Annotated in this window: 110 protein-coding genes and 1 pseudogene; 53 read left to right on the forward strand and 58 right to left on the reverse strand. The window is 63.0% G+C overall.

All coding sequences use genetic code 11. The features are described from left to right. Both J6497_RS08230 and J6497_RS08235 read right to left on the reverse strand, forming a co-directional pair. On the reverse strand, window positions 1-856 hold an 856-nt coding region (locus tag J6497_RS08230), incomplete at its 3' end, for a SufD family Fe-S cluster assembly protein (protein ID WP_446479923.1). Window positions 857-949: 93 nt separating this feature from the next. Further along, window positions 950-2104, reverse strand: coding sequence for a cysteine desulfurase family protein (locus J6497_RS08235; RefSeq protein ID WP_225703971.1), 1155 nt, complete (start codon window positions 2102-2104; stop codon window positions 950-952). Window positions 2105-2454: 350 nt separating this feature from the next. Between J6497_RS08235 and J6497_RS08240 the strand changes: the two genes are divergently transcribed. Next, window positions 2455-3102 carry an alpha/beta hydrolase gene (locus J6497_RS08240; RefSeq protein ID WP_225703763.1) on the forward strand — a complete coding sequence of 216 codons (648 nt, stop codon included), beginning with the start codon at window positions 2455-2457 and terminating at the stop codon, window positions 3100-3102. A gap of 119 nt (window positions 3103-3221) precedes the next feature. On the opposite strand, the gene J6497_RS08245 is transcribed toward J6497_RS08240, so the two are convergent. Beyond that, complete coding sequence (locus tag J6497_RS08245) at window positions 3222-3899, reverse strand: glutathione S-transferase family protein (protein ID WP_225703764.1); 678 nt, start codon at window positions 3897-3899, stop codon at window positions 3222-3224. A gap of 88 nt (window positions 3900-3987) precedes the next feature. Then, window positions 3988-5091, reverse strand: coding sequence for an anhydro-N-acetylmuramic acid kinase (locus tag J6497_RS08250; protein WP_225703765.1), 1104 nt, complete (start codon window positions 5089-5091; stop codon window positions 3988-3990). Window positions 5092-5255: 164 nt separating this feature from the next. Between J6497_RS08250 and tyrS the strand changes: the two genes are divergently transcribed. From tyrS to J6497_RS08270, 4 genes are all read left to right on the forward strand, one after another. Continuing rightward, on the forward strand, window positions 5256-6512 hold the full coding sequence (tyrS, locus tag J6497_RS08255; protein WP_225703766.1) for a tyrosine--tRNA ligase: 1257 nt from the start codon (window positions 5256-5258) through the stop codon (window positions 6510-6512). Window positions 6513-6567: 55 nt separating this feature from the next. Then, the gene (locus J6497_RS08260; protein WP_225703767.1) at window positions 6568-7809 is read left to right on the forward strand and encodes an MFS transporter; all 1242 of its coding nucleotides are present in this window, start codon (window positions 6568-6570) and stop codon (window positions 7807-7809) included. A 102-nt stretch (window positions 7810-7911) separates the two neighbouring features. Continuing rightward, window positions 7912-9609 (forward strand): methyl-accepting chemotaxis protein, encoded by a 1698-nt coding sequence (locus J6497_RS08265; protein WP_225703768.1) that lies wholly within the window; start codon window positions 7912-7914, stop codon window positions 9607-9609. 487 nt (window positions 9610-10096) lie between these two features. Next, entirely contained in the window at window positions 10097-11884 is a 1788-nt protein-coding gene (locus tag J6497_RS08270; protein ID WP_225703972.1) for a CYTH and CHAD domain-containing protein, read from the forward strand. 12 nt (window positions 11885-11896) lie between these two features. Here the strand turns inward: J6497_RS08270 and J6497_RS08275 are convergent, their stop codons facing one another. Further along, the gene (locus J6497_RS08275) at window positions 11897-15613 is read right to left on the reverse strand and encodes an AsmA-like C-terminal region-containing protein (protein ID WP_225703769.1); all 3717 of its coding nucleotides are present in this window, start codon (window positions 15611-15613) and stop codon (window positions 11897-11899) included. A gap of 228 nt (window positions 15614-15841) precedes the next feature. On the opposite strand from J6497_RS08275, the gene J6497_RS08280 reads away from it, so the two are divergent. After that, window positions 15842-16546: a peroxiredoxin gene (locus J6497_RS08280; protein ID WP_225703770.1), complete on the forward strand. Its 705-nt coding sequence runs from the start codon at window positions 15842-15844 to the stop codon at window positions 16544-16546. A 99-nt stretch (window positions 16547-16645) separates the two neighbouring features. Further along, window positions 16646-18001 (forward strand): M23 family metallopeptidase, encoded by a 1356-nt coding sequence (locus J6497_RS08285; RefSeq protein ID WP_225703771.1) that lies wholly within the window; start codon window positions 16646-16648, stop codon window positions 17999-18001. Window positions 18002-18015: 14 nt separating this feature from the next. On the opposite strand, the gene J6497_RS08290 is transcribed toward J6497_RS08285, so the two are convergent. Further along, entirely contained in the window at window positions 18016-19239 is a 1224-nt protein-coding gene (locus J6497_RS08290; RefSeq protein ID WP_376708186.1) for an ABC transporter substrate-binding protein, read from the reverse strand. A gap of 183 nt (window positions 19240-19422) precedes the next feature. Here J6497_RS08290 and J6497_RS08295 point away from each other — a divergent pair, with 183 nt between their 5' ends. Continuing rightward, a complete protein-coding gene (locus J6497_RS08295) occupies window positions 19423-21567 on the forward strand; it encodes a carbamoyltransferase C-terminal domain-containing protein (RefSeq protein WP_225703772.1) in 2145 nt (714 codons plus the stop codon). A gap of 23 nt (window positions 21568-21590) precedes the next feature. Here J6497_RS08295 and prfB read toward each other — a convergent pair. The 3 genes from prfB to J6497_RS08310 all read right to left on the reverse strand — a co-directional run bounded on the left by prfB (window position 21591) and on the right by J6497_RS08310 (window position 26826). Beyond that, a protein-coding gene (gene prfB, locus J6497_RS08300; protein WP_225703773.1) for a peptide chain release factor 2 occupies window positions 21591-22722 on the reverse strand; the annotation gives its coding sequence in 2 pieces (ribosomal slippage) (window positions 21591-22652 and window positions 22654-22722; 1131 coding nt in all). 111 nt (window positions 22723-22833) lie between these two features. Further along, entirely contained in the window at window positions 22834-25320 is a 2487-nt protein-coding gene (locus J6497_RS08305; RefSeq protein WP_225703774.1) for a penicillin-binding protein 1A, read from the reverse strand. A gap of 225 nt (window positions 25321-25545) precedes the next feature. Continuing rightward, entirely contained in the window at window positions 25546-26826 is a 1281-nt protein-coding gene (locus tag J6497_RS08310) for an N-acetylmuramoyl-L-alanine amidase (protein ID WP_225703775.1), read from the reverse strand. 758 nt (window positions 26827-27584) lie between these two features. Between J6497_RS08310 and J6497_RS08315 the strand changes: the two genes are divergently transcribed. Further along, window positions 27585-30752 (forward strand): Rne/Rng family ribonuclease, encoded by a 3168-nt coding sequence (locus J6497_RS08315; RefSeq protein WP_225703776.1) that lies wholly within the window; start codon window positions 27585-27587, stop codon window positions 30750-30752. Between the two features lie 195 nt (window positions 30753-30947). Here the strand turns inward: J6497_RS08315 and J6497_RS08320 are convergent, their stop codons facing one another. The 7 genes from J6497_RS08320 to J6497_RS08350 all read right to left on the reverse strand — a co-directional run bounded on the left by J6497_RS08320 (window position 30948) and on the right by J6497_RS08350 (window position 38860). Then, on the reverse strand, window positions 30948-31715 hold the full coding sequence (locus tag J6497_RS08320) for a DeoR/GlpR family DNA-binding transcription regulator (protein WP_225703777.1): 768 nt from the start codon (window positions 31713-31715) through the stop codon (window positions 30948-30950). 154 nt (window positions 31716-31869) lie between these two features. After that, entirely contained in the window at window positions 31870-32868 is a 999-nt protein-coding gene (gene pdxA, locus J6497_RS08325; protein WP_225703778.1) for a 4-hydroxythreonine-4-phosphate dehydrogenase PdxA, read from the reverse strand. Further along, complete coding sequence (locus J6497_RS08330) at window positions 32865-34172, reverse strand: four-carbon acid sugar kinase family protein (protein WP_225703779.1); 1308 nt, start codon at window positions 34170-34172, stop codon at window positions 32865-32867. Before J6497_RS08330 ends, pdxA begins: the two co-directional genes overlap by 4 nt. A gap of 2 nt (window positions 34173-34174) precedes the next feature. Then, on the reverse strand, window positions 34175-35212 hold the full coding sequence (locus tag J6497_RS08335) for a 2-keto-3-deoxygluconate permease (protein ID WP_225703780.1): 1038 nt from the start codon (window positions 35210-35212) through the stop codon (window positions 34175-34177). Window positions 35213-35582: 370 nt separating this feature from the next. Beyond that, the gene (gene dctA / locus J6497_RS08340) at window positions 35583-36911 is read right to left on the reverse strand and encodes a C4-dicarboxylate transporter DctA (protein WP_225703781.1); all 1329 of its coding nucleotides are present in this window, start codon (window positions 36909-36911) and stop codon (window positions 35583-35585) included. Between the two features lie 109 nt (window positions 36912-37020). Continuing rightward, window positions 37021-37578 (reverse strand): biotin transporter BioY, encoded by a 558-nt coding sequence (locus tag J6497_RS08345; protein ID WP_249793456.1) that lies wholly within the window; start codon window positions 37576-37578, stop codon window positions 37021-37023. A 94-nt stretch (window positions 37579-37672) separates the two neighbouring features. After that, window positions 37673-38860 (reverse strand): pyridoxal phosphate-dependent aminotransferase, encoded by a 1188-nt coding sequence (locus tag J6497_RS08350; RefSeq protein WP_376708180.1) that lies wholly within the window; start codon window positions 38858-38860, stop codon window positions 37673-37675. A gap of 135 nt (window positions 38861-38995) precedes the next feature. Here J6497_RS08350 and J6497_RS08355 point away from each other — a divergent pair, with 135 nt between their 5' ends. The 10 genes from J6497_RS08355 (at window position 38996) to aat (ending at window position 49065) form a co-directional block, all read left to right on the forward strand. Then, window positions 38996-40399, forward strand: coding sequence for a M48 family metalloprotease (locus J6497_RS08355; RefSeq protein ID WP_225703782.1), 1404 nt, complete (start codon window positions 38996-38998; stop codon window positions 40397-40399). 72 nt (window positions 40400-40471) lie between these two features. Continuing rightward, entirely contained in the window at window positions 40472-41239 is a 768-nt protein-coding gene (locus tag J6497_RS08360) for a DsbA family protein (protein WP_225703783.1), read from the forward strand. A gap of 217 nt (window positions 41240-41456) precedes the next feature. Then, entirely contained in the window at window positions 41457-42284 is an 828-nt protein-coding gene (locus tag J6497_RS08365) for a DUF1236 domain-containing protein (protein ID WP_225703784.1), read from the forward strand. A 309-nt stretch (window positions 42285-42593) separates the two neighbouring features. Next, a complete protein-coding gene (gene aroQ, locus J6497_RS08370) occupies window positions 42594-43061 on the forward strand; it encodes a type II 3-dehydroquinate dehydratase (RefSeq protein ID WP_225703785.1) in 468 nt (155 codons plus the stop codon). 41 nt (window positions 43062-43102) lie between these two features. Then, entirely contained in the window at window positions 43103-43600 is a 498-nt protein-coding gene (gene accB / locus J6497_RS08375) for an acetyl-CoA carboxylase biotin carboxyl carrier protein (RefSeq protein WP_225703786.1), read from the forward strand. Window positions 43601-43680: 80 nt separating this feature from the next. Beyond that, window positions 43681-45033, forward strand: a complete 1353-nt coding sequence (gene accC, locus J6497_RS08380) for an acetyl-CoA carboxylase biotin carboxylase subunit (protein ID WP_225703787.1) — start codon at window positions 43681-43683, stop codon at window positions 45031-45033. Between the two features lie 117 nt (window positions 45034-45150). Next, window positions 45151-46680, forward strand: coding sequence for a sensor histidine kinase (locus tag J6497_RS08385; protein WP_225703788.1), 1530 nt, complete (start codon window positions 45151-45153; stop codon window positions 46678-46680). Continuing rightward, window positions 46677-47117, forward strand: a complete 441-nt coding sequence (locus J6497_RS08390; RefSeq protein ID WP_225703789.1) for a response regulator — start codon at window positions 46677-46679, stop codon at window positions 47115-47117. The genes J6497_RS08385 and J6497_RS08390 overlap by 4 nt, the downstream gene beginning before the upstream one ends. Further along, window positions 47114-48202: a sensor histidine kinase gene (locus J6497_RS08395; RefSeq protein ID WP_225703790.1), complete on the forward strand. Its 1089-nt coding sequence runs from the start codon at window positions 47114-47116 to the stop codon at window positions 48200-48202. The genes J6497_RS08390 and J6497_RS08395 overlap by 4 nt, the downstream gene beginning before the upstream one ends. Window positions 48203-48384: 182 nt before the next feature. After that, window positions 48385-49065: a leucyl/phenylalanyl-tRNA--protein transferase gene (gene aat, locus J6497_RS08400; RefSeq protein ID WP_225703791.1), complete on the forward strand. Its 681-nt coding sequence runs from the start codon at window positions 48385-48387 to the stop codon at window positions 49063-49065. Between the two features lie 245 nt (window positions 49066-49310). On the opposite strand, the gene J6497_RS08405 is transcribed toward aat, so the two are convergent. Continuing rightward, a complete protein-coding gene (locus J6497_RS08405; RefSeq protein WP_225703792.1) occupies window positions 49311-50315 on the reverse strand; it encodes a DUF2155 domain-containing protein in 1005 nt (334 codons plus the stop codon). Window positions 50316-50560: 245 nt separating this feature from the next. Here J6497_RS08405 and lipP1 point away from each other — a divergent pair, with 245 nt between their 5' ends. Next, window positions 50561-51511: a LipP1 family hormone-sensitive lipase gene (gene lipP1, locus J6497_RS08410; protein ID WP_225703793.1), complete on the forward strand. Its 951-nt coding sequence runs from the start codon at window positions 50561-50563 to the stop codon at window positions 51509-51511. 9 nt (window positions 51512-51520) lie between these two features. On the opposite strand, the gene J6497_RS08415 is transcribed toward lipP1, so the two are convergent. Next, a complete protein-coding gene (locus tag J6497_RS08415; protein ID WP_225703794.1) occupies window positions 51521-51757 on the reverse strand; it encodes a hypothetical protein in 237 nt (78 codons plus the stop codon). Between the two features lie 37 nt (window positions 51758-51794). Continuing rightward, entirely contained in the window at window positions 51795-52733 is a 939-nt protein-coding gene (locus tag J6497_RS08420) for a GlxA family transcriptional regulator (protein WP_225703795.1), read from the reverse strand. A 115-nt stretch (window positions 52734-52848) separates the two neighbouring features. Here J6497_RS08420 and J6497_RS08425 point away from each other — a divergent pair, with 115 nt between their 5' ends. After that, window positions 52849-53535 (forward strand): DJ-1/PfpI family protein, encoded by a 687-nt coding sequence (locus J6497_RS08425; RefSeq protein ID WP_225703796.1) that lies wholly within the window; start codon window positions 52849-52851, stop codon window positions 53533-53535. 338 nt (window positions 53536-53873) lie between these two features. Here the strand turns inward: J6497_RS08425 and J6497_RS08430 are convergent, their stop codons facing one another. Continuing rightward, window positions 53874-54284, reverse strand: coding sequence for an NADH:ubiquinone oxidoreductase subunit NDUFA12 (locus tag J6497_RS08430; RefSeq protein ID WP_225703797.1), 411 nt, complete (start codon window positions 54282-54284; stop codon window positions 53874-53876). Window positions 54285-54549: 265 nt separating this feature from the next. On the opposite strand from J6497_RS08430, the gene J6497_RS08435 reads away from it, so the two are divergent. Then, window positions 54550-55203, forward strand: coding sequence for a BA14K family protein (locus tag J6497_RS08435; protein WP_225703798.1), 654 nt, complete (start codon window positions 54550-54552; stop codon window positions 55201-55203). A gap of 73 nt (window positions 55204-55276) precedes the next feature. On the opposite strand, the gene J6497_RS08440 is transcribed toward J6497_RS08435, so the two are convergent. Then, window positions 55277-56173, reverse strand: a complete 897-nt coding sequence (locus J6497_RS08440) for a DMT family transporter (RefSeq protein WP_225703799.1) — start codon at window positions 56171-56173, stop codon at window positions 55277-55279. Between the two features lie 801 nt (window positions 56174-56974). Between J6497_RS08440 and J6497_RS08445 the strand changes: the two genes are divergently transcribed. The 5 genes from J6497_RS08445 (at window position 56975) to J6497_RS08465 (ending at window position 65079) form a co-directional block, all read left to right on the forward strand. Then, complete coding sequence (locus J6497_RS08445; RefSeq protein WP_225703800.1) at window positions 56975-60769, forward strand: vitamin B12-dependent ribonucleotide reductase; 3795 nt, start codon at window positions 56975-56977, stop codon at window positions 60767-60769. 230 nt (window positions 60770-60999) lie between these two features. Continuing rightward, window positions 61000-62076, forward strand: a complete 1077-nt coding sequence (locus J6497_RS08450) for a GTP pyrophosphokinase (RefSeq protein WP_225703801.1) — start codon at window positions 61000-61002, stop codon at window positions 62074-62076. Window positions 62077-62315: 239 nt separating this feature from the next. Then, the gene (bluB, locus tag J6497_RS08455) at window positions 62316-62948 is read left to right on the forward strand and encodes a 5,6-dimethylbenzimidazole synthase (protein ID WP_225703802.1); all 633 of its coding nucleotides are present in this window, start codon (window positions 62316-62318) and stop codon (window positions 62946-62948) included. 390 nt (window positions 62949-63338) lie between these two features. Next, entirely contained in the window at window positions 63339-64277 is a 939-nt protein-coding gene (locus tag J6497_RS08460) for a superantigen-like protein SSL4 (RefSeq protein WP_225703803.1), read from the forward strand. Between the two features lie 331 nt (window positions 64278-64608). Continuing rightward, a complete protein-coding gene (locus J6497_RS08465) occupies window positions 64609-65079 on the forward strand; it encodes a hypothetical protein (protein ID WP_225703804.1) in 471 nt (156 codons plus the stop codon). A gap of 25 nt (window positions 65080-65104) precedes the next feature. On the opposite strand, the gene J6497_RS08470 is transcribed toward J6497_RS08465, so the two are convergent. Then, window positions 65105-66025: a DMT family transporter gene (locus J6497_RS08470; protein ID WP_225703805.1), complete on the reverse strand. Its 921-nt coding sequence runs from the start codon at window positions 66023-66025 to the stop codon at window positions 65105-65107. Window positions 66026-66267: 242 nt separating this feature from the next. Here J6497_RS08470 and J6497_RS08475 point away from each other — a divergent pair, with 242 nt between their 5' ends. Continuing rightward, window positions 66268-66441, forward strand: coding sequence for a hypothetical protein (locus tag J6497_RS08475; protein ID WP_225703806.1), 174 nt, complete (start codon window positions 66268-66270; stop codon window positions 66439-66441). 158 nt (window positions 66442-66599) lie between these two features. Here J6497_RS08475 and J6497_RS08480 read toward each other — a convergent pair whose 3' ends face one another. Continuing rightward, window positions 66600-66869: a DUF2312 domain-containing protein gene (locus J6497_RS08480; RefSeq protein WP_225703807.1), complete on the reverse strand. Its 270-nt coding sequence runs from the start codon at window positions 66867-66869 to the stop codon at window positions 66600-66602. A gap of 365 nt (window positions 66870-67234) precedes the next feature. Here J6497_RS08480 and J6497_RS08485 point away from each other — a divergent pair, with 365 nt between their 5' ends. After that, entirely contained in the window at window positions 67235-67465 is a 231-nt protein-coding gene (locus J6497_RS08485) for a DUF6894 family protein (RefSeq protein WP_225703808.1), read from the forward strand. 9 nt (window positions 67466-67474) lie between these two features. Then, window positions 67475-67639 (forward strand): hypothetical protein, encoded by a 165-nt coding sequence (locus tag J6497_RS08490; RefSeq protein WP_225703809.1) that lies wholly within the window; start codon window positions 67475-67477, stop codon window positions 67637-67639. A gap of 115 nt (window positions 67640-67754) precedes the next feature. Here J6497_RS08490 and J6497_RS08495 read toward each other — a convergent pair whose 3' ends face one another. From J6497_RS08495 to J6497_RS08505, 3 genes are all read right to left on the reverse strand, one after another. After that, on the reverse strand, window positions 67755-68030 hold the full coding sequence (locus tag J6497_RS08495; protein WP_225703810.1) for a hypothetical protein: 276 nt from the start codon (window positions 68028-68030) through the stop codon (window positions 67755-67757). Between the two features lie 1046 nt (window positions 68031-69076). After that, a complete protein-coding gene (gene serA, locus J6497_RS08500) occupies window positions 69077-70333 on the reverse strand; it encodes a phosphoglycerate dehydrogenase (RefSeq protein ID WP_225703811.1) in 1257 nt (418 codons plus the stop codon). Window positions 70334-70462: 129 nt separating this feature from the next. After that, window positions 70463-70642 (reverse strand): hypothetical protein, encoded by a 180-nt coding sequence (locus J6497_RS08505; RefSeq protein WP_225703812.1) that lies wholly within the window; start codon window positions 70640-70642, stop codon window positions 70463-70465. 469 nt (window positions 70643-71111) lie between these two features. Here J6497_RS08505 and J6497_RS08510 point away from each other — a divergent pair, with 469 nt between their 5' ends. Further along, window positions 71112-71354, forward strand: coding sequence for a hypothetical protein (locus J6497_RS08510; RefSeq protein ID WP_225703813.1), 243 nt, complete (start codon window positions 71112-71114; stop codon window positions 71352-71354). A 99-nt stretch (window positions 71355-71453) separates the two neighbouring features. On the opposite strand, the gene J6497_RS08515 is transcribed toward J6497_RS08510, so the two are convergent. The 8 genes from J6497_RS08515 to J6497_RS08550 form a co-directional block, all read right to left on the reverse strand. After that, window positions 71454-71690, reverse strand: coding sequence for a hypothetical protein (locus J6497_RS08515; protein WP_225703814.1), 237 nt, complete (start codon window positions 71688-71690; stop codon window positions 71454-71456). Then, entirely contained in the window at window positions 71687-71983 is a 297-nt protein-coding gene (locus J6497_RS08520) for a hypothetical protein (protein ID WP_225703815.1), read from the reverse strand. Before J6497_RS08520 ends, J6497_RS08515 begins: the two co-directional genes overlap by 4 nt. A 116-nt stretch (window positions 71984-72099) precedes the next feature. Further along, entirely contained in the window at window positions 72100-72279 is a 180-nt protein-coding gene (locus J6497_RS08525; RefSeq protein ID WP_225703816.1) for a hypothetical protein, read from the reverse strand. 150 nt (window positions 72280-72429) lie between these two features. Next, complete coding sequence (locus tag J6497_RS08530) at window positions 72430-72792, reverse strand: hypothetical protein (protein ID WP_225703817.1); 363 nt, start codon at window positions 72790-72792, stop codon at window positions 72430-72432. Between the two features lie 122 nt (window positions 72793-72914). After that, window positions 72915-74063, reverse strand: a complete 1149-nt coding sequence (locus tag J6497_RS08535; RefSeq protein WP_225703818.1) for a PepSY-associated TM helix domain-containing protein — start codon at window positions 74061-74063, stop codon at window positions 72915-72917. Window positions 74064-74071: 8 nt separating this feature from the next. Beyond that, a complete protein-coding gene (locus J6497_RS08540; RefSeq protein WP_225703819.1) occupies window positions 74072-76393 on the reverse strand; it encodes a TonB-dependent siderophore receptor in 2322 nt (773 codons plus the stop codon). A 389-nt stretch (window positions 76394-76782) separates the two neighbouring features. Further along, on the reverse strand, window positions 76783-77364 hold the full coding sequence (locus J6497_RS08545) for a septal ring lytic transglycosylase RlpA family protein (RefSeq protein ID WP_376708181.1): 582 nt from the start codon (window positions 77362-77364) through the stop codon (window positions 76783-76785). Window positions 77365-77650: 286 nt separating this feature from the next. Next, window positions 77651-78250 (reverse strand): L,D-transpeptidase, encoded by a 600-nt coding sequence (locus tag J6497_RS08550; RefSeq protein WP_225703977.1) that lies wholly within the window; start codon window positions 78248-78250, stop codon window positions 77651-77653. A gap of 231 nt (window positions 78251-78481) precedes the next feature. Between J6497_RS08550 and J6497_RS08555 the strand changes: the two genes are divergently transcribed. Then, the gene (locus J6497_RS08555) at window positions 78482-78862 is read left to right on the forward strand and encodes a hypothetical protein (RefSeq protein ID WP_225703820.1); all 381 of its coding nucleotides are present in this window, start codon (window positions 78482-78484) and stop codon (window positions 78860-78862) included. Window positions 78863-79146: 284 nt separating this feature from the next. Beyond that, window positions 79147-80085, forward strand: a complete 939-nt coding sequence (locus tag J6497_RS08560; RefSeq protein WP_225703821.1) for a hypothetical protein — start codon at window positions 79147-79149, stop codon at window positions 80083-80085. Window positions 80086-80189: 104 nt separating this feature from the next. On the opposite strand, the gene J6497_RS08565 is transcribed toward J6497_RS08560, so the two are convergent. After that, complete coding sequence (locus J6497_RS08565) at window positions 80190-80375, reverse strand: hypothetical protein (RefSeq protein WP_225703822.1); 186 nt, start codon at window positions 80373-80375, stop codon at window positions 80190-80192. A gap of 316 nt (window positions 80376-80691) precedes the next feature. Between J6497_RS08565 and J6497_RS08570 the strand changes: the two genes are divergently transcribed. Continuing rightward, a complete protein-coding gene (locus J6497_RS08570; RefSeq protein WP_225703823.1) occupies window positions 80692-80946 on the forward strand; it encodes a hypothetical protein in 255 nt (84 codons plus the stop codon). Between the two features lie 23 nt (window positions 80947-80969). On the opposite strand, the gene J6497_RS08575 is transcribed toward J6497_RS08570, so the two are convergent. Then, entirely contained in the window at window positions 80970-81560 is a 591-nt protein-coding gene (locus tag J6497_RS08575) for an NADPH-dependent FMN reductase (protein WP_225703824.1), read from the reverse strand. Window positions 81561-81658: 98 nt separating this feature from the next. Between J6497_RS08575 and J6497_RS08580 the strand changes: the two genes are divergently transcribed. Both J6497_RS08580 and J6497_RS08585 read left to right on the forward strand, forming a co-directional pair. Further along, a complete protein-coding gene (locus J6497_RS08580; protein WP_225703825.1) occupies window positions 81659-83743 on the forward strand; it encodes a methyl-accepting chemotaxis protein in 2085 nt (694 codons plus the stop codon). 113 nt (window positions 83744-83856) lie between these two features. After that, a complete protein-coding gene (locus J6497_RS08585) occupies window positions 83857-84105 on the forward strand; it encodes a hypothetical protein (protein ID WP_225703826.1) in 249 nt (82 codons plus the stop codon). 18 nt (window positions 84106-84123) lie between these two features. On the opposite strand, the gene J6497_RS08590 is transcribed toward J6497_RS08585, so the two are convergent. Together J6497_RS08590 and J6497_RS08595 are read right to left on the reverse strand one after the other, a co-directional pair. Beyond that, complete coding sequence (locus J6497_RS08590; protein ID WP_225703827.1) at window positions 84124-85068, reverse strand: AraC family transcriptional regulator; 945 nt, start codon at window positions 85066-85068, stop codon at window positions 84124-84126. A 343-nt stretch (window positions 85069-85411) separates the two neighbouring features. Beyond that, complete coding sequence (locus J6497_RS08595; RefSeq protein WP_225703828.1) at window positions 85412-85624, reverse strand: hypothetical protein; 213 nt, start codon at window positions 85622-85624, stop codon at window positions 85412-85414. Here J6497_RS08595 and J6497_RS08600 point away from each other — a divergent pair. The 4 genes from J6497_RS08600 to J6497_RS08615 are packed head-to-tail and all read left to right on the forward strand — an operon-like array spanning window position 85604 to window position 88088. After that, window positions 85604-86482, forward strand: coding sequence for a DUF2336 domain-containing protein (locus tag J6497_RS08600; RefSeq protein ID WP_225703829.1), 879 nt, complete (start codon window positions 85604-85606; stop codon window positions 86480-86482). The two genes, J6497_RS08595 and J6497_RS08600, sit on opposite strands and share 21 nt — an antisense overlap. Next, on the forward strand, window positions 86482-86784 hold the full coding sequence (locus J6497_RS08605; protein ID WP_225703830.1) for a PilZ domain-containing protein: 303 nt from the start codon (window positions 86482-86484) through the stop codon (window positions 86782-86784). Before J6497_RS08600 ends, J6497_RS08605 begins: the two co-directional genes overlap by 1 nt. 38 nt (window positions 86785-86822) lie before the next feature. Next, on the forward strand, window positions 86823-87014 hold the full coding sequence (locus J6497_RS08610) for a hypothetical protein (protein ID WP_225703831.1): 192 nt from the start codon (window positions 86823-86825) through the stop codon (window positions 87012-87014). A gap of 24 nt (window positions 87015-87038) precedes the next feature. Further along, window positions 87039-88088 (forward strand): HD-GYP domain-containing protein, encoded by a 1050-nt coding sequence (locus tag J6497_RS08615; RefSeq protein ID WP_225703832.1) that lies wholly within the window; start codon window positions 87039-87041, stop codon window positions 88086-88088. A 30-nt stretch (window positions 88089-88118) separates the two neighbouring features. Here the strand turns inward: J6497_RS08615 and J6497_RS08620 are convergent, their stop codons facing one another. The 5 genes from J6497_RS08620 to J6497_RS08640 all read right to left on the reverse strand — a co-directional run bounded on the left by J6497_RS08620 (window position 88119) and on the right by J6497_RS08640 (window position 92350). Continuing rightward, window positions 88119-89741, reverse strand: a complete 1623-nt coding sequence (locus tag J6497_RS08620; RefSeq protein WP_225703833.1) for an ABC-F family ATP-binding cassette domain-containing protein — start codon at window positions 89739-89741, stop codon at window positions 88119-88121. Window positions 89742-89922: 181 nt separating this feature from the next. Next, complete coding sequence (locus J6497_RS08625; RefSeq protein WP_016843021.1) at window positions 89923-90072, reverse strand: hypothetical protein; 150 nt, start codon at window positions 90070-90072, stop codon at window positions 89923-89925. 49 nt (window positions 90073-90121) lie between these two features. After that, window positions 90122-90598 (reverse strand): hypothetical protein, encoded by a 477-nt coding sequence (locus J6497_RS08630; RefSeq protein ID WP_225703834.1) that lies wholly within the window; start codon window positions 90596-90598, stop codon window positions 90122-90124. Window positions 90599-90727: 129 nt separating this feature from the next. Continuing rightward, window positions 90728-91552, reverse strand: coding sequence for a tetratricopeptide repeat protein (locus J6497_RS08635; protein WP_225703835.1), 825 nt, complete (start codon window positions 91550-91552; stop codon window positions 90728-90730). Between the two features lie 87 nt (window positions 91553-91639). Continuing rightward, entirely contained in the window at window positions 91640-92350 is a 711-nt protein-coding gene (locus tag J6497_RS08640) for a GDSL-type esterase/lipase family protein (RefSeq protein ID WP_225703836.1), read from the reverse strand. 117 nt (window positions 92351-92467) lie between these two features. On the opposite strand from J6497_RS08640, the gene J6497_RS08645 reads away from it, so the two are divergent. Next, window positions 92468-92668 carry a hypothetical protein gene (locus J6497_RS08645; protein ID WP_225703837.1) on the forward strand — a complete coding sequence of 67 codons (201 nt, stop codon included), beginning with the start codon at window positions 92468-92470 and terminating at the stop codon, window positions 92666-92668. 108 nt (window positions 92669-92776) lie between these two features. Here the strand turns inward: J6497_RS08645 and J6497_RS08650 are convergent, their stop codons facing one another. From J6497_RS08650 to J6497_RS08660, 3 genes are all read right to left on the reverse strand, one after another. Then, the gene (locus J6497_RS08650) at window positions 92777-93463 is read right to left on the reverse strand and encodes a substrate-binding domain-containing protein (protein ID WP_225703838.1); all 687 of its coding nucleotides are present in this window, start codon (window positions 93461-93463) and stop codon (window positions 92777-92779) included. 6 nt (window positions 93464-93469) lie between these two features. Beyond that, window positions 93470-94114 carry a hypothetical protein gene (locus J6497_RS08655; RefSeq protein ID WP_225703978.1) on the reverse strand — a complete coding sequence of 215 codons (645 nt, stop codon included), beginning with the start codon at window positions 94112-94114 and terminating at the stop codon, window positions 93470-93472. Window positions 94115-94382: 268 nt separating this feature from the next. Further along, window positions 94383-95417, reverse strand: coding sequence for a glutamine synthetase beta-grasp domain-containing protein (locus J6497_RS08660; protein WP_225703839.1), 1035 nt, complete (start codon window positions 95415-95417; stop codon window positions 94383-94385). Window positions 95418-95960: 543 nt separating this feature from the next. Here J6497_RS08660 and J6497_RS08665 point away from each other — a divergent pair. Beyond that, window positions 95961-96161 (forward strand): DUF2735 domain-containing protein, encoded by a 201-nt coding sequence (locus J6497_RS08665; protein ID WP_225703840.1) that lies wholly within the window; start codon window positions 95961-95963, stop codon window positions 96159-96161. A gap of 90 nt (window positions 96162-96251) precedes the next feature. Here J6497_RS08665 and J6497_RS08670 read toward each other — a convergent pair whose 3' ends face one another. Continuing rightward, the gene (locus J6497_RS08670) at window positions 96252-96566 is read right to left on the reverse strand and encodes an MliC family protein (RefSeq protein WP_225703841.1); all 315 of its coding nucleotides are present in this window, start codon (window positions 96564-96566) and stop codon (window positions 96252-96254) included. A gap of 101 nt (window positions 96567-96667) precedes the next feature. On the opposite strand from J6497_RS08670, the gene J6497_RS08675 reads away from it, so the two are divergent. Next, window positions 96668-97417 (forward strand): tyrosine-protein phosphatase, encoded by a 750-nt coding sequence (locus J6497_RS08675; protein WP_225703842.1) that lies wholly within the window; start codon window positions 96668-96670, stop codon window positions 97415-97417. Here J6497_RS08675 and J6497_RS08680 read toward each other — a convergent pair. Then, entirely contained in the window at window positions 97414-97551 is a 138-nt protein-coding gene (locus J6497_RS08680; RefSeq protein ID WP_225703843.1) for a hypothetical protein, read from the reverse strand. The two genes, J6497_RS08675 and J6497_RS08680, sit on opposite strands and share 4 nt — an antisense overlap. Window positions 97552-97716: 165 nt before the next feature. Continuing rightward, entirely contained in the window at window positions 97717-98430 is a 714-nt protein-coding gene (locus J6497_RS08685; RefSeq protein ID WP_225703844.1) for an SGNH/GDSL hydrolase family protein, read from the reverse strand. Window positions 98431-98554: 124 nt separating this feature from the next. Between J6497_RS08685 and fabG the strand changes: the two genes are divergently transcribed. Beyond that, window positions 98555-99235, forward strand: a complete 681-nt coding sequence (gene fabG / locus J6497_RS08690; RefSeq protein ID WP_225703845.1) for a 3-oxoacyl-ACP reductase FabG — start codon at window positions 98555-98557, stop codon at window positions 99233-99235. 12 nt (window positions 99236-99247) lie between these two features. Here the strand turns inward: fabG and J6497_RS08695 are convergent, their stop codons facing one another. Then, window positions 99248-99955 (reverse strand): hypothetical protein, encoded by a 708-nt coding sequence (locus J6497_RS08695; protein ID WP_225703846.1) that lies wholly within the window; start codon window positions 99953-99955, stop codon window positions 99248-99250. A 189-nt stretch (window positions 99956-100144) separates the two neighbouring features. Here J6497_RS08695 and J6497_RS08700 point away from each other — a divergent pair, with 189 nt between their 5' ends. Both J6497_RS08700 and J6497_RS08705 read left to right on the forward strand, forming a co-directional pair. Continuing rightward, on the forward strand, window positions 100145-100843 hold the full coding sequence (locus J6497_RS08700) for a DUF2161 domain-containing phosphodiesterase (protein WP_225703847.1): 699 nt from the start codon (window positions 100145-100147) through the stop codon (window positions 100841-100843). A 278-nt stretch (window positions 100844-101121) separates the two neighbouring features. Beyond that, on the forward strand, window positions 101122-101424 hold the full coding sequence (locus J6497_RS08705) for a hypothetical protein (RefSeq protein ID WP_225703848.1): 303 nt from the start codon (window positions 101122-101124) through the stop codon (window positions 101422-101424). A gap of 61 nt (window positions 101425-101485) precedes the next feature. Here the strand turns inward: J6497_RS08705 and J6497_RS08710 are convergent, their stop codons facing one another. Both J6497_RS08710 and J6497_RS08715 read right to left on the reverse strand, forming a co-directional pair. Further along, entirely contained in the window at window positions 101486-102103 is a 618-nt protein-coding gene (locus J6497_RS08710) for a GNAT family N-acetyltransferase (RefSeq protein ID WP_225703849.1), read from the reverse strand. A 167-nt stretch (window positions 102104-102270) separates the two neighbouring features. Continuing rightward, complete coding sequence (locus tag J6497_RS08715) at window positions 102271-102669, reverse strand: PaaI family thioesterase (RefSeq protein ID WP_225703850.1); 399 nt, start codon at window positions 102667-102669, stop codon at window positions 102271-102273. Window positions 102670-102890: 221 nt separating this feature from the next. Between J6497_RS08715 and J6497_RS08720 the strand changes: the two genes are divergently transcribed. Next, window positions 102891-103679 (forward strand): cobalamin-binding protein, encoded by a 789-nt coding sequence (locus J6497_RS08720; RefSeq protein WP_225703851.1) that lies wholly within the window; start codon window positions 102891-102893, stop codon window positions 103677-103679. Between the two features lie 94 nt (window positions 103680-103773). Here the strand turns inward: J6497_RS08720 and J6497_RS08725 are convergent, their stop codons facing one another. Together J6497_RS08725 and J6497_RS08730 are read right to left on the reverse strand one after the other, a co-directional pair. Then, the gene (locus J6497_RS08725) at window positions 103774-105051 is read right to left on the reverse strand and encodes an ArgE/DapE family deacylase (RefSeq protein ID WP_225703852.1); all 1278 of its coding nucleotides are present in this window, start codon (window positions 105049-105051) and stop codon (window positions 103774-103776) included. A 71-nt stretch (window positions 105052-105122) separates the two neighbouring features. Next, window positions 105123-105845 carry a pyridoxamine 5'-phosphate oxidase family protein gene (locus J6497_RS08730; protein ID WP_225703853.1) on the reverse strand — a complete coding sequence of 241 codons (723 nt, stop codon included), beginning with the start codon at window positions 105843-105845 and terminating at the stop codon, window positions 105123-105125. A 74-nt stretch (window positions 105846-105919) separates the two neighbouring features. Between J6497_RS08730 and pdxR the strand changes: the two genes are divergently transcribed. Genes pdxR through J6497_RS08745 form a run of 3 tightly spaced genes read left to right on the forward strand, consistent with a single transcriptional unit; the run spans window position 105920 to window position 107848 of the window. Further along, a complete protein-coding gene (gene pdxR / locus J6497_RS08735; RefSeq protein WP_225703854.1) occupies window positions 105920-107404 on the forward strand; it encodes a MocR-like pyridoxine biosynthesis transcription factor PdxR in 1485 nt (494 codons plus the stop codon). A 31-nt stretch (window positions 107405-107435) separates the two neighbouring features. After that, the gene (locus J6497_RS08740; protein WP_196237334.1) at window positions 107436-107588 is read left to right on the forward strand and encodes a hypothetical protein; all 153 of its coding nucleotides are present in this window, start codon (window positions 107436-107438) and stop codon (window positions 107586-107588) included. 5 nt (window positions 107589-107593) lie between these two features. Further along, window positions 107594-107848, forward strand: coding sequence for a DUF6719 family protein (locus tag J6497_RS08745; protein WP_225703855.1), 255 nt, complete (start codon window positions 107594-107596; stop codon window positions 107846-107848). 200 nt (window positions 107849-108048) lie between these two features. Here the strand turns inward: J6497_RS08745 and J6497_RS08750 are convergent, their stop codons facing one another. Together J6497_RS08750 and J6497_RS08755 are read right to left on the reverse strand one after the other, a co-directional pair. Then, window positions 108049-108462: a hypothetical protein gene (locus J6497_RS08750; RefSeq protein ID WP_225703856.1), complete on the reverse strand. Its 414-nt coding sequence runs from the start codon at window positions 108460-108462 to the stop codon at window positions 108049-108051. Window positions 108463-108498: 36 nt separating this feature from the next. Beyond that, window positions 108499-108660, reverse strand: a complete 162-nt coding sequence (locus J6497_RS08755; RefSeq protein ID WP_225703857.1) for a hypothetical protein — start codon at window positions 108658-108660, stop codon at window positions 108499-108501. A gap of 456 nt (window positions 108661-109116) precedes the next feature. Here J6497_RS08755 and J6497_RS08760 point away from each other — a divergent pair, with 456 nt between their 5' ends. Beyond that, window positions 109117-109332: a hypothetical protein gene (locus J6497_RS08760; protein ID WP_225703858.1), complete on the forward strand. Its 216-nt coding sequence runs from the start codon at window positions 109117-109119 to the stop codon at window positions 109330-109332. Window positions 109333-109344: 12 nt separating this feature from the next. On the opposite strand, the gene J6497_RS08765 is transcribed toward J6497_RS08760, so the two are convergent. Further along, window positions 109345-109827, reverse strand: a complete 483-nt coding sequence (locus tag J6497_RS08765) for a CreA family protein (protein ID WP_225703979.1) — start codon at window positions 109825-109827, stop codon at window positions 109345-109347. 290 nt (window positions 109828-110117) lie between these two features. On the opposite strand from J6497_RS08765, the gene J6497_RS08770 reads away from it, so the two are divergent. Then, window positions 110118-111728 carry a L,D-transpeptidase gene (locus tag J6497_RS08770; RefSeq protein WP_446479924.1) on the forward strand — a complete coding sequence of 537 codons (1611 nt, stop codon included), beginning with the start codon at window positions 110118-110120 and terminating at the stop codon, window positions 111726-111728. A 6-nt stretch (window positions 111729-111734) separates the two neighbouring features. Here J6497_RS08770 and J6497_RS08775 read toward each other — a convergent pair whose 3' ends face one another. Further along, window positions 111735-111971, reverse strand: coding sequence for a hypothetical protein (locus tag J6497_RS08775; protein ID WP_225703990.1), 237 nt, complete (start codon window positions 111969-111971; stop codon window positions 111735-111737). Here J6497_RS08775 and J6497_RS08780 point away from each other — a divergent pair. Continuing rightward, a pseudogene (locus J6497_RS08780) lies at window positions 111871-112447 on the forward strand (glutathione peroxidase). The gene J6497_RS08775 and the pseudogene J6497_RS08780 sit on opposite strands and share 101 nt — an antisense overlap. Window positions 112448-112545: the final 98 nt, after the last annotated feature.

A 112545-nucleotide genomic window follows, 5' to 3' on the forward strand; every position in this document is an offset into this window, starting at 1 on the left:
CCGTCGAATATTTGATCTCGGCGTCATCGAGCGCGATCAACTCGACTACGGCGGCGTGCAACTGATTCTCGTCGCGCTGCGGCGCGGTGCAGCCTTCGAGGTAGCTGACGTAAGAGCCCTTGTCGGCGATGATCAGCGTGCGCTCGAACTGGCCAGTGTTGCGCTCGTTGATGCGGAAATAGGTCGACAATTCCATCGGGCAGCGCACGCCCGGCGGCACGTAGACGAACGAGCCGTCGGAGAACACCGCCGAGTTCAATGTGGCGAAGAAGTTGTCGGACGTCGGCACAACGGTGCCGAGATATTTCCGCACCAGTTCAGGATGCTCGCGGATCGCTTCCGAGATCGGCATGAAGATCACGCCGGCCTTCTTCAGTTCCTTCTGGAAGGTGGTCGCCACCGACACCGAATCGAAGACGGCATCGACCGCGATCTTGCGCTGCTCCGATGGCTCCCCGCCCGGAGGCGGCTCGACGCCCTCAAGGATCGCGACTTCCCTTAAGGGAATGCCGAGCTTCTCGTAGGTCTTGAGGATCTCCGGATCGATTTCGTCGATCGACGACAGCGTCTTCTTCGGCTTCGGCGCCGCGTAATAATAGAGATCCTGGTAGTCGATCTTGGGATAGTTGACGCGCGCCCAGGTCGGCTCGGTCATGGTCAGCCAGCGGCGATACGCGTCCAGGCGCCATTCCAGCATCCAGGCCGGTTCGTTCTTTTTCTCTGAGATGAAGCGGACGATATCTTCCGAGAGCCCCTTGGGGGCCTTTTCGGATTCGATAAGCGTCTCGAACCCATATCGATATTGATCGACGTCGATCCGTCGGACACGGTCGACCGTCTCCTGTACAGCAGGCATTCAATCCTCCGCTCGCGGTTTCAAGGACCGCGGTGGATCAGTTCTAAGGAGTCGTACGGTTGCTTAGTGGACGAAAAACTCGCTTAGAACCGTTCAAGCTGTGTTTCGTCCCCCTCTAAGTAAGGTATTGGCGAGCTTTCGCCAAGCCTTTACGGCCAAATCTATGTCTGTTGCGGATGTAGACCAGCCAAGACTAAGCCGCACTGCTCCCTGGGCGAGGTCCGGACGGAATCCCATGGCGGCCAGCACGTGCGACGGCTGGACCTTTCCCGAGGAACAGGCGGAACCGGACGATACCGCGATACCGGCGAGGTCGAAGCCGATCACGGCTGTCTCGGCCTTCAGGCCTGGGGAGGTGAACAGCGTGGTGTTGGGCAGCCGCGGCACACCGTTTGAGAATACTATAATACCATCAACTCCGCTCAGGCCGGCCTCAAGGCGGTCCCTTAGAGCGCGCACGCGGGCCATATCGTTTGAGAGACCCGCTATTGCGGCCTTGGTAGCCGCGCCAAAGGCCGAGATGCCGGCGACATTCTCGGTACCGGCACGGCGCCCGAGCTCCTGGCCGCCGCCGCGCAGCAGCGGCTCGAGCCTCTCCACGCCTTCCACCAGAATCAACGCCCCGACGCCCTTGGGGCCGCCGATCTTGTGCGCGGACAGCGTCACCAGATCCGCCCCCAATGACCGGAGGTCGAAAGGAATCTTCCCGAAGGCCTGAATTGCGTCGACGTGAAGCAGTCCACCAGTGGCATGAATGGTCTCGGCAGCCTCCCTGACCGGCTGCAGCGCGCCGGTCTCGTTGTTGGCCAGCATCACCGACACCAGGGCCGGCGAACCGTCGGCGAGCTTACTGTGGAGGTCATCAAGGTCGAGCACGCCTGATGGCGTCACCGCGACCGTTTCGATCGCCTCAGCCGCAAAGCGCCCGCCTGATAGCACCGAAACATGCTCGATCGCTGACACCAGCAGCCGTTGGACAGGTTTGCCTCCGCCGCGTCGTAGCCCCGGCGTCAACGCCAGCGCGTTCGCTTCCGTACCGCCTGAGGCAAACACGACATCCTGCGCCCTGCCGCCGATCGCCGCAGCAATCGCGCTCCTGGCGTCCTCGACCAGTCGTCGCGCCTGCCGCCCCTCGGCATGCACCGAGGACGGATTGCCGCAAAGCTCCCATGCCGCCGCCATTGCTGCCTTTGCCTCAGCGCGAAGCGGCGTGGTCGCATTCCAGTCGAGATAGACGCGGTCCGTCATGGAGTAATATAATACCTTCAACCTGATTCCGGGTTATCGCCTGCAATCTTGGCTCGAGTCCTGCCGGCGTTATGCCAGTTGGTGATTGCGGCGCGGCCCGCAATCACCCGCTAACGCATTGAACACGCTTGGCGATGTTCAAGATGCTTGCTTTTTGCCCCTCGCCTCATGCTAGAACGCGGGCCTCAAAAACCAACCGAGGCGTCGTTCGTTCGCGGGAAGCCGCCTGACGACGCCGATCGCGGTAGTCCAGCCACTTTGTCTGCCGGGGGCCGATGAAGTCAGCACAACTCGGTTGATTGCCCAGCGCCAATCAATGGTCAAGCGTAGGATCACTCAAGGGATCACGGATGCCTGAAGTTATTTTCAACGGCCCGGCGGGCCGTCTCGAAGGCCGCTACCACCCGGCCAAACAGAAGAACGCGCCAATCGCCATGATCCTGCATCCGCACCCGCAGTTTCACGGCACGATGAATCACCAGATCGTGTACCAGTGCTACTACGCCTTCGCGCATCGCGGCTTCTCGGTGCTGCGCTTCAACTTCCGCGGAGTCGGCCGCAGCCAGGGCTCGTTCGACCACGGCGCCGGTGAATTGTCGGATGCGGCTTCCGCGCTCGACTGGGCGCAAAGCATCAATCCCGAGGCGCGCGCCTGCTGGGTCGCGGGCTTTTCGTTCGGCGCCTGGATCGGCATGCAGCTTCTGATGCGCCGGCCCGAGGTCGAAGGATTCATCTCGATCGCGCCGCCGGCCAACCTCTACGACTTCTCGTTCCTGGCACCCTGCCCGTCCTCCGGGCTGATCGTGCATGGCGACAAGGACGCGGTGGTGCCAGCCAAGGACGTCAACACGCTGGTCGAGAAATTGAAGACGCAGAAGGGCATCGTGATCGATCAGCAGGTCATCCCCGGCGCCAACCATTTCTTCGACGGCAAGCTCGAGCCGCTCATGGAAACAGTCACCGGCTATCTCGACATGCGTCTCGCCAACGTGCGCTGACGTCGCCGTCCTTGTGGCGACTCGTAGGATGGGTAGAGCGGAAGCGAAACCCATCATTCGGGCCGCGTGTCGCCAAGCCGACGGGTTTCGCTTCGCTCTACCCATCCTACGCTGTGGCGTTACGCCGCAAGCTTCAACAAATGCGCGTCATGCTGCTTGAGGAAGGCGCGCAGCAATTGCGGATAGTCGGCGCCGACCGCGGCCTTCACGCTCGGACGCTTCGCCAGCTCCGCGCGCCACCTTTGCACCTTCGGCATGCCCTTGAACACCGCAAGTTCGGTGAACTCATCGAACACGTCGAAATAGCGGAAGATCGGTGCGAACACTGCATCCACCAGACTGTACCTTTCGCCCGCAAAGAATGGGCCCGAGCCAAGCGCCGCCTCGACGCGCGTGAATTTGGCGGCGACCGCCTGGCGCTTGGCCTCCAAGGTCGCGGCGTCCGTGGCGATCTCGAGGCCCCAGAGATCGCTCAAGATCGCGGAGCCGAATTCCATCCAGGCGCGATGTTCGGCACGCGAAAGCGGATCCTGCGGATGCAGCTTGGCACCGGCTTGCGTCTCCTCGATATATTCGCAGATCACGTTGCTCTCGAACAGCGCCACCTCCCCCTTGTCGGTCGCAACGGTCAGCACCGGCACCTTGCCGAGCGGCGATAGCTTCAGGAACCAGTCCGGCTTGTTGGCGAGATCAATATCGATCCGTTCGAAGGCGACGCCCTTCTCCGTGAGCGCGATCACCGCGCGCTGCACATAGGGACAGAGCTTGTGGCTGATCAGTTTCAACGCGGCGGCCATGGCGCACTCCTTGCTAGTTTCATGCACGCACGCTCATTTAAATGCATTTGCATGAAACCGTCAAGATGGATGCAATTGCATCTAACGGCTAAGGTCGCGCGATGACGCCCCCGGTCATCGGGATCGGTACCCCGGTCGTGGCGGGATAACTGAGCGGCAAGCCCTTCATTCCGCGCACAGCGAGGAAGCCAAAGGCCTGCGCCTCGATCGCATCCGCCGACCAGCCGAGCGCATCAGCCGCTTCGACGGTCGCAGGCGCAACCCGTTCGCGCAGCATCCGCAGCATGGTCAGGTTGCGCGCGCCGCCCCCGGCGACGATCCAGCTCCTCGGCACCTTCGGCAGCAGCGGCACCACGCGGGCGATCGCAGCCGCAGTGAAGGCGGTCAGCGTCGCCGCGCCATCCGCGGGCGCGACGTCCCCGAGCTTCAACGCGGCGAAATCATTACGATCCAGCGATTTCGGCGGCGGCAGCGCGAAAAACGGCAATTCCAGCGCGCCCGCAATCCAGGCCTCATTGGCCTTGCCCTGGGCGGCGAACCGGCCGTCACAATCGAACGGCTGGCTCATCACGCGGAACATGTAATCGTCGAGCAGCGCGTTGCCGGGACCGGTGTCGCAGGCGATCAGCGTGTCACTGCCGTCGATATAGGTGATGTTGGAGACGCCGCCGACATTGACCACCACGGTCGGCCCCTCGCGCGGCAGGGATTGGACAAGCGCCCGGTGATAGACGGGCACGAGCGGCGCGCCCTGCCCGCCGGCCTCGACATCGGCCGCGCGGAAATCATGCATCACGGGAATGTGGATCGCCTTCGCCAGCGCCGGGGCGTCGCCGATCTGCACCGTCAACCTTCGCTCCGGCCGGTGCAGCACCGTCTGGCCGTGGAAGCCGACGATGTCGATCTCTTCGGGCGTGATGCGATTTTGCGCGGTGAAGGCGGCGACCGCCTCGGCATGCGCCAGTGTCACGGCACGTTCGGCCTCGGCCAAGATCCCGGGCCGGGCGTCGCGGTACGATAGATGGACGGCCTCGGTCAGCGCCTGGCGCAGCAGGCTGCGCTCGGCGTTAGTGTAGGGCCGGTAGCCGGACGGCCCGAACGACTTGACCTGCTTTCCGTCGGTTTCGATCAGTGCAACGTCGACCCCATCGAGCGAGGTCCCGCTCATCAGACCGAGTGCGGTCAACATCATCCGTGTGCCTTCGACGCCCCTTTGCCCTGCCCTGACGCCCGACTTGTATCAAACAAGCACATCTTATAATGCCACAGCGCGCCTTGCGGCGGCAGCCTGTTTGGTCAGGGTTCCCCAACTGGCTGCAATTACCGTAAAATAAGAATGATTGGGCCTGCCGACAGATGACTGCATTTAAATCAGGTTTTATGAATGAGCTCCAGTGGCGCGGCTTCATTCATCAGGTGTCGGACGCCGCGGGCATCGACGCACTCGCGGCCAAGGGAGATATCGTGGCCTATGTCGGCTACGACTGCACGGCCCCGTCCCTGCATATCGGCCATTTGCTGTCGGCCATGATGCTGCACTGGCTGCAGGAAACCGCAGGCGGCAAACCGATCACGTTGATGGGCGGCGGCACCACGCGCGTCGGCGACCCCTCGGGCAAGGACGAAACCCGTCAGATCCTCTCCATCGAACAAATCGACGCGAACAAGGAATCCATCAAGCACGTCTTCAAACGCTTCCTGACGTTCGGGGACGGCAAGACCGACGCCGTGATGGCAGACAATGCGGAGTGGCTGACCAAGCTCAATTACATCGAGATGTTGCGGGACATCGGGCGGCACTTCTCTGTGAACCGCATGCTTTCTATGGATTCGGTCAAGCTCCGCCTCGATCGCGACCAGGAGATGAGCTTCATCGAATTCAACTACATGATCCTGCAGTCCTACGACTTTGTCGAACTGGCACGTCGCTACGGCTGCAATCTGCAGATGGGCGGCTCCGATCAGTGGGGAAACATCGTGACCGGCGTGGACCTCGGCCGCCGCATGGGCACCCATCAGCTCTACGCGCTGACGACGCCGCTGTTGACCACCGCTTCCGGCGCCAAGATGGGCAAGACCGCAGCCGGTGCAGTCTGGCTGAACGCCGACCAGTTCAGCCCCTACGATTACTGGCAATACTGGCGCAACACGGAAGATGCCGACGTCGGACGATTCCTGAAGCTGTTCACGACGCTGTCGATGAGCGAGATCGGCAAGCTGGAGGCACTGCAGGGCTCCGAGATCAACGAGGCCAAGAAGGTGCTGGCGACGGAAGCGACCGCTCTGCTCCACGGCCGCGATGCCGCCGTTGAGGCCGCCGAGACCGCGCGACGCACCTTCGAGGAAGGCGCGCTGGCGGAGACGCTGCCCACGGTCGAAATTCCGCGCGGCGAACTGGATGCCGGAATCGGCGTGCTGGCGGCCTATGTGAAGGCCGGCCTCGTCGCCTCCAATGGCGAGGCGCGACGCCAGATCAAAGGCGGCGGATTGCGCGTCAACGACGTTGCCGTCACCGACGAGAAGATGGTGCTGACGCCGTCCGACCTCACCGCTGAGGGCGTGATCAAGCTGTCGCTGGGCAAGAAGCGGCATGTCCTGTTGAAGGCTGCATAGGCGCATTCGCTTTTTGCGTCTTGCGAGGAGGCGCGGAAACGCGCTCCCTCTTCTCATGAACAAGAACACGCCTGGGGAGCAAACCGCAGCGAAGCCGCCGGCGCGCGGCGCGCTCACCGTGCTCGCGCTGTGCTTTGCGCTCGCACTGATCGGCCGCGGCCTCGGCGAGAGTTTCACCGTCTTTCTAAAGCCGATCTCCGAAAGCTTCGGCTGGGATCGCGCTCAGATCGTCTCGGTCTATTCGCTGACCTGGCTTGCGGGCGGACTAACAGCGCCGCTGATCGGCCGCCTGTTCGACCATTCGGGACCGCGAGCCGTCTATTCTCTGGGACTGCTCCTGCTCGGCGGTTCGTTCCTGGTCGCCGCGCATGCGCAATATCTCTGGCAACTGCAGTTCACCATCGGCCTCTGCGTTGGTATCGGGATTGCCTTCATCGGCAATGTGCCGAACTCGATCCTGCTCGGCCGCTGGTTCGGCCCTCGCCTGCCGACCGCGATGGCAGTCGTTTATTCCGCGACCGGGGCTGGCGTACTCGTGCTGTTGCCGGCCTCGCAGCTCCTGATCGATCGCGTCGGCTGGCGCGGTGCCTACCAGATCTTTGGCATCACCGTGCTATGCCTGCTGGTGCCGCTATTGCTGTTGCCATGGCGTCGGTTCTCGCGCGGCTCGCCGCATGTGGTGAAGAAGACCGACCTCGACATCATCGACGAAGGCTGGACGCTACTCGGCGCGATGCGGCACCACGCCTTCTGGGCGCTGTTTGCGACCTTCTTCTTCACCGCGATCGGCATGTATGCGATCTCGGCACAGATCGTGGCCTATCTGATCGACGCCGGCTTTCCGCCGCTGCAGGCCGCGACCGCGTGGGGCTTCAGCGGCGTGGTGCTGTTGTTCGGCATGCTTGGCGTGTCCGAACTCGATGGCATCATCGGCCGGCGGCCGTCCGTCCTGTTCAGCTACGCGGTTTCGATCCTCGGCATCATCCTGCTCTGGCTGTTGCAGTGGTATCCGAACTTCTGGCTCTTGACCGGCTTCGTCGTCTCCTTCGGCAGCATGATCGGCTCGCGCGGGCCGCTGCTCACGGCCACCGCGATGAAGATCTTCCGCGGCAAGCGGGTCGGCACGATCTATGGCACGATCTCGATCGGCAGCGGGCTTGGCTCCGCGTTTGGCTCCTGGGCTGGCGGCCTCATCCACGACTTCACCCACAGCTACAATCCGGTGATCGCGTTCGCGCTGGTCAGCGTGATCGTGGGAATGATTCCGTTCCTGGTGGTGCCAGCGTTGCGCCGCTGATCACGGCGTCTCAAAGGTATCCTTTGATGGCATACCGTATTCACGATTGGTAAGACAGTTTCTGTTACGCCTCAGGGGAAAATGATTCCTGCAGAGGCCGCAATGAACCTTCTCAGCCGACTGACGATCCGCACCAAACTCGCCAGCATGGTGGCTCTCGCGGCACTGACTGTTTTCGCGATCGTTGCGGGAGCGGCCTGGATCAACCGAAACCGCATGCTGGACGATCGCGTCGCACAGATGCGGACGGCGGTCGACCTGCTCCACGGCGTGGCGCAGTCGCTGCAGGAGGACGTTGCCGCCGGAAAGATGACTGTCGCGGAGGCGAAGGAGCAGTTTCGCCAGCGCGGCCGGAAGATGACGTTCAACAACGGCCAGGGATATCCGAACGCCTACAACGTTGCCGATACGTCGCTGCTGTTGAATGCGGCCAATCCCAAGCTCGAAGGCAAGATCAACGGCACCAAGGATGCCAATGGCGTCCTGATCGCCGACGCCCAGATCGCTGCTGCCCGGCAGGGCCCGGAAGGCGGCACCACATCCTACCTTTATCCCCGCCCCGGGCAGACCGTGCCGGCGCGAAAGATGACCTATGTTCGCGCGTTCGAGCCGTGGAACATCGTCATGAGCTACGGGCTCTATGTCGATGACATCGACGCCGACATGAATGCAATGCTGCTGCAGCTCGGCGCAATCGGCGGCGGTCTCATGCTGTTGATGGGGCTGTTGTCGTGGCTGATCGCCCGCGACGTCGTGGGTGCATTGGAGCGTCAGAAGAACCGGATGCAGCGCATCGCTGAAGGCTCGCTCGACGAAGCGGTTGAGGAGACCGGCCGCCGTGACGAGATCGGCCGCATGGCGGAAACGCTGGAGGTGCTGCGGCAAACCGCAATCACCGCACGGGCGCTGGAAGCCGAACAGGTTGCGACCAAGCAGCAGAGCGAGAAGGAAAAGCGCGACGCCCTGATCGCCCTCGCCGATCACTTTGACGCGTCGGTCGGCCAGCTTGTCGGACTGATGGCTTCGGGATCCAGCGAACTGGAAACCACCGCAAAATCGATGTCCTCAACCGCCGAGGGCACCAATCATCGCGCTTCGGTGGTCGGCTCGGCGGCAACGGAGGCAAGCTCCCGCGTTCAGACCGTGGCCTCGGCTGCGGAGGAATTGTCCTCCTCGATCTCCGAGATCAGCCGTCAGGTCACTCAGTCGGCCAATATCACCGGCCGCGCCGTCGAAAGCGCACGCCGCACAGATACCATCGTGCGCGCGCTTGCCGATGGCGCCCAGCAGATCGAGCACGTCGCCGAATTGATCTCCAGCATTGCGGAGCAGACCAACCTGTTGGCGCTCAACGCTACCATCGAAGCTGCGCGTGCCGGTGAAGCCGGCCGTGGCTTCGCCGTGGTCGCAGCCGAGGTCAAGAGCCTGGCGAGCCAGACCGCGGAGGCCACCAAGGAGATCGGCACGCGCATCGCGCAGATCCAGGGCGCGACCAAGGAGGCGGTCGAGGCGATCGACGGGATCACCGCCACGATCGAGGAAGTCAGTACGATCGCGACGTCGATCGGCTCCGCGATCGAGCAACAGGGCGCGGCCACGGCCGAAATCGCGCGCAGCGTGTCGCAGACGGCGGAAGCGACCAAGGAGGTTACGACCAATATCGGCGGCGTCAGCGCAGCGGCCAACGAGACTGGCAACGCCGCGGGCCTCGTTCTCGCCGCAGCCAGCAACCTGTCCAAGCAGGCCGAACAGCTCTCCGGCGAGGTCTCGACCTTCCTTGCCGGTGTACGCGCCGCGTGAGCCCGCGTCCCACGGTCTATTGCTGCGTGAAATGGTGACGTTTGCGCCGACAAATTGTCTGACGCGCAATCGTCCGCGACTGTTCAAAACAGAAGAAAGGTCCCGATCAGGAGGCCCGCAGCAAAGGACCAAAGCCCCAAGGTGCAGGCTGAAACGACGCGGACGAGGTTGCGAAGCCGCTCCTCGTACTCCTCTTCTGTCGTCTTATGGAACTGAGCTGTCATTGGCGCTGCCCTGCCCATGCTTCGCTCGGTGTTCCCAGGATTTACGCCCCCAAATCGTGGTGAAGACGGGGCATTAGCCCCCCGCAGCGATGCCAATGCCGTGATCGGACTTGCGCCCGAGACTGAAAGATTCGAGGGCGAGAGCCCCAGTTTGATCTGGCTCATCCAAGCAGATGATCTCTCCGGGTAGATTGATGTTGCTCTTCCTTTTCGATAGCAATGCGATATGTTATCGAATTGTCACCCAACCGTCACAATCTCACATGTCAAAAGCCGACACGCAGACCCCTGCCCGGGAAAGTGCACGCGCGATGCACGGGCTCGATAGCGCCCCGGCCATGCAGCACAATAAAAGACCGGAAGGCCCTGTTGCCTCCGGGCAACATGACGCTGCGGAGCCCCACTCGCAGGAATCGCCGAAGGCCCCCCTTCAGGAAGCGCAGCTCCGGGAGGAGCAGCGTCAGCGTGATGATGTAGCGTCAGAAATCCCTGTGCGGAAGGCTGCCGCGTCTCCCGGCGATGAGATCGAACTCAAGCTTGTTGTTGACGCCAATCGCATGGCGGGTTTCAACGCCGCTCCGATTATCGCGACGAATGCACGCAACAAGGGCACGCGAAAGCACCTCAAGTCCGCCTACTACGATACGCCCGAGCGGACGCTGAGACGAAACGGACTAAGCCTGCGGGTTCGCCAGAGCGGCGCGAGATTCGTGCAAACCGTGAAAGCCGAATGCGCAGACGATCCGCTCCGGCGCGGCGAGTGGGAAGCGAACGTTCCATCGATTGCTCCCGATGTCGAACTGGCGATGCCGTTCATCCCGCCCAAACTTCGCGCGGATCTGAGACGTCATCAGCTTGAGGCCGTCTTCACTGCGGATATCCACCGGCACGCGCGGATTGTCGAGCTGCCATCCGGAACGATCGAGGTCGCTTTCGATCAGGGATTGCTGAAATCAGGCGATCGATCGATGCCCGTGGGCGAGATTGAGTTGGAGCTCAAGGGTGGAAGCGCCAGCGCAATCTACGACCTCGCGCTTCGTCTGGCGGACTATGGTCCGGTGCGACCGTCAATCCGCAGCAAGTCGGCGCGCGGCTTTGACCTTGCGGCTGAGGCGCCTCCAGAGGTGCGGAAACCGCGAAAGCTTCGTCTCGATCCGTCAATTTCCCTCGATGAGGCCTTCGCAAAGATCGTGCGCTCCTGCTTTCACCATCTTCTTGGGTCTCTGTCGGCCGCCGAGGACGGTCGTGATCCCGAGGGGGTCCATCAGCTTCGCGTGTCGCTGCGCCGCCTTCGCGCGGCGCTGGATCTGATGCGGTCCGTTGGGCCGTTGAACAATCTCGACTCGCTCCGGTCGGAAGCAAGATGGCTGGCGCGAAATCTTTCCGCGGCGCGTGACTGGGATATGTTTCAACGGGGAACCCTGCCAACCATCGCGCAGGCCTGTCCTTCGGTAGCGGGCTTTGATGTCCTGGAACAGGTTGTAGAGAAACGCCGGTTGTCCGCCTATCAGAATGTACGTCTCGCGCTGGCTGACCGCCGATGCTCGCGTTTCCTGATCAGCCTCGGCGGCTGGATTGAGGCCAGGGGTTGGCGAAGCGGCGTCGCTCCCGAAGATCTCGGCCGACTGGCCGATCCCGCCATCAACTTCGCCGGACGCATCCTGTCAGATCAATATGCGAGAGTGCTCAAGCGCGGCCGTCGCTTCAAGTCACTTCCGGCGGAAAAACTGCACCGATTGAGACTCGCGGCGAAGAGATTGCGCTACGTCGCCGACTTCCTGTTACCGCTGTATGGAGACCGAAAGTCGGTCAGGCGGTTCTCTCGCGGATTGGCCGACCTACAGGAGGAACTTGGTTCCTATAACGACATGGCGATCACAGACGGCCTTTTCGCTGAGCTCGGTGGCGAGCTCTCACAGACCGGCACAGCCACAGCCGCGATCGCCGGCTGGCAGGCGCATGCATCGATCGGCGTTGCGGCCCGCCTGCGAGACACGTGGCGGGATTTCAGGAAAACGAAAGCACCCTGGTTGAGGGGTGCAGAGGCGTGATCGGCCGCCCGCTCAGTTGTTCGGCGGGAAATCTATCGAGTTGTTCTGCTTGCCGGTGTTGAATTCCATGATCTTCCGCGTCACGCCGGGAAAGATCGCCGAGATCGGATTGACGCGCAGCACTGGCTGCGCCGGCGTTCCCACGACCTCGTAAGTCACGCCGATCAGGCCCTCATTGCTACCGCCGCCGAGTACCAGGCCGATCACCGGCAGCTGGCCGAACATGTTGTTCAGCCCGTACATCGGCACGAAGGTGCCGCTCATGCGCACCTGATTGGCGATGTTGTCGATGCTGCCTTCGATGGTCGCGCCGATCGACGGCCCCTTCACGACGCCGTCGCGGATCGTGAGCACTCCACTCTGCCGCGTGAACTCGGCGCGCAAAGCGCTGAAGGCGACGCCGCCGGTCGAACCGGGTGGTCCGCCCGCAGCCACGCGTTCGAGCTCGGGCTGGCCTTTGACGGAGAAGTCGCGGATGTTGATCAGCCCTTCCTTGGGGCTCGGCTCCGCCGCGGGCGGCTCCAGCGCGAGCGTGAGCTGACCGCCTACGATCTTGGAATAGAAATCGGTGAAGCGGAAGAACGCGCCGGCGTCGTTGGTTTGCAGGTAAACCACCTCGCGGCCCTGCTGGCGGCCGCGCAGATCGGCGGTGACGGGTGTGTCGCGCCCGATCTTGCCCGCTAGCGCAAAACTCTTGATGGCGCCGTTGCGCTTGGAAACCTTCGCATCGACGCTGCGCAACGCTTCGCCATTGAAGCCGGCAACCGCGCCGAGCTTGAGGTCGATGTCGTAGTCGATGTTCCTGGTCTTGTTCTTGTGATCGTCGCGGCCGGAAATCGCCGAGCGGAGGAAGCCGCGGCTGTCGAACACGTCGCCGCGCATCGAGACTTTCAAGACGCCGTCGGGCCCGCGATCGGCGCGCAGCGTGGTCTTGTCGCCTTCCGAGGGCGAATAGGTCGGGAAGTTGGCGTTCATGAGATCGCCGTTCTGGTCGACCTCGACCGATCCCTTGATCGAGGCGCCGGCGCCTTCAACGACAATGTCCTCAAAGCGCGTCGATTGCGGCTTCTGCACCACATTGAAGGTGACCTTGCCCGACTTGCCTGATGACTTGACCCAGCCTGGCAGGACGTTGTCGACCCTGAGCTGGGTGAGATCGGCCTCGACGCCGAGCTTGCTGTCGTGATCGCTGCTGCTCGCGATCTTGCCCACGACCTTGACCGGGATCCCGCCGCTCACTGCGGACCCGAGATCGAGGCCGAGCCGTGCGCGGCCTGCATCGTCGAGCGTCGACTGCAGGCGGATGTCAGCGTCGCCTTCGCTCGGCTTGCGGTAATCCAGCGAAGCCGGCTGCCCGCCGATCTTGACGTCGCCCTTGACCTGATAGCCCGCATTGTTGGCGACGACCTTCAGCGCGTTGGCTTCGAGCTTCTGGTTCATCACCACCTTGTCGATCGCGACGCCGCCGAGATCGGCGGTGACGGCATAGGTCGTGTCCTCCTTGGTCAGCACGCCCTTGACCGGCAGGCCGAGATTGATCGTGGCCGACACCGTTCCCTTGCTCGCATTGGGATCGACAAACGTCGTCCCCGACACATCGCTGAGTCGATCGGAGGCGAGGATTTCCGCGCAGGCCGGGACCGAGCAGTCGACACGGAACCTGATCTTCGCCGGCGGGGGTTTCGGCACCATGTCGGGGACCTCGAAGGTGAAGTCCGACAGCGTGATCTTGCGCCCGCCCGGCGTGTCGGCGATGCCTTGGGTGATGTTGACGGTAGCGGTGCGGCCGGTCACCCGTGCCCGCAAGTCCGCGTCGTGAACCACGGGCATCTCGTCCACCGGACGTACCGCCACGCCGCTCGCGATGATGTTGACCGCAAGCCCTTCATCCGGGATCGGAGGCCCCTTGCGCGACAGGTTGCGCACCGGCGAATTGACGCCGACCTCGATGCGCTGGAGCGTGCCGCGCTCGATCCGGTCGATCACCCATTCGCGCAACTCCGGCACGATCAGGATCGGCCAGATCCGCTTCAGCGCCGAGGCCGACATCGGCGTGCCGGCAAAACCGAGCTGCAGCCGCGGTTCGCCCGAATAGTCGATGCTGCCCGTGCCGGCGATACCGATCTCGCCATTACTGATATCGGCTTGCGTCAGCAGCACGCGCTTCTTGTCGGTGTCAAAACGGAAACCAACCGCGATGCGGTTGAAGATCAGCGGCGGCTCATTGTCGATGCCGCCGAGCAGGATCGTGCCGCCGCTCAGGCCGAGCTGCCAGTCGTTGACCTCGTCATTGGGCGGCTCGAGATGGGCAAGCAGCGTGACCCGGTTGTCGCCCGAGATGATCTTGAACGGCGCCAGCAGCACGCGGCGTCCGGCGTCCCATTCGAGATTCGCTTCCGCCGAGTCGATCGGCATCGGATAGTCGGGCGTGTCGGTGTCGATCAGCTTGCCGGCGCCGGCGGTGATCTTGCCGCGGAGATAGGTCGGCAGGCCATCGCGACCGAGTTCACCCTTCAGTTCGCCGGATAGCGGCAGCTCGGCGTTGTAGGTGAGATCCTTGACCCTGAGCGCGAGCAGGATATTGGCGGCCTGCAGTTTGTCGGCCCGCAGGTAGACCGCGCGCACGCCATCCTTGAGTGGCCCGACCGCGACACGCAGCGACCACGGCTGGGCGCCCTCTTCGCCGACGCTCAGCGCCACGCCGCCGCCGCTCGGCCGCCGCAGGCTCAGGCTGATGTTCTCGAAGGTCCATTTGCTGCCGCGCTGCTGGTCGTCGACGATCAAGTTGCCGTTCTTGAGGCCGATCTCGTTGAGGTTCTGGCCGTCGAGGCCGGTCATGCTGAGGCTGTCGAGCCAATCGAGGCCGGCGAGCAATCCGCTCTGCGCGCTCTCCGCTGGCGCCGGGACGCTGATGGACCGCGAGGAAGGCGGCGACAGCGGCGGTGGTGGCGTCTCCCGCGCGAAAGTCGGCGGCAGGCCCGCCTCGTGCTTGGAAGCGACACCGGTTGCGAGCGGCTTGGCCGTATCGCCGGCAGAAACGCTCACGTAGCCGTCCGGCGTGATCCGGATCGCGAGCTCGGCATCAACAAGGTTGAGGCTTTCGGCGCGGAGCTGGCCCATCAGCAGCGCGGTGCCGGACAGCTTGACTTCGGCTTTGGGAGCGCTCGCGACGATCGCATGGTCGCGGTCGCGCACGATGATGTCGCGGATGCGCACGGCAATCCGGACGTGGCCGGCGCGCTCGATCTGGGTGCCGCCGACCTCGACCGTGTTGCCGTGGCCGATATTGTCCTCGATCGCCGCCGCGAGCCACGGGGTCGCCATGTCGAGATTGATCGGCCCCGCTCCCAGCCGCCACCACAGCGCGCCAAAGCACCCGATGAAGATCGCCGCCACCACGCCGAGCACCAGGGCGATGCGCTTGACCCAGCGCGCGCCGTGAACCCGGCGCGACGTGGCGCCGAACAAATCGCCGATCCGATGCAGGCTGGAATCCGAGCGCGACAACAGCCGCCGCGCGCGATGGCCGGCCGCCTCGTCATGCTCATCCCAGCCGGTTTCGTCGTCCCAGCCGCAGTAAGGCGCGTCGGTACGCGGATTCGGGCTGTGGCCTTGGAGCGATCCTTGAGACGACGAATTCCTTGCCATTGCCTCTCGGTGCAGGCGTTGAGGTTGATCGCCGCCCAAGGCGCGCCCGTCGATCCATATCGAGCGCTCCTGTGCCGGCATCGCTGCCAATCCTCGATTAATACTGTTACTCGCCGTCAGCCCCAAGTGAACATTTGAGCGAACTTTCGAAGGCTGGCTCGGCGAGCGGACGGATGACGCGTCGAAATCCTTGTGACCATACTCCGGCGCCATCAAACTTGCCCAGCAGCCGGCGCAAATCCGATCGCTGGGGACAAGACCCGCACTGATTCAATGGTTGAGCCGCGGAAAGCGACGAAAGGAAGGCGTATGTCCAAGAAAACGCGCAAGAAATCCTCCAAGACCACAGCCAAATCGTCTCCGGCCAAAGCGTCTCCGGGCAAGGCATCCCGCAGCAAAGCCGTCGCATCGGTCAGGCCGCCCGCGGCAAAGGCGCACAAGGCGGTCGCAAAGAAATCCAGCAAGGCGGCGAAGGCCGCTCCTGTTAAAGCGTCCCACAAGGACGCATCGAAATCGTTAAACTCCGCTGCATCGGCTGCAACCAAATCGATCGCCCTGGTCGAGGGCGCCAAGGCGCCTGATTTCCGTCTGACCCGCGACGGCGGCGGTGAGGTTTCACTCACCGATTTCGCCGGCAAGAAACTGGTGCTGTTCTTCTACCCGCGGGCTGACACACCCGGCTGCACCAAGGAGGCGATTGATTTCACCCGCCTGAAGGATGCCTTTGCCGAGAGCGGCACCGAGATCCTCGGCGTCTCCGCCGATACGGTGAAGGCGCAAGAATCGTTCAGGAACAAGCATCAGCTTGCCATTCCCTTGGGTTCGGATCAGCAGCATGAGATGCTGGAGGCCTATGGAGCCTGGGGCGAAAAATCGATGTATGGCAGGACTTTCCTTGGGATTCTTCGCACCACGGTTCTGGTCGATGCCAACGGCCGGATCGCCAGGATCTGGCGCAACGTGCGCGTCGACGGCCATGCCGACGAGGTCCTTGCCGCGGCCCGATCGCTCTAACTCACCGGGTTCCGTTTTCGGAAAATTAACCATGACCGGCTCAAATCGCTCCCGAACTGAGGCCGTACGGAACTTGATCCGACCGGCGCGGGAGTGCCGATGTCGTCCTATCGTTCTAGTCACCATGTCGACCATCACCATCATCCACGAGAACATGGGCGGGCGTCCCCTCGCCGCCCGGCGACCCATGCAGCGCCCGTCGCGACCGCGCGGCCGGCGAACGACTACACCCTCGCACATGCCGGCAAGCAGGTCCGCATTGGCCCAGTCCTGTTCTGGGCGGCGGTCGGCTCGGTGGTCCTGCTCGGCATATGGTCGGCGGCGACCGCGACCTATTTTGCGTTCCGCGACGATGTCCTGACCCGGCTGCTCGCCCGCCAGGCCGAAATGCAATTCGCCTATGAAGACCGGATCGCGGAACTGCGCGCCAAGATCGATCGCACCACCAGCCGGCAGCTCCTGGACCAGGAGCAATTCGACCAGAGGCTCGAGCAGATCATGCGCCGGCAGACCGCGCTCGAAGCCCGCGCCACCGCGCTGGGCTCGATGCCGGATGTCGCGACGACCGGCTCGATTCGTCCGCCCGCGCGCAACGCCGCGCCGGAGCAGGCGGCAACGCCGAAACCGTCGCCGATCAGCGACACCGTCATCTTCGTGGCGCCGCCGGATCGCGAGGCGCGACTGGAATCCCGCGCCCCGATCAAGACCGCACCGCCGGTGAACCAGTTCGCCAAGCTCCAGGGCGTCGACAATGTCCTGGTCCGCCTGCAGACCTCGCTCGACCAGGTGGAGCGCCGCCAGATGGCGGCGCTGGGCTCAGCCGAGGAAACCATGGAATCGCGCGTGCGACGGATGCGCGGCGTGATCACCGATCTCGGCCTCAGCATGTCGCAGCTTGAAGCCGCGACCCCGCGCTCGGCCATCGGCGGTCCCTTCGTGCCCGTCAAGCTGCCCGCCGACGCCGGCCCGTTCGAGCGGCAACTCAACCGGATCAATATCACCCGTGCGCAGATGCAGCGCTTGAATGCGACGCTGGCACTGGTGCCTTACCGCAAGCCCGTGATCGGCGAAGTCGAATTCACCTCAGGCTTCGGCGTCCGCACCGATCCTTTCCTCGGCCGCCCTGCGATGCATACTGGCCTCGATTTTCGCGCCGCGATGGGTGATCCCGTCCGCGCCACCGCCAACGGCAAGGTGGTGTCGTCGGGCTGGGCCGGCGGCTACGGCCGCATGGTCGAGATCGATCACGGCAATGGCCTCTCGACCCGCTACGGCCATCTCTCGGAGATCAACGTCAAGGTCGGCGAAACCGTCAAGATCGGCCAGGTGATCGGCGCCGTCGGCTCGACCGGCCGTTCGACCGGACCGCATCTCCACTACGAAACGCGGATCGACGGCGACGCGGTCGATCCGCAAAAATTCCTCCGTGCCGGCGTGCGCCTGAGCGCGGGCTGACGTGCCGCGGACATTCAGCGCGAAGCCTCGTGGCCGACCTCGCCGGTGATGACGTCGCCGAACAGTTCCCAGGCCTCGCCGTTGAATCGCATCAGTTGCATCTGCTCGATGGGGAAATAGTCGTCCGGATCGGTGTTGACCATGATACCCGGCAGCATCAAGTCCGAGCGGAAATTCTTCAGGTTGGCAGCCTGCTTCATGACGTTCTCGCGCGTGAGATTATCGCCGCATTGCCTTAGCACCTGAACCATCGCCTGCGCCTGGACATAACCATAGACATTGTTCGCATTGGCCTTGTCTCCATCGGGATAATACTTGTCCATGAATGCGCGCCAGGCTTGCACGCCAGGATCGTCCTTCCAGGTGGGATCGGTTGGATCCTTCAGGTAGGCTGTGGAAATGATGCCTTTCGCGTATTGCAGGCCGGCCGGCTTCAGGACCGACGCAACCGAGGTTGCGGTGTTGGCAAGAAAGAATTTCGGCTTCCAACCGAGCTCTCCGACCTTGCGGATCGCCTGCGCCGAGCCTTTTGGTGCGGCCCAGGAGAAAAAGATGTCGGCACCTGAATCGTGCAGCGCGACGATCTGGGAATCGACGCTGGGATCGCTCACCTCATAGGATTTGTCGGCGACAATCATGCTGGCCTTATCGCCAAGCCCATCCTTCAGGCCCTTGAATTGATCCTTGCCGGCGTCGTCGTTCTGCCAGAACACGGCGATCTTGCTGTTTGGAAAATGCGTGAGGATGTATTTGGCGTAGATCCTTCCCTCGCTTTGGTAGTTGGGTTGAAAGCCCATCGTCCACGGCAAATTCTTGGGGTCGCTGAATTTGGTGCCGCCGGAGGCGACGAAGAGCTGCGGCACCTTCTTGGCATTCATGTATTTCATGGTCGCCGAATTCGAAGGCGTGCCGAGCGGCTGGAAGATCAGGAGCACTTCGTCGCTCTCGACCAGCTTGCGCGCCTGCTCGATCGCTTTCGGCGGGCTATAGGCGTCGTCGTAGGAAATGAAATTGATCTTGCGTCCGTTGATGCCGCCATCGGCATTGACCATGTTGAAATATGCGGCTTCGGTCTTTCCGATCACGCCGTAGGATGAGGCAGGCCCGCTATAGGGCATGATGTTTCCGACCTTGATCTCTGTGTCGCTGGCACCGGAGTCGTATTTCTTCTGGGCGTTGGCCACGGTCACGAGGACCATTGCGACGGTAAACACCGTCGGCACCACGAGCGTCTGCATCCGCGGCAGCATTGTTTTCTCCCTTGTTCTTTCGACTTTGTTATTGCCGGAGTGTCGCAAGGCCTCCACGACCCTGCAAGCGCGCACTTATTCCGCGCGACGAAACAGCATTGTTGTGCAACGCCAATTGTGATTGATGCTGGCGATCACCCAATAGCAGGGGCGCTCGACTTGGAACTGAATATGCGAATTGGTCCGCGACATCGCAGGCTCGCCGCCGCAGGCTTTCGTGCGGCGCGATGGCTGGCCGCGAAGACGATGGGAGCGGCAGGCTTCCATCAGCTCGGCTCCGAGTTCGCCAATGCGCGGATTGCCGCCGTGCGCGACAAGCTCGCGCGCGGCGAGACTGTTTATCTCGCGGGCCTCGGCCCTCCCGGCACGCACAATTCCGGCATCGCACTGGTCGAGGTGACACAACGCGACGGCCCGCGCCTGATCGTCAACAACGAGGAAGAACGCTTTTCCGGCAACAAGCACACCACGGAATATCCGAAAAAATCGATCGACGCGGCTGTCGCGACGCTGCGAGGCATGGGACGCGATGTCGGTGCGATCGACGCCTGGCTGACAAGCTGGGACTATCCGACGCTCGCCGGCACGCTGGCGCGTTCGGTGCTGGAAGAATTGCCGCAAAGCCTGAAATTATTGCGCACCACGGAGGCCGCCGGCTTCGACAGCCGCCGCCTCGAACAGATGACGCGGACGCCAAAGATCCTCGCCCGCCAGCTCAAGCTTGCCGAGCGCGTGCCGCTGATCTGCCTGCCCCACCACGACAACCATGCCTGGTTCTCGTTTGCGGCTTCTCCGTTCAAGGATGACGGCAAGCCGGTCGCCATCGCCGTGCTCGACGGCACCGGCGATCTCGGCTCGATCTCGCTCTATGTCGTCGAGAACGGCGCGATGCGCCGGCTCTACTGCAACGAGAGCATGTTCGATTCACTCGGCGCGTTCTACAGCGTGATCGCTTCGACCCAGGGCGGCTGGACCTGGCTGTCCTGCGAAGGTCGCTACATGGGTGCGGCCGCCTGGGGCGATATGAGCCGCTCGAGCAATCCCTATTATCGGCGGCTGCGCAAGGTGCTGCATCTCGGCGCCGACGGCGAAGTCTGGCTCAATCGCGCGATGGCGAACTGGTACTCCGACCCGTTCGATCATCCCTACAAGGCCGCTTTGACCGAAATCCTCGGCGAACCGCTGAGGCCGGATCAACTCTGGAATCCCGACGCGGTGTTGCGCGTCGAAGACATCAAACATCGCCCCGACACCCAGGATCGCCTCGACAAGGCCGCCGCGACGCAGCTCGTGTTCGAGGACGCGATGATCCACGTCGTCGATCATCTGTTGCGCTTGACCGGCGCTCGTCGGCTGGTGCTGACCGGCGGCGTCGCACTCAACGCCGTCGGCAACATGCGGCTGATCGAGCATTTCGACGAGACGTGGTTTGCGAATGCGCAGGGCCGGCGCGCGCAATTGCATCTGTGGGTGCCGCCGGTGCCCGGCGACCCCGGCGTCACCATCGGCGCCGGCTGGCTGTTCGCGCATCTCGCCGGCGCTCCGCGCGGCCTGCCGATGACGCATGCGTTCTACTGCGGCACGCCGCCGACCTCCGACGACATCGCGGCCGCGCTGAAGGTGGACGACATCGCCTCGCAGCGGATCGGCGACATCTCGACGCCTGAGGGACGCGACGCCATCGCCGACTTGATGGCGTTCACGGTGGCGCAGAACGGCGTCATCGCGATCTATCAGGGCGCAGCCGAAACCGGGCCGCGCGCGCTCGGCCATCGCTCGATCCTCGCCAACCCCTGCGATCCCGGCACGCGCGAGCGCCTGAACGAGCGGGTAAAATATCGCGAGGCGATCCGACCTCTGGCCCCGATGGCGACGCTGGAGGCGGCGCAGCACTATTTCGAGCTGCTGCCCAGCGCCTCCGACGACGACTACAACGCCTATAGCTACATGGTGCTGACCGCGCGATCGAAGCCGCACGCGCGCGACAAGATCCCGGCCGTTATCCACGCCGACGGCACCGGCCGCATCCAGATCGTGCGTGAGAGCGACGATCCCCTCACCCATGCCTATCTCAAGGCGCTCGGCCGCCGCATCGGTGTCGAGGTGTCGGTCAACACCTCGTTCAACGTCGCAGGTCCGATCGCGCAGACGCCAAGCCAAGCCATCGAGACGCTGCGCCGCTCCAAGGGGCTGGACGCCGTGATCATGGTCGCAAGCAATGGGACCGTGTACGCCGCTTGGCATGGCGGCGAGCGCAACAGCGGCCGGTTCACAGGATGGTTGTCGGAATGGAAGAGCGCGCAACCAGTTGCATGAGTGAGCCGAAACGGCGCGCTCCTTTAATCGACGTCCTCGATCACGCCCGACGTCGTGCCGAAAGCTTTTTGCGCCAGCGTGGCCGCCATGAACTCGTCGAGGTCGCCGTCGAGCACTCCCTCAGTGTCGGAAGTCTGCACGCCCGTGCGCAGGTCCTTCACCATTTGGTAGGGCTGCAGCACGTAGGAGCGGATCTGGTGACCCCAGCCGATATCGGTCTTAGCGGCCTGATCGGCGGCGGCCTGCTCCTCGCGCTTCTTCAATTCGATCTCGTAGAGCCGGGCGCGCAGCATGTCCCACGCTTGCGCGCGGTTCTTGTGCTGGGAGCGGCCGGCCTGGCAGACCACGGCAACGCCGGTCGGGATGTGCGTCAGGCGCACCGCGGATTCGGTCTTGTTGACGTGCTGGCCGCCCGCACCACCCGAACGCATGGTGTCGGTGCGCACATCGGATTCCTTGATGTCGATCTTGATGCTGTCGTCAACGACTGGAAAGATCGCAACCGACGAGAACGAGGTGTGCCGACGCGCATTCGAATCGAATGGCGATATCCGCACCAGGCGGTGCACGCCGGCTTCCGTCTTCAGCCAGCCATAGGCATTGTGACCGCTGATCTGGATGGTCGCGGACTTGATGCCGGCCTCTTCGCCCTGGGTTTCTTCCAGAAACTCGACCTTGAAGCCATGCTTCTCCGCCCAGCGCGTGTACATGCGGAGTAGCATCTCGGCCCAGTCCTGGCTCTCGGTGCCGCCGGCGCCGGCGTGGACTTCAAGATAGGAGTCGAACTTGTCGGCTTCGCCTGACAGCAGCGCCTCCAGCTCGCGCCGGGCGACTTCCTTCTTGAGGTCCTTGAGCGCCTTCTCGGCTTCCGCGACAACGCCCTCATCGTTCTCGGCCTCGCCGAGCTCGATCATGCCGACATTGTCCTCGAGCTCGCGCTCGACCTTGCTGATGCCTGACAGCGCATCCTCCAGCGAGGTGCGCTCCTGCATGAGCTTCTGGGCTTTCTGGGGATCGTTCCAGAGATCGGGATCTTCGGCGAGCTTGTTCAGCTCGGCCAGCCGTGCCGTCGATTTCTCGACGTCAAAGATGCCTCCTCAGCAGCCCGACCGACTGCTTGATCTCTTCAACAAGGCGTTCGACTTCCGCGCGCATGGTCTTTCTGGTCTGAATTATGAATGTCTTGTGAGGGATGTAGCGGCCGAAGCGCAGAAGCGCAATCCGCCGCGACTTCTTTACCCGTTGATGATCCGGAACTTCAGCCCGCTACCATAGCCCGCCGGGACGCATGATGGTACCGGGATCGGGCGCGGCGGCAGGCGCCATCCGTCCTTCAGCGTCAGCAACGCCGATGGCGGAGTAATTATCCGGCGGCGCCGTGCCCGGCTTGAACGCTTCCAGGATGGTGCGTCCACCGTCGCCTGGACCGGCGCGCATGCCGCTCTTGGAATCGACGCGGACGAGCTTGATGCCGGCCGGGATCTTGAACGGCGTCGCCGGCTTCTCCGCCAGCGCAAGCTTCAGGAAATCGCGCGCGACCGGCGCGGCCAACGCGCCACCGGTGGCTTTGCGACCGAGATTACGCGGCTTGTCGTAGCCCAGATAGACGCCGACCACGAGATCCGGCGAGAAGCCGATGAACCAGACGTCCTTCTCGTCGTTGGTCGTGCCGGTCTTGCCGGCAATCGGCTTGCCCACGTCCTTCACCGCCGTGGCGGTTCCGTATTGGACCACGCCTTCCATCATCGAGGTGATCTGGTAGGCCGTCATTGGATCGAGCACCTGCTCGCGGCGATCAACGAGCTGCGGCTCGGGCTGGTTCTTCCAGCCTCCGGGCGCGTCACAGCCGCGGCATTCGCGCTGGTCATGCCTGTAGATGGTGTGACCGTAACGGTCCTGGATGCGGTCGATCAGCGTCGGCTTCACGCGGCGGCCGCCATTAGCGAACATCGAATAGGCCGTGACCATCCGCATCACCGTGGTCTCGCCGGCGCCGAGCGCGTAGGAGAGATAGTTCGGCAGCTCGTCATAGACCCCGAAGCGCTTGGCGTATTCGCCGATCAGGGGCATGCCGATGTCCTGCGCCAGCCGCACCGTGACGGTGTTCAGCGAGCGCGCCAGCGCGTTGCGCAGCGTGGTCGGACCATAATACTTGCCGGTCGAATAGTTCTCCGGACGCCAGACGCCCGCCCCCTGCCCCTGATCGATTTCGATGGGCGCGTCGACCACCACTGTGGACGGCGTGTAGCCATTATCCAGCGCCGTCGAATAGACGAGCGGCTTGAACGACGATCCCGGCTGCCGATAGGCTTGGGTGGCGCGGTTGAACTGGCTCTGGTCGAACGAGAAGCCGCCGACCATGGCCAGCACACGGCCGGTCCACGGATCCATCGCGACCATGGCGCCGGAGATCTCCGGCAACTGCCGCAGCCGGTACTGGCCCTCCACCGCCGTGCCGTCCTTGGTCACAAGGGGATCAGCATAGATGACGTCGCCGGGCGAGAGCACGTGCGAAACCGCCGTCGGCGTCCGGCCGCGCGCCGACCCGGAAGCCGCCTTGGCCCAGCGCACGCCGTCGAGGGCAATGATGCCGGTCTCCCGTTGCTTGCTGACGCCGCCGCCGAGTTCGCGGCCAGGCTGGAATCCTATTCGCGCCGACTGCTCGCTCGTCTCAAGCACCACTGCCATCCGCCATGGCGAGATGTCGGAGAGCGATTTGACGTCGGCGAGCTTGACGCCCCAATCGCCGGACACATCGAGCTTGGTGATCGGGCCGCGCCAGCCCTGAGCTTCATCGTAGTGGACGAGGCCGGCAGCCATGGTCTTGCGCGCCATCACCTGGATCTTCGGATCGAGCGTGGTGCGCACCGACAAGCCGCCCTCGTAAAGCTTCTTCTCGCCATAGCGTTCGAAGATGTCGCGGCGGACTTCCTCCGCAAAATACTCGCCGGCAAAGGTGTGCGCGCCGTTGCTGCGGTTGGTGACGATCAGCGGCTCCTTACGCGCCTTGTCGGCGTCGGCTTGCTTGATCCAGCCATTTTCGAGCAGGCGGTCGATCACATAGTTGCGGCGGTCGATCGCGCGGTCGCGGTTGCGGACCGGGTGCAGCGCCGCCGGCGCCTTCGGCAGCGCGGCGAGATAGGCGGCTTCGGCGACGGTCAGTTCATTCACCGACTTGTCGAAATAGACCAGCGAGGCGGCGGCGACGCCATAGGCGCCAAGGCCGAGATAGATCTCGTTCAAATAGAGTTCGAGGATACGGTCCTTGGAATAGGCGCGCTCGATGCGCATCGCGAGCAGCGCTTCCTTGATCTTGCGCGAGAACGAGACCTCGTTGGTGAGCAGGAAGTTCTTGGCGACCTGCTGGGTGATCGTCGAGGCACCCTGCGGCCGGCGACCCGAGCCATAGTTCTGCGCGTAGAGCATCGCAGCGCGCGCCATGCCCTGGAAGTCGATGCCGCCGTGCTCGTAGAAATTCTTGTCTTCGGCCGCGAGGAACGCATTGATGACGAGCTTGGGCACTGCCTGGATCGGCAGATAGAGCCGTCGCTCCTTTGAATATTCGCCGAGCAGCGAGCCGTCGGACGCATGTACGCGCGTCATCACCGGCGGCTCATAGTCCTGGAGCTGCGAATAGTCGGGCAGATCCTTGGAGAAATGCCAGATCGCGCCCGCGACGCCGGCTACGCCAACCAGGAACACGACGGTCCCGGCGGCGAACAAAAAACCCATGAACCGCACCAGCAAGCGCATTATCGAAGTTCCGTTCCAACCCTATTGCGCCGAACCGGTCGGCGGCAGTTCCTCGTTGCGAATGCGCCCGGCCCTAACAGCCTGCCGGTGCTTGAGGCGAACAATACGGCGCGTCGCGGACGAAATCGGCTGATTCCGCGAGGCCCTCAGCCGATTTCCTATACCGTTGCCGCTGTGGCCAAACTAGGGCCTCCCGGTTCCGAGCAGTGCCTTTTCTCGGCACCGTTACTTGTCTGGTACGGCGGTTGCGAGTCGCTTGGCAAAAAAGGCGTCAATAGCCTGCAGCATCGATCCGACGGCCTTGTTGCGCCAGTCCTCCGATACCAGGTGTTCCAGGTCGCCCTTGTTGGAGACATAGCCGAGTTCGATCAGGACCGAGGGCACGTCGGGTGCCTTCAAGACCCGAAAGCCAGCCGATTTCAGCGGGTGCTTGTGCATCCGCGCCGTCGTCTTCATCTCGGACACCAGCAGCCGCGCAAAACGGTTGGAAAATGTCTTGGTCTCGCGGCGGGCGAGGTCGATCAGGATATCGGCGACCTCGGTCGGCTCATCGGACAGGTCCACCCCGGCGATGGCGTCCGCCTTGTTCTCGGCTTCCGCCAGCCGCTCCGCTTCAGCGTCGGAGGCCTTGTCCGACAGCGTGTAGATGGTCGCGCCCCGGGCGTCGCCTTCCCGGCGTGGCAGCGCATCGGCGTGGATCGAGACGAACAGCGCCGCCGACTGGCTGCGGGCGATTTTGACCCGTTCATTCAGGGGAATGAAGGTGTCGTCGGTGCGGGTCATGACAACCTGGTATTTGCCCGACTTCTCGATCCGGTCGCGCAACGCGAGCCCGAATCCGAGCACGAGGTTCTTTTCCAGCTCGCCGTTCGACTGAGTGCCGTTGTCAATGCCGCCATGGCCGGGATCGATCACGATCACGGGCCGCGAATCCGGCGGCTCGCCCGGTTTTTCAGCCGGCGTCGCCGCCTTGGCGTCCGCAATGGTCGGCTTGAGCTCCGGCCGGTCTTCCGCCGCGAGCTGCTGAGTGAACGCGCTGCGGTCGACCTGCTCCAGTTCCAGGACCAGGCGCGGCGGCTGCCCGTTGGCTGCGTCGAGCACGTAGGAATTGGTGATCTTAGCGGGCCCTGTCAGGTCGAAGACGATTCGCGAACCGCCCGGCATTACCAGTCCGTAGCGGAATGCCTTCACCAGCCCACGCCCGGTATTGCCGGTTCCGCCGGGAAGCTGAAACGTCACCTGAGGAATATCCACCACCACCCGGTAGGGATCGGCGAGTGTAAAGGCACGGAACTCGATCTTCTTGTCGAGGTCGACGATGAATCGAGCCTGCTTGGCGTCCCCAGCCAGGCGAGCGTCGGAGACAATAGGAAAATCGGTGCTTGCAGAATGGGTTGGAGACGTTTCTTCAGCCGTGCTAGGAACAACCACCCAGCCGCACACCAACGCTGCGGCGCAGACCAGCCCGCACCCCAGCAAAACCCATCGATTTGCGCGGTCCGCCACGATTCGGCACCCTCCGAGCCGTCGTCATACCGCATTAGAGCCACAGGGTTAACGAGACCCTAATACCGCCCTGGCGAAATGGTTCGAGTGTTGCCGCGCCGTGACGCTCCCTTGCGTGAGACGACCAATCCACGTATGTACGGGGTGCTGACGGCTAATACTCCCGGTTGTGTCGCGTTCAGCCTCCCGGCAGCGCCGGAACCTTCGAGCTCGAAGGAGCCAGCGTGTTTTCCCGGTCCCTCCCCAGCCAGCGCCGCGCGCGGCTGACATGGAGTGGCGGTGCGAGCCCGAGCGGCGTCCGGTCCCAGGCACACTCTGTGTGGCAAGGGGCGGTTTGAGACACGGCAAAGCCGATTATATTCGGCCCCAGAGCATGATCCGGAAACGGGATACCGGTTTCTGAAAAGATCATGGTCAAATAAGGGGTCCGATATGCAATTGGCCGGCGAGCGCGTTCGCGCCGCGCCGGGCCTTCAGCGAAGGATGCGGCGGTATTCTTTGCCGCCCAAATATGTTCAGACGGGCCAACCGCTTGATGCGCCAGACTGTGTTGCCGACCAACACCCCCCAGACAATCGCGACCACGCGAGGCGAAAGCTCCGCACGCCGCGTTGTTCCGGCGGGAACGGGCTTCCCACGGCGCCCCGATTTGCGTTTTGGCCTTCCCCTCACCCCCGAATCAGGTGGACCGTCGCGTCATCGGGCCGCGCAATTTGCGCGCGCCATGCTACGCGCCCGCCGCCCTCAAGAGCTCCAAAATGCCCAACAAGATGTTGATCGATGCCACCCACCCGGAAGAGACCCGGGTCGTCGTGGTCCGCGGCCATCGCGTCGAAGAATTTGATTTCGAGACTGCCCAACGCAAGCAACTGCGCGGCAATATCTACCTCGCCAAGGTGACGCGCGTAGAGCCGTCGCTGCAGGCGGCCTTCATCGAATATGGCGGCAACCGCCATGGCTTCCTTGCCTTCAGCGAAATCCATCCAGACTATTACCAGATCCCGGTCGCTGACCGTCAGGCGCTGATCGAGGCCGAAGAGCGCGCCCATCGCGAGGCCGAGGAGGAGAGTGAAAGCCGGCCTCACCGCCGCCGCTCCCGCCACCGCAATGCCCGCCGTCGCGGCCATGGCGAGCGCGTGCAGAGCGAGGTTGTGGAGGGTGCCGAGCCGCTCGATGCACAAGCCGATGAGGGTCGTGCGCTTCACGCAGAGGCCGAGCAGCACGACCTCGAAGCCAATGCGCATGAGCATCATGAGCACGAAGCCTGCGAGCATGCTGACGATCACGAGCATGCCGACGAGCACGATCATGATGGGCACGAGCCCGGCAGGCACGAACATGCTCATAACGACAATGATCATACCCCTGTGCTGAGCGAAACCGCGGCAACGGAAGCGCAGCCCGATCCGGTTGTCGCCGCTGTCGAGGCATCGGTCGCCGTCGACGCTCCCGATGTCGCGGCCGACATCGAGGTTAACCAGGAGCCCGAGCGCGCCCGAGAGGAGCAGGTCGAGGAAAACGCCGCCCACGCCGATGATGCGCAACACGCCGCGGAACCTGGCGAGGAGCATCCGGCATCCGACGAGCATGCCCCCGCGGAACTTGTAGCGGAGGCTGCGCCGCACGACGAGCATGGCGCCGAGCCGTTCGGCGACGAAGCGCATGACGATGAGGACGACGAGGAAGGCGAGGACGGCGAAGAAGAGGAAGTCGTCGAATCCGTCGGCGGCGACGACGTGCTCGAGGAGGTGCCCGAGCGCCCCTTCCGTCCGCGCCGCCAGTACAAGATCCAGGAAGTCATCAAGCGCCGGCAGGTAATGCTGGTGCAGGTCGTCAAGGAAGAGCGCGGCAACAAGGGTGCGGCGCTGACGACGTATCTCTCGCTCGCCGGCCGCTATGCGGTGCTGATGCCGAACACCGCGCGCGGCGGCGGCATCAGCCGCAAGATCACCTCGGCCCAGGACCGCTCGCGTCTCAAGGAAGTGGTGCAGGACCTCGATGTGCCCGAGGGCATGGGCATCATCCTGCGTACCGCCGGCGCCTCGCGGTCGAAGCAGGAGATCAAGCGCGACTTCGAATATCTGATCCGCATGTGGGAAACCGTGCGTGACCTGACCCTGAAGTCGCAGGCCCCTACCCTCGTCTACGAGGAAGGCTCGCTGATCAAGCGCTCGCTGCGCGACCTCTACAACAAGGAGATCGACGAGATCATGGTTGCCGGTGAGCCCGGCTACCGCGAAGCGCGCGACTTCATGAAGATGCTGATGCCGGAAAACGTGCGCGCGGTGAAGCAGTACCGCGACGGCCAGCCTTTGTTCTCGCGCATGGGCGTCGAGAGCCAGCTCGATGCGATGTTCTCCCCGACCGTGCAGTTGCGCTCCGGCGGCTACATCGTCATCAACCAGACCGAGGCGCTGGTCTCGATCGACGTCAACTCCGGCCGCGCCACGCGCGAGCATCACATCGAGGACACTGCGCTCAAGACCAATCTCGAGGCGGCGGAGGAAGTCGCGCGGCAGCTGCGCCTGCGCGACCTCGCAGGCCTGATCGTCATCGACTTCATCGACATGGACGAGAAGCGCAACAACCGCGCGGTCGAGCGCAAGCTCTCCGACTGTTTGCGGCAGGATCGCGCGCGCATCCAGGTCGGGCGCATCTCCCATTTCGGCCTGCTCGAGATGTCGCGCCAGCGCATCCGCGCCAGCGTGCTCGAGAGCTCGACCGAGCCCTGCCCGCATTGCGGCGGCTCTGGTCATGTCCGCTCGGTCTCGTCGGTGGCGCTGCAGCTCCTGCGCGGCATCGAGGAAATCCTGATGAAGGGCGCAACCCACAATCTCGTGGTGCGCACCCGCACCGACGTCGCGCTCTATGTCCTCAACCACAAGCGCGGCCATCTGCGCGATCTCGAAATCGCCTTCAAGGTCCAGATCTCGGTGGCGGCAGATGCGACCGTGAGCGGTCAGCAGTCCTACATCATCGACCGCGGTGAGCAGGTGCACACGCTGGAAGCCGCCAAGGCGCTGCTCGCGGCGCAGGCCGCGTCCGCGCCGCCTCAGATCGAAGAGTCATATGACGACCAGGAGCCGTTCGACATCGAGGCGGAGATCGAGACCGAAGAGACGGAAGGCCTGAGCGACGAAACGGGGACGGGCGAAGAGGCCGGCACCGACGCCGACGGTCCGCGCCGCCGGCGGCGTCGGCGACGTCGCGGCCGCGCTGGTGGCGGCGAAGCCCACGAGGGTGGTATGCCGCGCGAGGATGGCGAGGCTCTGCCGCTTGCGCCCGAGACCGCCGACGGCATCGCCGAGGAAGTCGAGACCGACGAGGACGAGAGCGAAGAGCAGTCGGCTTTCGCACATGGCGAAGGCCAGAGCGGCGAACGCCGTCCGCGTCGGCGTGGACGTCGCGGCGGACGCCGGCGCCGTAGCAGCGGTCACGGTGCAGATGAGGGTCTTGCCGCCTCGATTGCCGATGAGCTCGGCCCGCGCCCGGAGCCGGAAGCAACGGAGGCCGTCGCTGATTTCGACGGTGGCTCGCCCGAGCAGGCCCCGACCCTGCTTCAGCCCGAGCCGGAGGCAGAGCAGGCGGAGTTGCAGCCAGTCGAAAGCCCGCAGCCGCAGGAGCCTTCGCAGCCGGAGCCCGTGACCGTCGCCGCGCCCGAGGAGGCCGCGCCGGAGAACGATCGCGCCGCACGTCGCCGCTCGACGGTACGCGAGAAGGTGAGCTTTGCGTCCCACCAACCGGCCGAGCCGCCTCTAGTGCTGCAGAGCGCGCCGGAGCCTACTCCGTCGGCAGAACCCGCTCCCACGCCGCTCGCCGAACCTGCGCCTGCGGCCATCGCGGAACCTGCGCCTGCAGCAGCGACCGAGGCCCCGGCGCCCCGCAAGGCCGGCTGGTGGTCGCGCCGCTTTGGTGGCGGCGGCTAGAGCATGATCCGGAAAAGTGGAAACCGGTTTTCCCTCGCGACAAACGCGAAGCGTTTGCGCGGAGATCATACACAAGCAAAGAGATGAGATCATGATCCGATTCCAATCGGATCATGATCTAGATATGGCGATTCGTTCAACTGCAACTCCGCCTCGGCATTTTTCTCCGATCATGCGGAAAATTGCGATGCCGGCTCAGCGAACGCCAGCAACGATCAAGCGCGCTCCCGCATCGGCGAGACGCTTGCACTGCTCCTCAGATGCGCCGGCATCAGTCACCAGAGTCCAGCGCGGCGGCAGCGGCGCCCAGGCCATCTGTTCGGCGCGGCCGAGCTTGCTGGCGTCGGCGAGAACGATGACTTCTTTCGACTGCTGCATCATCAGCGACTTCAGTGCGACCTGCTCGAGATCCGCTTCGCACAGGCCCCGGTCATTCACCACGCCGTCGGCGCTCATGACGGCACGGTCCGCGGTCATGCGGCGCAGCGCCTCATTGGCGAGCGGCCCCATGGTGCTCATGCTGGTGGTGCGCAGCGCGCCGCCCAGCACCACAAGCTCGATGGTCGGAGCCTTGGCGAGGAACGGCAGCAGCGCGAGATTGTTGGTGATGATGCGCAGCCGCCGCTGCTGCAGCAGTCGGCCAAAGGCTGCGACCGTCGAGCCGGCATCGAGAATCAGCGTATCGCCGTCCTCGATCAGATCGATCGCCGCGCGCGCGATCGCCTGCTTCTGTTCGCCCCGGACCGCAAGGCGCTGCTCGAGCGTCGTCTCGTTCGCGTGGGCGCTGAGAATGGCGCCGCCATAGGTGCGGCGCACGGCATTGTTCTTGGAGAGATGCTGCAAGTCGCGCCGCACGGTGGAGGCGGAAACGTCGAAGCGCCGCGCGAGATCGTCGACATCGATCTCTCCCGCGTTCAGTGCTTCCAAAAGACGAGCCTGACGCTCCTTGCTGCGCATCGACATCGAACCTCAGCCCCCGGATTCATTGCCTTCAGCCGAGCTCGACCGTGTCGGCTTCGCGGCACGGTCGATGGATACCACGATGCATCGGCCGCGCAATATCAGCGCTCGACCCGCATCTAGCTCTTCATCCGGTGGAGCCCGCGTAGCGGGCGTCTCAAGCCGCCTTCTTCGGCGCGAGATCGACCGCCTGCCGCAGCGCCTCGATCAGGCTGCGCTCGTCGGCGATGCCCTTGCCCGCGATGTCGAAGGCGGTCCCGTGATCGACCGAGGTGCGGATCACCGGCAGGCCGACAGTGATGTTCACACCGGCTTCCAGCCCCAGCACCTTGATGGGTCCATGGCCCTGATCGTGATACATCGCGACCACCATGTCGTAGTCGCCGCGGCCGGCCAGGAAGAACAGCGTGTCGGCGGGCAGAGGGCCGCGCACGTGCCAGCCCTTGTGCTGACAGGCTTCCACGGCCGGCGTGATCTTCGCGGCTTCCTCGCCGCGACCGAACAACCCGTTCTCGCCGGCATGCGGATTGATGGCGCAGACGCCGATCTTCGGATTGGCGATGCCGGCGCGCACCAGCACGTCATGTCCGCGTGCGATGACACGTTCGACGAGGCCGGGCTCGATTTTCTCGATCGCATCGAGCAGGCCGATATGCGTGGTCACGTGAATGACGCGGAGTTTCGGCGACACCAGCATCATCGACACTTCCTGCGTGCCGGTCAGATGCGCCAACAGCTCGGTATGGCCGGGATATTTGTGGCCGGCCGCATGCAGCGCTTCCTTGGAGAGCGGCGCGGTGCAGATGCCCTGAGCGAGCCCTGCCTGCACCACCTGCACGGCTTTCTCGATATAGCGATAGGCCGCCTCACCTGCCGTCGCCGAAACCTTGCCGAACGGCAGATCGTCCGGCACCAGCTTCAGGTCAACGCACTGCACGGTCTTCGACGCAAAATTCGCCTCCTTCGCGTCGCTCAACGCATCGACCTTAAGCGACACGCCGACGATTTGACCGGCCTTGCGCAGACGGTTGGCGTCGCCGATAACCAGCGCATTGCAGATCGCCTGCACCTCCGGTTGCGCCAGCGCCTTCATGATCACCTCGGGCCCGATACCGGCCGGATCTCCCATAGTGATCGCAATGGTCGGACGAGTCATATGAAACTTCCTCTGGTTCGGACGGCGCGGAGGCGCTCGCTGATGCGGATGAGGCTGTGCTCGTCACCGAACGCGCCCGCTTTGGTGGCGATCGGAACGGACAATCGGCCAAGGGTGAGGCCGAGCGATACGCCCGGCTCGATTTCGTCGGCAAGACGGATGCCGTTGACGCCGAAGCGCGACAGCATCGCCGCCGCGGTTTCGCCGCCGGTCGCAGCAAAGGCGCCGATCGCGGGTGCGACGGCCTCCAGAGCGTCGGCGAGTCCCTTGGCGAGCCGCGGGCCGAGCGACATGTCGGGGTAATCATCCATCATGATCTCAACCAGCGCATCGCGGCCATCGGCAAGTCGTTTCATCACGTCCACGGCGAGCGTCGCCCGGCCGGCGCCATCGTTGAGCAGCGTCTCCGGCGCGATCGGGAAATGCGCCACGGTACCGGTCGCCTCCAGCTTGCGCGCAGCGGCGCGAGACGCGCCCGCAAGCGAGCCCACCACGATCAGGGTGCCGGATGCGCTCGTCGGAATGCGTAGCGGCTCGACGGCATGGCTGACTTCGAGGCCGGCCAGCGCGTGCGCGAGGCCGGCGCTGCCGATGAAGAAGGTTGCGGGCGATGCATGCAGGCTCGCCTCCGCGATCAAATGCAGATCGTGTTCGGTCGCGGCGTCGCAGGCCGCGACCACATCGCCCTCCCCGGCGAGCCTCGCGAACGTGGCTTTGAGATCGCCACCGCGCACGGCAGCGAGCTTGACCTTCTCACCGCGAATGCCCGCGGTCGCGAGAACGTCGATAAGATCGGCATTCGGATAGGTGTGGTCGCGCCGCCAGACCTCGGCCTCCTCGAGGGGACGGCCTTTGACCAGGATGCGCCCGTCGATGGTGGTGCGGCCGGTGGCCGGAAAGGCCGGCGCGAACACGCCGAAGGCCGGACCCGATCGTGACTTGAGATGCGCAAGCGCGGCGGCAGTCTCCGCTGCAGGTTGGCCCCGCAGCGTCGAGTCAATTTTCTTGAAAAGAATACGTCCGGGTTCGCACAGGCGCCCCAGCACATCGGCATGGCGGGCTGCAGCGGCTCCGGCCGAAAGGCCTCGACTCGCTGCATCGTAGGCCAGGACGGGTAGCTGGTAACCTGACGCGTCGGTCACCTCACCCCACGTCACCGCGGCCGCACGCCCCCTTCTGCCGAAGGCGATCGCACAGTCCGCGGCACCAGTGAGATCGTCAGCGACGATCAGCCAGCTTTGGCTTGACGCGTTTTCTTGACGCGAACCGGTATCCACTTCGCTAGAAAACGCTTTAGGGGCCATCTTCAGTGACCTGCCTCAGTGACAACCGAGCGCGCCGTGGGGGTCATCTTGCCGGCAGAAGCCACGTTCTCTTCTGCACGCTCCTCGACGTCGCGACCAACAACGCGGGCCGTCCAGGCGGTGAAGATCGGCACGAGGATTGCGGTGACCACAACGCACGCCGCGACGAGGATGGTCGCAGGTCGCGCCGCGTCCGCATAGGCCGGATTGGCCGCGGCGACAATCGCCGGGACGGCCGCCGCATTACCAGCCGTCGAGGCTGCCGCAATACCCGCGACACCATTCCCGCCAGTGATGCGATCGGCGAGGAACAGCGGGATGCCGGTCACAACCACCACGCCCACTCCCATGCCGAGGCCGAGCAGACCAGCGTGCCAGACCTTCGACAGATCGAGGCCGGCGCCGAGCGCGAAGGCGAAGAACGGGATCATCACAGGCACCGCGCGGCCCAGGAAGTCGCGCATCTCGCGATCGAGGTTGCCGATGATCATGCCCACCACCAGAGGTAAGATAGCGCCCACGAGGGTCTGCCATGGAAATGCCGAGAGGCCGGCGACGCCCAAGGTGATCATGGTGAGGAACGGACCGCTCTCCAGCGACATGACGGTATAGGCGCCGACGTCACGCGGACGTCCATATTGGCCCATCAACGCCATATAGAGACCGCCATTGGTGTCGTTCATGGCGGCAACGATCGCGAGAGTCGAGACACCCGCGAACATGCCAGCTCCGACCGGCGCTTCTCCCAAAATGCGGCCGAAGATCAGGCCGAGGACGACGGCAACGCTAACCTTCACGATCAGCAGCGTGCCGCCCTTTTTCACAATGTAAGGGGTCGCGCGGAAGTCGATGCTCGCGCCCATGCAAACGTAAAACACGGCGAGAATCGTCAATGCGCCAGAGAACAGTGCGCCGGTAAACGAGCCAAAGAACTTCGGAGTATCGGGAAAGAAGGTCGCAATAAGCGCCCCAACCAACAGCGGGACCACCATCATCCCGCCAGGCACCTTCTCGATCGTCCGCTTAATTGGAACCTGCATTTCTGATTTCCTCCCGCGCATGGCGCCCATCCGATCATTTTGCGCGTTTCTGCCAAAGAAACGAACAAACTTCCCGCGATATATGCTCGCATCACGCAATATTCAAGATTCTTTGCGCATTACGCGCAGGCGAAAGCAACGGTTGAGGGCTCGTACAAGTTCGGCCCGGCCCACCCCGGAAATCCGAAATCACGCCGCCGGTTGTGATCCTGGACGGAGTGTCCGGCGGGCCTGACCTTCGGGCGGCCGTCTACCGCCAGTCCTAGCCAGCTTCCTTCAGAACGATTTGCTCCATGCGGAACGGGCCCACCACGAAAATGGTGCGCCCCGTTATCGTTTCGTTTGCCGCGGCGAAAAGCTCGCTGGCAGGTCAGCCCGTGGTGATCGCCGTCTCGACGTCGGAGGGATCTATCTCCTTGTTCAGGTTGGCGTGCAGCTTCTCGTAGTCGAGTTCGCCCTCCCACCATGAGACGAACACCGCGGCCATGCCGTTGCCGGTGATGTTGGTCAGCGCACGCACCTCGCTCATGAACTTGTCGATCGAGAATACGATGGCCATGCCCGGCACCAGCGCCGGATTGACCACAGTCAGCGTCGCCGCGAGCGTGATGAAGCCCGCCCCAGTGACACCGCTCGCCCCTTTCGAGGTCAGCATCGCCACGACCAGAATGGTCAGTTGCTGGCCGAAGGTGAGATCGACGCCAAGCGCCTGCGCGATGAACAGCGTCGCCAGAGTCATGTAGATGTTGGTGCCGTCGAGGTTGAAGGAGTAGCCGGTCGGCACCACCAGTCCGACCACGGGCTTGGAGCAGCCGAGCCGCTCCAGCTTCTCCATCAATTGCGGCAGCGCGCTCTCGGACGAACTGGTGCCAAGCACGATCAACAGCTCATCCTTGATATAGGCGATGAACTTGAAGATGCTGAAGCCCATTGCCCGCGCGATCAGGCCGAGCACGAGGACCACGAACAGCGCGGCGGTGCCGTAGAACAGCCCGATCAGGCCGATCAGGTTGCCGAGCGCTGCGGGACCGAACTTGCCGATGGTGAAGGCCATTGCGCCGAATGCACCGACGGGCGCCGCTTTCATCACGATGCTGATCACGCCGAATACCGCATGTGCGGAATCGTCGATAACATCGCGCAAGCGAGCGCCGCGCTCGCCCATCGCCATCAGCGCGAAGCCAAAGAGGATCGCGAACAGCAGCACCTGCAGGATGTCGCCGCGGGCGAACGCGCCGAACACACTGTCGGGGATGACGTTGAGGACGAAATCGACGCTCTTCTGCGTTTGCGCCTGCTTGACGTAGTTCGCGACCGCCGCCGCGTCCGGCTTGGCGGCGAGCCCATGACCGATCTGGAACAGATTGCCCACGATCAGGCCGAGGATCAGCGCGAAGGTGGAGACGATCTCGAAATAGACCAGCGCCTTGACGCCGACCCGGCCGACCTTGCTGGCGTCCTGGATATGCGAGATGCCCGAGACCACCGTGCAGAAGATGATCGGAGCGATCACCATCTTGATCAGCTTGATGAAGCCGTCGCCGAGCGCCTTGATCCAGTCGTTGGTCGCAAGGCTCGGCCACAGCCAACCGACCACGGCGCCGAGCACGATCGCGATCAGCACCTGGACATAGAGGATGCGGTACCAGGGTTTTGACGTGCTGACCTCGGCCGGCCCGCTCATCGCAATCGTTGCCATGACTCTCACTCCTACTCGAAGATGCGCAAGGCCGGTCCGCCGGGCTGTCCGGGGATGACCATCTCGAAAAATCAGATTGGCCGGTGATGGGCCTCGCCCAGAGGCTCTCTCAGGTGCGGCGATCGGCGAGCCGCCGCGCAGCCGGCAGCAGCGCGGCCCCGAGCGCGGTCTTGACGAGCGTGCCCGCGATGAACGGCAAGATGCCGAACAGCCACGCCTTCTCGGCGCCCAGGCCGACGCCGAAGGCCAGCCAGCTAAAACCGGCCGCGAGGATGATGATGTGACCGAGCGCCATGGCTGCAAACAGCCGGACGACGCTGCGGTCCCAGCCGCGCTCGGCGAGCCAGCCGGTGACGAACGCCGCCGCCACGAACCCAAACAGATAGCCGGCGGTCGGGCCGATCAGCGGTGCGAGACCGCCGACAGGTCCGGCAAACACCGGAAAGCCGATCGCGCCTTCCGCCAGGTAGGTGATCATGGTCGCAGCTCCGAGCCATGAGCCGTAGGCGGCGCCGATCATCAGCACCACCAGCGTCTGCAGCGTCATCGGCACATAGGGCAGCGGCAGATTGACCTTGGCCGACAGCGCCAGCAGCGCTGTGCCCAGGAACACCAGGATGGTCCCGCGCCATAGCGCGGAGAATTCACCCGATCGGGTCGGCCACAGCACCGAAGCAAGAGGAAAATGCCTGGCGGCGGCGGACTCCGATACCGATCTGACTGACAAGGCCTACTCCGGGAAGCTGCGACAAACTGGCGCGCTATTTAAGCCAACCAGCGATCCGCGCAACCGCTTCCTGCATCTCCTCTGGGGACCGTGCATAGGAAAAACGGATGAAGGCGCGACCGTGAATCGGATCGAAATCGACGCCCGGCGTCGCCGCGACATGGGCCTTTTCCAGCATCTGACGCGCAAATTCGAAACTGTCGGCCGTAAAATCCGATACGTCGGCATAGAGGTAAAATGCGCCATCGGCGGGCAGGAACTTGGTCAGCCCCGCGCTGGGCAGCCCCTCTATCAGGATGCGCCGATTCTCTTGATAACCGCGCTTGATCGCTTCCATCTCCTCGCGGCCATCGAAGGCGGCTTCGGCTGCGATCTGCGACAGCGTCGGCACCGAGATCGAGAGGTTCTGCTGCAGGCGCTCGATCGGGCGCACCAGCGGCTCGGGCACGACCATCCAGCCGACCCGCCAACCGGTCATGCAGAAATACTTTGAGAACGAATTGATCACGAGCGCGCGCGGGGACAATTCGGCTGCCGTCACCGCCAGAAACGCGTAGTCGAGCCCGTGATAGATCTCATCCGAGATGAAGCGAATGCCGGCGCTTTCGGCCGCCCTCATCAGGCTTGCGAGAGCATCGCGCGACATCATCGTGCCCGTGGGATTGGCAGGACTCCCCACCAGGACGCCCTTGAGCGGCGCCTTGCGATGCGCGTCGAGCAACGCCGCGCCGGTCAGCGCGTGCCGCGTTTCGTTCGTCGTCTCGATCAGCACCGGCTCGCAGCCGAGCGCGGTGAGGATATGGCGGTAAGGCGGATAGCCGGGCACTGTGACCGCTACCCGATCGCCGGGCTCGAACATTGCGAGAAACGCCAGGATGAAACCGCCCGAGGAGCCCGTCGTGACCACGATGCGCTCGGCATCGACATCGCATCCATACGTCTCGCGATAATGCCGCGCGACGCGCGCGCGCAGCGAGGGAATGCCGAGCGCGGAGGTATAGTCGATGCGTCCATCATCGAGCGCTGCATGGGCGGCTGCGATCGCTGCGTTCGGCGCCGGCGCCGCCGGCTGTCCGACCTCCATGTGGATCACATGCCCGCCAGCCGCTTCGATTCGCGCGGCTGCTGCCATCACGTCCATCACCATGAAGGGCGGAACTTCGCTCCGTCCCGAGGCGGTCAAAAGATGATTCACGTGATCTCCAAATGTCGCTTCGCGCATGGATATCTGCTATTTGGGCCGGCGTCGCCGGTTTCGAGTTCCGAAATGGCCGGTTGCGCCCCAGACTGGCCGCATTCGGCGGTTTGTTAGGGCATATATTGTCCGTGGCCCGCCGCCAATCGCCAAGACCGCTCCATGCTGCTCCGTCTCGCGCTGCGCAAGAAGACCCTGAAATTGACCGCGCTCGCCACCGCAATTGCCCTCGCGGTCGCGCCGACGATGGCGCTCGCGCAGCAGAACAAGGGTCCGCCGATCCTGCGCGACACCGAGGCCGAGCAATTGCTGCGCGACTATACGAGACCGATCCTGCGCGCCGCGGGACTAGAGAAGCAGAACATCCAGATGGTCATCATCAACGACAGCAGCTTCAACGCTTTCGTTGCCGACGGCCGCCGCATCTTCGTCAATTACGGCGCGATCCTGCAGTCGGAAACGCCGAACCAGATCATCGGCGTGCTCGCGCACGAAACGGGGCATCTTGCCGGCGGCCATCTCGCAAAGCTCCGCGAGCAACTGGCGCACGCGCAGACCCAGATGATCATCGCCATGCTGCTCGGCGCCGGCGCGATGGTCGCGGGCGTGCGCGGCGGCAGCAATAACGGTCTTGCGAATGCAGGCGCTGCAGCGGTATCCGCCCCGCAGGAGGTGATCCGCCGAACGCTGCTGTCCTATCAGCGCCAGCAGGAAGAAAACGCCGACCGCGCCGGCGTGAAATTCCTGAGCGCGACCGGCCAGTCCGCCAAGGGCATGTACGACACCTTCAAGCGCTTCACCGACGAGAGCCTGTTCGCGGCACGCGGCGCCGATCCCTACCTGATGTCGCACCCGATGCCAGCCGATCGTGTCGCAGCATTGGCGGAGATCGCGCGCTCCAGCTCCTATTGGGACAAGAAGGACGATCCGGCGCTGCAATTGCGCCACGACATGGTGCGCGCCAAGATCTCCGCCTTCATGGAGCGGCCGGAGACCGTCTATCGCCGCTATCCTGCCTCCAACAGCAGTCTGCCCGCCCGCTATGCGCGCGCGATCTCGACTTATCTGCACGGCGATCTCCGCAGCGCACTGGCGCAGATCGACGGCCTGATCCAGGCGCAGCCCAACAATGCCTATTTCTACGAATTGCGCGGCCAGGCGCTGCTCGAAGGTGGCAGGCCGGCGGAGGCGATCGCGCCGTTGCGCCGGGCAGTGCAGCTTTCGGGCAACGCGCCCTTGATCGAGATGCTGCTCGGCCAGGCGCTGGTTGCGACCAACAACAACGCCTACACCGATGAAGCCATCAGCATCCTGCGCGCAGCGGTGGCGCGCGAAGGCGAGGCGCCGATCGGCTACACCCAACTCGCCATGGCCTATGGCCGCAGGGGCGACTACGCGCAGGCGGACCTCGCTTCCGCCCAGGCCGCCTACCTGCGCGGCGACAGCAAGACCGCGCGCGAACTGGCCTCGCGTGCCAAGACGCGCTTTCCGATCGGAACCCCCGGTTGGGTCAAGGCTGACGATATTGTGAGCGCCCGGCCGCTGCCGGGTCAGAAAAACAACTAGCCATCAACGTAAATCGTCTACAACGATTGCCAAACCGGCCCCGAACCGAAAAAGCCGCACAAGGATTTGCTCATGCGCCCGCTCCGCTTTCTCGCTCCTGCCCTACTCGCCGCGGCGCTCGCAGGCATCTCGCCGCCCGCATCCGCCCAAGGCTTCTCCGATACGCAACGCAGCGACATCGAAAGCATCGTGCGCAATTACCTGGTCACGCATCCCGAGGTGCTCGAGGAGGCGATGACCGAGCTCGCCAAGCGCCAGGCCGTGGCCGAAGCCGAGAAGCACCAGGCCGGCATCGAGAAGAATGCTGACGTGATCTTCAACTCGCCGCGCGGCGTGACGCTCGGCAACAAGGACGGCGACGTCACCTTCGTGGAATTCTTCGACTACAATTGCGGCTACTGCAAACGCGCGATGGCCGACATGCTCGACCTCATGAAGACCGATCCCAAGCTGAAGGTGGTGCTGAAGGAATTTCCGGTGCTGAGCCAGGGCTCGGTGGAAGCCGCGCAAGTCGCCGTCGCCGTGCGCATGCAGGATCCGACGGGAAAGAAATATCTCGACTTCCACCAGAAGCTGCTTGGCGGCCGCGGCGCCGCCGACAAGGCGCGTGCGATGGCGGTCGCCAAGGAAGTCGGCCTCGACATGGCGAGGCTCGAGAAGGACATGGCGAGCCCCGAGGCGAAGGCGACCATCGAGGAGAACTTCAAGCTCGCCGAAGCGATGGGCATGAACGGCACGCCGAGCTACGTGATCGGCAAGCAGGTCGTGATCGGCGCGGTCGGGCTGGACAATCTGAAGGAGAAGATCGGCATCGCCCGCTGCGGCAAGGCGACGTGCTGACATAACCGCGAGACAATATCGGATGCGCAAAGGCCGGCTCCGTAGCCGGCCTTTTTCGTTTCAGCGATACTCCACGTTGTTTGAACGATACTCCACGCTTGCATTCATCGCGCATTCACAAAACAAACCGCGTGGAACCCGCTTTTGGCGCGGAACGTCGCTCTCCTCCTTTCGTTGTCGGCGCGGGCAATGCAGGACTTGTGAGGAGGAATCTCAAATGACTAATCGCTTGTTGATTTCGGTCGCAACAGCGGCCCTGATCGCGGGAACCGGCTTTGCTAACGCGCAAGGCACGGGCATGGGCCGTGAATCGCCGTCATCCGGCGGTGGCGCCACAACGCAGCACAGCGCGCCATCCGGTGGCGGCGCGTCCTCGGGCACGATGAACCGCGATCGCGGCGGCACCACGGGGATGGGTGGCTCCGAACAGTCCGGCAAGGGCTCAGGGTCTTCCGGCATGAAGTCGGAGTCCGACAAGGGTGGTGCGGCCGACAGGAACGCACAGGACACCGCGCCCGGTCAGAAGTCGAAGAGCATGAGCTCGGAGAGCGAGAGGACCAAGGGCGACAAGGGCATGAAGGCTGAAGGTCGCGACAGCCGTGACCGCGGCAACATGAAGGCTGAGGGCCGTGAAGGTCGTGATCGTGACCGCATGAATGCCGAGACTCGCGACAAGAGCGGCGGCACCGCTGCGGAAGGCCGCGACAAGAGCGGCACGGAGACTCAGAAGGGCGCGACCGATACGAGCCGCTCGCAAACCACGACCGGCGCCGCCGCAACCTCGGCGACCGCGGCTCCGCCGGCCGAGAAGCGGACCCAGATCGTCTCCGCGATCAGGTCGGAGCGCGTCGAGGAAGTGAAGAACGTGAACTTCAACGTCTCGGTCGGCGCCACTGTGCCCACGACCGTACGCTTCCACCCGCTTCCTTCCCGGATCGTCGAAATCTATCCGGAGTGGCGCGGCTATCAGTTCATCCTGGTCAGTGGCCGTTACGTGATCGTGCGTCCCGAGACGCATGAGATCATCTATATCCTCGAGGGCTGATGGCAGCTCCAACGCGAGGGCGGGCCCCAACCCGCCCTCGCTCTATTCCTGTCTGCCAGGCGCGAGGTCGCAGCCCGCGGCGTGTCGATCGAGCTTTTCCACAGAAGTTGGTTAATTAGCAATTTCCATGAGCTAGCCGGGCAATCGGACAACCTGAATGAGCCGTTTGAACCGGTTTCCAACAAACCTAAAGCTTTCCCTCTGGGCCGTTGTTACCTATAAACCCGCGACTTGGAGCAGGAATCCGGAACCTCGGTTTCCGAAAGGGTCCTGCTCAAAACGCTTTAGCGCCGCTTGTTGGAATTCCGGATGGCCCAGGCTCCTGCCGCGACGATCTATGTGCTCAACGGCCCGAACCTCAATCTGCTCGGGACGCGTGAGCCCGAGACCTATGGCCATGCCACCCTGGCCGACGTCGAGAAGCTCTGCAGGGATACCGCGGCCCAGTTCGGCCTCGCCGCGGACTGCCGGCAATCCAACCGCGAGGGCGAACTGATCGACTTCATCCATGAGGCGCACGCGAAAAAAGCGGTCGGGATCATCATCAATGCCGGGGCCTATTCCCACACCTCGATCGCGCTACATGACGCGCTGGTCGGGGTGAAAATTCCGACCGTCGAAGTGCATATCAGCAACATTTATGCCCGCGAGAGCTTCCGGCATCATTCCTTCACTGCTAAAGCCGCCTTCGCGTCGCTTTGCGGCTTCGGCATCGATGGCTATCGCCTCGCGATATCGGGCCTCGCCGCCAAGATTGGCGCCAAGGCGATAGCCTGACACATTCCCCGTCATCAGACAGAGAGTTTCGGACCAAGATCATGGCGCGCCAGCCTGACGACAAATCCGCCGCAAAGCCCGGCAAAGACAACGACAAGGATGACGCCGCGCTCATCCGCGAACTCGCGCTCCTGCTCGACGAGACCAACCTGACCGAGATCGAAATCGAGCGCGCGGGCGTCCGGTTGCGGGTCGCGCGCAACGTCAGCATTGCCGCCCACGTGCCGGGGGCCGTCGCACCGCCCGTGCCGGTAGCTGCACCTGTGGCCGCCGCCCCCGCAGCCACGGCCGATCTCGCCAAACATCCGGGCGTCGTGCCCTCGCCCATGGTCGGCACCGCCTATTGGGCGCCGGAGCCGGGCGCAAAGCCCTTTATCGAGGTCGGCAGCAAGGTGACCGCCGGACAGACACTGCTGATCATCGAGGCGATGAAGACGATGAACCAGATTCCCTCGCCGCGCGCGGGCACTGTGACGCAGATCCTCGTCGAGGACGGCCAGCCGGTAGAGTTCGGCGAGCCGCTGGTAATTATCGAATAGCGAATGGTGAGTGGCGAATAGCGAGTGGTGAAGAATTCCCATTCGCTATTCGCCACTCACCACTCGCCCCCTGAGGCGCCATGTTCGACAAGATCCTCATAGCCAACCGCGGTGAAATCGCGCTTCGCGTGCTGCGCGCCTGCAAGGAGCTCGGCATTTCGACGGTGGCCGTGCATTCGACTGCGGACGCGGACGCCATGCATGTGCGGCTTGCGGACGAGAGCGTCTGCATCGGACCGCCGCCGTCGAAGGATTCCTATCTCAACATTCCCGCCCTGCTTGCCGCCTGCGAGATCACGGGCGCCGAGGCGGTGCATCCCGGCTACGGCTTCCTCTCCGAAAATGCCCGCTTCGCCGATATCCTGGCCGAGCACAATCTGCATTTCATCGGGCCAAAAGCCGAGCACATCCGCCTGATGGGCGACAAGATCGAGGCCAAGAAGACCGCCAAGCGGCTCGGCATTCCCGTCGTTCCCGGTTCCGATGGCGCCGTGAGCTCCGATGACGATTCAATGGCGATCGCCAGGTCGATCGGCTTCCCGGTGCTGGTGAAGGCCGCCGCCGGCGGCGGCGGGCGCGGCATGAAGGTCGCCCACAGCGAAGCCGATCTGGCGCTGGCGCTCTCCACGGCGGCGACCGAAGCGAAATCCGCGTTCGGCGACGCGTCGGTCTATCTCGAGAAATACCTGCAGAAGCCGCGCCACATCGAGATCCAGGTGCTCGGCGACGGCCGCGGCGGCGCCATCCATCTTGGCGAGCGTGACTGTTCGCTGCAGCGGCGTCACCAGAAGGTCTGGGAAGAAGGCCCCTCGCCGGTCCTCTCGGCCGCCGCGCGCGCAAGGATCGGCGAGACCTGCGCGAAGGCGATGCGGGAGCTGAAATATCTCGGCGCCGGCACGGTCGAATTTCTCTACGAGGACGGCGAGTTCTATTTCATCGAGATGAACACCCGCATCCAGGTCGAGCATCCCGTCACCGAGAGCATCACCGATATCGACCTCGTGCTCGAGCAGATCCGGATTGCCGCCGGCGGCGACCTGCCGGCAAAGCAGGACGAGGTGGCGATCATCGGCCACGCCATCGAATGCCGCATCAATGCGGAGAACCCGCAGACCTTCCGCCCTTCGCCTGGACGCATCTCGCAATACCACCCGCCCGGCGGCCTCGGCGTGCGGATCGATTCCGCTGTCTACCAAGGCTATGTTATCCCGCCCTACTACGACTCGCTCGTCGGCAAGCTGATCGTGCACGGCAAGACCCGTGGCGAGTGCCTGATGCGGCTGCGCCGGGCGCTGGACGAGATGGTGGTCGACGGCATCGAGACCACGCTGCCGCTGTTCCGCGCCCTGGTGCGCGAGCCTTCCATCATCGACGGCGACTACCACATCCACTGGCTCGAGCAGTATCTCGCCGGGCAGCCGACTACTGGCTGACGCCTCAATCAGTTCCATTCCTTATGGAACAAAGCACGGAACCGTGCGTTGCAGCGACAGGGATTTCCCACGCCCAAGGATCGCTTGCACTCCACTGGATCCATGACAGAGATACCCGTGACGTCTGACGCCAGGCGCCGACGCGCATTGGGCCATATCCTGCTGCTCGCGGCGGGGCTGTTGGTGCTGGTTGCAATCAGTGCGGCGTCCGTCGTGCTGGTGAACAAGGCGCGCCAGGACAACGCCTGGGTGGTCCACACTGTCGAAGTGGAAAACCAGATCAACGCCCTTATGCTCGAGCTCCGCCGCGCCGAAAGCTCGGCCCGCGCCTATCTCCTGACCCGCTGGCCGGAATTCCTGACCGATCATGAGCAGGCCGTGGCCAACGTCGTCCCCTATTCGGACAAGCTCGCGCAGCTCACGGACGACAATCCGCTCCAGGTCGAGAACGTGAAGAAGATGCGCGCGGCGATCGATATCCGGCTCGATCAATTCAGGCGCGAAATGGATTTCATCAGGCGCGACGAACCGGCCAGTGCCGCCGCGCTGGTCCGCGAGGCGGCTGCCGGCAACACCAACGCCATCATTCGCGACGTGACCGACAAGATGCGCGCCGAGGAAGAGCGGCTGTTCGATCTGCGGACGGCCAATGCCGACCGCTCGCAAATACTTGCATCCTCCGTCACCATCGCGGGGTCGTGCATCGTGATCGCGCTGGGCGCGATTGCGGCGTTCCAGGTACGCCGCTCCTTGCGCGTCCGCGATGAGGCCGAGATCAAGCTGCGCGACCTCAACATCACGCTGGAGACCAGCGTCCAGGAGCGGACCGCCGACCTGCGCGAAGCCAATGACGAGATCCAGCGCTTTGCCTATATCGTCAGTCACGATCTGCGCTCGCCGCTCGTCAACATCATGGGCTTCACCAGCGAGCTCGAGGAGCTGCGCGGCGACATCTTCAAGCGGATCGCCGCCCTGAGCCACGCTGGCTCGGAAGCTGCCCCGTTGCCGGAGAACGCCACCGACAGCGCCAAGCCTGCGCTCGAGGGCGCCGACAAGCGGCTCTCCGACGATTTCTCCGAGGCGCTCACCTTCATCAAATCCTCGATCGCCAAGATGGACCGCCTGATCTCGGCGATCCTCAATCTCACCCGCGAGGGCCGGCGCGAGTTCAAGCCGGAACGGATCAATACCCGCGAGTTGATCGGGGGCATTGCTGCGACCGTGGCGCATCAGGCCGCCGAGGCGAATGCGCAAATCCGCGTCGAGCCACTGCCTGATATCGTCAGCGACCGTCTTGCGCTGGAGCAGATTTTCTCCAATCTGATTGACAATGCGCTCAAATATCTGAGGGACGGCGCACCCGGCGACATCGCGATCCGCGGACGCAACAAGCTTGGGTTTGCGATCTTCGAAATCAGCGATAATGGCCGCGGCATCGATCCCAAGGATCACCAGCGCATTTTCGAGCTGTTCCGCCGGGCGGGAACCCAGGACAAGCCCGGCCAGGGTATCGGCTTGGCGCATGTGCGAACGCTGGTGCGGCGTCTCGGGGGAACCATGTCGGTCGCCTCGGAACTTCACAAGGGCAGCACATTCACGATAACAATTCCAGTTAACTGGGCCTCCAACCGGAAGGCAGATGTATGAGCAATACAGTCACCATCATCATGATCGAGGACGATGAAGGCCACGCGCGGCTGATTGAACGGAATATTCGTCGATCCGGTGTCAATAATGAGATCCGGCCGTTCACAAACGGTACAGAGGCGGTCGGCTATCTGTTCGGCCCGGATGGGAGCGGCATAGACCGAAAGGGCCAGGCGCTGCTCATCCTGCTTGATCTCAACCTGCCTGACATGACCGGCATCGATATTTTGAAGCGGGTCAAGGAGAACAAGTACCTGAAGTCGAGCCCGGTGGTCGTGCTGACCACCACGGACGATTCGCAGGAGATCAAACGATGCTACGAGTACGGCTGTAACGTCTACATCACGAAGCCGGTGAACTACGAGAGCTTTGCCAACGCGATCCGCCAACTCGGACTGTTCTTCTCGGTCATCCAGGTTCCATCAGCCGCAGCATGAGCACCACGAGCCCCACCCTGCTCTATATCGACGATGACGAGGCGCTGGCGCGGCTCGTCGACCGCGGCCTGACGCGGCTCGGGCTGAAGGTGGTGCATGCGGCGAGCGGCCAGGAGGGACTTGATCGCATCGCCAAGGGCGGTATCGACGTCGTCGCGCTCGACCAGTACATGCCGGGCCTCGACGGGCTCGAGACACTCGAGCAAATCCTGAAAATTCCTGACGCGCCGCCGGTCGTGTTCGTCACGGCTTCGCAGGATTCTGCGATCGCCGTCACCGCGCTCAAGGCTGGCGCTGTGGACTATCTCGTCAAGGACATCCACGGCGAATTCATTCCGCTGCTCCAGGTCGCCGCCAACGGCGCGCTGCGTCAGGCGGAATTGCAGCGGGCTCGCGACGAGGCGGAAGCCGAGATCCACGCCTCGCGCGACCGTTTCGCCGCGCTCGCCGCCGAGCGCGAGGTGCTGCTCCGCGAAGTCAATCACCGCGTCGGCAACTCGCTGCAGATCATCGCCTCGCTGCTGCACCTGCAGGCAAGTTCTGCGACACAGGACGACGTCAAAGCGGCGCTCACCAACGCGATGGGCCGCGTCGCCGCTGTCGCCCAGGTGCACCGCCGCCTCTACACCTCGCACGACCTGAAGAGCGTGCTGTTGAACCAGTATCTGGAGTCCCTGCTCGAAGACCTCCGGCGCTCGACCGAAGGCAACCGGATGTCGCGGCTGACTTTGAAGGCCGAGCCAATCGAGATCGATCCGGATCGCGCGGTCGCGATCGGCATCATCGTCAACGAGCTGGTGATGAATGCGGTGAAATATGCCTATCCCGATGGCGCCGGCCCAATCCATGTCGAGCTCAAGGCCGAGGGCGAGGATCTGCTGTTGACGATTTCCGATGACGGCGTCGGCCTCAACGTCAAGGCCGATCCGCGCTCCACTGGCCAGGGCCAGCGCATCGTCAGCGCCATGGCCTCCAAGCTCGAGGCCAGCGTCGAGCGCGATCCCGACCATAGCGGCACGCGCATCCTGGTGCGCTTTCCCCGTGCCAGCGCTGCGGCGAAATCCGCCAGCGCCGCTGCGAGCTAGCCTTCAGATCATGATTCGATCAGACGAAATCGATTCATGATCTCACCTCTTTGTTTGAGCATGATCTCCGCACAAACCTCATGCGTTCGTCGCAGGGAAGACCGGTTTTCACTTTTTCGGATCATGCGCCAAAGCATCAGCCCCTATCGCGCCGCCCGCGCCCGCCTGCTATCCTGCGCCCCATGACATCGCGCGACTCCGCCGCATCCGAGATCACGCCTGACGTGCTGCTGCGCGCCTATGCCTGCGGCATCTTTCCGATGGCCGAGAGCGCCGACGACCCCACCCTGTTCTGGGTCGAGCCGGAAATGCGCGGTGTGATCCCGTTTGACGGTTTTTGCGTCACCTCGCGGCTCGCGCGGACAGTACGTTCCGATGCGTTCACCGTGACTGTCAACACCGCGTTCAAGGCCGTCATCGCCGGCTGCGCAGCGCCCGCGGAGGGACGCGAGGACACCTGGATCAACAATCGCATTCGCGAACTCTATGTCGGGCTGCATCAGCTCGGCCACTGCCACAGCGTCGAGGCCTGGCAGGACGGCGAACTGGTCGGCGGTCTCTACGGCGTCAGCCTGGGGCGCGCCTTCTTCGGCGAGAGCATGTTCCACACGGCGCGCGATGCCTCCAAGGTCGCATTGGTGCATCTGGTGGCGCGGCTGATTGCCGGAGGCTTTGAATTGCTCGACACACAATATGTCACCGAGCATCTGCGCACTTTCGGTGCGCTCGAAATCCCGCGCCGCCGCTATCGCGCGCTGCTCGATCATGCGATCGCGGGTGCGCCCGCGGATTTCCTGAAGTGGCCGATCGATCAGCCAGTCAAAGGCACTGACGCGCTCGCGATCATAGCAGAGCGCGCATAGAGCGCGACGTCATTTGGTTGAATCGGCGTGGCTGCGAGTTCACCTCTCCCATAGGGAGAGGTCGCGCCGGAGGTGCGGGTGAGGGGTTACGGTCCCCCGATAGAGCAGATCCCCTCACCCGGCGCTGCGCGCCGACCTCTCCCTATGGGAGAGGTGAAAAAGAGCCCGCGCCCATGGCGGACACAATTCGACCTTGTCTCCTCGAGTTCTAGGTCGGTTCTGATTCAATCAGAACCGACGATTTTCTAATTCCCGAATATGCTGAAAAGCCCGCCCGGCCGCTGCTGCTGTGGAGGTGGCGGCGGTTGGGGCTGCGCCGGCGGCGGTTGCTGGAATTGCTGCTGCTGCGGCGGCGGGCGCGGAGCCGCCTGCTTTTGCGCCGGCGGCTTCTTCTGTGCCGGCGGTGGCGGGGTCGGCTGCTTCGGCGGATCGGGCGCCGCGTTGACGATGGTCTGCTCCGGCTGTTTGCAGTCGGTCAGCCAGATATCATAGATCGGATGCTCGACGCCGTGCAGGCCCGGACTTGCGGCAAACATCCAACCCGAAAAGATCCGCTTCACCTCGCCCTGCAGCGTGATCTCGTCGACCTCGACAAACGCATCGGTGTTGGCGGCCTCCGTCGAGGGTCGCGTGTAGCAGGCGTCCGTCTTCACACGGAGCGCACCGAACTGCACGGTCTCGCCGATATCCTCCTCGAAATTGATGATGCGCCCGGTGATCTTGTCGAGCCCGGAGAAGCTCGCCTTCTTGTTGGCGATCTTGGTCGACGGCGGCTCGCTCACCACCTCGTCGCCGGGCTGAAGCGTTGCCGGCGTCTGCGGCACGCTCTTGGGCTGACGCTGTCCGGGCGGCAGTCCCGGCAACGGATTGGCACCGGGCGGCGCATTGGCGGCGTTCGGAGCCCCGGGCGCCGGCGGCTGCACGGCGACCGCGGGCGGCGCATTCTGAGGAGGCCCTGGGGTGCCTGGCGGCGGCGCCAAAGGCTGCGACTGGAAACTGCCCGGTGGCGGCACACCCTGTCCCGGCGGCGGCCGGTTCGGCGTCGGCAACAATCGACCGCGCGGCAATTCCGGCACCTCCTCCTCGTCTTCGGGAGGCGCCTGCTGGCCACCGCGCGGAATCGCTCCCGGCGGACGCGGGGCGGGATCCGAGAAAATAGTACCGATCTGCGCGCCTGCGGGCGGCGCAAGCGCGAGAGTTGAGGCGGCAATCAGGGCCGCAAAGCCAGTCAGGGCAACGGTTCGGAGCATCTCGCGCGGCTTCAAGGAGCGAATCGGGCTTTCGACATACTAATCGATTATTGGCTATGGGCCGCTCGCAGGATCTCCGGTTAACACGCCGAATACGGCGGGGAAAGGGCGGGCTTCCGCCACTGGTCAGGCTCCCCGCCCCATGAAATAGTTCCGGCTCCCACCGACGTCCGCAAGACCGCCACGCGGAAAACAGCAAAAAATCCGGAAACCGTACCGGAAGATCCAGAGGAAGCCCGTACAACATGCCTGTCGTTCTCGATGCCGATGCCGCCGCTGTCTTCAAGGCCTTTCAGGAGGCCGGCCGCCCTGCTTACGAAACGCTGACAGCTCCCGAAGCGCGCGCGTATTATTCGCAGGCGCGCTTTGTCAGCAATCCCGAGCCGCCGGAGGTGGCACAGGTCGAAGCGTTGTCGATTCCCGCGCCCCACGCCACGATCCCGGCGCGGATCTACAGGCCGAAGAAGCTGCGCCAGAAGGACGGATTGTCGCCCGCGCTGGTGTTCTTTCACGGCGGTGGCTGGGTGATCGGCGATCTCGACACCCATGATGTGGTGTGCCGGAAGCTTGCCGATGAAGGCGAGCTCATCGTGATCTCCGTCGACTATCGTCTCGCGCCCGAACACAAATTCCCTGCTGCCGTCGACGACGCCATCGCCGCGACGAAATGGGTGGCGGCAAACGCGAGGCAGCTCGCCATCGATGGCGCGCGCCTCTGCGTCGGCGGCGACAGCGCCGGCGGTAATCTCGCCGCGGTCGTATCGATCGCCGCACGCGACGGCAACGGCCCGGCGATCGCGGGACAGGTGCTGATCTATCCGGCCGTCGATTTCGCGATGACGCATCCCTCGCATAGCGAGCCGGAAACCAGCATCCTGCTCACGCACTCAGTCATCCGCTGGTTTCGCGATCACTATCTCAGCAGCGCCGCCGACGCGCATGATTGGCGCGCTTCGCCGGTGCGTGCGACCACCCTGATCGGCCTGCCGCCGGCCTTTGTGCTGACCGCCGGCGCCGATCCCTTGCGCGATGAAGGCGACGAATATGCCGAACGCCTCAAGGCGGCCGGCGTGCCCATCACCTACAAGCACTTCGCCGGTCAATTCCACGGCTTTTTCACCATGGGCAAATTGCTCAATCAGGCCAACGTCGCGGCAAGCGACATCGGCGCGTGGCTGAAGGCGTTGAACGGCTAAACTCTCGCCTCAGTCGATCGAATTGCCACTGAGCCGCGCGCACAACGTCTCCTTATCAGAGATATCCACCAGTGCGTTCATTGGACGGGCTGTCCAGAAGGACGACCTTGCGCCAGCCGCGCGGCGCGCAGCGAGCGCCTCCGTAAGCAATTCGGAGACAATCGCGCTGATGGGACGACCTTCACGTTCGCGGATCGTCTGAATCTTCTCAAGAACGATATCGTCGATGTCGATGGTGATGTGCATCAATCTTGCTCGTGTTAGCGGCTTGAGGCGACAACTGCTACCCCACCCTCGCCGCCCGCCGCAGCGATTGCGGCGGCTGGCCGAAGGCGCGGATGAAGGCGCGGCGCATCCGCTCGGGATCGCGAAAGCCAGTCGCCTCGGCGACACGCTCGATCGCTTCGGCGGAGGACTGCACGCGCTGCCGCGCCACCTCAATGCGCAAGCGCTCCACCGCTTTCGATGGCGTCGTGCCGGTCTCCGCGACGAACGCGCGGGTGAAGTGGCGCGAGCTCATGCCGGCCTTCTCCGCCATGTCCTCGACCGTCAGCGACGCATCGAGATGCTCGCGCGCCCAGGCAAGCAGCGGGCCGAAGCGGCCGTTTGAAGCCTTCAGCTCCAACAGCGAAGAGAACTGCGACTGGCCGCCGCTGCGGCGATGATAGAGCACGAGGTGACGTGCGGTCTTTTGCGCGACCTCCTCGCCATAGTCCTCGGTGATCATCGCCAGCGCCAGGTCGATCCCGGCACTGATCCCGGCCGAGGTCCAGATGTTGTCGTCGCGGGTGAAGATGCGATCCGGCTCCAGCTTCACCTTCGGATAGGCGGAAAGGAAATGCTTGGTCCGCTGCCAATGCGTGGTGGCACGGCGGCCGTCGAGCAGGCCGGCTTCCGCCAGGATATAGGCGCCCGAGCAGACGCTTGCGATGCGGACACCGCGCTTGGCCAGCGTGCGCACGAACGCCAGCGTCTTTTTGCATTTCGCCGCCATACGCACGCCCTCGCCGCCCGCGACCATCAGGGTCGTGATCGCCGCCAACGGTCGCAGCCCTCGCGCGAACATCTCCGCGCCCGAGGACGATCGCACCGGCCCCGGCGTCACCGCGATCACCTTCAGCGCGGGCGGACTGTCGGTAAAGCGCGCAGCGATCTCGAACGCCGAGATCGGACCGGCGGCATCCAGCAATTGAAATTCCGGGAAGATGAGGACGCCGATCATCGGGCTTCTCCTGTCGATCTGCAGGACGTTGTCCTGAAATGAGGGAATTATGCCATTTTGGACATAAGGCCATCATGCCATTGTGTCGCGGTCAACCGATATTTGAGGTGCCCTTATGTCCACCCCGCTACAGATCGGACTTCTGGTGTTTCCAAAGGTGACGCAGCTCGACCTTACCGGCCCGCTGCAGGTGTTTTCCTCCGTGCCCGGGGCCAAAGTGCATCTGGTGTGGAAGCGGATCGAACCGGTGCCGAGCGATACCGCGCTGGCGCTGATGCCCACGGTCAGCTTCGCCGAGTGCCCCCAGCTCGACGTGATCTGCGTCCCCGGCGGCATGGGCGCAGACGATATGACGGATGACGAGGAGATGCTCGCCTTCCTGCGCAGGCAGGCGGAGGGCGCAAAGTATGTCACCTCGGTCTGCACGGGCTCGCTCGTGCTCGGCGCCGCCGGCCTGCTCAAAGGCTATCGCGCCACGACGCACTGGTCGGCGATGGATTTCCTGTCGGCCTTCGGTGCGATCCCGGCGCGGACACGGGTCTGTGTCGACCGCAACCGCATCACCGGCGGCGGCGTCACCGCCGGCATCGATTTCGCGCTGACGCTGGTGTCGGAGCTCGTCGACCGCAGGACGGCGGAAGCGATCCAGCTTCGACTCGAATACAATCCGAAGCCGCCGTTCGACGCCGGCTCGCCGGACACAGCGCCAGCCGAAATCCTCGCCTTCATGAGAGAGAAGATGGCGCCAGCCCAAGCGCGTCGCGGCGACATGATCGCTCGCGCTGCGGCACGGCTCGGATAAGAATCTCGAGGCAAAGAAAAAGGCCGCCTGGTTTCCCGGGCGGCCTTTCCTGTCCTACGGTGGCCTCACATTAACGGGCGATTTCAGGACGTCTGCACCGGGGGCCTATGTCCCGCGCGCATCCCACTCGGAGGCCGCTGCTCATCGGGGCAGTCGCGATTCTGGAGCCCGATCCGACGCGATGGTCTCCCATCTCCGTAAGATGGTTCTATTGAGCTCCGGTCCCGCGTGAACTGCAACAAGACTGTGTCGCTCGTCCCCGCTGTTAACGTTGTTCACAGGCGCGCGTGCGCCGCACGCGCAATTGCGCGCTCGCGCAACGTTCGAATGAGGTTGATTCAGCCCGCGGGCGTCCAGGGCTGATAGTCGCCAGTCGCCTTGGGCCGGCGGCCGCTCGCCAGCGTCGAGCCGGATGGACGATACGCCGCCGGCGTGCCCGTCATGTTCGGCACATGCGGTTTTTCCCATTCGCGCGGCGTGTACTTCTCTTCGGTCGGCGGCATGTCGACGACGTGATGCAGCCAGCCGTGCCAGGACGGCGGCACGCGCGAGGCTTCGGCATAGCCGTTATAGATCACCCACCGGCGCTCGAAATGCAGGACCGGATCGATCTTGCCGCCGCGGGTGCGATAGTAGCGATTGCCCTGCTCGTCCGTGCCGACCAGTTCTCCGAACCGCCAGGTCCAGAGCTGCGTGCCAAAGGTCTGGCCGTTCCACCACGTGAAGAATTTGAGCAGGAATTGTTTCATGGAGCGCCGGCCGGTTCGGGATTGTTAGGCTCTGATGCCATTGGCGGGGCGAATTGTCCAGATTGCCGCACGTGTTGTGATCGCGAGCGGACAACACGGCATGTTGTTGGCGGCCAATTGTCGCGCAATTCAGCGTAATCCGTTCATCCGCCATACAGTTCCTGTCTGACAGGTTGAAGCCCCGCGCATCAAAGTAGCGCAAGGCGGGGGAACCCCTGCCCCCGGAAGGGGTTGGGCCATATCCCGCAGATGTGGAGTCCCAACGATGATCAATCTCAAGGTTTTAAGCACCGTCGCGGCGCTCGCGCTGGCGGTGCCGCTCGTAGTGCCTAGCGAAGGTTTTGCCCAGGGTACCAAGTTCTCGGCCGGGCGAGGCGGCGGAGGCGGCGGGGCAGCCATTGGCGGCGGCGGTGGTGGATTCCGCGGCGGCGGAGCAGCCATTGGAGGTGGCGGCGGTGGATTCCGAGGCGGCGGCTTCGCCGGTGGTGGCGGCGGCTACCGGGGCGGCGGCTTTGCCGGTGGCGGTGCCGGCCTTGGCACCAAGTTCGGTGGCGCTCCGGCCTACCGCGGCGGTGCGATCGCCAATCCTAATTGGGCCGGCCGGCCCGGCTGGAGTGGTGGATATCGGCCCGGTTGGCGCGGCGGCTACCGTCACCACCGCTACGGATGGGGACCCGGCTTTGCCGCAGGAGCCCTGGTCGGCGGCGCACTCGCTTCGAGCGCCTATTACGGCTCCGACTACTATGGCTATGGGTACGGGACGGGCTACTACGACGACGGATATTACGACGACAGCGCGGCGGTGGCGGCAGCGCCTGGCGGCGGTGACATCGCCTACTGTCAGCAGCGCTACAAGTCCTACGATCCGGCGTCCGGCACCTATCTCGGTTATGACGGTCAGCGTCACCCCTGCCCCTGATCGATTGATTCCTCTCGCGTGAAAAAGGGCGGCGGAAGCCGCCCTTTTTGTTTAGAGGTCGCCTGCAGCATTGCTATGACCGCGTCGCAAGCACGACGGCGGCGAGCGTGAAGATCAGCGCCGCGATCTGCGTCGGCCCGAGCGGCTCGCCCAGCGCGATTGCGGACGCCACTACGCCGATCACAGGCACTGCCATGGTGCCGATTGCCGCGATCGACGCCGGCAATCGCCTGAGCGCGGCGAACCAGCTCACATAGGCGATGCAGAACTGGATCACGATTGAATAGGCCAGAAGCCACCAGCCGAGCGTCGTCACCCGATCGAGATGCGATGATTCGATCGCAAGACCGATTACAGCAACCGGCAGGCAGCCGAGCCCGATCTGCCAGGCCGCCGCCGGGATCGGCTCCATCTTGAGCGGCAGCTTTTTGGCGAGAACGGTGCCGAGCGCAAAACCGAAGGAGCCTGCGATCGCCATGATGATCCCCGGCAACTTTTCGCGGCTTGCGGAAAGCCCGTCACCGCCCATGATGGCGGCGAGCCCGGCAAACGCCATCACCAGCGCGATCGTGCGCAGCAGCGTCGGCCGTTCGCCGAGCACGGGCCAGGCCAGCATCGAGGCCCAGACCGGCATCGTGTAGGCGATCAGCGCGGCTTCGCTGGCCGGCAGCCAGAGCAGCGCCAGCCCCATCAGCACCATCCAGCCGGTGACGTTCAGCAGCGCCGCCAGCGTCAAGCGCAGCCACATCGCGCGCCCGACGAGCAGGCTCTGGCCGCGAACGAGCGCGAGCAGGGCCAGCAGCGCCGCGCCGACCACACCGGTCGAGCCGCGCAGCGTCAGCGGCGGCAGCTCGCTCAGGAGGTACTTTGTCACCGGCCAGTTGAAGCCCCAGCCCACCGAGGTAACGGCAAGGAACAGGAAGCCCGCAGGCGCGAGTCGGCCGCGCGCGGTCGGTTTTGATTCTGTCATGAAGCCCGGCAGGGAATGGAATCGGCGACCACCATGCCCTCAATTTGGGCTGCCGACTATGTGGCCGCCAGCATGCCTGCCCGTAGCTTCTCCGTAAGCCCACGTGAGTCTTTCGAATTCAATCCGAAAGACGCCAAAAATACCTGCCCTGTGAAAAGCGGGCGAAGCGTTGTTCCACAGCCTTGATGAGATTTTTTTCTCTTGGGAATCCCTGAGGACTCACTGATACTTGGCGGCATCACAGGCGCGGCATGGCCCCTGTTTTCCTCCCTTTTCCACCATATTTAGTATTTGATTCAGGAACTCGTACTAGTCCTTGACGGGCGTCACGGACTTGGCCTAGCTTTCCTCCTGTTCGGCGCGAGTGTGTTTCGGGTCCCCGCCGGTCGCTCCCAAAAGGGTCCAGAACGACCACTCCGTCAGCCGAACAGGCTGCGGGTGAAGGGCTTTGCTGCCCGCGATTTCGGAAATTCCTCGTCGAATTTCCCGGGCATTTTGGGACGCCAACAACGGGCCGGAAAAGGCTCATTGGTGATCTGTCGCGTTACAAGTTTTGGGGCGTTGAACGCATGACCCGAACGGTCCGCCTGGGCCGGTCAGGGACATGCCGCCGCCGGGATCGGTGTCAGCCGATGACCTGCGGTCGAGAGAAACAGGCCGGTCCACCGGCTGAGCTTGCGGGGCTCTGGCTCCCTACCCTTCGGGCGGAAGGTTGGGACCAGGGGCTCGCTCTAGGAATAACATTTCCGGACCACCCTCGCGCCAATGCAGGGAGGCCGGGCAGAAGACGGGGCACGACGCATGATTATCGAACGCCGCAACACCACGGCCGGACAATCTCCCTACGCCGGGATCAATTTCAGGCTGACCACGTCTGAGATCCGCAATCCCGATGGCTCCATCGTATTCCGGGCCGAGAATGTCGAAGTGCCCGAGTTCTGGTCGCAGGTCGCCTCCGACGTGCTTGCGCAGAAATATTTCCGCAAAGCGGGTGTCGCCGCGCGTCTGAAGAAGGTCGAGGAAGAGACCGTCCCGTCCTGGCTGTGGCGCTCGGTGCCCGACACCGAGGCGCTGGCGCTGTTGCCTGAGAACGAGCGCATTGTCGGCGAGACCTCGGCCAGGCAGGTGTTCGATCGCCTCGCCGGCTGCTGGACCTATTGGGGCTGGAAGGGCGGCTACTTCTCCTCCGATGAAGATGCCCAGGCCTTCTTCGACGAGATCCGCTACCAGCTGGCAAAACAGATGGTGGCGCCGAACTCGCCGCAATGGTTCAACACCGGCCTGCACTGGGCCTACGGCATCGATGGCCCCGGCCAGGGCCACTATTACGTCGACCACAAGACCGGCAAGCTCACCAAGTCCAAATCGGCTTACGAGCATCCGCAGCCGCACGCCTGCTTCATCCAGGGCATCGAGGACGATCTCGTCAACGACGGCGGCATCATGGATCTCTGGGTGCGCGAGGCGCGCCTGTTCAAGTACGGCTCCGGCACCGGCTCGAACTTCTCGCGCCTGCGCGGCGAAGGCGAACGGCTCTCCGGCGGCGGCCGCTCGTCGGGCCTGATGAGCTTCCTCAAGATCGGCGACCGCGCCGCCGGCGCGATCAAGTCCGGCGGCACCACCCGCCGCGCGGCCAAGATGGTCGTGGTCGACATCGATCACCCCGACATCGAGACCTATATCGACTGGAAGGTCAAGGAGGAGCAGAAGGTCGCCGCCCTCGTCACAGGCTCCAAGATCAACCAGAAGCACCTCAAGGCCGTGCTGAAGGCCTGCGTCAACTGCGAGGGCTCGGGCGACGACTGCTTCGATCCCGAGAAGAACCCAGCCCTGCGCCGCGAGATCAAGCTCGCGCGCCGCGCCATGGTGCCTGATAACTACATCAAGCGGGTGATCCAGTTCGCGAGGCAAGGCTACAAGGACATCCAGTTCGACATCTACGACACCGACTGGGATTCGGAAGCCTATCTCACCGTCTCCGGCCAGAACTCCAACAACTCGGTCTCGCTGAAGGACGACTTCCTGCGCGCCGTCGAGACCGACGGCGACTGGAACCTGATCGCCCGCACCAACAAGAAGGTGACGAAGACGCTGAAGGCGCGCGATCTCTGGGAGAAGATCGGCTATGCCGCCTGGGCCAGCGCCGATCCGGGCCTGCACTTCAACACCACGATGAACGACTGGCACACCTGCAAGGCGTCCGGCGACATCCGCGCGTCGAATCCATGCTCGGAATACATGTTCCTGGACGACACGGCATGCAATCTCGCCTCAGCCAACCTGCTGACGTTCTACACCCCCTCCCAACCCTCCCCCGCAGGCGGGGGAGGGTTGGGTGGGGGCCGCTTCGACGTCGAGTCCTACGAGCATCTGTGCCGGCTCTGGACCATCGTGCTCGAGATTTCCGTGCTGATGGCGCAATTCCCGTCGAAGGCGATCGCGGAGCTCTCCTACGAATTCCGTACCCTCGGCCTCGGCTTCGCCAATATCGGCGGCCTCCTGATGACCATGGGCCTGCCCTATGACAGCAAGGAAGGCCGCGCGCTCTGCGGCGCGCTGACCGCCGTGATGACCGGCATCGCCTACAAGACCTCAGCCGAGATGACGGCCGAGCTCGGCACCTTCCCCGGCTACAAGAAGAACGCCGCCCATATGCTGCGGGTGATCCGCAATCACCGCCGCGCCGCCCACGGCAACGCGTCCGGCTATGAGGCGCTCGCGGTCAACCCGGTGCCGCTCGACCACGCCTCCTGCCCGCAAGCCGACATCGTCACGCATGCGGTCAGGGCCTGGGACGATGCGCTCGCACTCGGCGAGCAGCATGGCTATCGCAACGCCCAGACCACCGTGGTGGCACCGACCGGCACCATCGGCCTCGTGATGGATTGCGACACCACCGGCATCGAGCCCGACTTCGCGCTGGTGAAGTTCAAGAAGCTTGCCGGCGGCGGCTATTGGAAGATCATCAACCAGGCGGTGCCGGCGGCATTGCGTGTGCTCGGCTATCGGGAGAGCGAGATCGCGGAGATCGAGGCCTATGCCGTCGGCCACGGCTCGCTGTCCAACGCGCCCGGTATCAACACCTCGACGCTGAAGGCAAAGGGCTTCACGGATGAAGCCATTGCAAAAGTGGAAAAGGCGCTGCCGACCGCCTTCGATATCAAGTTCGCCTTCAACAAGTGGACCTTCGGTGAGGACTTCATCCGCGACCAACTCGGTATCGGCGCGGAAGCGATCGCCGCCCCCGGCTTCGACCTGCTCTCGGCGATCGGCTTCTCCAAGCGCGAGATCGAGGCCGCCAACGTGCACATCTGCGGCGCGATGACGGTGGAAGGCGCGCCGCATCTTAGGCCTGAGCACTATCCGGTGTTCGACTGCGCCAATCCCTGCGGCAAGATCGGCAAGCGCTATCTCTCGGTCGAGAGCCACATCCGCATGATGGCGGCCGCCCAGCCGTTCATCTCGGGCGCGATCTCCAAGACCATCAACATGCCGAACGACGCCACAGTCGAGGACTGCAAGTCCGCCTACCTCCTCTCCTGGAAGCTGGCGCTGAAGGCCAACGCGCTCTACCGTGACGGCTCGAAACTGTCGCAGCCGCTCAACTCGCAGCTCATCTCTGATGATGAGGACGAGGACGATGCGGTGGAAGCGCTCTACGAGAAGCCGGCCGCCGCGCGTGCCGCGCAGGTGTCCGAGAAGATCGTCGAGAAGCTGGTCGAGCGCATCGTCGTGATGCGCGAGCGCGAGAAGATGCCGGACCGCCGCAAGGGCTACACCCAGAAGGCGGTGGTCGGCGGCCACAAGGTCTATCTGCGCACCGGCGAATATGACGACGGCCGCCTCGGCGAGATCTTCATCGACATGCACAAGGAAGGCGCGGCGCTCCGCTCCTTCATCAACAACTTCGCGATCGCGGTCTCGCTCGGCCTGCAATACGGCGTGCCGCTGGATGAATATGTCGACGCCTTCACCTTCACCCGCTTCGAGCCGGCGGGCCCGGTGCAGGGCAACGACTCCATCAAGTATGCGACCTCGATCCTCGACTATGTCTTCCGCGAGCTCGCGGTGAGCTATCTCGCCCGCTTCGACCTCGCCCATGTCGATCCCAACGAGAGCGGCTTCGACGCGCTCGGCAAGGGCGTCGAGGAAGGCAAGGACCCGGAGGGACCGCAGCACCAGGCAACGAAGTACCTGTCACGCGGCCTCACCCGCTCGCGCACCGACAACCTCGTCGTCATGCGCGGCGGCTCGACCGCGGTCAGCCAGACCGCCGACAACGCCCCCGCCGGCGGCAACCGCGTCACCGCCCTCTCCTCGCAAGGCGCCACGTCGCGCATCTCCGACACGCTCGAAGGCGCGGTCGCGCTGAAGCAGGAGACGGAGCACGATCTCTCGCCAGCGGAGAAAGTGGGGCATTGGAGCAAAGCCGGCACCGCCGCAGCGGTTGCCCCAACCAAGGCCGAGCGCCGCGCGGAAGCGAAGGCCAAGGGCTACGAGGGCGAGATGTGCTCGGAGTGCGGCAACTTCACGCTGGTGCGGAATGGCACCTGCATGAAGTGCGATACGTGCGGCAGCACGACGGGGTGTTCGTGAGGAGCGTGAATGAGCCCAAAACGAGCATGATCTTCATGAGGGGCACCCGAAAGGCTGCCCCTCCGAGTTCGGCCGCTAATTGATATTGCAACGGTCATCCACGATCCGCGATCCAATAATTCGAAAATCTATACTTGGCAGCCGAGCCGCCACGACTCAAAGCAGCCAGATCAATTCGTGTGACAGGTAACCAGCACTCTCGCACAAGTAAGATATTGGAAGGACCCGCGGTGTCACAAGATGCGCAGTCATGGCTTGAAGACGCGCTTCCCCGGCACGGAAGATTGACGCCCGCCGTCGTGGGATTGCTTCAAAATATCCTAAGCAGAAGCGCCATAGAATACCTAAGCATCGCGGGTCGGACCAAAGATCTTGCGTCCGCGGAGGAGAAAATTAAGCGCAAGAAGTATACGCATCCGTCCATTCAGCTCACGGACTTGTCTGGCGTTCGAGTCATCACCTTCTTGGAAACCCAAGTCAAAGCAATTAGCGATCTAATACGGACAACCTTCGACGTAGACGAGAAGAACAGCCTCGACCGAGCTTCCGATCTAGGAGACGATCGGATGGGATATCGCTCTACGCACTTTGTATGCTCTCTCGGGCAGAGCCGGAGAGGATTGCTGGAGTACGAAGCGTTAAGCGACCTAACATTCGAAATTCAGGTCAGGACTGTATTGCAGCATGCCTGGGCCGAACTTGCCCATGATCGGTCGTTCAAATTAGGAACAGGACTGCCAGCTAAGATTCAGCGGAAACTAAATCTATATTCTGGAATGCTAGAAATCGTCGATGGCGCATTCGACGAAATTGCGCGTGAAGTAGATGCTTATAAATCAGAAATCGCCTCGAAAACCGCAAGTCAGCTTTCAGATACAGAGCTCAACTCTCTAACTTTGCGGCCGTATCTTGAGCGACTCGCGGAGGAGCACGATCTAAAGATAAGTTTCACAGAAATCCCTGATGATATTCTAAGTGAGTTCAAGGCATTCGGATTGAACAAAATTGCCGATCTGAAAAGGATCGCAGACAAAGCTCTTCTGGAAGAAATCGGTGAGCACATAACCGGAGACGAGAACGCTATTGGATTTATTCGGACATTGATGATGTATCATGACATCGACCGGTATTTCACGGTCTGGAAGGGATGGACAGGTCTGGATCAGCCGACTGCAAGCCTGCTAGCTAAAAGATACGGCCGAAAGAAATTCAGAGATTTAATGAATAAGAACGAAATTTGGATCGAAGGTGAAGACGACCCAGACTTTCCTCGGGACAATCTAGATGAGGACGCTCCCTTCGGGTGATGCAAATCAACCTTGGCCGCAGCACGTAGGATGGGTGGAGCGAAGCGATACCCATCAACTGCGATCCGCGAAGATGATGGGTTTCGCAAGCGCTCAACCCATCCTACGGGCTCCGAATCCACTCTTCGACGTCGCGCACTGACTGGATGCCTAAACGTCCAACTAATTTCTCGCCAGCCGAAGATCCGGACAGCCATCCAGTTGACCGCCGCGCTCTTTCATCCGAATCTGCAACTCTGATGGTTGCCTTCGACGAGCAATTTCGCCAGCAGTTGCGCGAACTCCTCATCTGGCGGCGCGACGTGCGGCGATTCCGAACCGATCCGCTGCCTGACGGCGCCCTGGAGCGGCTCATCGACATCGCCTGCCTGTCCCCATCGGTCGGCCTGAGTCAGCCGTGGCGGTTCGTCATCGTGCAGAACCCGGCAAGACGCAGCGCCGTGATCGACGACTTCAGGGCCTGCAACGCCGATGCTCTGGCATCCTATTCGGGCGATCGCGCGGCCCGATATGCCGCACTGAAGCTGTCAGGTCTCGAGGAGGCGCCAGGTCATCTCGCCGTCTTCGCGGAAAAGGCCGGCGATATCGGCCACGGCCTCGGACGCGCGACCATGCCGGAAACGATCGAATATTCGGTCGTCGCTGCCGTCTGCTCGATGTGGCTCGCCGCGCGGGCCGAAGGAATCGGGCTTGGATGGGTGTCGATCCTGAACCCTGTGCGGATAAATGAAATCTTGGACGTACCAGGCTCTCAGAAGCTCGTCGCTTATCTCTGCGTGGGCTATCCCCAGACGGAGCTTGACCATCCCGAGCTTGAACGAACAGGTTGGGAATATCGACGCCCCTCGCATGAGTTCACGACACGACGATAACTCGTCACGAGGCAGTTCAGAGCGAAGAAGCATGGATTGCCGCCAACGATGGCGAGCTGTTGGTCCTACATGAGAACGAAATCATTTCGTTCTGTGTCTGACTCTATTTCGTTCCCAAAGAACGAATCGGAGTCGAGCAAATCGGGTGCGATGAAAGCCTAACGATTGGTTTCTGCCGGACTTGTCGAAGGCGCAGACAGCTTGGCGTCTATGAGAGCTGGGTCTGCTGCGCCCGGCGCACGAACCCGGCGGAAGCGGCCGGCCCGAGGTCGCCATAAATTCTCCCTCACGCCCGCCTTGTCTTGATCAAAGCGGCGACGGGGCCTATCCTTGTTAACGATCTCGGACTGCCGCACTCCGTTGATGCAAGACTGAATGGAGAGCGCATCGGTGCCTCAGACGGACGAACCGAAGCCGGACGAACCGCACGGCATGAAACCCGCCGATGGCGAGTTGGCCCGCGCCTATGAACGGATCAAGAGCGCAGAGGAAGACCTTGCGCGCCTGGACCGGGTGGTCTCCGGATTGGAACATGGGAGCGATAGCCCACCGCCCCCGCAGGAAAGTGCCGGTGCCGAGCGGAGCAGCGCTGCTGTGAACGAGGGGCGCGCGTCGGACAACCAGGCTCCTCCCCCAAGCCCGAAACGGAACCGGCCCATACTGCGGGTCCTTGTCGGCCTTTTGCTCGCGATGGGCATCGTTGGCGCTGCGTTCGCCGCGCGTTATGGCAATGAGGCCAAGGCGATCATGGCGCGATGGGCACCGCAAGCCTCGACAGCGCTCCCGGCGGCGTCCGAGCCTGGCGGTCCCGCGAAATCGCTGACTGTCAAGGTGGCAGAAGCAGGTGGCCAACCTTCCGCGCCACCACCTTCGAGCAACAAGGAGGCGCCGGCGCCTCCGAGCCCCCAGGAAACGAAGGACGCTCCGCCGGCCGGCGCGACCACATCTCCCGCCTCGACATCTGCCGATGTGGCGCAATCGCTCAAGACCATCTCGCAGGGCCTTGCGAGCATCAACGAAAAGCTGGAGCAACTGAAAAGCAGTCACGACCAGACGCTTCGCGAGCATGCGGACTCCATTCAACAGCTCAAGGCGGCGCAGGAGCAAGGTGCCCGGGACAATGCGCGCATCGCCGAGCAGGTACAGGCGCTGCAAGCGCAGCTCGCCGCCTCGTCCGCGAAATCCTCTGCGCCGAGCGCAAAGAAAGAGAGCAGTGCGACTGCGCGCCAGCGCGTGCCCGTAGCCGAACCTCGGCGGCCCAGCCGGTCGCGCGTGCCCTGGAGGCCTCCGCCGTATATGGACGAACCCTGGGAATATCCGGATTGGTGAGGTGCACAATCGCTCCCATGGCGCGTCAAGTCTGCGACCAAACTGATGGGCGTCGCGTTCATCAACTGGATGCGAACGACGAGAGCGTTTTCGAGCGAAGTGGACACCGGTTCGGGTGAAGAAAACGCGTCAAAACAAAGGATCCAGAGCTTCGGTTCTGATCTAATCGGAACCGAAAATGCTCTGGATAAGACCGGCGCGCGCAACCCTAGCGGCCCCGGATCGAACGAAAGTGAGCCCTACCTGCGAATGTAAACGCGGAGTTTATTTCTCTCCGGCGCAAACTACTGCAAACATTTCGACCTTGGGGCATGTGCCAACGGAGGCAAAAATGAAGACAGTGATCGCGGCGCTATTGACGATTTTCATGGTGGTCGTGCCCGTGAAGGCGCATTCCCAATCCGTTTTCGTTGCGAAAGTTCCCGGTGTTTGGCGCACACCCAACGGTGCTGCCTTCTTGGAATTCCGTTCCGACCCCGATCTCAATCGCGCGTGGGTGTCGGCGACCCTGTGCGATAAATATGTCACCAGCGATTGGGCAGCGTCCGACTGCAAACTCTACAACCAACACAAAATCAGAGTTGCCGGCCTGATCTACGATAGTTCATTGGGTGCAATTCGCTTTGGCAGGCACGTGTGCGCGTGGGTGGAAAATGGACTTGGGACGCCGATCCATCGGCAGACAGGCGACTGCAAGCTCAATATCCACAGTGTTCGTGCCGACTACGATAATGGGTTTGAGACGTACTGGCGACCGATGGATGTGATCACCATGCAACTGAATGATCCACGCGGCAGATAGGTAGAGCGACTCGCCGGATGATGCTCTACCGCTGCCGTTGCGCCAGATAGAATCCGGACAGCACCAGGACCAGCCCCGTCGCCTGCAGCGCGGTCGGGGGCTCGCCGAGCAGGAGCCAGCCGACGAGCAGGGTCAGCGCCGGCACCATCGCCGGAAAGACGGCGGCGCGGGCGACGCCGAGAAGCTGGATCGAGAATGCGAACAGATACATCGCCGCGGGGCCGGCCAAAACCCCCTGCCCCACGGCCTGCAGCGCGTTTTCGCCGAGACCGAGCGCCATCACGCGGCCGAGCCCACCGGATGCCGCATAGACCGGCAGCAGCGAGAGCGACACCACGCTGATGACGGTGGCCGCGGCGAAGGCGGAGACGCGCCAATGGCGCAGCAGCGTGCCGAAGACCGCGAACATCAATCCGGTCAGGACGAAGATCAGATCGCCCAGCACGCCGTCGGGCCCGATATGGCCGATCGATTCAGCCCCGATCACGGCAAGGCCGCCGACGATGACGACCGCCCCGAATACCCGCGAAAACGAAATCCGCTCCTTCAGCAAAGCGGCGGCGAGAAACAGGCCGCCGAGCGTCGCACAGGAAGGCTGGATGACGCTGCCATGCCCCAGCGGCACGAACAGGAAGCCGGTATAGCTGATGATCGACATCACGGGTCCGCCGAGCACCATCAGCACCAGTCCGCGGCCCCATCCGATGCCGCAGAGATTGCCTATTCCGGCGCGAAGCACGAGCGGCAGGAACGCGATGCCCGACCACACGTAGCGATGCATCAGCAGGTCCGCGGGCGTGAATCCGACTTTCAGCCCGTGCCGTGTCGAGACGAAGCCAAGCGCCCAGCACAACGCGGCGCCAAGGCCGCAGGCCACCCCAAGCAGGGCCGGTTTCGGATCCGATTTGTGGGCTGGAGCATTGGCGCCGATGGCCGGCTTGGTCATCGCCGACGCTTACGTCAGCCATCACGGCGGATCAACCCACGGCCATGCAAGGCTGACGGGCGCGCAGGCCGATTGGCACCGTACAATTCGCCATTCACTCGCGAAGTGCTGGTAGGCATGGGAAAGGGCAGCGTCCAGGACTTGCGATGCATCGGAAATTCCCGCAATTGGGACTCCCGATTCCGCTAAAAACAACGTGCTCTGGTTTGGATATTCCTCCCCTGCGCGCTGAAAGGATCACCATGAACGGAAATCGATACTACGGAGTTCGGGTCGAGGGCGCGAAATACGGCGTGGGCTTCGGCTCAGCCTTGGCCATCGCGATCTCCTATACCAACAACCATTCGATCCTGTGGGCAATCATCCACGGCATTCTGAGCTGGCTCTACGTGATCTACGTCGCGCTGTTTCGGTGATATCAGGCGCGCGGCCATGACCCCGTAGAACGGACTAGCGTTGGCCTATTCCGCCGCATACTCCTGGCACGTCGGCGGGTTACGCGGAGCCCGCCACCGGGCCGCGCGAAGCACGGACCCGGTGGCCAACCCGCCATACGCATGTCACGTCGATCGCGTCACGCCGCCTTGGCGGTCTTCTCCGGCGGAGCCGTTTCCATCGCGCGCATGTAGAGATCGAGCAAGGTCTCGCGCTCGTCGCGCTCTTCCTTATCCTCTTTCCGCAGCTTGATGATCTCCTTGAGGATTTTCACATCGAAGCCTTCGGCCTTGGCTTCGGAGAAGACTTCCTTCTTCTGCTCGTTCAACTCCTGCAATTCGGTGTCCAGATTCTCGATCCGCTCGACGAAAGAACGAATGCGCCCGCCGGGAATGGTGATGTCAGACATGCTGCCTCTTTGCTGAATGAGGTCGTGAAAATGGGCGTAAAGAAATAAACAATGTGTTAACCTCACAGCCCGCCGCAAGCAGCGCTCGCCGCAGCCAGCCCGCATGGCGCATCAAGCCTTTGGGCGAGCCCAATCAATCACGACGACGTGAGTCGAATTCCCAGCATTCTCCGTAATTTCCCGATGGGGGATCACCCGGATTCTCCGCCGTCGCCCGTGCTGCTATCGATAGACTGTGAGGTCCCTAGAGCGTTTTCGAGCGAAGTGGGCACCGGTTCGCGTGAAGAAAACGCGTCAAAACAAGAATCTAGAGCTTCGGTTCTAATTCATCGGAACCGAAATGCTCTAGCCGCAGGAGGCGGAACATGGCCGAACTCTATTTCCACTGCTCCGACACCAAACACGTTTTGATCGATGAATGCGGTCACACCATGGACCTGGCCGAGGCCCGCCAGCATGCGGAAGGCCTGGTGCGCGCGCTCATCATGACGCCCAGCGAGGAAGACTGGCGGCTCTGGATCCTGCACGTCGCCGATGACCTCGGCAACGAAATCTTCGCCCTGCCGTTCGCGTCCGTGCTTGGCAAGTTGCACTGAGGTGACGCCATGCTGCTGGCACACCCCTCCTTGAGGCCGCTGCGCCGACGTCTCTATGCGATCATCGCAAGCTGCCAAAAGCTGATCGAAAGCGTCTGCAATCCCTATCGGCCCGAGCTTCACTACATGCGCGGGCGCGGCCCGAAGTGGCGCGCGAAGCAGCGGGCCTTCTAACGCGGATCGGCGGAGCGCAAGCCGCTAACTCACATTGAGCACCACCCCCATCACACGAAAGGCCCGCGAGCACGTCGCGGGCCTTTCGCCATCTGCGCAGCTTTGCGGGTGTTGGTCAGCGGGCTGCAAGACCTTCGGTCCGGGTCGTCGCAGCCGCCGCTGCCCGCACTTTCGATCGGGGCGTCAGGACACTCAACTGGTGTGGAGACACCGCTGAGGTGGCGGCCGGCGCCTGTTCCTGGACATTCGCGGCTCCCAATAGCCCGACTTGCACCGGCGAGATCGGCAGACCCTTGACTTCATAGGTCGGCAATTCCGCAGCGAAGCCGGCAGTGCCGCCTGCCATTGAGATCGCGAGCACGGCTGCGATGGTGAGGGAAGTCTTCTTCACTGCAATTCTCCTGGGTGGATTCGTCGCCCAGGAAGATAGGTCTATTATTGCACCGCGGTATACAGCCTGTTGCATTGCAACAATGCAAGATTGCGATCCGTAGCTCTACGTAGCGCGTTGTTTCGCGAGTCACGCGAAATGCAGCCTTGGACCGCTGAACTTCACTCGGAAACAGAATGATCTTGCAGGGCGCCCGAGGGGACCGCGCCGCGCTCGACAAGAGCACGGTGGCGCAGAACTGCAGGACGCTGTGAGGCGTAACTGTGAGGGCTCGGTCATTCCGGGGCGCGACGAAGTCGCGAGCCCGGAATCCATTCCCCGCATGCTCTGCGGTTGGATGGATTCTCTGATGTGCAATTGCACATCATAGCTCGTCCTTCGGACGCCCCGGAATGACGGAGAAAAATTCGGCAGCAATTCCAACGTGATTTGCCCCGTCCAGCCCTCGCGCAAAAAACATTCCGCTTCCGTCGTCGGGCAAATCAGTGATTTAACTCCGCGCGTCTCACCCGAAATGAGGGGCGGCTCGCGATCGTCACGAACGTTGCGGTGAGATGCGGTGGACGCGGGTGTTGCGACTGACGAGCGTGACTATCCGTGGACGGCGAAGTCGTGTGGTTCTGGCGCCCCGACGCTGGCGCTAAGTTTTTTTGCGCGAAGAAATTTGCGCGAGAGATGACGGTGGCAAGAAAGCCCGGTCACCGGGAAGAGCACGAAGTAAGCCGTAAACCACTGCGCAGGGAAAGCCGGTGTTGCTTCGGTTGACCTGTGGTCCTACCCCCGTGCTTTTTGTTGCACGGGGCCCACGGGTGCAACCGGCACCCGGCTTTCCCTGCGCCCTCTACTATCGAAGAGGGTGAAACGAGACGCAAAGCTCGGGCAGCGAATGCCGCGAGAACGTAGCTTCATATCCGCTGTTTGAATCAGACGTAGGATGGGTAGAGCGCAGCGAAACCCATCATTCGCACCGCTTGCTCCATCGCGATGGGTTTCGCTGCGCTCTACCCATCCTACAGGTCCGCTGTTCGACAATTGAGCGAGATCCCTCACCGCGCCACCGGCCGGTCATGATCGTACAACACGCGGACGCGGATGCTGCCTTCCACAGCCCTCAGATCGGCCAAAAGTCCCTCGCCCTCGCCGCCGACGACGTCGGTCTCGAGCACGACATAGCCGACCTCCGGATCGGTCTGCAGGTATTGCGCGAGGATGTTGATGCCGTGGCGGGAGACGGCGTCGTTGACCTGGCGCAGCACGCCAGGGACGTTGCGGTGCACGTGGATGAAGCGGGTGCCGGTCGGCCGGGCGGGCAGTTGCACCTGCGGGAAGTTGACGGCGCCGAGCGTCGAGCCGACATCGGAATAGTCGATCAGCTTGCGCGCGACCTCGCCGCCGATGCGGTCCTGGGCTTCCTCGGTGGAGCCGCCGACATGCGGGGTCAGGATCACGTTGGGAAGGCCCTGCAGCGGCGAGACGAAGCGGTCTGCGTTCGAGGCCGGCTCGACCGGGAAGACGTCGACAGCGGCGCCGGCGAGCCAGCCTTCGCGCAGGACGCGCGCGAGCGCATCGAGGTCGACGACGGTGCCGCGCGAGTTGTTGATGAGATAGGCGCCCTGCCTCATCTGCCGCAGCTCGCGCTCGCCGATCATGTTGGCGGTGGCCGGCGTCTCCGGTACGTGCAGGGAGACGACATCGCTCGCGCTGAGCAGTTCGTCCAGCGTTTCGACCGGCTCGGTGTTGCCGTGACGGAGCTTGTCGGTCTGGTCGAAGAAGATCACGCGCATGCCCATGGCTTCGGCGAGGTTAGACAATTGCGAGCCGATGTTGCCGTAACCGATGATTCCGAGCGTCTTGCCGCGCACCTCGCGGCTGCCCTCCGCGGATTTGTCCCAACCGCCGGCATGCGCCGCGACCGAGCGCGGGAATACCCTTCGGAGCAGCATCACCACCTCGGCGATGGTGAGTTCCGCCACGCTGCGGGTGTTGGAATAAGGCGCATTGAACACGGGAATGCCGAGCCGCCGTGCGGCGTCAAGATCGACCTGGTTGGTGCCGACGGAAAAACAGCCGACCGCGATCAGCCGATCGGCCGCCTCCAACACATCGGAAGTGAGCTGGGTCCTCGAACGAATGCCCAGCATGTGCACGCCCGACAGCGCCTTCTTGAGCTCCTTGGCGCCGAGTGCCTTCGTCAGCCGCTCGACCTCGGTATAGCCATTGACGTCGAACAGGCGGACGGCGGATACGTTCACGCCTTCCAGCAGCAGGACGCGGATCTTTTGCTTGGGCAGAGACAGGGGCATCGCTCGTCCGATCGTGGTCTCGCCGGACCGATCGTCGGAAATTTGGGCTGGCCCGGACGAGCGGACGGATATCCGCCCTTGCCGCCCGAGGCAACCACCGAAAGCACAAGCCGCCGTGTCGTGGTCCAGTCACCCGCCCAGCACGTTCCCCCATCCGTCGAACACGAACTGGCGCCACGCGATCGCGCCGTCGGCGCGCGCGTTGCTGGAGCGGCGGAAGTCGTCGGCTTCGTCGCCGGTCCAGGTGATAATCTCGTCCGTGGCGCGGTCGTGCAGGACCGCGGGCTCGGACGGGTCGAAATTCTTCATGGGGTGAAGGGTCTGCTGAGCTGTCATGCCGGCACAACGCGTTCGAGAGCAGGAAGGTTGCGCTCGATCGATCGGATGCATCCGGATTGCACTGGGGGCCGGAGATTGTGCAGAGGCTTCTTTGATGCCGTCATGGCTCCAGAGAAAAGACCGGCGGGCGTTACGCCGCCGGCCTTCTCTTGCAACTGCCGGCTCCCGGAGTCCGGTTCCGCTGCAAATTCCCCTGCCCTTAAGCTGACCCCGATGAGTTTAATAAAGTCCTAACAAGTCAGAAGTGGCCTGGATCACACTTGCCGGCAGTCACCGCAAAACTACGGAGTCATTCCATCGCACGATGAGTCGTCGTGATGCGTTCGCGCATCGCTGCATATTGTTGGCGCGCTGAGCTTAACCATTGCGCATTGCTTGTCTTAGGGAACCACCGACTCAGTGCTACCATGCACTGCATACCGAAACAGGAGTGCTTCGGATGCCTTGCTACAGCTTCGATCTCGTCGTTGGAGAAGAGTTCAGGAATCAGGGCTCGATCATCCTCGAGGACCTGCACGTTGCCTCCGACCGAGCCGATCAGCTCGCCAACGAGCTCTCGCAAGTGAAGCCCGAGTTGAAAGCGAAGGGCTGTGCGGTTCGCGTCACCGACGCCGACAATATCGAACTCTATCGCACGCCGCTCGATCCCGTTCCGGCATGGCGCGCCACAAGGCGGATTTGAACAGCGACACGACGCGAAGGCGGCCGGCGCGCGAACGCGATCCTCCTTCGTCTGAAGAAGGCTCCGGCCTACACTATACCCGCCGGCCTTATCACCACGTCACCGTCGGTGATGCCTCGCGGAAGCGCGCGCATGACGCGCCGGAGGTGCTACAACCGACAGGTCGACGCGGCCGACGGACGCCAGGGCATTCCGCGGGTAGGAATGGGAGCCGACGCCCAGGCTCTGATAGAACGCCTGCGCGCCAGGCTCCTGGACCGCCTGCTGCGCAGCCGCCGGAGTGACGATCGCCGCCGATATCAATGTAACCGCGCTGAAAAACTTGAATGCAGTCATCGCCTAATCCCTTTCGATTTGACCAAACGAGTGGCGTTCACCTTCACCAACGTTTCGAAGTCATCGTGATTTTCGTGTGTCGAGATAGCGATCGGACGCGCACGTTCAATGGAATGATATTCATCATCTGAAAACATCATCGTGATCGACCACGACGGATGTGCGAGCTTGAATGGGTCGGCGTATCCGGCCCCTGCATCCTCGGAAGAAACTTCGCTGCGAATGTCGGCCGGCGAAACGGCACCTTCCTGATCCGAGCCTGAAATAGAATGATCTTCCCAAGCACCAACCACGGATGCGCGCCGCAGTCAGTGCGGCCGTCTCGCGCGCGAGATCGATGCGCCGTTCACGTTTTGCTGAGCTGCGGACATGAACCGCATGGCGCGGTTCTATCTAATGCGCGAATAAATCAAGCCGCTAACAATTGATCAAACTCCGCTGGAGCGTACGACTTTCCCCCGTCGTCGGTGATCACGACTTGCCAACCGGCGCTCGCGAAGACGCGCGCTTTGGCGACAATGACCAATGAACTCTGGCGCTCGACCTTGACCTTCTCGTTGTCGCGTTCTGCGATCATCCTGTAGGACAATTTCTTTATCCCATGTTTGCGCTGCCGTCTGCGCCAGTTGCCAACAGGCTTTGGCCGCAATTCGCCGGGAACGTGACGATTTGATGGAGCGGCGGGCGCGGCAACAAAAAAGCGGCCCCTAGGGCCGCTCTCTTGTCGCTACTCCGTTCCTCAGTAGGGATCGTAGCTATAATAGGCGTAGGAATCATATGGCTCGAACGGCGCGGCAGCGATCGCGGCTGCCGTACCGATCGCGCCACCGACGACGCCGGCTGCGACCTCACCCGGACCCGGCCCGTAATAGGGTCGGTGATAGACCGGCCCGTAGTAGGCCTGCCGATAATAGCCCATGCGGGGATAGCGGCCGGTGTTATAGGGCGTACCGACGCCATAGCTGCCGGTCAGGTAGCGCGAATTCGGATAGCTGAATCCGATCGCGCCCGGCTCCTGCGTGACTCCTTGGGCCATCGCCGGGGTGGCGAGCGTCGCCGCCGTCAGCATCGCGGCGGCGCCCAATAGTGCAAGCTTCTTCATCGGTCCTCCTCCAATGGTGCCCCTTCGGAAGCGGCAACGATGGGATGCGGACGCCGTTCCCATTTTCCGTTCAACGAGCCGTGAAGTTCCGGTTCCTCCGCGCTTCAGGCGCTCGCCATAGGCTAGGCCTTGGTCTCCATAGCCTGCCGCACATCCGGCAACCTGCTCCGCGCCGGTACGGCGCGCCGCTTGGCGATCCACAGATAGATGCCGCTGCCTAGCACGATAATGGTGACGAGATCGAGCAACGCCCAGACGATCTTGAGCGGCAGTGCGCCATAATCGCCGAAATGCAGCGGTCGCGAGACCTGTAGTGCCTTCAGATACCAGGGCACCTGCGGCGCAATGATGTCCTCACCATTGTTGGCGTCGACCAGCATCGGCTGCAGCATGCGCGCCGTGAACGGAGTTGCGCCCTTGGTCCAGACGATCACATGTTGCGGACTGCCGAAGCGGGCCGATGTCGGCATCGTGACGGATGTCACCAATCGATCGGGAAATCGTTCGCGCACACGGCTGACGGCGGATTGAACGGAGGGAATCGGCGCGACCGGCTTGCCCTGATACGGGGCGAGCAGAACCGGCACCAGTTGCGCGCGCCACAGGTCAAACAGCGGCGTCGCCAGCGTGTTGATCGTCCCGGTCAAGCCGACCACCACGGCCCAGGTCACCGTGACGATGCCGAGCAGATTATGCGTATCGAGCCATTTGAGGCGCGGCGACGACCCGCGTCGGATCGTGCCGAAATCCAGCCGCCGCATGAACGGCCAGTACACGACGATGCCCGAGATTAGTGACACGACGAAGACAAGCCCCATCGCGCCGAGGAACAATTCGCCTGGCAAGCTCGTGAACATGTCCTTGTGGATGCGCAGCACGATATCCATCATGTCCTGATGCGGCGTCTCCTCGCCGAGCACATTGGCTGTGCGCGCATCGATAGTGACGCGATGAAACCGGCCGGGCACGGGAACGGCGGTCGGCGACATCGCGACTGTGACCAGCGGCACCGCCTGCTTCAAATTGGCGAGGAGAACGAACTGGCCGGGATAGTGCTGCTGCGCGACCTCGATCACCCGATCAAGCGATGCACGCGGGGTATCGGTCGGCATCTCTGGCGCCGCGATCTCCTCTTCGAGGAGATCATCGATTTCGTGATGGAAAACCAGCGGCAGGCCGGTCACGCACAGCATCAGCAGGAACACCATGCTGACCAGCGAGGTCCAGGTGTGAATGCGCGACCACAGCCGGATCGTTTGCGGTCGGGCCATCGGCGCGCCTACCAGCGATAGCTCACTGTGCCCGTGATGGTTCGCGGGCTGGTGTATTGGCAGCCGCCATTCGTGGTGCAGGCCGTCGTGACGCGGTCGGCAATGTTCTTCACGTTCAGCGCGAGGTTGATGCCCTTGGGCTGACGGTAATGGATCCCGGCATCGAACACGGTGTAGCCTTCATTCACGATGGTATTCTGCTGGTCAGCGTAAGTTGGACCATTGTAGCGGATACCACCGCCGACTCCCCAGCCGTCCAGCGTGCCGCCCTGGATCGTATAATCCACATAGGCCGACGCAAGCTCCCGCGCGACCAGCACGGGCACCTTGTTGAGGTCAGAGCCGGTGCTCTGCGTCACCGTCACGTCCTGATTGGTGTAAGTCGCAATGATGTTGAGCCCCGGCAAGGCCTGCGCGAGAGCCTCGATCTCGACGCCGCGCGAATTGACCTCGCCAAGCTGAACCTGGAAGCCGATATTGGCGGGATCCGGAGTCGGCGCATTCTGCTGGGTCAGATCGTACAGGGCTGTCGTAATCAGCAGGCTGCGGTTGGGCTGGTATTTCACGCCGAGTTCGTGCTGCTGCGCGGTGGTCGGCCTGAAGGGATTGCCGGCAAACGTCGTGCCCGCAGTCGGCAGGAACGATTCCGAATAGCTATAGTAGGGCGCGACGCCGGAATCGAACACGTAGGAGATGGCGCCCCGCTTGGTGAAGGCGTTGTCCTTTGTATCGGTTGTCTTGGCCTTCAGGAGATCGAACGTATTCTGGTCCGACATGTCGTACCTGCCGGCCAGCGTGAAGATCCAGTTCTGGATCTTCATCTGGTCCTGCGCATAGATGCCGACCTGCTCGAGGTTCTGATCTACCGATCCCATGAAGGGCGTAGTCGGCAGCGGGATCGGCTGGTTGTAGATCGGATTCAGCCGGCTGATCGGCGGTGCGGCACCAGAGAACGTGCGGTTCCTCAGATCGAGCATCTGGTAGTCGATGCCGGAGACCACTGTGTGCTGAACAGGTCCGGTGCTGAGCTTGGCGATGACGTGGTTGTCGGTTGCGAACGAGTCGCCCTCTTCTTCGATCCTTGCCGCGCGTCGCGGATAGGTCGTCATGATATCGAGCGGCGATCCCACAAAGGTCAAATAGCGATAGTCCAGTTTGGTGTGGCCATAGCGGGAACGCGATTCGAAGATCAGGTCATTGCTGAAGCGATGTTCGAACAGGTAGCCGACGCGCGCCTGTTCCTGATCGAACCTGTTGTAGCTGGGATCGCCAAGGAAAATCGGCAGCGCCTTGACGCTGGTGATAGTTGCGGGCGGAACCACATGCGCAACCGAGAGCGGAAATGCGTTTCCGGTCAAGTCATGGGAATACTCGCTCAGGATTGTCAGTGTGGTGCTGTTGTCTGGCTTCCACGTCAACGCCGGCGCGATATAAGTCCGATTGTCCTTCACGAATTTCGAGAACTCCGCGATCTGCGCATCGGCCTCGCGGACCACGCCGGTCAGGCGATACAGCAGCGAGCCGTCCTTGGTCAGGGGACCGCCGACGTCGAACGCGCCCTGGAAACGCTCATAATTGCCGAGCAGGCCGACGACCTCGCCGAACGGCTGCTCGGTCGGCCGCTTGCTGATGATGTCGACGAGACCGCCCGGCGAGCCCTGCCCGTACATCACCGAGCTCGGCCCCTTGATCACGTCGATGCGCTCGAAACCGTAGGGCTCGCTGCGGAAGAGCGAGAAGTAGTTGGGATCGCCCAATTCACGAAGGCCGTCACGATAAGCGCCGTAGCCGTTGTTGCTGAAGCCGCGGAGGTAAACGTTGTCGAAGCGCGAGTCCTTGCCACCGGGTTGAATCGCAAGACCGGCGACATACTGCAGTCCTTCGACGAGCGTGTTGACCGAACGCGCGTCGAGTTGGTCGCGGCTGACGACCGAGACCGACTGCGGCGTCTCGAGAATCGGCGTGTCCGTCTTCATCGCCGCCGAACTGACGTAAGGCACGAAGCCCTTCACGGGATCGGTGCCGCGTTCAAAGGATGATGCCGAGGGTTGAGGTGCCGCCTGCTGCTGTGCGGCCTGCCGGCGAGCAGTGGACCGTGCGCGAGTTGCCGAAGCCGAACGCGAGCTTGGCTGCGGGCGCGCCTGCCGTTTGCGAGGCGCGCTTTGCTCGACCACGACCGGCGGCAACGAATAGCCGCTGCCACCGGTTTGAGCATGTGCATCGCCGGCATGAATGGCAATCAACGGAAGCACGGAGATTCCCAAGAGCAGCAGTAAACGTTCGCGCACGCCGCCCTCGCAGGCGCGCGCGTTGAAGAACAACCCCAACATCGCAGTCCCCAGTTTGTGCGGGGACCATTGCAGACGCTTTCAACACGCTTCAAACGAATTCAACCTGTACGAACTGGAATCCGTACAATATGGAATTAGTTCAATTCAAAGCAGAGGTATCAGCTTGTTGGCTGCAGAAGAACCGAATGCAGCTCGCGGCCCCGCGCCCACCGGCGCCGAGCCAAAAAGAAAACCCCGCCTCCACGAACGGAAGGCGGGGACTGAAGTTCATTGGGTCAGAAATCCGCACGCAATGGATAAGTTCAAGGCGCGGGGCGTAGCAGATTGAATCTTATCGCGGCGATACGCGCGGGCAACGTGATTAAAGCGCCGAGAGCGAGGGAGATTTTCCCGACAACGATGGAGAAAATTCCCGATCTTTCTCCAAGCTAATGGAGCACGTCGAGCCGGACGTTGGTGAGACCCTTGCCGACCATTCCGAGTTCTTGCGCGGCGGAATAGGAGACGTCGACGATCCGCCCCTGCACGTACGGACCGCGGTCGTTGACCCGCACCGTCACCGAACGGCCGCTCTTGACGTCGGTAACGCGAAGCTTGGTGCCGAACGGCAGGTTCGGATGCGCGGCGGTCAATTCGTTCTTGTCGAACTTCTCTCCGCTCGCGGTCTGCGAGTCTTCGCTGTAGAAGCTCGCAACACCCTGGGCTGCCACTTTGGCATCGCCACCCTTGCGCGAGGTGAGCCGCGTGTGCTTCCGCAGCGCCGCTACCCGCTTCTTCATCGCTATCGCTGCCGTGCGGGTGTGCACGAACGATGCCTGCCTGCTCGCGCCCATTTCCGATCGTTGACTGACGACGGTCGACTGCGCGCAGGCCGCCAATGAAGCGGCTCCGAGAACAACCGCAATCAGCCGCGTGGCTTTCCCCACAGGCCCGGCTGAGATCAGGTGCGCTTCAACCTGCGCCCGCCCCCCAACGTCGACGCACGAATTCACGGCACGGTCGAAACACATGTTGCATCCCCAACTCGCGCCCCTAGCCCAAGCCGAAATCCAACGTCGCTAAGGGCGAACTCCAATCGGGGCGTAACCGGGGCAGGAAGCGTCGGGGCATGCTTGGCGCTGCGCAATTCCCGCAAAGTGTGGTGATTGCGCCACAGCCGGCGCTGTCGTTCCGGGCGGAGATGCGTGCCAAGCACGCGGCCCCGGAATCAATTGGCCGCGGGCGCAAAGGCCAAATGAATTCCGGGTTCGACGCTAATGCGTCGCCCCGGAATGAAGAATGGTGAGCTGGATCAAATCAACCGCGGCGCGGGCTGAACGGCCCGGCCGACGCCGTGCCCGCGGCTGGCGGCAGCACGACCACTGTCGCGCCCGCCTTCACCCGGCCGTACAGGTCGATCACGTCTGCATTGGCCATGCGGATACAACCGGAGGAAATCGCCTGTCCAATATATTCCGGCTGATTGGTGCCGTGGATGCGGTACAGCGTATCCTTGTTGCCCTGGAAGAGGTAAAGCGCCCGCGCGCCGAGCGGATTGGCCGGGCCGCCGGCGACACGCGACGGATAAGGCCCGAGCCGCTCCTGAATATCCCTGGTCGGAACCCAGTCGGGCCACTCGGCCATACGGCCGACGGTAGCGACGCCGGAGAAGGCCATCGCCTCCTCGCCCACCGCCACGCCGTAGCGAATCGCCTTGCCATTCGGCAGCACGTAATAGAGATAGCGCGCGTCGGTATCGACCAGGATCGAGCCCGGCTGTTCCTTTCGCGTATAGTCGACAATGTGGCGCTGGAACTGCTGAGGGATCGACGCCTGCGCGTAAGGCGGATGGGCCAGCAACTGCCGATCGCGCGGCGTCATGTTGGCTTCTGTGGACGGCGACAGCGTCGCCTGCATGCAGCCGGCAAGCGTCACCGCCCCCGTCAGCAGAACTGCGAGCCCCAGTCTCGACACCGCACGTCTCCCCTGCGTTAACCTATTACCTAGTTGCTGCCAGAATAGTGCTGAAATCATGGCAGAGCGTGTTGGAACACGTCTGTTTGATTGCGCTTACTGGTCCGGTGTTGCATCGGTTGCACAGGACATCGGCCGACGCTAGCCTCCCGGAAAAACAGGAGGTTCCCGAGGATGCGCTATACTTTGTTAATCGCGGGCTTGTTGCTCGCGGCTCAGCCCGCGCAGGCGGATCCGCGCTCGGCCTACGTGACGCTGGTACTGCAGGCATTTGCCGCCAAGGTCGAATGTCCGAACACCGACCTCGTCTATCAGGATCTCGTACAAAAGGCCGAAGAAATGCACCTGCCCGATGGAACCACGGAGAAGGTGCGCAAGGCGATCGCTTTCATGCACACGGGCGGCAAGATGGGCGAACGTCAGGATGACGAACTCATGGCCGAAGTCGCGGTCGCCACACAGGCGACTGATCTCGCCCAGCGGCGGCTGGGGATGACGACCTGGTGCGAAGCCCAGAAGACTCACCTTGCCGGTTTCATCCGTCCGAAGAACTAGAAAGCCTGATCCGAAAAAGTGGACACCGGTTTCATGCTCGAACGGAGAGCTAAAGCGCGATGACGACTCGAACAAAAGTCATCCCACTTTGGCTGCGTCCGTTGCGCGGCTGTTCCCGAATTTCCGGCAAAGTCAGCGCGGGGCAGCCCTAGACTCTCCTTCCTCTTGCCTTGCTTTGGTCACACCTGGCTGGAGTCGTGGGGCTGGGCAGAGGATGGTTGACGTAGGGTAAATCCGCCGGCCGCTTCCTGAGCGGGTGGCATTGGACTGAGGATGGAGCGCCAATGCTTTCCACGCTGAATGCTAAAGAATCCGATCCGCACGATGTTTTCGTGATCGACCCCGAAGTCGTTCTGGCGGCGCGCGGTGATCGCGCACCGCCAACGCCACGCGCCGAGGTGGACCACGCACCGGCACCGCAGAGCTACGCGGCATCCAGCGCTTCAGCGCCATCGCTCGATACCAGTTTTCGCGTGACGGCCAGCGACCATATCCAGCTCCCGACCGAGCCTTCACCGATCGCCAAATGGGCAAAGCGCGCCGCGATGGCCTTCCTGTTCGCCCTGCTCAGCGCTTTCGCGGCGGCAGCCTGGAAGCATCACGGCGACACCGCCAAGCAGATGATTGCGGAGTGGATACCGCAGTTCTCGCTGCTATCGTCGTTATCGTCACAATCATCGGGAGATGCGACGGCAACCGAGGAGCAACCCGCCCCGCCCGCCGTTCAGACCGCCGCCGATGAACCGGCCGCGCCCGCTGTTCAAACAGCCGCGACCGATCAGGCCCCAGCACAACCGGACACGGCGCCCCAGAGTCAGGCTGCGGAAGCCGCTGCGCCGACAGCAGCCGCGCCCCTTTCTCCTGATTCCTCACAATTGCTGCAGTCGATGGCGCACGATCTCGCGACGATGGGCCAACAGATTCAGCAGCTCAAGGCCACCATCGAGCAGCTGAAGGCTGGCCAGGATCAGATCGCGCGCGACATGGCGAGGGCTTCCGAGGCCAGGGTTTCGGCACAGGCCGCGCGCCCGCGGACCGCTCCCCCGGCCCGACCCGTCGCAGCACCCGTGCGCAGGCCGAAGCCGCCGCCGGCATACCCGCCCGCGCAAACCGCTATCGCTGCTCCGCCGCCGCCGCCGCCTCCTCCTCCGGTGCAAACGGTACCTCAGCCGCAGGCGCAGGATGGTGGACCGGTGGTACGGCCGCCGATGCCGGTGCGATAGAGCGTTTCGAGCGAAGCGGACACCGGTTCGCGTGAAGAAAACGCATCAAAACAAAGGATCCAGAGCTTCGGTTCTGATTCAACCAGAACCGAAGCTCTAGCGCGTCAACTCTGGTGTGGGCCGCGCATGATCTTCATGGCGGCTTCGATGTGGCGCCATTCGCGGGCCTCCTCGGCCTCACCCTGATCCTCGCAGAGCTGCGCCTTCTGCGCCGCCCGGGCGATCGCCTCAAAGCCGTGCTGCTCCAACATCTGCCGCGCGACCACGTGAATCTGCGTTTCTGGCATCATGTCGCTCTCCCGATGTTGCTTGCCCCGGTCAGCACACCGTCCTGATCGGTTGGACCGCAATTTGTTCTAAACCGCCAAACGACAGCCTCGTTCCCCGGCCTAGAGCATGATCCGGAAAAGTGTGAAGCGGTTTTCCGAAAAGATCATGCCCAAACAATAACCTAAAGCGCGATGATGATTCATCCTCATCTCATCGCGCTTTAGGCTCATCGGTCATTTTCCTATCGTTAAGCAAAGGTCCGGCGCATGGGCGGTTCGGCAAAAAATTTCCACAATTGCTTCTAGAAAAAGCTGTATCGAAAAAGGAGAACCTCCGATGCGGATCGTGACAGTGATCTTCGCAGGTTCGATGGCCGCGTTCGCGCATTGTGCAACGCCGGTCCTTGCGAAGAACTCGGAAACCCAGTCAGACACTCAGAAGACCGACGACAAGCAGGCTGCATCGCCGTGCCGCGCCTATCAAAAAGCAGCGGACGGTTCATGGCAGGAGATGCCCTGCCAGGAGATGGGCGCGCCTGCGGAGACCAAGCACAAATCGGCGACCGGAAATTCGGATCAGCGAACGCGCTAATTGGACTGGCTACTCGCCTCAACTCAATAAGGCGGCTGCTTGCGCGCCCGTTGCTCCTTGGCAGCTTCGACCCACCATATGAGGTCGTCGGCGAAGCGCGGAAAGGCTCGCTCCAGCGCCTTGCCGCCCTCGCCGATCGGTTTTCCGTCCTCGGCCAGCGTCTGCGCGATCGGCCCGACGCCAATCGTGCTTGAAATCACCACCATGCCCATCTCGGAGAGCGTACCATGCCAGGCGGTAGCGGCGCGCGCGCCGGAGAGGCGTCCGGCGGAATAGCTTGCGATCGCGGCAGGCCGCCAGAACCACTCCTCCAGGAAGTGGTCGGTGAGGTTCTTCAGCCCCGGCTGGATGCCCCAATTGTATTCACCGGTGATGAACACGAAACCGTCGGCCCCGCGGATCTGGCCTGCAAGCCTCTCCAGCGCAGCCGGCGCCGCGCCCTTCGGATATTCCTTGTACATGCGGTCGAGCATGGGCAATCCGACCTCCTTGGCGTCAATGAATTCGACGTCCTCGCCGCGGGCACGCAAGCCTTCGACCACGAAGCTTGCAAGCCGAACACCCATGCGATCGGACCGATAGGAGCCGTAGAAGACGAGGATGCGGTGGGCCATGCCGGTCACTCCGATCGGGAAGCGTAAACGCGGGATTAATCCACGCTGGCTATCATGGAGCTTGAAGCTCCCCTATTGTCCAGAATGGCACCAATAACATGAAAATCGGAACGCTCCTGACCACCGCTATCGTCTCGCTCTCGGCCGTGGGCGGTGGATTGGCCGTCTATGTCGCGGTCTCAAAATACCAGACGATGCAGAATGTGTCGGTGGCGCAGGAGCGCCTCGCAATCGTTCGGGCAATCAGTGACATCCCGCGCTATCTTAATTCGGAACGTGGCTTCGCGACCAATATCCTGTTTGGGCCGCCGACGGTCGATCCGAAGCAGCGAGCCGATCTGAACGAGAAGATGCGCACGGCGACCGACCGCGCCCGCGACAAAATGACCATACTGCGCAAAGCCTTGCCCGGCTCGCTCGACGACGGTGAGGCCATCGGCGCCGGCATCGATGGAGTGAACGCAAAATTCAGCGCGCTGCGCGAGGCGATGGACAAGGCAATCGACGGCCCGGCGGACTTGCGCAAGGACGCCGCCAAGAAGATCATCGCCGACAATGCGGTGCTCAACAACTCTGCCGCCTCCCTGCTCGACGGCCAGGTGCGCAAGATGGCCTTGATCGACGGCGACGCCTATCGGCAGGCGGTCTATGCCAATATCGCCTGGTCGCTGCGCGACGTCGGCGGCTTCAATGCAAGCCAGCACAAGAACCTCGCCGGCGCCAAGCGCGCCGCGACCGAGACCGAGAAGGTCGATCTCTCCCGCGCCCAGGGCCGTGCGGACCAGGTGCTGATGTCACTGCAGGAACTGCGCGGCAATCCCAACCTGCCCGCCAATGTCACAGCCGCGCTCGACCGCATGAACGAGGCCTATGTCGAGCGGTTCGGCAAAGAGTTGAAGCTCGTGAAGGAAGGCGCGGCGAGCGGCAAGTACGAGCACGATGTCGATGTCTTCTACGTGGAATCGCAACGCGGCCTCAATTCGATTATCGAGGTGCGCGATGCCTTCTATGATAATGCCGAGCAGGTGCTCTCTTCCGCTTACTCTTCTGCGCATCTCAGCTTCCTGATCGCGCTCGCCGGCCTCATCGCCGTGCTCGCAGCGAGCGTCGCGCTGGTGGTGACGGTGCAGCGCCGGGTCTGCAGCCCGATCGTGGAATTGACCGCCAGGATGTCGCGGCTTGCCGCTGGCGACGTCGCGGACGAGATCGCCGGCGCCGAGCGCGGTGACGAGATCGGCGCAATGGCGCAGGCCGTGCGCGTCTTCAAGGACAACATGATCAAGGCCGACCGCCTCGCGGCCGAGAAGGAAGCCGAGAACCAGGTCAAGATGCGGCGCGCGCAAGTGCTCGACAACCTGACGCACACGTTCGAGGAGAAGGTCAGCGAGCTCGTCGGTGGGCTCTCGGCCGCCTCTGCCACCATGGAGGAGACCGCGCAGTCGATGTCCTCGACGGCATCCGCCACCAACCAGCAGGCCGCTGTCGTGGCGGCGGCCTCCGATCAGACCTCGACCAATGTGCAGACGGTTGCAAGCGCGACCGAAGAGCTGACGTCATCGATCTCGGAAATCGGCCGTCAGGTCACCCAGTCGACCGAGATCGCGGCGCGGGCCGTGGAGAACGCCCGCCGCACCGGTGATACCGCCCGCTCGCTTGCCGATGGCGCACAGAAGATCGGCGACGTCGTCACGCTGATCCAGAACATCGCCGCGCAAACCAACCTGTTGGCGCTGAATGCGACGATCGAGGCCGCGCGCGCGGGCGATGCCGGACGCGGTTTTGCCGTGGTCGCCTCGGAGGTGAAGTCGCTGGCCGGCCAGACCGCAAAGGCGACCACCGAAATTTCCGAGCAGATTGCCGCCATTCAGGCCGCAAGCGACGAGACGGTGAAAGCGATCCAGAACGTTGTCGACGTCATCACCGAGATCGATCAGATCGGCACCGCAATCGCCGCGGCGATCGAGGAACAGGGTTCGGCCACCAAGGAGATATCGCGCAGCGTCCAGGAAGCGGCGCGTGGCACGCAGGAAGTCAATTCGAACATCTCCGGCGTGCAGCGCGCCGCAGACGACACCGGAGCCGCCGCCGGCCAGGTGCTCGGCGCCGCCGAACAGCTTTCCGCGCAGTCGCGTGACCTCGCCGGTCAGGTCAACCGCTTCCTCTCGGAAGTCCGCGCGGCGTAATCGCGGGTATGGGTTGTCGATTTGGCGGAGAAATCCACGCGTTACCAGCTTGATTGGAGCAGGATTCCGATATCCAATCCGCCCGCTATTCCGGCAAACATGGAGAGAAACCCATGCTCAAGCGGATATTGTTGGCAGCGGTCGTCGCCACTTTTGCGATCGGCTCGGCGTTCGCGCAGGAGTCCTGCGAGAGCAAGGCCGTCGGCAAGGACGGCAAGCCGCTGTCGGGCGCAGCAAAGACATCGTTCATGAAGAAATGCACCACCGATGCCTGCGAGGCGAAGGCGGTCGGGTCTGACGGCAAGAAACTCGCCGGCGCCGCCAAGACCAGCTTCATGAAGAAGTGCCAGAGCGGCGCATAGCCACCCGGCCTGGCCTATTCAGGATCGCCGCGACCTCGAGAGGGTCTCCGACGGCGATTCGCCGAAGTGCGACCGGTATATTCTGGAAAAGTCGCTGAGGTGCCAAAAGCCATAGGCGAGCGCGCAGGCCTTGACGCTGTGGGCGCCGGCCAAGAGATTCTGGCGAACGAGCCACAGCCTCCGCAAGCGGAGATATCGGTGCAGGCTCATTCCCCGATAGCGCTGCACTGCATCGTGGATGGTGCGCACGGACACGCCGATCTCCCTGGCAAGGTCGCTGCTGTAGATCGGCCGCGCGACGTCGCTGGATAGGATCGCCTGCACATCCTTGAAGACCTTGAACTGCCGGGCAGCGTTCGCCCGCGCTGTCCACTTTGCCGGAACGACCTCGGCGAACGCATGATCAATCGCCGCCATCAGGGATTCGCGGATCGCGACCGCCACTCCTGGAACCTCAGGCGCTTCGGCCAGGTGCGGCGCGATCGCCAGGATCTCCCGCACCAGTTGACGCAGCCGCCGTTTCGCCGTCTCGCTGGTTTCGTAAAGGTGGAAGCTTAGGCCGGTCTTGGGCCAGCCGCGATCCTCGACCGTTGGCTGGAAAACGATCGAGGCGTATTGCCGGGAGGTTCTCTCGAGCGCGCTATAAGCAGCCCCGCCGCTGCCGATCACCAGCAACGAACGATCGTGCTCGACCCCATTGAAGCGAATCGCAGCGCCCTCGTCCATCGGGAAGCCGACGGCCGTCGTGTTCGGCGCAAGCTGCACATCGATGACCCGCGGGAACGCCTTTGTGTAGTTCAGGTCGCAGCCCGGCAAATTCAGGATGGTTTGCTCGGCCGAAATCTCCCGGGCAAGCGGAATGCACTCGACCTGCACGTTTCGAATGAAACTCCGAAACGTGTCGATATCATCAAATCGAAATACCTTCGGCACCAGCGTTGGCGCCGGTGAATGATCGTTCATTGAAAATATTCTGTCAGCGGCAGCCATGCCGCAATGCAAAAAAACAAAAACGGCGATCTTCGCTCAACGACTCCTTCGGTACACCCTCCTGTCCGCCAGTTGGAGCGCGGTTGCCCGGGAAGACAACGCGGCAAAATACCATTGCCGAATTTCGATACTGTTTTATGGTAGAATTCTGAAAAGACTACAACCCAAAACCATCAATTTACAGTGGTAATTAACAATCTGGGCGCGAAATCGGCTGAGAGACAGCGACGTCTCGCAGCGGATTATTGGTGCCGCCATGATTGCCATTGCCTCGACCGATCTTATTGCGGAACTCGAAGATGTTGTCAGAGCTGGCTCACCCGAACGCCGCATCCGGATATTGCGGCAGGTGGCGAGCCTGTTCCTCGCGGACGCCGACCGGCTCAGCGAGCACCAGATCGAAATATTCGATGACGTCCTGCTCCGTCTGATCGGGGCTGTCGAGGCGCGAACGCTGACCAAGCTCAGCGCTCCCCTCGCGGATCTGAAATCGGCGCCGAAGGAGGTGGTGCGCCGCCTCGCCCAGCACGAGGACGCCGCAGTCGCCGTCCCGATCCTTCACAAGTGCGAATGCCTTTCGGAGGATGACCTCATCGAGGTCGCCGAGACCCGCAGTGAAAAACACCTCGGCGCCATCGCCGGGCGCAGCGCGGTAAGCCGCAGCCTCACGGACGCTCTGCTGATGCGCGGCCATGCGGCCATCTGCTGTATCCTCGCGAGGAATCCCGGCGCGCAATTCTCTGTTGCGGGCTTTGCGACCCTGGCCGATATGGCCCTGCGCGACGATGATATCGCCGACGCGTTGGTGCAACGGCCGGATCTACCGCGCGATGTGCTTTGCGAGTTGGTGGCGAAGTGCAGCCCTTCCGCGCAGGCCCGACTGCTCAAAACCGCACCGCCCGAGCGGCATGTCGCGATCAGAACCTTGATCGAACAGACCGCGCGCGGGCGCGCTCGCAAGGCCGTCCCCGTCGACTATTCCGACGCAAAAGCGACGGTGCTCGCACTCAACAATGCCGGCCAACTGAACGATTCCATCGTCAACCGTTTTGCGATCCGACGCGACCATCCCAGCGTCATCGCCGCGCTGTCGCTGCTGGCAGCCGTCCCGATCGAAGCCATCGAGCCGCTGATGGAGACCGAGGATTGCCACGGCCTGGTCCTCGCCTGCCGGGCATCGCGGCTCGATTGGCAAACCGCAGTCGCCATCATCAGGAGCCGCAAAGGCATCAAGCCGGTTTCGCCGCAACAACTCGAACAGGCCAAGGAGGCCTTTGATACGCTTTCGCTTTCCACCGCGCAGCGCGCCATCCGCTTCGGATCCGTAAGCGAGGTCGGCGCCAGGCCCTGGTCCGCCGATACACCGTTAGCTGGGGGAGTGCATTGATGGCTTACGGAAACCGAAAAGCCGAACGCGTTCACTTCGAACACCGCTATGCCGTCAACCTGATGGGCGTCGACGGCACCTGGCAACGAAGCTGCGTTCTTCTCGACGTATCGCAGACCGGCGCCAAGCTCGAGGTCGAGGGCCCGCTCGACGTACTACGGGCGCAGGAATTCTTCCTGATCCTCTCATCGAGGGGACTTGCTTTCCGTCGATGCGAACTGGTCCGGGTCGACGGGATGCAGATCGGCGTAAAGTTTGTCGCCGAAAGAAAGAAGAAAGGGCGTGCCATCATTCCGAAGTGAGCATGTCCGCAACGCAATTTCCCAGGGAGGAACGACCGATGGCCGCCTACAAGATCGCAGCCTTCTCCGTCACCACGAATTGCACGGAGCCGCTGCGCGGAATCGTCGAGATCGAAATGGCCGGAACGACGCTGCGGTTCGAACTCAACGAGGAGCTCGCGCACAGTCTCTGCAGCGATCTCGATCATTTTCTCACCGAGGCCCAGCAGCGGGCCTTCGACAAGGTCTGACATAACGCCGACAACACCATCTCGATGTCCGTTTATGTAGTAGCCGATACGCAAGACAGGCTTTCGTCGTTGCGCGCCATGCTGGAGCCGAAGCATCCCGTCTCGGGGGACCTGCTTGGCGCGGCCAGCATTCGCGGCAATGACGTCACGGCCATTGTCGTCAGCGCCGACCTGCGCGACGTCGACAACATCGCGGCGCTCAAAGCCATATCGAGCACGTTCTCGCGCATCCCCAAGCGCATCTTTGTCATCAACGAGCGGACCCGGTTGGCAATCGTTCAGGCCTACGCACTCGGCGCGACGCATGCGTTGCTCAGTCCGGTCAAGCCGGCGCAACTGCTGGCAAAGCTTGCACCCGGCGAGACACCGTCGATCGTTCCGGTCGGACCCGCATCGAGCAGCCGGGAAGCTGCGTCGGTCGGAGCGGCCAGTTTCGCCTCGATGTTCTCGGCGGTCACCTGCGGCTGGGCCGTCAACGTCGCGGAAGCCAAGGACGCCGGCAACGTCATCGCGGAGACCGTCGCCGAGCATGGGCTGTCCGACTGGCTCGCGACGGTTCGCCGCCACCACGAGGGGACCTACCAGCACTGCCTGCTGGTGACCGGCATCGCCGTCGATTTCGGCCTGAGTCTCGGCATGGCGAAGGCCGATATCGAACGGCTCTATGCGGCGGCGATGTTTCACGACCTCGGCAAGGCAAGGATTCCGCTCGCTGTCCTCGATAAACCTGGCAGGCTGGACTCCGAGGAACGTGCGCTGATCGAGACCCATCCTGCCGCAGGCCACGCCGTGCTCAAGGCAACGCCTGGCGTCTCGGCCGAAATCCTCGATGCGGTACGGCACCATCACGAATTCCTTGATGGCAGCGGCTATCCGGACGGGCTTTGCGGCGAGAGCATCTCCGATGTCGTCCGCATCCTGACCATCTCCGACATCTTCTCGGCGCTGATCGAACAGCGGACCTACAAACAGGCCATGTCGCGGGCAACCGCCTACGAAATCCTGCAGGGCATGAAGGGCAAGCTCGAGCGGCCGCTGGTCGAGGCGTTCAGGGATGTCGCCCTGAACCGCTGATCCACCCTCGCCGTCATCAACCGAGCGACGCTAGCTCCGTAGCCCCGGCGCTTCCTGCCCGGTGCGAGCGACATAGTCGGTATAGCCGCCGCCATATTGGTGGATACCGTCCGGAGTCAGTTCCAGAACGCGGTTGGAGAGCGCGGCGAGAAAATGCCGGTCATGCGAGACGAACAGCATCGTGCCCTCAAATTCCGACAGCGCGTTGATCAGCATCTCCTTGGTCGCGAGATCAAGGTGGTTGGTCGGCTCGTCCAGCACCAGGAAGTTCGGGGGGTCGTAGAGCATCTTCGCCATCACCAGCCGCGCCTTCTCGCCGCCCGACAGTACCCGGCACTTCTTCTCGACATCGTCGCCGGAGAATCCGAAGCAGCCTGCGAGCGCGCGCAGCGAGCCCTGCCCGGCTTGCGGGAACGCATCTTCGAGCGACTGGAACACCGTGCGCTCGCCGTCAAGCAGGTCCATCGCATGCTGAGCGAAATAGCCCATCTTGACGCTGCCGCCGAGCACGACCGAGCCGTTGTCCGGTTCGGTCGAGCCTGCGACCAGTTTCAACAATGTCGACTTTCCGGCGCCATTGACGCCCATCACGCACCAGCGCTCGCGCCGGCGGATCATGAACTCCAGTCCTTGATAGATTCGCTTGCTGCCATAGGCCTTGTCGACCTTCTTCAGCGCGACGACGTCTTCGCCGGAGCGCGGCGCCGGCTGGAATTCGAAGGCCACGGTTTGACGGCGTCTCGGCGGCTCGACCCGCTCGATCTTGTCGAGTTTCTTGACGCGACTTTGCACTTGCGCGGCGTGGGAGGCGCGCGCCTTGAAGCGCTCGATGAACTTGATCTCCTTCGCCAGCATCGCCTGCTGGCGCTCGAACTGCGCCTGCTGCTGCTTGTCAGCCATTGCGCGCTGCTGCTCGTAGAACTCGTAATCGCCGGAGTAAGTGGTGAGCGCGCCGCCGTCGATCTCGATCACCTTGCCGATCACGCGGTTGATAAACGCGCGGTCGTGCGACGTCATCAAGAGCGCGCCCTCGTACCCCTTCAGGAACTGCTCGAGCCAGATCAGGCTTTCGAGATCGAGATGGTTGCTCGGCTCGTCCAGCAGCATCACATCCGGACGCATCAGGAGGATGCGCGCCAGCGCAACCCGCATCTTCCAGCCGCCAGAGAGCGCGCCGACGTCGCCGTCCATCATCTCCTGGCTGAAACCAAGGCCAGCCAGCGCCTCGCGCGCCCGCCCCTCGAGCGCGTAGCCGTCAAGTTCCTCGAAACGGCCCTGCACCTCGCCATAGCGCGCGATGATGTCGTCCATCTCGTCGGCGCGATCGGGATCGGCCATCGCCGCTTCGAGTTCTTTCAATTCGGCCGCGACGATGCTGACAGGACCCGCGCCATCCATCACCTCGGCGACCGCGCTGCGGCCGGACATCTCGCCGACATCCTGGCTGAAATAACCGATCGTGATGCCGCGATCGACCGCCACCTGCCCTTCGTCGGGCTGGTCCTGACCTGCGATCATGCGGAACAGCGTCGACTTGCCGGCGCCGTTCGGCCCGACGAGGCCGATCTTCTCACCCCGGTTGAGCGCTGCGGAAGCTTCGATGAAGAGGATTTGGTGGCCGGCCTGCTTGCTGACGTTATCGAGACGGATCATTGCGCTATCTGGTGGGACTTCTGTGCGGGCGCTCTTAGTCGATTTCGCCCGCCGGCGCAAAGATGTTGCGCCGGCTTCATCGATTTCGGCGCGGATTCCCCTCGGACAGCGTCGCTCGGCTAGAGCATGATCCGGAAAAGTGGAGACCGGTTTTCCGAAAAGATCATGCTCAAACAAAGAGCTAGTGGCGCTTGAAATACTGCACGTCGCGCTCGTGCTTCTCGGCCGCGGCGCGACTCTTGAAGGTGCCGAGATTCCGGCGTTTGCCGGTCTTCGGATTGACCTTTCGCGAATAGAGGCGGTATTCGCCGGATCGCAACTTGCGGATCATGATCGGGTCTCCTTTGCCCGATCAACCGCGCCGCGCCACCTCGGTTCCGTCACGGCTTGCGCGGTGGCGAAAACAGCTGATTGGCAAATGGCTGCTGACCGGTGGGAACACGGATGGCGATGAAGCTTCGGTTCATCGATGTGTGACAGGAATTGCAGCCTTCCGTCAGATAGCCATAGGCCTTCGCAAATTTGCGGCCATCCCTCGCTGCGATCGCGTCGGACACCGACTGCAACGGATCCTTCAGCGTCGTGACGTTGCTGACCGGGATACCGGAATACTGCATGGCGGCTTCGGCGAGACTGGACTCGAGCTGGCCCAGTTCGTAGGTCGCAAGCTCCCAATTCTGGGCCTTGGCAGCCAACCATAATTTCTGGTGTTGTGATAGCGCTGCGCTCATGATGTCGCCAAGCCGCGGAACATATTGGTCGCTCGAGGAAGGCCGTTTCAGATCCGACTGCGCCATCGCCAATGGTATCGATGCAGCCAGGAGGAGCACCGCCATCACCACACCGCGCCATTTCATTGCAGACTCCTTATTCTTTCTTCCGCGGCAGCGACCGCAGATTGATTGTTTTGCGGCAGCCTACCGAGGCCGCGTTCAGGAGATTTTGCGCTTGATCAAGGCCGCTACGGAATTGAGCCAGCCACGTTGCTAGAAGCAGAGATTCGTCACGACGTTGCCGCGCTTGTCCTTGATCGTCATCGGACATCGCGCCCGCTCCAGCGTCTTCTTGGCGTCCTCGTCACCGAGCGCGGCAGCGCGCTCGTAATAGGCTTTCGCAGCGTCTGAGTCCTTCGGACCACCGCGGCCGGATTGCGCGAAGGCGCCCATCCGCTCCAGCGCGCCGGGATGATTCTGCGCCGCAGCCTTCTCGAACAACGCGCGCGCCGCAACGTCGTCCTTTTCACCGCCAGAGCCTTCGGAGAGCATGAGGCCGAGCTGATATTGCGCTTCGGGGTTGGTCTCGGCGGCCTTCGCGAGCAATTCGCGGGCGCGCACCGGGTCGGCCGCCGAGGAGCCGCCGAGCGCAGCCAGATTGGTGACGCCGCGCGGATTGCCGGCCTGCGCCGCGCGCTCAAAGAGTTTGCGTGCCTGCGCCTCATCTTTCGCGACGCCCGCGCCGGTCCCGTAGAGCACGCCGAGTTCGACCATCGCCGCGGTCGAGCCCTTGTCTGCCGCTTTACGCCAGGCCGAGACGGCTTCCGCCGTTTGCCGATTGGCCGCATAGGCGCGCCCGAGCTGATACATCGCGCGGCGCGAGGATTTCGCGGCAATCGCGCAGTATCTGATCGCGGTCGCAATGTCCGCCGACGTTATCTCGGGCACGCCCTTCGCATCGGCAGGCTTGTCGGGGTCGGAGGAATCGGCCGCGAGACGGTCGCACAGCACCAGATCGGCAGATTGTGCATGGGTATGGCTGGGCGCCACGACAACCATGAGCGCGGCAACCAGGCAGTAGGAAAGTCGTTTCTTCATGGCGCTACGTTGCTTCGACGGCCCGGCAAATTCAAGGCTGCCGAAAGACGGCGGGGCCGCCGGTCGACAGCCTTACCAGTGACAGCCCTAAGCGGCCCGGCCGAACAGCATGCGTGACGCAATCGCCGGTGTCTCGAATGTTCCGGACTTGGGCAGGCTCTTCAGCATCGCATCAAATCGAGCGGCGATCTTTGCGGCGCCGGCTGCCGTTGGATGCAACTCGTCGTACCACTCGTTCTTGCCGACCACCCCGCGCAGGTCGACATAACGATAGTTCGAATAGGTCGCCGCGAAGCCCGCAAGCCCCTTGTTGAAGGCATCGGTCATGATACGCATGATCGCCCGGCAGAGGTCGGCCTGAAAGGTCGGGTCGAGTCCCACGAACGCCATGCCGTTTCCGATCCAAGGGCCGCTGCTGCGCGGGATCGCGTAGTCGTAGCCATGGCCGACCATGATCACATCAGGCGCACGCAGATGGATGCGCTGGATCAGAGACTCATAGTCCTGCAGGACCAGCTTGAGATTTGAGTAGAATTCCGGCTTTACGTAGTAGGCGGCATGCGAAGGCTCGGCGTGATCGGGATCGAACAGATTGAGGAAGCGCGTAACGCCGCCTTCCCCTCCAAGCATGTCGTTTCCTCCGCCGGAAAATAGAAACGTGTCCGCCTGCCCGGAGATCAGTGCGGGCCAGAACTGGCCTGCCTGGATCATTTCGGTGAGTGTGTCTCCCCAATGCGCCAGATTGCGGATGGGATAGGCGTGACTTTGCTCGAGCACGTCGACCAGCGTGGGAGGCATAACCAGCGGCGGGAGCCGAGACCATGAATCGCCCTCGGCGACAACCGGGACCTTACGGCTAAAACCCTTGGGCGGCGTCGTCGGGGCAAGCCGCTCATCTCGGCCAATCGACGCGTCATGCGCGAGCGCGTCGGCCAGCTTGGCGGATTTCTCGATTCCCTGAAGATCAACAGCCGTGCGGTTCAAACCGACCGTGAAATCGAACGGCCGCCGCGGATTGGGCTGGACAACAAAGAAATTCGAAATATCGGCATCGCTGATGCTGCGGTTCTGAATTTTTTCGACGACAGCGTGGAATGGCGTTTTGCCGCCGGCTGACTTCGGCTTCTTGGCCATGGCATTCCCTCCAATGAAAGCCATGAGCATTACACAACCTAAAGTTCTCATCAACTTGATGGTGGGTCAACACGCGAGCGCAGTCCTGCGTCAGGGCTCAAGCCCCTCTTCCCTCAGCACCGGCGCGACCTCGGCGGACGCGAGATAGCGCAGTAGCCGGTCTGCCTGCTCGGTCCGCTCCGAACCCGTCATGCGGCCTGCGGAGAACACCGCCGGCGTCTGCAACTCACGCGGAATGGGTCCGATGACTTCGATGCCCGCAACCTGCTTCAACTCGCTGATCTGCTGCACGGCGAGATCGGCCTCATCAGTGATGAGCCGTTCCGCAGTGAAGCCCGATGGAATAATGGTTGCGCGCGCGTTGACCTCGGCCGCGATGCCCAGGCGTTCAATCAGTTGCGCGAAGAAGATGCCGCTGGCGCCGATCCGCGAATAGGCCACCGAGCTCGCTCCCAGGAGTATCGCGCGCAATGCCGCCTCGTTACCGATGTCGGGATGGATGGCTCCGGCCTTCACGGCGATGCCGACAAAGGAGCGTGCGAGATCGACGCAGCTCTCCGCAGCCACGCGTCGCTCCCGCACGAGTTCGGTGAGTCCTTCTTGCGTCAGGATTAGGATGTCGGCGCCCTCGCCGCGCCTGATCCGCTCGAGCAGCGCCAGCGTCGGCGCGAAATCGGCGTCGATCCGCACGCCGCTGGAGGCCTCATACTGACCCGCAAGCCTGGCAACTGCGCCTTTCAGCGCCAACGTGGAGAGCAAGCGAATAATGTCGGGCATCGCATCTTACAGGCGGCGCATCAGCTTCAGCACCGCCGTCAATCGCAGGCTGCGCTTGCCGGCGAGCGCGGTTGCTTCCAGCACCGCTCCCTCTTCATTGCAGGTGCCGGAAAAGCCGATGCCGACTTCATGGCCGCCGAAGATCGGATTCTCGCCCTTGGCCAGGGTGTGCTCCTGGTTGAGGATCTGGCCCTTCCAGCGGCCATTCTCCGAAAAATAAGTACCGAGATAATAGAAGCACGCGTCACCGCCGACGATACGGCCATCCTTGAGCAACATCACGCCGGTCAGGCCGCCTGAGACCCCATCGAGCAGGCGGAGATGGATGGAATAGAGGCCGTTGGCTATCCCGCCCTCGCCGACGCCGCCGGCGATCGGGATTTCCTGTTCCTCGATCGGCGTCAAGACGGCCTGAAACGGAACACCCGGCACCTCCCGCAACCCGCCCTCGAAGCGATAGGAGCCACCATCGGGCCGGCCCTGCGCTACCAGTGTTGCATCGTCGGTGCCGGCCATGGCGGGATAGTTGGGATCCGGATTGTGGCGCACGGTCCTCACCACGACGGAGACCTCGTCGTCGCTTTCCTCATAGCTGCCGATGTGCGCGAAGGCCGAATTGCCGCCAAGCATCTTGCCGTCATGGGCATGCATCACGCTGCGGCCGACCGCATCGTTGAGCTGAAACCTGACCTTGTAAAAGCCTCCGAAACCCACTTCGGTCCCCGGCCTGCGCGCATCCAAAGTCAAGTGTAGCGCGCTTTCGGCGAGGTCGATACCTGCTTACGCTGAACAAAGCGTGTTGGCACGCGGAAGCGCAAGCAGTCCAATGTCATTAAAATGAGAAAGTCCGCCAAAGCCAGACGGCTTTGGCGGACCCGATTGCGGCCCCGGGGCGCCCTGGCCCGGGCCGGGAGCAGCGTCAGGCCGCGGCTTTCTTGCCGGTCGGGACCTGGGAGATGGTCTTCAGTATCTGCGAGGCGATCTGGTAGGGGTCGCCCTGGGAGTTCGGACGGCGGTCTTCCAGATAGCCCTTGTAGCCGCTGTTGACGAAGGAGTGCGGGACACGGATCGAAGCACCGCGGTCGGCAACGCCGTAAGAGAAGGTGTCGATCGAGGCCGTCTCGTGCTTGCCGGTCAGGCGCATGTGGTTGTCCGGACCGTAGACCGCGATGTGATCAGCGCGGTTGGCCTTGAAGGCTTCCATCAGCGCCTCGAAGTACTCCTTGCCACCGACTTCGCGCATATACTGGGTCGAGAAGTTGGCGTGCATGCCCGAGCCGTTCCAGTCGGTGTCGCCGAGCGGCTTGCAGTGGAATTCGATGTCGATGCCATAGCTTTCGGTCAGGCGCAGCATCAGGTAGCGGGCCATCCACATCTGGTCAGCGGCGGTCTTGGAGCCCTTGCCGAAGATCTGGAATTCCCACTGGCCCTTGGCCACTTCGGCGTTGATGCCTTCGTGGTTGATACCGGCGGCGAGGCAGAGATCGAGATGCTCTTCCACGATCTTGCGGGCGACATCGCCGACGTTCTTGTAGCCGACGCCGGTGTAGTACGGGCCCTGGGGAGCGGGATAACCGCTCGAGGGGAAGCCCAGCGGACGGCCGTCGTTGTAGAAGAAATATTCCTGCTCGAAGCCGAACCAGGCGCCGGCGTCATCCAGGATGGTGGCGCGCTTGTTGGACGGATGCGGGGTGATACCATCGGGCATCATGACTTCGCACATCACGAGGGCACCATTGGTGCGCGCCGCGTCCGGGTAGACGGCGACCGGCTTCAACACACAATCGGAGCTGTGGCCTTCGGCCTGCATGGTGGAGGAGCCATCGAAGCCCCAGAGCGGAAGCTGCTCGAGCGTCGGAAACGACGCGAATTCCTTGATCTGAGTCTTGCCGCGCAAATTCGGTGTCGGCGTATACCCGTCGAGCCAAATATACTCGAGCTTGTACTTGGTCATTGAGCCTCTCTGTTGATGATGCAAAACGCGAAGGGCCGAAAGCCAGTCGGTTTTGCCCCACGCGTACCCGGCCACCATCGGCCGAGAATTTACAAGCAATTTGAATGCCAATCGCGTCCGCGCGGGAGCGAGCTTCAGGGGAAAAGTCCAGACGGCGGGCTGTCATTTTGGCTGCGACATAGGAGCGCGGCTGGCATGCGTGCCGAGCGGCCAAATGACGCTTCGAGGCGACAGCTAGCGCCTGATTCTCCGGCAATTTCGGCCAGTCGCCCATCGTCCGATTAAAGCGTTGGCAGACTGCCGTGGCATTCCTTGGATGCGCCGCGCTGCGCCCGCAACCCTCGGTCCGGCTCAAGCGTTAGCCACCTACTCGTTGCCTCACACGAAGCAAAACCAAAAATGCCCAGAGAATGATCATGGAGTACATTTTTTCATCATCTTGCATCCGAGCGGGGCACGGCCGATATCGCAAGTGCAAGTAACCACACGAGAAGGAGTCGGGCGCACGATGGAGGATCGCGGCTCCGATCAGAGGAGAATCACATGAATTCGGGTTTGAATCAGGGATCTGCCAAGATCTACCAATTCCCGGTCGGCGGCCGGGCCTCCCTTGCGGGACGCCGCTACGGAGAGACCAAGTCCGCGCTCGAGATTGCCGCCTCCCAGGTAAACGTGGCCGCTTGCAGCGATAGCTGGTACCACCAAGCTGCTATCGAGGAATCCAAGCCGGCGCGTGACCACTAATGCCGGGTAAATATCGGATAGCCTTCCGACGGGAATGTCGGGCATCGGCGGCACAGAAAAGGGGCGGAACGAGCGCGTTTCGGTCCTTTTTTATGCCAGTTCGCAGGCCGTAGCTGGCCGCCCGGCATGCTTGAGCGTGGCGAGGCCGGCTTTCCTGATCCTCAGCGTAACGCCGCTGCCGGAGTAGCGCGAGCCTGACAGCGCCAGCCGCTTCAACAGCGTCACAGCCTTGCCGTCGAGCTGCAGATGGGCACGGGAATCGTATTGAAAAAATCCGACGACGAATTGCGTGCCGTCGGCGCAGCGATAATTTCGGAACGTGCTCTGCGCCGATGCTTGCGACCTTCCGGCCAAGGTTCCCGCCACCAAGACCATCGCGAAAATCGCTGCCTGCCGATAATTCATGCTTCGCCCCCGGATCCGGCTTGAGTATAGACCAGCGCGGGAAGCGCACCATCTCTTACCCGGTCATCTGCCTGCCGCAGAAGATTGATTAAGTCAGCCAGATGCAAGACTCCCCTGCCCGACATTTCAATCTCGCCGGCGCCAGCAATTTCCGCGACCTTGGCGGCTACCCCACAGGTGATGGCCGCACCGTCCGCTGGCGCCAGATCTTTCGCTCCAACCATCTCGGTCGGCTCACCGACGACGATGTCGCCGTGGTCCGCGGCCTCGGCGTCCGCAGTGCCTTCGACTTCCGTGGGCGCGACGAGCGCGCGGAGGGGCTGTGCGGGATGGCCGATATCAGCGTGCATTCGCTGCCGGTCGAACCGACGGTCGTCGCCGCGCTGCGCGCCATCGCCGCCGGCGGCAGTCCGCCGACCGAGCACGACGCCATCGAGGTGATGCGTGATTCCTATCGCAGCTATGTGCAGGAGAACACGCCGCGCTTCCGCGCGCTGTTCGCGCATTTGCTGGAAGACCGCGCGCCACTGGTCATCCATTGCAGCGCCGGCAAGGACCGCACCGGCTTTGCCTGCGCGCTGATCCTGCACACGCTCGGCGTTCCCGATGAGGTGATCTCGGAAGACTATCTGCTGACCAACCGCTTCTATCGGCGCGATCCCTCCGCGACCAGCGACCTGCCCGACGTTGTCCTGCAGGTGATCGGCACGGTGCGGGCCGCCTTCCTGGCCACGTCGTTCGAGGCCATCAACGCCGATTACGGCGGTCTCGACAATTATATCCGCGACGGCCTTGGTGTCGGAGAAGCCGAGCGCAAGCAACTTGCCGCGCTCTATCTCGAGAGAATTTAAGCGGCCGCTTCCATCTCGGCGTCGAGATCGGCGATGACTTCTTCGAACGCAGAGATCGCCTGCTGTATGGCTGCGATCTGCATCAGTTCCCAACCGCCGACCGGACCGGTGCGGTTCTGCAGCGCGACGATCAAGTCCCGCCGCTGCTCCTTAAGCTGAACGAGCGGTAAACCGTGATCGGGTAGGTTTCCCATGGTCTGATCCCCTGCCTTGATGGGACCTCGCTTGTAGCGAAAGGATTCTGCAATCGACTTACGGAAGTTCCGCAAATTTTACCGATCGACGCAGAAGCCGTAGTCCTACGTGGACGCCGGCGCCGTGGTAGCCTTCCGGATCACCTCGGCAAGTCCTCTGGATATTCGAAGCATGCTGCCGTCGCTCTGATGTAATCGGTCGCCGTCGGTCGGATCGAGCATGCGGTCGAAGCCGATATTGTTCTGCACATGCCAATGCCGCATCAACGCCCAGCGGCGAAACACATTCACGCCCGCCGTCTCCGCCACCGCGGCAATCAGCGAGACCATGCGCTCGGAAAGCTCGGCCTTGTCGTCGAGCAGCATCGCCGGGACATATTGCGGATCGATCAGTAGCACGTCCATCTGGTCCGCATGCGCGCGTATCCGGTCCACACCAACTGCAATATTCGCCGCAACGTCGTCGACGTCGTATTTCTCTCTGTGAAAGACGGCATTGGTTCCAACCTGCCAAATCACCAGTGACGGCTTCTCGGCGAAGACGTCGGCATCAAACCGCGGCAATTCCTCGATCGCCTCTTCGCCGCCTCTGCCGCGGTTAAGCACGTCGATGCCGGAATTGCCGGTCGCAGCCCGCAAATACATTTCGAGCCGATATGGATAGGGCACGACGTCTTCCCTGCCCGCCGTGGACGACGATCCCATCGCGACAATCTTGACCCGACCGTTGGCACGAAGCGCTGCCGCCAGGCGGGACAGCGGATATTTGAAGCCGATCAACTGATCGGGCAATTCAGCATCTGCGAAATTTTCAATCATTTTGTAGCCTCATAAATTGATACTATCTAACGTTGAATGCCTATCTCGCGACGAATTTGGCGGCATTGCAAATGAAATTCTGCTGAGTTTAGTCTGTCCGTCCGGGTAGTGCGGAGCCTGTCTCATGAATGGAAAAGTCATCGTCGTCACCGGCGCATTGGGTGCGCTCGGCAAGGTGGTCGTTGAGGAGGCGCTGACGCGGGGCGCACGCCTGGCCGCCGTCGATCACGCGCCATCATCACTTTCGCCGACGTCGAGCCGGACCGAGCTCGGTGGTGTCGATCTGACCGACGCCGCGCAGGCGAAGAAGGCGATCGACGCGGCGGCGGCGCATTTCGGCCGGCTCGATGCGCTTATCAACATCGCCGGCGGCTTCGCCTTCGAGACGGTCTCAGACGGCGATCCCGCGACCTGGCAGCGGATGTATGCGCTCAACGTGACGACCGCGCTCAACGCCTCGCGTGCGGCGATTCCACATCTGCTGGCGTCCGGCGCCGCGCGTATCATCAATATCGGCGCGCTCGGTGCATTGCAGGCCGGTGCCGGCATGGGCGCCTATGCGGCTTCGAAATCCGGCGTACACCGTCTGACCGAAGCGCTCGCCGCCGAGCACAAGGGCAAGATCACGGTCAACGCCGTGTTGCCTTCGATCATCGACACCGCCGCAAACCGCGCCAGCGTGCCGAAGGCAGATTTTGCCAAGTGGGTGACGCCGAAGGAACTCGCCGACGTCATCCTGTTCCTTGCCAGCGACGCAGCCAGCGCGGTCACCGGCGCGCTGTTGCCGGTGAGCGGGCGCGTCTAAACCTTCTCAGCTTCACGCCTCCACCAGCTTCTTCAGCAGCGCCTTGAAGCGGATGCTGCGCTTTCCGGCAAGCGCGGTAGCCTCGGCCTCGGCGCCTTCGGAATCGTACGTACCGGAGAAGCCGATACCAACCTCGTGGCCGCCGAACAGCGGCCGCTCACCCATGCTCGGCGTATGCTCGCGGCTGACGATCTCGCCCTTCCACCGGCCATTCGCGGCGGTGTAGGCGCCGATATAGTCGAAATAAGCATCGCCGCCGCGGATGCGGCCGGCGTGCAGCATCATCACGCCGGTATTGCCGCCGTCGAGCCCATCGAGCATGCGGATATGGATGGAATAGAGCCCGTTGCCAATGCCGTCGGGTCCGACCTTGCCGGGCGCGGGCGCATCCTTGTCGTTGATCGGGGTCAGGATCGCCGTGAACACGATGCCGGGCAAGGCGTTGGTCTCACCTTCGAAATGAACCTCATCGCCTCTGTGCGCGCCCTTGAAGATCATGACGATGTCGTCGACCGCAAACATCGGCACGTAGTTCGGGTCATGGTTGTGGCGCGACATTTTCAGCTCGGACGAGATGATGCCGCCCTCTTCCGTATAGCTGCCGATGAAGGACGAACCGGAATTGCCGCCGTAGAGCTTGCCGGAGGCGGTGGCGAACATCACGCCGCAGCCAGTGCCCCGCACCGTCCTGAACGAGAATTTGTACAGCCCCTGCAGCACCCTGGCGCCTGCTTCTCACGCGACAAATGCGCCAGCTCCCGCGCGGACCGTTTGCTCGCGCAGGCTCACCGATCGCCATTTGATCTTGTCCCACACTAACACTAGCCGTTTTGCCACCGTCCCGGCAAACGCTTTGCGGTAGACTTCTGCAAATTGAGTCGCGGCATTTCGCGACTGGAGTGTTTGCGCGTGGAAACCTCGCTCTATCTGCCCGTCAAACGGTTCCTCGAAAAGCTCGGCTTCACGGTGAAGGGCGAGATCGGCGGTTGCGACGTGGTAGCGCTCAGCGGCGATGATCCGCCGATCGTGGTGGTCGGTGAGCTGAAACTCACCTTCAACCTGGAACTGATCCTGCAGGCAGTCGATCGTGCGGGCGCCTGCGACGAGATCTGGATCGCCGCCAAATTATCGACGCGCGGCAAGGGCCGCGAAGGTGATGCGCGCTACCGCAATCTCTGCCGCCGCCTCGGCTTCGGCATGCTGGGCGTGACCAGCGCCGGCGAAGTCGAGGTGCTGGTGAAGCCGCCGACCACGGCGCCGCGCCGCGATCCGAAGAAGCGCTCGCGCCTGGTTGCCGAGCACAATCGGCGCAAGGGCGATCCCGTGATGGGCGGCAGCACGCGCGCACCGATCATGACCGCCTACCGCCAGCAGGCGCTCGCCTGCGCCTTGGCACTCGCGGATGGGCCACGGCGTGTCCGCGACCTCCGGGTCGATATTCCGGATGCCGGCAAGATCCTGCTGCACAATGTCTACGGCTGGTTCAACCGCGCCGAGCGCGGGATCTATGTGCTGACCGACGCAGGCCGCACTGCGTTGAAACGCTGGCCGCAGCCACCAGTTGATTCCGCAGCGTCGGCGACTTCGGTGCGAATGACGATGGCGTAGCGACGCACGATTGCGGTGGATAACCGGTAACGATCGCGCGATGAGGCAGGCGAACTCAAGAAGGTCTACGGTGCATGGCTGGATTGCCATGTGCAATTCATATTGCAATGCAATAACGTGACGCCTAGGTATCCGGCCCAAAGCATGATCCGGAAAGAGTAGCTACCGGCTTTTCCTCGCGACAGACACCAGGCGTTTGTGCGGAGATCGTGCTCGAAACAAGGAGGCGGGTGGATGACGATTCTTAAGGCTGTCGTCGCGCTCGCAGTGAGGCCCCAATGAGCGAAGACTGGCAAACGAAATATGGTCCCCGACGCGTGAGGCGCGATCCGCCGACGCTGGAGGAAGCGATCTTCGCCGCCGTCGGCATCACCGACGACCTCGAGCAGCAAGCCGAGATAGCATCCGCCTTGATGGGCCTTCCTTACGAGGACGTGCTGGCTGAGGTGAAGAAGACGTCGCGCACCATGGCGAGGTCGGCGACCCGCGTGATTGCGGGCGAGCAAGGCGCGCAGCGCGCGGTCGTGGTCGAGCGGCGCGTGATCCGACGGTTCGGCAACGACAAGCGCACCGGCACCTGAACTCCGATCCGCAATTCGTTCATCCGAACGGCCGAGGCGGAGTGGCGTAGCCGCGCGCCGGTCAGGCGGCGCGGCCCCAGCCGTACATCTTGAACACCATCTGCCAATAAGTGCGGTTGAGATTGGCGATTGCGCGCGCTGCCTCCAGCGGAGCGACTGTCGCCGCGGGGGCCAGTTCCGGCTGGCCGTGCCGCGCGAGATCGATGCTGCCGGTGGATTCGCCGTGGCGGAACGTCAGGTTCGCGCCGAACTTGCTGGCGAGCGCCCGCATCGACTCGTTCTGCGCGCCGGTGGTGATCCGAAGCGAGCGGTAGCCTCTCGCGCGCGCCTCCGCGATCAGCTTGCGGAACAGTATGCTGCCGACACCCTTGCGACGCGTCGAGCGCTCCACGCTGAAGGCGATCTCCGGTTCTCCATCCGGCGATTGCTCCGGCGGATGCAATTCGGCCGCACCGCGCACCACCTCGTTCTCGAAATAGGCGATGATGACGGTGCCGTCATTGGCGCATTTCTCGGCGTAGCGCTTGATGAAGCCATCATCCATGAAGCCATGGAAACGATCATAGCGGCTGGTTCGGTCCAGCCTCAGCAGATGATCCCGCAGAAGCGGCAATTCCAACTGGCGGAGAGTGCGGACGGTGCCCTTGGCTGGCGCCGAACGCTTAGAATCATAGTTCATTCCATAGCCCCTCGTGGCAGCCCTCGAGGAGGCGTTGATTCCCTAGATGCCCAATATTGTGCGTCGCAACACGAAATTCAAGTACGCAGATTCACTGAATTCTTGCAGCCAGATTCACTTAATCTTTCACATTGAAGTTATTGATGAATTTAGGGTCTCGCGCATAACTACAGCACCATCTGCGTCTGAGTCACAATGGCGACCAGCTTGCCGTCTTCGGTTTCCAACCGGGTCTGCCAGACCTGCGTGCGCCGCCCGCGATGTACAGGCGTGGCGATAGCAATAATTGTGGTCCCCTCCTTGGCGCCGCCGATGAAATTCGTCTTGCTCTCGATCGTGGTGGTTCCCTTGGCGTCCTCAGGCAGGTTGATCACGGTCGCCGCCGCCCCGACCGAGTCCGCAAGCGCCATCACCGCGCCGCCGTGGATGGTGTGATGCAGCGTACAGAGGTCCGGGCGCACCATCATCTTCGCCACCACGCGGTCCTTGCCGGCATCCGTGAAGGTGACGCCCTTCAGTTCCGCAAACGGCATCTTCATCGATTGGATCTTCTCCAGCGGCGTCATGCGTCCTCCCGCTTTGTTGTGCGCCCGATCGCGGCAGAGAATGGACGGAGCCGGTAAATCAGGCAATGACGTCGGAGGTAATGGCCGGTGTGACAGAGCATGATCCGGAAAAGTGGAAACCGGTTTTCCGAAAAGATCATGCTCAGACAAAGAGCCAAAGCGGGATGACGATTCGAAGAAAAGTCATCACGCTTTGGGGCAGCCAACGATAGAGGTTTCCGATGCGCAACTTCCCTCCCCGCCGGATCGTCTGCCTCACTGAGGAGACCGTGGAGACGCTGTACCTGCTCGGCGAGCAGGACCGCATCGTCGGTGTCTCCGGCTATGCGGTGCGGCCGCCGCAGGTCCGCCGCGAAAAGCCGCGCGTTGCTGCCTTCATCTCGGCCGACATCCCGAAAATCCTGGCGCTCGAGCCGGATCTCGTGCTCGCCTTCTCCGACATCCAGGCTGAGATTGTCGCCGATCTCGTGCGGGCCGGCGTCAACGTCCACGTCTTCAACCAGCGCGACATTGCCGGCATCATGGCGATGATCCGCATGCTAGGCGCTATGGTTGGCGCCGCCGAGCGCGCCGACCGGCTTGCCATCGATTTCGAGCATCGCCTCGCCAGCGTTGCTGCGATTCCGCGTTCACAGCCGAAGCCCATAGTCTATTTCGAGGAATGGGACGATCCCTTGATCAGCGGCATCGGCTGGGTCTCCGAACTGATCGAGATCGCCGGCGGCGAAGACGCGCTGCCAGGCCTGCGGCACCAGAAGGCGGCGAAAGACCGCATCATCGCGCCTGAAGTGGTGCGCGAGGCAGCGCCCGACGTGATCCTCGCCTCCTGGTGCGGCAAGAAAGTCGTACCTGATCGCATCCGCAACCGTCCCGGCTGGAGCGACATTCCCGCCGTGCGCAACGACCGCATCGTCGAGATCAAGTCGACAATCATTCTGCAGCCGGGCCCGGCCGCGCTCACCGACGGACTCGATGCGATCGTCGCAGCGCTGTGGCCGTCAAATTCGTAGGGTGGGCAACGCAACGCGTGCCCACCATTCACGGTCGGTGCAAGACAAGGCGGGCACGCTGCGCTTTGCCCACCCTACGACTCTGGATGAGTGTCTAGAGCTTCTCCACGCCGCACCATTCCGCGATGAACAGCGCGGTGGCCTTGGTCGATTTACGCAGCGACTCCAAATCGACGTACTCATTGAACCCATGCATCGCTGCGCCGCTGGCGCCGAAGCACAGGCTTGGGATGTTGTAGTTCAGTCCGTAGAAGCGGGTATCGGTCAGCGCGGTGAACGCGCGATCTTCCACCGTGCCGCCATAGATGGCGCCAAACGCCTTCGCAAACGCTGCTTCCGGCTCGGCCGCGTCAGTCAGTTCATAGCCCTCGGACAAGAAGCCCGACCATTGCACATCAGGCGGGTTGTTGGAGAGGAAGCGATGGCCGCGCGCGGCCGCCGACACGCAAGCCAAAATCTCCTTCTGGCACTCCGCGATCGACCAGCCGGGCAGCACCGCGATGCGGCAATCGACATCGCACCAGGCGGGCACGCTGGAGGCCCAGTCGCCGCCCTTGATGATACCGGGATTGAAGTTGATGGGATGCGCGACGTCCTTGAAATGGCGGTCGGCCTTCGCGCGCTCGTTCCATTCGGCTTCGAGCTTTTCCAGCGCGTGGATCAGATGATACGCCGCCATGATCGCGTTCGAGCCGGCGCCGGCCTCGAACACATGCACCGGGAAGCCGCGCACCTTCAGGCGAAACCAGATCACGCCGACCTGCGAGCGGATCATCTTGCCGTCGGTCGGCTCCGGGATGAAGCAGGCATCGGCACGATAGCCGCGCTGCAGGGTCGAGAGCGCGCCGACACCGGTGCTTTCCTCCTCGATCACGGACTGGAAGTGGATTCGGCCCGTCGGGCGGAAACCCGCCGCCTTGATTGCATCCAGCGCATAGAGCGCGCCGATCGTGCCCGACTTCATGTCGCAGGCGCCGCGGCCATACATCCGCCCGTCCTTGACGGTGGGCGAGAACGGCGGCGTCTCCCACATGTCGAGCGGGCCCGTAGGCACCACGTCGCAGTGCCCCTGCAGGATCAGCGATTTGCCGCCATTGGTCCGCGGCCGGTACGTCCCGACCACCGTGCGCGCCCTGGAGAAATCATGCTCGATCGGGCCGAAGCCGCGGAGGTCCTTCAGATCATCGATATTGATATGCCAGTCGTCGACCTCATAGCCACGCGCGCGCAAGAGATCGCCGATCATGTCCTGGCACGGACCTTCCGCCCCGCGGGTCGATGGGATCGCGACGAATTCCTTGGTGGTCGCAAGCTGCGCATCGAAGCCGGCATCAACGGCGTCCAGGATTCTCTGTGGCGTCTCGGCATTCATGCGGCTGCTCCAACTCCAGGGTTCGATCATCAAGCGTGCGGGCGCTTGGCCTGCAACGCTATAGCGTGATCTCAGCCACCGCGGTACTGCGCAAAATAGGCATCTCGCAATGCTTCTTCGAGCAGACGGCCTTCCGAATAGCCATTGAGCGATTCCGGTCGCGTCACCCCGTCGAGCAGCCGCGAGCAAGGTTCCGGAGCGCCGAGCACGGTGTGCACCGGAATGCGCTCAGCGTAAATGGGCAGCTCGTAATCCTCCTCGTCGTCGGCCACGCCCTTGGCGCGGATCTTAGCGGACGCCTCCTCGATCTCCATTGCGATGAAGGAGGTCGCCTTGATCTCCTGCGTGTTGCTCGGCCGCAGGCTCGCGGTCCGATCGGGAAAGAAGCGGTCGACCATCGCAACCAGCGTGCGCTGCTTCTCATCGGGATCAGTGACGAGGTAGGCCGTGCCGAACGCCATCACCGCGCGGTAGTCGGCTGAATGATTGAAGCCGCAGCGCGCCAGCACCAGGCTGTCGAGATGCGCGACCGTGAGACAGACCCTCTGGCCCGCGGACTGGTTCCTCAGCATGCGGCTCGCGCTGCTGCCGTGCCAGTACAGCTTCGTCCCCTCCCGCCAGAAGAAGGTCGGCGTGCAATAGGGCTGGCCGTCGATCACGTAGGAGACGTGGCACAGCATCGAGGAGTCGAGGATGCGGTGTACGGTTGCCTGATCGTAGAAGCCGCGATCATGGCGGCGCTTCACCTGATTTCGCGGGGACAGCGGATATGAGGCGGCAGCACCTTCGCTCACGGCAGCTCCTGTTCGGATTTGAACGTTTCGAAACAGTTGTAGCGTCGGATTTGGTCTGCGATAGTGCCAATTCCATGCGAAAAATTTCGACCAATTCTGTATCGCCGCGCAAGGCCGAGCTGCCGCTCGACCTTTCCGGACAGCACGTCACACCAGGCGCCTCCGCCCAGCAGCGCCTCTATCAGGCGCTTTGCCACGCCATCCTCGGCGGCATCGTCAAACCGGGCGAGCCGCTGCCGCCCTCCCGCACGCTGGCACGGCAGACCGGCTTTCGCCGCAATGCGGTCGTCACCGCCTATGAGCGTTTGATTGCTGACGGGTTCGCGGTGGCGACCACAGGCTCCGGCACGTTCGTCGCGACACGCATCCCTGCACGATCGGGCCAGGCGACAAAGCCGAAAGTCATGATCGACGCGCCACAGCAAGGTGCGCTGGCGCTCGGCTGTACCCATATCGACGAGCGCGCCCTGCAGCGCTTCAGGGCCTTTGTCGGACGACGGATGCGCGCGTTCGGCACCGAGCATCTCCACTATGGTGATCCCCGCGGCAGCCACGAACTCCGCGCCGCGATCGCCGATCACTTGCTCTCGGCGCGTGGACTGCGCTGCGATCCCGAGCAGATCATGCTGGCCTCGGGCACGCTGCATGCCTTGCGCATCGTTCTCAGCGCGATCCTGAAGCCCGGCGACCAGGTCTGGTGCGAAGATCCAGGTTACCCTATCGCACGGAAGACCATCGAGCACTGCGGCTACCGCGCCGTGTCGGTCCCGGTCGACGCATCGGGCATGGTGGTCGCAAACGGCCGTAGCCGCGCACCGGCAGCGTGCGCGGCCTATGTGACGCCGTCGCATCAGTTTCCGCTTGGCGTGCAGATGTCGATGCCGCGTCGGCTGGAACTACTCGACTGGGCCAAGGCGGCCGACGCCTTTGTGTTCGAGGACGATTACGACAGCGAGTTCCGATATGACGGCGCTCCCTTGCTGTCGCTCGCCGGCATCGATCATCTCCGGCGCGTCATCTACATGGGCACGTTTGCCAAGACGCTGTTCCCGGGACTGCGCATCGGCTACTGCGCATTGCCTGAAAAATTGATCGGTCCAGTGACGGCGGCTCGCGCCGCGCTCGACCGCTTTCCCGGCACGCTGATGGAAGGTGCCGTCGCCGACATGCTCAATTCCGGCGCCTTCGCCGCAAACCTGAAAAAGGTGCGCAGGCTCTACCGCGAAGCCCGCGACATGCTGGCCTCGACGCTGTCGGAGGCCTCGGATGGTGAATTGTCGGTGCCGGTGCCCTCGCAGGGCCTGCATCTGGTGGCGCGGTTCGATCCATCGACTGAGCCGCTCGTAGCGCCTCAAGCCAAGAGCGCGGCCGGCGTCCACGGCTGGCTGCTCGCAGAAACCTATCATCGCGCGCGTCCCCTGCCCGGCTTCGTGCTGGGATTTGCCGGCCATGAGCTTCCGCAACTGAGAGTATCGGCCGAACGTCTGGCGAAGGCCGCGCTCGCCGCGCTGCGCGGGAAGCGCCGCCCTATGAGAATCGCTGGCGCCTCACTAAGGTGAAGGTGAAAAGTCGTCACGGCGGACATACCGGATGCCCGGCAATCGCAACGTCCTGTATCTGATCATCGGTGTGCTGCTCGCCGTCATCGGCGTGCTCAGCTACCAGCTCTACCAGGCCAAGAAGCAGCCTGAAGGCTTCCAGATCAACGTAGGCCCCGACGGGTTGAAGATCCAAGGCAAGTGATACTGATGATATCGAGAAAAGTTCTGCGCATCGGCTGCATCGTGCTGCTTGGCTGGCTTGCATCGCCGCTGCCGGCGTCAGCCCAGGTGGTGGGACGCGAGCAAGACATCGTCGATTTGCGACTGGGCCAACGCGTGCTGGTCGACGACGGATCGTGCCCCGCGGGCCAGATCAAGGAAGTCTCGGGCTCGCAGATGACGAGCCATGGCGTGACGCGCGTGCGCAAATGCGTCCCGCGCCTCGGCACGAAGAGGCGCTAAAGCGTTTTCGAGCGAAGTGGATACCGGTTCGCGCGAAAAAAAACGCGTCGAAACAAGAGTCCCGGTGTCCGTCGTGCCCCGCGCAGGCGGGGCATCCAGTAACCGACATCGTCAGTCGCACGCACCACTCAACGCCGCAGAATACTGGATCGCCCGGTCAAGCCGGGCGATGACGTCGTGAGGGATGGTCAAGAAACGCCTCACTCCGTCGCCGGATCGAACATGCACTGCAGCGTGGGCCTGGCGATCTTGGTGAAGGTCGGGCCGATCTCGGACTGCTTTGACGGTGGCACCCAGTCGGTCTCGATGGTGGGCACGCCGGTCTCGCTGATGCCGCGCAGCAAGGCTTCGCGCAGGTCGGGATCCTCGACGCTGGCGGCGGCATAGTCGTGCAGGCAGCCGCATACGGTTTCCGGATGCGCCCAGCGGCCGAGCATGTGGGGTGCGCACAAGCGGACGAATTCACCGCGCGGGTCGGGCAGCACCTTGAACAGAGTACGGAATTGCACCGGCTGAGTCTGAAGCGTTGCCGGCACCTGCGCGTGCGCAGAACTGGTAGAAACGATCAATGCAGCGATAACGGCGAGGCAGGAGCGCAATAGGTTGCAGTTCATTGACCGTCGGCTTTCTTGCAGACTTCTCTACGACGCTCAGTTGGCGGCAACGACGATCATCTGCGTCGCGGCGCCTGCGGTCGGCGACCCCATATACGAAAAGGTGCCGATGCCCGGAAGGTCGCCGTCGAAGGGCCCGACCATCGAGGGTCCAGCCAGGACGAAGGCGAAGGCAAGGATGAAGCTGATCGTCCGCATTTGACTGTCTCCGGTCTTCCAGCGTCCCCGCCGTCGTGTTGCCGGTTTGATAATCAAGCCCTGTTTCCAGACATCTGCGCCAAAGGCCAAAAATGGTTTCGTTCTACTGCCAAATTGTTTCGTCGGCTCTACGCGACGAAACAATGACGCGAAAAATCCAATGATTTCAGTGGCCCGCAATTCTCGTGCACCAGCGCCCCGAGCCCTGCCTCGACATCAGCGACGAAATGATTCACGGCGCGAATGACATAGGTCAACGCCGGCAACCACGGTTTGGCGCTACACTACCGATGTGCGCTGAACGCAAACGTCGCGAGTTCTTAATCTTTGGCCGCTAGGAGCACGGCAGCAGACTGAACCCAACAGCTTACTCGGTCGACTCAGTCGAACAACTCGCAACCTTTGTTGATGGTTGCGCGTTAGTCCTCTCCACATATCCAACGAAGGATCGCAGTCGTGGGCAATGACAACATCGATGTTGGCAAGGAAACCCCGACCCGCAAACCCGGCCAGCAGCAGATGACCGGTGCGATGTCGCAGCAGGACAGCCACGTCATGGGTGACAACGAATGCGCGCCGCAGAAGCTTGTGCGCCTCGTCGGCTGTCGTGATCCCCAAGCCCGTCTTCAGGCCGGAATGCGAGGATCAGACCTGAAGAAGAGGCAGTTCTAGCCCTTCCCGCCACTACTGGATGAAGTCGCCGCACTTCTGCACATTGGCGTCGGCTGCGCCCCAGGGCATGATCGGCACGGATGAGGTCGAGTTTTTCGGCGAGCCTTCGATCAGTTTGTCCGAATAAACCATGTAGACCAACACGTTGCGCTTGGCATCGCAACCACGGACGATCTGCATTTTCTTGAAGAACAGCGACCGGCGCTGACGGAACATGTCGTCGCCCTGACTCATCTTGTCCTTGAAGCGGATCGGGCCGATCTGCCGGCAGGCCAGCGAGATGTCGGAGACTTCTTCCGCCAATCCTAGCCAGCCCTTGAAGCCGCCCTTCTCCGGCACCGTGAAATGACAGGCCACGCCCTCAACCTCGGGATCGTCGACGCCGTAGGTCGCGAGCTTGTCGTTGGGCGAAATCCATTTGAACACAGTGGAGCGACGGAAGATCAGGTCGGGCTCGTCGGCAGCCGACGCGGCCTCTGCCAATCCCAGCGTCATGACGAGTGTGGCCAAAGCCAGCCTCTTCCAAGGCGTTTGAGGAGAAGTGATGGCTTTGGCGCGCATAAATGGCTCCGCTATGTTGTTGGCGCGGCCTATGTATGGCGAAAAGGCCGCACGAGAAGACTCCAGGCACCGAGAAGCCCGGTGCCGGTTTAACCGAATGTGAGGCTTTTTTGCTACGCTTTCCGCGAGAGCGCCGCGATCACAGAAGGGTTAAGGTACCTGTGCTGGTGAACGTATTTCGCGTCTGCGACAACCAACCAACATTGGACTGGGACTTAAGGGCTATGCGCGTGAGCGGACGTCGGATGTCGACTTTGCAAACTGCAAATGAACGGGCTTGGAAGATCGCGATACTCGCGATGCTAGGCACGCTCGGCGCCGCGTCGCCGGCCAATGCCGCGCTCTACTATTGGCGTGACTTCGATCCCAGCTATTACTATCAGCCCGAGCCTCAGATCCAGCCGCGACGGCAGAAGCCGCGCAAGCCCGCCGCAAAGTCCGCAACTCCCCAAAAGGAGACGGGCGCCAAGCCGCAGGCGCCGCTGATCATCACGGTCTCGATCCAGAACCAGAAGATGCGCGTCTTTGACGCGAACGGTCTGTTTGCCGAGAGCCCAGTCTCCACCGGCATGAAGGGCCACTCCACCCCGATGGGCGTCTTCAGCATCATCCAGAAACACAAATTCCATCACTCCAACATCTATAGCAACGCGCCGATGCCCTATATGCAGCGGATCACCTGGTCGGGTGTTGCCATGCATGCCGGCGTGCTGCCCGGCTATCCGGCTTCGCACGGCTGCATCCGGATGCCGACGGCATTCGCGATCAAGATGTGGAATTGGACCAAGATGGGCGCGCGCGTCATCATCACGCCCGGTGAGATCACGCCCACGGCCTTTTCGCATCCGCTGCTGGCCACGCAGAAGGTCGTGCCGCAGCCGGTTGCGGAAGAACCGAAGGTGGACGCCCCGGCCGGCGTCAAGGGAGACAAGGGAGCGGAGATCAGGCCGACCAACAGTCTCGAGTTGCGAGCGACCGTGGGTCATGCCCAGTTGCAGGCGTCGGTACGCGAGCCGACTCATACCGCGGACGCCATCGAAACTGCCTTCACCAAGACCGCAGCGGCGACCGTTTCCGATGTGGAACTGAACGACGGCACAATCGGCGTGGCGAAATCCGCCGACGCCGACCAGAACCCAATCGAGATTACCGCCAGCACGGAAGCTTCGAAGACCGAAGTGCCCGCCGGTGAACGCCCGAAGGGCGAGACGACGGCCGAAGCGATCAAGCAGGATGCGCCTAAGGTCGACGCAGAAAAACCGGCTGAACCAAAGACTGCCGAGCAACCGGCCGAGGCCGCCGAGCCGGTCGATGCGCCCACTGCCGAGGTCAAGAAGGATCCTTCACGTCTGCCGGGCGCGGCAAAGCTCGATCCGCCGAAGCGGACCGGGCAGATCGCCGTCCTGATCAGCCGCAAGGATTCGAAGCTCTACGTGCGGCAGAACTTTGCGCCGCTGTTCGAGGTGCCCGTCGTAATCGCGCCTGGCGACCGGCCGCTGGGCACGCATGTGTTCACTGCCCAGGTCGACAAGAGCGATCCGAACCTGCTGCGCTGGTCGGTCGTCTCGCTGCCGACCGTGCGCGCCGCGGCGCGTCTTGAGCAGGATGCCTATCCGGCACGACGCCGCCGCGCCACTGCCGCCTCCGCCGAGGTCAAGCCGCAGCCGCTCGCGAGCAGCCCGGCGGAAGCGCTCGACCGCATCACCATCCCGCAGGACACGATGGCGCGCATCAATGAAGCGCTCACGTCAGGCGGCTCGATCATCGTCTCCGACCTGGGCGCCAACCAGGGCGAAACCGGCGAAGGCACCGACTTCATCATCCCGCTGCGCTAGGTCTTGTCATTCCGGGATGCGCCAACGGCGCAGGTCCGAAAATCCGTCGGGCCCCGAGTGCTGCCGTAACGGCTTGTTGAAAGCGGCATCCTGTCTGGTCGGGCTATTGTTCCACGAATCTTCATGGCGAAGGGGAATGGCCATGGTCAGCCGCAGGATCTTCGTCGGGGGTGCAGTGGCGATACTGGCCGAACCTTTGTGCTCCCGGACCTTGCAGGCGGAGCCGGCGATGAGCCGAATCACGGCCTATGCCTTCTCCTTTCCGGCGCTGCAGGGCGGCGACATCCGCCTCGCCGAGCATGCGGGCCATCCGTTCCTGATCGTCAACACCGCTTCGCTGTGCGGTTTCACCCCGCAATATGCAGGGCTGCAGGCCCTGTGGACAGAGTTCCGCGACCGCGGCCTGGTCGTCATCGGCATCCCCTCGAACGATTTCGGCAGCCAGGAACCTGGCGGAGCAAACGAGATCGCTGAGACGGCGCACCATCAGTATGGCGTCACCTTTCCGATCGCAGCCAAGGCCGTGGTGAAGGGTCCCAATGCACATCCATTTTACAGATGGGCTGCCGAGGCACGCCCGAAGGATGTCCCGCGTTGGAACTTCCACAAATATCTGATCGGACGCGACGGCTATATCGCCGACGTCTTCCCTGAGCAGGTTCCGCCGGAGGACACGAGGGGTCAAGACCACCATCGCGCGGGCGCTGGCGGCGGCTTGATCTCCGCAATTAACCTGTGCAGGAAGCCGGCCCCCGTTGCATTGGCGGGTGACGAGCATCTAGGCTACTATTAGTTGAGGTAGGAGGCAGTTCGGCGG

Source organism: Bradyrhizobium cenepequi (assembly GCF_020329485.1).
Taxonomy (GTDB): Bacteria; Pseudomonadota; Alphaproteobacteria; order Rhizobiales; family Xanthobacteraceae; genus Bradyrhizobium; species Bradyrhizobium cenepequi.

Coding starts and splice junctions, on each gene's coding strand:
- J6497_RS08235 (WP_225703971.1), bottom strand. CDS start 2,104: ATGACGGACCGCGTCTATCTCGACTGGAATGCGACCACGCCGCTTCGC.
- J6497_RS08240 (WP_225703763.1), top strand. CDS start 2,455: ATGCCTGAAGTTATTTTCAACGGCCCGGCGGGCCGTCTCGAAGGCCGC.
- J6497_RS08245 (WP_225703764.1), bottom strand. CDS start 3,899: ATGGCCGCCGCGTTGAAACTGATCAGCCACAAGCTCTGTCCCTATGTG.
- J6497_RS08250 (WP_225703765.1), bottom strand. CDS start 5,091: ATGATGTTGACCGCACTCGGTCTGATGAGCGGGACCTCGCTCGATGGG.
- tyrS (WP_225703766.1), top strand. CDS start 5,256: ATGACTGCATTTAAATCAGGTTTTATGAATGAGCTCCAGTGGCGCGGC.
- J6497_RS08260 (WP_225703767.1), top strand. CDS start 6,568: ATGAACAAGAACACGCCTGGGGAGCAAACCGCAGCGAAGCCGCCGGCG.
- J6497_RS08265 (WP_225703768.1), top strand. CDS start 7,912: ATGAACCTTCTCAGCCGACTGACGATCCGCACCAAACTCGCCAGCATG.
- J6497_RS08270 (WP_225703972.1), top strand. CDS start 10,097: ATGTCAAAAGCCGACACGCAGACCCCTGCCCGGGAAAGTGCACGCGCG.
- J6497_RS08275 (WP_225703769.1), bottom strand. CDS start 15,613: ATGCCGGCACAGGAGCGCTCGATATGGATCGACGGGCGCGCCTTGGGC.
- J6497_RS08280 (WP_225703770.1), top strand. CDS start 15,842: ATGTCCAAGAAAACGCGCAAGAAATCCTCCAAGACCACAGCCAAATCG.
- J6497_RS08285 (WP_225703771.1), top strand. CDS start 16,646: ATGTCGTCCTATCGTTCTAGTCACCATGTCGACCATCACCATCATCCA.
- J6497_RS08290 (WP_376708186.1), bottom strand. CDS start 19,239: ATGCAGACGCTCGTGGTGCCGACGGTGTTTACCGTCGCAATGGTCCTC.
- J6497_RS08295 (WP_225703772.1), top strand. CDS start 19,423: ATGCGAATTGGTCCGCGACATCGCAGGCTCGCCGCCGCAGGCTTTCGT.
- J6497_RS08305 (WP_225703774.1), bottom strand. CDS start 25,320: ATGCGCTTGCTGGTGCGGTTCATGGGTTTTTTGTTCGCCGCCGGGACC.
- J6497_RS08315 (WP_225703776.1), top strand. CDS start 27,585: ATGCCCAACAAGATGTTGATCGATGCCACCCACCCGGAAGAGACCCGG.
- J6497_RS08320 (WP_225703777.1), bottom strand. CDS start 31,715: ATGTCGATGCGCAGCAAGGAGCGTCAGGCTCGTCTTTTGGAAGCACTG.
- pdxA (WP_225703778.1), bottom strand. CDS start 32,868: ATGACTCGTCCGACCATTGCGATCACTATGGGAGATCCGGCCGGTATC.
- J6497_RS08330 (WP_225703779.1), bottom strand. CDS start 34,172: ATGGCCCCTAAAGCGTTTTCTAGCGAAGTGGATACCGGTTCGCGTCAA.
- J6497_RS08335 (WP_225703780.1), bottom strand. CDS start 35,212: ATGCAGGTTCCAATTAAGCGGACGATCGAGAAGGTGCCTGGCGGGATG.
- dctA (WP_225703781.1), bottom strand. CDS start 36,911: ATGGCAACGATTGCGATGAGCGGGCCGGCCGAGGTCAGCACGTCAAAA.
- J6497_RS08350 (WP_376708180.1), bottom strand. CDS start 38,860: ATGCGCGAAGCGACATTTGGAGATCACGTGAATCATCTTTTGACCGCC.
- J6497_RS08355 (WP_225703782.1), top strand. CDS start 38,996: ATGCTGCTCCGTCTCGCGCTGCGCAAGAAGACCCTGAAATTGACCGCG.
- J6497_RS08360 (WP_225703783.1), top strand. CDS start 40,472: ATGCGCCCGCTCCGCTTTCTCGCTCCTGCCCTACTCGCCGCGGCGCTC.
- J6497_RS08365 (WP_225703784.1), top strand. CDS start 41,457: ATGACTAATCGCTTGTTGATTTCGGTCGCAACAGCGGCCCTGATCGCG.
- aroQ (WP_225703785.1), top strand. CDS start 42,594: ATGGCCCAGGCTCCTGCCGCGACGATCTATGTGCTCAACGGCCCGAAC.
- accB (WP_225703786.1), top strand. CDS start 43,103: ATGGCGCGCCAGCCTGACGACAAATCCGCCGCAAAGCCCGGCAAAGAC.
- accC (WP_225703787.1), top strand. CDS start 43,681: ATGTTCGACAAGATCCTCATAGCCAACCGCGGTGAAATCGCGCTTCGC.
- J6497_RS08390 (WP_225703789.1), top strand. CDS start 46,677: ATGAGCAATACAGTCACCATCATCATGATCGAGGACGATGAAGGCCAC.
- J6497_RS08395 (WP_225703790.1), top strand. CDS start 47,114: ATGAGCACCACGAGCCCCACCCTGCTCTATATCGACGATGACGAGGCG.
- aat (WP_225703791.1), top strand. CDS start 48,385: ATGACATCGCGCGACTCCGCCGCATCCGAGATCACGCCTGACGTGCTG.
- J6497_RS08405 (WP_225703792.1), bottom strand. CDS start 50,315: ATGCTCCGAACCGTTGCCCTGACTGGCTTTGCGGCCCTGATTGCCGCC.
- lipP1 (WP_225703793.1), top strand. CDS start 50,561: ATGCCTGTCGTTCTCGATGCCGATGCCGCCGCTGTCTTCAAGGCCTTT.
- J6497_RS08415 (WP_225703794.1), bottom strand. CDS start 51,757: ATGCACATCACCATCGACATCGACGATATCGTTCTTGAGAAGATTCAG.
- J6497_RS08420 (WP_225703795.1), bottom strand. CDS start 52,733: ATGATCGGCGTCCTCATCTTCCCGGAATTTCAATTGCTGGATGCCGCC.
- J6497_RS08425 (WP_225703796.1), top strand. CDS start 52,849: ATGTCCACCCCGCTACAGATCGGACTTCTGGTGTTTCCAAAGGTGACG.
- J6497_RS08430 (WP_225703797.1), bottom strand. CDS start 54,284: ATGAAACAATTCCTGCTCAAATTCTTCACGTGGTGGAACGGCCAGACC.
- J6497_RS08435 (WP_225703798.1), top strand. CDS start 54,550: ATGATCAATCTCAAGGTTTTAAGCACCGTCGCGGCGCTCGCGCTGGCG.
- J6497_RS08440 (WP_225703799.1), bottom strand. CDS start 56,173: ATGACAGAATCAAAACCGACCGCGCGCGGCCGACTCGCGCCTGCGGGC.
- J6497_RS08445 (WP_225703800.1), top strand. CDS start 56,975: ATGATTATCGAACGCCGCAACACCACGGCCGGACAATCTCCCTACGCC.
- bluB (WP_225703802.1), top strand. CDS start 62,316: ATGGTTGCCTTCGACGAGCAATTTCGCCAGCAGTTGCGCGAACTCCTC.
- J6497_RS08465 (WP_225703804.1), top strand. CDS start 64,609: ATGAAGACAGTGATCGCGGCGCTATTGACGATTTTCATGGTGGTCGTG.
- J6497_RS08470 (WP_225703805.1), bottom strand. CDS start 66,025: ATGACCAAGCCGGCCATCGGCGCCAATGCTCCAGCCCACAAATCGGAT.
- J6497_RS08475 (WP_225703806.1), top strand. CDS start 66,268: ATGAACGGAAATCGATACTACGGAGTTCGGGTCGAGGGCGCGAAATAC.
- J6497_RS08480 (WP_225703807.1), bottom strand. CDS start 66,869: ATGTCTGACATCACCATTCCCGGCGGGCGCATTCGTTCTTTCGTCGAG.
- J6497_RS08485 (WP_225703808.1), top strand. CDS start 67,235: ATGGCCGAACTCTATTTCCACTGCTCCGACACCAAACACGTTTTGATC.
- J6497_RS08490 (WP_225703809.1), top strand. CDS start 67,475: ATGCTGCTGGCACACCCCTCCTTGAGGCCGCTGCGCCGACGTCTCTAT.
- serA (WP_225703811.1), bottom strand. CDS start 70,333: ATGCCCCTGTCTCTGCCCAAGCAAAAGATCCGCGTCCTGCTGCTGGAA.
- J6497_RS08505 (WP_225703812.1), bottom strand. CDS start 70,642: ATGAAGAATTTCGACCCGTCCGAGCCCGCGGTCCTGCACGACCGCGCC.
- J6497_RS08510 (WP_225703813.1), top strand. CDS start 71,112: ATGCCTTGCTACAGCTTCGATCTCGTCGTTGGAGAAGAGTTCAGGAAT.
- J6497_RS08515 (WP_225703814.1), bottom strand. CDS start 71,690: ATGACTGCATTCAAGTTTTTCAGCGCGGTTACATTGATATCGGCGGCG.
- J6497_RS08530 (WP_225703817.1), bottom strand. CDS start 72,792: ATGAAGAAGCTTGCACTATTGGGCGCCGCCGCGATGCTGACGGCGGCG.
- J6497_RS08535 (WP_225703818.1), bottom strand. CDS start 74,063: ATGGCCCGACCGCAAACGATCCGGCTGTGGTCGCGCATTCACACCTGG.
- J6497_RS08540 (WP_225703819.1), bottom strand. CDS start 76,393: ATGTTGGGGTTGTTCTTCAACGCGCGCGCCTGCGAGGGCGGCGTGCGC.
- J6497_RS08545 (WP_376708181.1), bottom strand. CDS start 77,364: ATGTGTTTCGACCGTGCCGTGAATTCGTGCGTCGACGTTGGGGGGCGG.
- J6497_RS08550 (WP_225703977.1), bottom strand. CDS start 78,250: ATGCAGGCGACGCTGTCGCCGTCCACAGAAGCCAACATGACGCCGCGC.
- J6497_RS08555 (WP_225703820.1), top strand. CDS start 78,482: ATGCGCTATACTTTGTTAATCGCGGGCTTGTTGCTCGCGGCTCAGCCC.
- J6497_RS08560 (WP_225703821.1), top strand. CDS start 79,147: ATGCTTTCCACGCTGAATGCTAAAGAATCCGATCCGCACGATGTTTTC.
- J6497_RS08565 (WP_225703822.1), bottom strand. CDS start 80,375: ATGATGCCAGAAACGCAGATTCACGTGGTCGCGCGGCAGATGTTGGAG.
- J6497_RS08570 (WP_225703823.1), top strand. CDS start 80,692: ATGCGGATCGTGACAGTGATCTTCGCAGGTTCGATGGCCGCGTTCGCG.
- J6497_RS08575 (WP_225703824.1), bottom strand. CDS start 81,560: ATGGCCCACCGCATCCTCGTCTTCTACGGCTCCTATCGGTCCGATCGC.
- J6497_RS08580 (WP_225703825.1), top strand. CDS start 81,659: ATGAAAATCGGAACGCTCCTGACCACCGCTATCGTCTCGCTCTCGGCC.
- J6497_RS08585 (WP_225703826.1), top strand. CDS start 83,857: ATGCTCAAGCGGATATTGTTGGCAGCGGTCGTCGCCACTTTTGCGATC.
- J6497_RS08590 (WP_225703827.1), bottom strand. CDS start 85,068: ATGAACGATCATTCACCGGCGCCAACGCTGGTGCCGAAGGTATTTCGA.
- J6497_RS08605 (WP_225703830.1), top strand. CDS start 86,482: ATGGCTTACGGAAACCGAAAAGCCGAACGCGTTCACTTCGAACACCGC.
- J6497_RS08610 (WP_225703831.1), top strand. CDS start 86,823: ATGGCCGCCTACAAGATCGCAGCCTTCTCCGTCACCACGAATTGCACG.
- J6497_RS08615 (WP_225703832.1), top strand. CDS start 87,039: ATGTCCGTTTATGTAGTAGCCGATACGCAAGACAGGCTTTCGTCGTTG.
- J6497_RS08620 (WP_225703833.1), bottom strand. CDS start 89,741: ATGATCCGTCTCGATAACGTCAGCAAGCAGGCCGGCCACCAAATCCTC.
- J6497_RS08625 (WP_016843021.1), bottom strand. CDS start 90,072: ATGATCCGCAAGTTGCGATCCGGCGAATACCGCCTCTATTCGCGAAAG.
- J6497_RS08630 (WP_225703834.1), bottom strand. CDS start 90,598: ATGAAATGGCGCGGTGTGGTGATGGCGGTGCTCCTCCTGGCTGCATCG.
- J6497_RS08635 (WP_225703835.1), bottom strand. CDS start 91,552: ATGAAGAAACGACTTTCCTACTGCCTGGTTGCCGCGCTCATGGTTGTC.
- J6497_RS08640 (WP_225703836.1), bottom strand. CDS start 92,350: ATGCCTCCCACGCTGGTCGACGTGCTCGAGCAAAGTCACGCCTATCCC.
- J6497_RS08645 (WP_225703837.1), top strand. CDS start 92,468: ATGCGCGAGCGCGTCGGCCAGCTTGGCGGATTTCTCGATTCCCTGAAG.
- J6497_RS08650 (WP_225703838.1), bottom strand. CDS start 93,463: ATGCCCGACATTATTCGCTTGCTCTCCACGTTGGCGCTGAAAGGCGCA.
- J6497_RS08655 (WP_225703978.1), bottom strand. CDS start 94,114: ATGCATGCCCATGACGGCAAGATGCTTGGCGGCAATTCGGCCTTCGCG.
- J6497_RS08660 (WP_225703839.1), bottom strand. CDS start 95,417: ATGACCAAGTACAAGCTCGAGTATATTTGGCTCGACGGGTATACGCCG.
- J6497_RS08665 (WP_225703840.1), top strand. CDS start 95,961: ATGAATTCGGGTTTGAATCAGGGATCTGCCAAGATCTACCAATTCCCG.
- J6497_RS08670 (WP_225703841.1), bottom strand. CDS start 96,566: ATGAATTATCGGCAGGCAGCGATTTTCGCGATGGTCTTGGTGGCGGGA.
- J6497_RS08675 (WP_225703842.1), top strand. CDS start 96,668: ATGCAAGACTCCCCTGCCCGACATTTCAATCTCGCCGGCGCCAGCAAT.
- J6497_RS08685 (WP_225703844.1), bottom strand. CDS start 98,430: ATGATTGAAAATTTCGCAGATGCTGAATTGCCCGATCAGTTGATCGGC.
- fabG (WP_225703845.1), top strand. CDS start 98,555: ATGAATGGAAAAGTCATCGTCGTCACCGGCGCATTGGGTGCGCTCGGC.
- J6497_RS08705 (WP_225703848.1), top strand. CDS start 101,122: ATGAGCGAAGACTGGCAAACGAAATATGGTCCCCGACGCGTGAGGCGC.
- J6497_RS08710 (WP_225703849.1), bottom strand. CDS start 102,103: ATGAACTATGATTCTAAGCGTTCGGCGCCAGCCAAGGGCACCGTCCGC.
- J6497_RS08715 (WP_225703850.1), bottom strand. CDS start 102,669: ATGACGCCGCTGGAGAAGATCCAATCGATGAAGATGCCGTTTGCGGAA.
- J6497_RS08720 (WP_225703851.1), top strand. CDS start 102,891: ATGCGCAACTTCCCTCCCCGCCGGATCGTCTGCCTCACTGAGGAGACC.
- J6497_RS08725 (WP_225703852.1), bottom strand. CDS start 105,051: ATGAATGCCGAGACGCCACAGAGAATCCTGGACGCCGTTGATGCCGGC.
- pdxR (WP_225703854.1), top strand. CDS start 105,920: ATGCGAAAAATTTCGACCAATTCTGTATCGCCGCGCAAGGCCGAGCTG.
- J6497_RS08740 (WP_196237334.1), top strand. CDS start 107,436: ATGCCCGGCAATCGCAACGTCCTGTATCTGATCATCGGTGTGCTGCTC.
- J6497_RS08745 (WP_225703855.1), top strand. CDS start 107,594: ATGATATCGAGAAAAGTTCTGCGCATCGGCTGCATCGTGCTGCTTGGC.
- J6497_RS08750 (WP_225703856.1), bottom strand. CDS start 108,462: ATGAACTGCAACCTATTGCGCTCCTGCCTCGCCGTTATCGCTGCATTG.
- J6497_RS08755 (WP_225703857.1), bottom strand. CDS start 108,660: ATGCGGACGATCAGCTTCATCCTTGCCTTCGCCTTCGTCCTGGCTGGA.
- J6497_RS08765 (WP_225703979.1), bottom strand. CDS start 109,827: ATGACGCTGGGATTGGCAGAGGCCGCGTCGGCTGCCGACGAGCCCGAC.
- J6497_RS08770 (WP_446479924.1), top strand. CDS start 110,118: ATGCGCGTGAGCGGACGTCGGATGTCGACTTTGCAAACTGCAAATGAA.